The organism is Kitasatospora sp. NPDC087861 (genome assembly GCF_044742585.1).
Classification (GTDB): Bacteria; Actinomycetota; Actinomycetes; order Streptomycetales; family Streptomycetaceae; genus Kitasatospora.
On record NZ_JBIUUS010000025.1, the window covers coordinates 1 to 113,517 of the forward strand.

At 71.8% G+C, this 113,517-nt stretch carries 74 protein-coding genes and 2 pseudogenes; 50 read left to right on the top strand and 26 right to left on the bottom strand.

Annotation, left to right across the window (positions count from 1 at the left end; translation table 11 throughout):
* Window positions 1–279 precede the first annotated feature (279 nt).
* Window positions 280–1,023, bottom strand: coding sequence for an SOS response-associated peptidase (locus ACIOJE_RS29630; protein WP_280684286.1), 744 nt, complete (start codon window positions 1,021–1,023; stop codon window positions 280–282).
* A 34-nt stretch (window positions 1,024–1,057) separates the two neighbouring features.
* Complete coding sequence (locus ACIOJE_RS29635) at window positions 1,058–1,801, bottom strand: helix-turn-helix transcriptional regulator (protein WP_280684296.1); 744 nt, start codon at window positions 1,799–1,801, stop codon at window positions 1,058–1,060.
* 54 nt (window positions 1,802–1,855) lie between these two features.
* Between ACIOJE_RS29635 and ACIOJE_RS29640 the strand changes: the two genes are divergently transcribed.
* Complete coding sequence (locus tag ACIOJE_RS29640; protein ID WP_400780275.1) at window positions 1,856–3,190, top strand: MFS transporter; 1,335 nt, start codon at window positions 1,856–1,858, stop codon at window positions 3,188–3,190.
* A gap of 71 nt (window positions 3,191–3,261) precedes the next feature.
* On the opposite strand, the gene ACIOJE_RS29645 is transcribed toward ACIOJE_RS29640, so the two are convergent.
* The 5 genes and pseudogenes from ACIOJE_RS29645 to ACIOJE_RS29665 all read right to left on the bottom strand — a co-directional run bounded on the left by ACIOJE_RS29645 (window position 3,262) and on the right by ACIOJE_RS29665 (window position 10,735).
* The gene (locus ACIOJE_RS29645; RefSeq protein WP_280684282.1) at window positions 3,262–5,337 is read right to left on the bottom strand and encodes an RICIN domain-containing protein; all 2,076 of its coding nucleotides are present in this window, start codon (window positions 5,335–5,337) and stop codon (window positions 3,262–3,264) included.
* Between the two features lie 122 nt (window positions 5,338–5,459).
* Window positions 5,460–7,895, bottom strand: a complete 2,436-nt coding sequence (locus ACIOJE_RS29650; protein WP_400780278.1) for an RICIN domain-containing protein — start codon at window positions 7,893–7,895, stop codon at window positions 5,460–5,462.
* Window positions 7,896–8,259: 364 nt separating this feature from the next.
* A pseudogene (locus ACIOJE_RS29655) lies at window positions 8,260–9,743 on the bottom strand (ISL3 family transposase).
* A 166-nt stretch (window positions 9,744–9,909) separates the two neighbouring features.
* Entirely contained in the window at window positions 9,910–10,218 is a 309-nt protein-coding gene (locus ACIOJE_RS29660; RefSeq protein WP_400780280.1) for a hypothetical protein, read from the bottom strand.
* Between the two features lie 136 nt (window positions 10,219–10,354).
* Window positions 10,355–10,735, bottom strand: a complete 381-nt coding sequence (locus tag ACIOJE_RS29665) for an isochorismatase family protein (protein ID WP_400780282.1) — start codon at window positions 10,733–10,735, stop codon at window positions 10,355–10,357.
* Window positions 10,736–11,098: 363 nt separating this feature from the next.
* Between ACIOJE_RS29665 and ACIOJE_RS29670 the strand changes: the two genes are divergently transcribed.
* From ACIOJE_RS29670 to ACIOJE_RS29755, 18 genes are all read left to right on the top strand, one after another.
* The gene (locus ACIOJE_RS29670; RefSeq protein ID WP_280684278.1) at window positions 11,099–11,794 is read left to right on the top strand and encodes a response regulator transcription factor; all 696 of its coding nucleotides are present in this window, start codon (window positions 11,099–11,101) and stop codon (window positions 11,792–11,794) included.
* 10 nt (window positions 11,795–11,804) lie between these two features.
* Window positions 11,805–12,893, top strand: coding sequence for a sensor histidine kinase (locus tag ACIOJE_RS29675; RefSeq protein WP_400780285.1), 1,089 nt, complete (start codon window positions 11,805–11,807; stop codon window positions 12,891–12,893).
* A gap of 70 nt (window positions 12,894–12,963) precedes the next feature.
* Window positions 12,964–13,611, top strand: a complete 648-nt coding sequence (locus ACIOJE_RS29680) for a DDE-type integrase/transposase/recombinase (protein ID WP_400780288.1) — start codon at window positions 12,964–12,966, stop codon at window positions 13,609–13,611.
* Between the two features lie 371 nt (window positions 13,612–13,982).
* Window positions 13,983–15,917 carry an ABC transporter ATP-binding protein gene (locus tag ACIOJE_RS29685; RefSeq protein WP_400780408.1) on the top strand — a complete coding sequence of 645 codons (1,935 nt, stop codon included), beginning with the start codon at window positions 13,983–13,985 and terminating at the stop codon, window positions 15,915–15,917.
* On the top strand, window positions 15,914–22,126 hold the full coding sequence (locus tag ACIOJE_RS29690) for an amino acid adenylation domain-containing protein (protein ID WP_400780291.1): 6,213 nt from the start codon (window positions 15,914–15,916) through the stop codon (window positions 22,124–22,126). The genes ACIOJE_RS29685 and ACIOJE_RS29690 overlap by 4 nt, the downstream gene beginning before the upstream one ends.
* Entirely contained in the window at window positions 22,123–26,610 is a 4,488-nt protein-coding gene (locus ACIOJE_RS29695; RefSeq protein WP_400780294.1) for an amino acid adenylation domain-containing protein, read from the top strand. Before ACIOJE_RS29690 ends, ACIOJE_RS29695 begins: the two co-directional genes overlap by 4 nt.
* Window positions 26,611–26,638: 28 nt before the next feature.
* Complete coding sequence (locus tag ACIOJE_RS29700) at window positions 26,639–38,845, top strand: amino acid adenylation domain-containing protein (protein WP_400780297.1); 12,207 nt, start codon at window positions 26,639–26,641, stop codon at window positions 38,843–38,845.
* A 19-nt stretch (window positions 38,846–38,864) separates the two neighbouring features.
* The gene (locus ACIOJE_RS29705; protein WP_400780301.1) at window positions 38,865–44,429 is read left to right on the top strand and encodes an amino acid adenylation domain-containing protein; all 5,565 of its coding nucleotides are present in this window, start codon (window positions 38,865–38,867) and stop codon (window positions 44,427–44,429) included.
* Between the two features lie 17 nt (window positions 44,430–44,446).
* Window positions 44,447–44,656, top strand: coding sequence for an MbtH family protein (locus ACIOJE_RS29710; protein ID WP_400780304.1), 210 nt, complete (start codon window positions 44,447–44,449; stop codon window positions 44,654–44,656).
* Window positions 44,657–44,767: 111 nt separating this feature from the next.
* On the top strand, window positions 44,768–45,943 hold the full coding sequence (locus tag ACIOJE_RS29715; RefSeq protein ID WP_400780307.1) for a cytochrome P450: 1,176 nt from the start codon (window positions 44,768–44,770) through the stop codon (window positions 45,941–45,943).
* A 23-nt stretch (window positions 45,944–45,966) separates the two neighbouring features.
* On the top strand, window positions 45,967–47,121 hold the full coding sequence (locus ACIOJE_RS29720; protein ID WP_280684259.1) for a cytochrome P450: 1,155 nt from the start codon (window positions 45,967–45,969) through the stop codon (window positions 47,119–47,121).
* Entirely contained in the window at window positions 47,111–48,307 is a 1,197-nt protein-coding gene (locus ACIOJE_RS29725) for a cytochrome P450 (protein ID WP_280684258.1), read from the top strand. Before ACIOJE_RS29720 ends, ACIOJE_RS29725 begins: the two co-directional genes overlap by 11 nt.
* Before the next feature lie 73 nt (window positions 48,308–48,380).
* Complete coding sequence (locus ACIOJE_RS29730) at window positions 48,381–49,847, top strand: tryptophan halogenase family protein (RefSeq protein ID WP_400780311.1); 1,467 nt, start codon at window positions 48,381–48,383, stop codon at window positions 49,845–49,847.
* On the top strand, window positions 49,840–51,060 hold the full coding sequence (locus tag ACIOJE_RS29735) for a cytochrome P450 (RefSeq protein ID WP_400780314.1): 1,221 nt from the start codon (window positions 49,840–49,842) through the stop codon (window positions 51,058–51,060). Before ACIOJE_RS29730 ends, ACIOJE_RS29735 begins: the two co-directional genes overlap by 8 nt.
* 44 nt (window positions 51,061–51,104) lie before the next feature.
* The gene (locus ACIOJE_RS29740) at window positions 51,105–52,400 is read left to right on the top strand and encodes an FAD-dependent oxidoreductase (protein WP_400780317.1); all 1,296 of its coding nucleotides are present in this window, start codon (window positions 51,105–51,107) and stop codon (window positions 52,398–52,400) included.
* Window positions 52,401–52,423: 23 nt separating this feature from the next.
* Window positions 52,424–54,010: an MBL fold metallo-hydrolase gene (locus ACIOJE_RS29745; protein WP_280684250.1), complete on the top strand. Its 1,587-nt coding sequence runs from the start codon at window positions 52,424–52,426 to the stop codon at window positions 54,008–54,010.
* 199 nt (window positions 54,011–54,209) lie between these two features.
* On the top strand, window positions 54,210–55,265 hold the full coding sequence (locus ACIOJE_RS29750; RefSeq protein ID WP_280684248.1) for an endonuclease/exonuclease/phosphatase family protein: 1,056 nt from the start codon (window positions 54,210–54,212) through the stop codon (window positions 55,263–55,265).
* Window positions 55,266–55,352: 87 nt separating this feature from the next.
* Complete coding sequence (locus ACIOJE_RS29755; protein ID WP_280684246.1) at window positions 55,353–56,534, top strand: peptidoglycan bridge formation glycyltransferase FemA/FemB family protein; 1,182 nt, start codon at window positions 55,353–55,355, stop codon at window positions 56,532–56,534.
* Between the two features lie 13 nt (window positions 56,535–56,547).
* Here ACIOJE_RS29755 and murF read toward each other — a convergent pair whose 3' ends face one another.
* Window positions 56,548–57,891 carry a UDP-N-acetylmuramoyl-tripeptide--D-alanyl-D-alanine ligase gene (gene murF, locus ACIOJE_RS29760; RefSeq protein WP_400780323.1) on the bottom strand — a complete coding sequence of 448 codons (1,344 nt, stop codon included), beginning with the start codon at window positions 57,889–57,891 and terminating at the stop codon, window positions 56,548–56,550.
* Window positions 57,892–58,018: 127 nt separating this feature from the next.
* Between murF and ACIOJE_RS29765 the strand changes: the two genes are divergently transcribed.
* From ACIOJE_RS29765 to ACIOJE_RS29780, 4 genes are all read left to right on the top strand, one after another.
* Window positions 58,019–59,008, top strand: a complete 990-nt coding sequence (locus ACIOJE_RS29765) for a D-isomer specific 2-hydroxyacid dehydrogenase family protein (RefSeq protein WP_280684242.1) — start codon at window positions 58,019–58,021, stop codon at window positions 59,006–59,008.
* Window positions 59,001–60,041 (top strand): D-alanine--(R)-lactate ligase VanA-Sc, encoded by a 1,041-nt coding sequence (vanA-Sc, locus tag ACIOJE_RS29770; protein WP_280684240.1) that lies wholly within the window; start codon window positions 59,001–59,003, stop codon window positions 60,039–60,041. Before ACIOJE_RS29765 ends, vanA-Sc begins: the two co-directional genes overlap by 8 nt.
* Window positions 60,042–60,046: 5 nt before the next feature.
* Entirely contained in the window at window positions 60,047–60,655 is a 609-nt protein-coding gene (vanX, locus tag ACIOJE_RS29775; RefSeq protein WP_280684292.1) for a D-Ala-D-Ala dipeptidase VanX, read from the top strand.
* Between the two features lie 780 nt (window positions 60,656–61,435).
* Window positions 61,436–62,434 carry a streptomycin biosynthesis protein gene (locus tag ACIOJE_RS29780; protein ID WP_400780328.1) on the top strand — a complete coding sequence of 333 codons (999 nt, stop codon included), beginning with the start codon at window positions 61,436–61,438 and terminating at the stop codon, window positions 62,432–62,434.
* 115 nt (window positions 62,435–62,549) lie between these two features.
* Here the strand turns inward: ACIOJE_RS29780 and ACIOJE_RS29785 are convergent, their stop codons facing one another.
* Both ACIOJE_RS29785 and hppD read right to left on the bottom strand, forming a co-directional pair.
* A complete protein-coding gene (locus tag ACIOJE_RS29785) occupies window positions 62,550–63,650 on the bottom strand; it encodes an alpha-hydroxy acid oxidase (protein ID WP_280684236.1) in 1,101 nt (366 codons plus the stop codon).
* A complete protein-coding gene (gene hppD, locus ACIOJE_RS29790; protein ID WP_280684234.1) occupies window positions 63,634–64,734 on the bottom strand; it encodes a 4-hydroxyphenylpyruvate dioxygenase in 1,101 nt (366 codons plus the stop codon). Before hppD ends, ACIOJE_RS29785 begins: the two co-directional genes overlap by 17 nt.
* A gap of 411 nt (window positions 64,735–65,145) precedes the next feature.
* Between hppD and ACIOJE_RS29795 the strand changes: the two genes are divergently transcribed.
* The 10 genes from ACIOJE_RS29795 (at window position 65,146) to ACIOJE_RS29840 (ending at window position 73,994) form a co-directional block, all read left to right on the top strand.
* Window positions 65,146–65,400, top strand: a complete 255-nt coding sequence (locus tag ACIOJE_RS29795) for a hypothetical protein (RefSeq protein WP_280684232.1) — start codon at window positions 65,146–65,148, stop codon at window positions 65,398–65,400.
* Between the two features lie 59 nt (window positions 65,401–65,459).
* Window positions 65,460–66,713: a cation:proton antiporter gene (locus tag ACIOJE_RS29800; protein ID WP_400780412.1), complete on the top strand. Its 1,254-nt coding sequence runs from the start codon at window positions 65,460–65,462 to the stop codon at window positions 66,711–66,713.
* A 293-nt stretch (window positions 66,714–67,006) separates the two neighbouring features.
* Window positions 67,007–68,326, top strand: coding sequence for a PLP-dependent aminotransferase family protein (locus ACIOJE_RS29805; RefSeq protein WP_400780332.1), 1,320 nt, complete (start codon window positions 67,007–67,009; stop codon window positions 68,324–68,326).
* A 155-nt stretch (window positions 68,327–68,481) separates the two neighbouring features.
* On the top strand, window positions 68,482–69,639 hold the full coding sequence (gene dpgA, locus ACIOJE_RS29810; RefSeq protein WP_280684226.1) for a 3,5-dihydroxyphenylacetyl-CoA synthase DpgA: 1,158 nt from the start codon (window positions 68,482–68,484) through the stop codon (window positions 69,637–69,639).
* An 11-nt stretch (window positions 69,640–69,650) separates the two neighbouring features.
* Complete coding sequence (gene dpgB / locus ACIOJE_RS29815; protein ID WP_280684224.1) at window positions 69,651–70,364, top strand: enoyl-CoA-hydratase DpgB; 714 nt, start codon at window positions 69,651–69,653, stop codon at window positions 70,362–70,364.
* A 26-nt stretch (window positions 70,365–70,390) separates the two neighbouring features.
* On the top strand, window positions 70,391–71,713 hold the full coding sequence (dpgC, locus tag ACIOJE_RS29820) for a (3,5-dihydroxyphenyl)acetyl-CoA 1,2-dioxygenase DpgC (protein ID WP_400780415.1): 1,323 nt from the start codon (window positions 70,391–70,393) through the stop codon (window positions 71,711–71,713).
* Entirely contained in the window at window positions 71,710–72,516 is an 807-nt protein-coding gene (dpgD, locus tag ACIOJE_RS29825) for an enoyl-CoA-hydratase DpgD (RefSeq protein WP_280684221.1), read from the top strand. Before dpgC ends, dpgD begins: the two co-directional genes overlap by 4 nt.
* 223 nt (window positions 72,517–72,739) lie before the next feature.
* Window positions 72,740–72,898, top strand: a complete 159-nt coding sequence (locus ACIOJE_RS29830) for an integrase core domain-containing protein (protein ID WP_400780417.1) — start codon at window positions 72,740–72,742, stop codon at window positions 72,896–72,898.
* Between the two features lie 50 nt (window positions 72,899–72,948).
* Window positions 72,949–73,713 (top strand): rhodanese-like domain-containing protein, encoded by a 765-nt coding sequence (locus ACIOJE_RS29835; protein ID WP_400780339.1) that lies wholly within the window; start codon window positions 72,949–72,951, stop codon window positions 73,711–73,713.
* Window positions 73,714–73,736: 23 nt separating this feature from the next.
* Window positions 73,737–73,994 (top strand): rhodanese-like domain-containing protein, encoded by a 258-nt coding sequence (locus ACIOJE_RS29840; protein ID WP_400780420.1) that lies wholly within the window; start codon window positions 73,737–73,739, stop codon window positions 73,992–73,994.
* Window positions 73,995–74,182: 188 nt separating this feature from the next.
* Here the strand turns inward: ACIOJE_RS29840 and ACIOJE_RS29845 are convergent, their stop codons facing one another.
* Window positions 74,183–74,725: a CGNR zinc finger domain-containing protein gene (locus ACIOJE_RS29845; RefSeq protein WP_400780344.1), complete on the bottom strand. Its 543-nt coding sequence runs from the start codon at window positions 74,723–74,725 to the stop codon at window positions 74,183–74,185.
* 77 nt (window positions 74,726–74,802) lie between these two features.
* On the opposite strand from ACIOJE_RS29845, the gene ACIOJE_RS29850 reads away from it, so the two are divergent.
* Window positions 74,803–76,449: an FAD-dependent monooxygenase gene (locus ACIOJE_RS29850; RefSeq protein WP_400780346.1), complete on the top strand. Its 1,647-nt coding sequence runs from the start codon at window positions 74,803–74,805 to the stop codon at window positions 76,447–76,449.
* 156 nt (window positions 76,450–76,605) lie between these two features.
* Complete coding sequence (locus tag ACIOJE_RS29855; RefSeq protein WP_400780348.1) at window positions 76,606–78,660, top strand: transglycosylase domain-containing protein; 2,055 nt, start codon at window positions 76,606–76,608, stop codon at window positions 78,658–78,660.
* Between the two features lie 79 nt (window positions 78,661–78,739).
* Here ACIOJE_RS29855 and ACIOJE_RS29860 read toward each other — a convergent pair whose 3' ends face one another.
* A complete protein-coding gene (locus ACIOJE_RS29860; RefSeq protein ID WP_400780350.1) occupies window positions 78,740–78,919 on the bottom strand; it encodes a hypothetical protein in 180 nt (59 codons plus the stop codon).
* A gap of 96 nt (window positions 78,920–79,015) precedes the next feature.
* On the opposite strand from ACIOJE_RS29860, the gene ACIOJE_RS29865 reads away from it, so the two are divergent.
* Together ACIOJE_RS29865 and ACIOJE_RS29870 are read left to right on the top strand one after the other, a co-directional pair.
* Window positions 79,016–79,339, top strand: a complete 324-nt coding sequence (locus tag ACIOJE_RS29865) for a DUF6191 domain-containing protein (protein WP_280684207.1) — start codon at window positions 79,016–79,018, stop codon at window positions 79,337–79,339.
* A gap of 80 nt (window positions 79,340–79,419) precedes the next feature.
* Window positions 79,420–82,626, top strand: coding sequence for an ATP-binding protein (locus ACIOJE_RS29870; protein WP_400780354.1), 3,207 nt, complete (start codon window positions 79,420–79,422; stop codon window positions 82,624–82,626).
* 42 nt (window positions 82,627–82,668) lie between these two features.
* Here ACIOJE_RS29870 and ACIOJE_RS29875 read toward each other — a convergent pair whose 3' ends face one another.
* Window positions 82,669–83,916 carry a cytochrome P450 gene (locus ACIOJE_RS29875; protein WP_400780357.1) on the bottom strand — a complete coding sequence of 416 codons (1,248 nt, stop codon included), beginning with the start codon at window positions 83,914–83,916 and terminating at the stop codon, window positions 82,669–82,671.
* A 298-nt stretch (window positions 83,917–84,214) separates the two neighbouring features.
* On the opposite strand from ACIOJE_RS29875, the gene ACIOJE_RS29880 reads away from it, so the two are divergent.
* Window positions 84,215–85,066 carry a hypothetical protein gene (locus ACIOJE_RS29880; protein WP_400780359.1) on the top strand — a complete coding sequence of 284 codons (852 nt, stop codon included), beginning with the start codon at window positions 84,215–84,217 and terminating at the stop codon, window positions 85,064–85,066.
* Here the strand turns inward: ACIOJE_RS29880 and ACIOJE_RS29885 are convergent.
* The 4 genes from ACIOJE_RS29885 to ACIOJE_RS29900 all read right to left on the bottom strand — a co-directional run bounded on the left by ACIOJE_RS29885 (window position 85,056) and on the right by ACIOJE_RS29900 (window position 89,616).
* Window positions 85,056–85,514: an SRPBCC family protein gene (locus ACIOJE_RS29885; RefSeq protein ID WP_280684199.1), complete on the bottom strand. Its 459-nt coding sequence runs from the start codon at window positions 85,512–85,514 to the stop codon at window positions 85,056–85,058. The genes ACIOJE_RS29880 and ACIOJE_RS29885 overlap by 11 nt on opposite strands.
* Window positions 85,515–85,522: 8 nt before the next feature.
* On the bottom strand, window positions 85,523–87,913 hold the full coding sequence (locus ACIOJE_RS29890) for a condensation domain-containing protein (protein WP_400780363.1): 2,391 nt from the start codon (window positions 87,911–87,913) through the stop codon (window positions 85,523–85,525).
* Window positions 87,914–87,975: 62 nt separating this feature from the next.
* Entirely contained in the window at window positions 87,976–88,764 is a 789-nt protein-coding gene (locus ACIOJE_RS29895; RefSeq protein WP_280684196.1) for an SDR family NAD(P)-dependent oxidoreductase, read from the bottom strand.
* 33 nt (window positions 88,765–88,797) lie between these two features.
* The gene (locus ACIOJE_RS29900) at window positions 88,798–89,616 is read right to left on the bottom strand and encodes an AfsR/SARP family transcriptional regulator (RefSeq protein WP_280684194.1); all 819 of its coding nucleotides are present in this window, start codon (window positions 89,614–89,616) and stop codon (window positions 88,798–88,800) included.
* Between the two features lie 370 nt (window positions 89,617–89,986).
* Between ACIOJE_RS29900 and ACIOJE_RS29905 the strand changes: the two genes are divergently transcribed.
* The 3 genes from ACIOJE_RS29905 (at window position 89,987) to ACIOJE_RS29915 (ending at window position 92,775) form a co-directional block, all read left to right on the top strand.
* Complete coding sequence (locus ACIOJE_RS29905) at window positions 89,987–90,514, top strand: NUDIX hydrolase family protein (protein ID WP_400675956.1); 528 nt, start codon at window positions 89,987–89,989, stop codon at window positions 90,512–90,514.
* Between the two features lie 486 nt (window positions 90,515–91,000).
* Window positions 91,001–92,038: a dihydroxyacetone kinase subunit DhaK gene (locus ACIOJE_RS29910; RefSeq protein WP_400780368.1), complete on the top strand. Its 1,038-nt coding sequence runs from the start codon at window positions 91,001–91,003 to the stop codon at window positions 92,036–92,038.
* Window positions 92,035–92,775: a DAK2 domain-containing protein gene (locus ACIOJE_RS29915; protein WP_400780370.1), complete on the top strand. Its 741-nt coding sequence runs from the start codon at window positions 92,035–92,037 to the stop codon at window positions 92,773–92,775. Before ACIOJE_RS29910 ends, ACIOJE_RS29915 begins: the two co-directional genes overlap by 4 nt.
* A 166-nt stretch (window positions 92,776–92,941) precedes the next feature.
* On the opposite strand, the gene ACIOJE_RS29920 is transcribed toward ACIOJE_RS29915, so the two are convergent.
* Window positions 92,942–93,634 carry an HAD family phosphatase gene (locus ACIOJE_RS29920; protein WP_280684189.1) on the bottom strand — a complete coding sequence of 231 codons (693 nt, stop codon included), beginning with the start codon at window positions 93,632–93,634 and terminating at the stop codon, window positions 92,942–92,944.
* A gap of 244 nt (window positions 93,635–93,878) precedes the next feature.
* Complete coding sequence (locus ACIOJE_RS29925) at window positions 93,879–94,802, bottom strand: ScbA/BarX family gamma-butyrolactone biosynthesis protein (protein ID WP_400780374.1); 924 nt, start codon at window positions 94,800–94,802, stop codon at window positions 93,879–93,881.
* Between the two features lie 110 nt (window positions 94,803–94,912).
* Between ACIOJE_RS29925 and ACIOJE_RS29930 the strand changes: the two genes are divergently transcribed.
* The gene (locus ACIOJE_RS29930) at window positions 94,913–95,572 is read left to right on the top strand and encodes a ScbR family autoregulator-binding transcription factor (protein ID WP_400675916.1); all 660 of its coding nucleotides are present in this window, start codon (window positions 94,913–94,915) and stop codon (window positions 95,570–95,572) included.
* A gap of 198 nt (window positions 95,573–95,770) precedes the next feature.
* A complete protein-coding gene (locus tag ACIOJE_RS29935; protein WP_400780377.1) occupies window positions 95,771–96,508 on the top strand; it encodes an MgtC/SapB family protein in 738 nt (245 codons plus the stop codon).
* Between the two features lie 124 nt (window positions 96,509–96,632).
* On the opposite strand, the gene ACIOJE_RS29940 is transcribed toward ACIOJE_RS29935, so the two are convergent.
* Genes ACIOJE_RS29940 through gcvPA form a run of 5 tightly spaced genes read right to left on the bottom strand, consistent with a single transcriptional unit; the run spans window position 96,633 to window position 102,270 of the window.
* Window positions 96,633–97,286 (bottom strand): GntR family transcriptional regulator, encoded by a 654-nt coding sequence (locus tag ACIOJE_RS29940; protein ID WP_280684170.1) that lies wholly within the window; start codon window positions 97,284–97,286, stop codon window positions 96,633–96,635.
* A 47-nt stretch (window positions 97,287–97,333) separates the two neighbouring features.
* Complete coding sequence (locus tag ACIOJE_RS29945; protein ID WP_400780380.1) at window positions 97,334–98,080, bottom strand: SDR family NAD(P)-dependent oxidoreductase; 747 nt, start codon at window positions 98,078–98,080, stop codon at window positions 97,334–97,336.
* A 49-nt stretch (window positions 98,081–98,129) separates the two neighbouring features.
* Complete coding sequence (locus ACIOJE_RS29950; protein ID WP_400780383.1) at window positions 98,130–99,272, bottom strand: ATP-NAD kinase family protein; 1,143 nt, start codon at window positions 99,270–99,272, stop codon at window positions 98,130–98,132.
* Window positions 99,269–100,915 carry an aminomethyl-transferring glycine dehydrogenase subunit GcvPB gene (gene gcvPB, locus ACIOJE_RS29955; RefSeq protein WP_280684164.1) on the bottom strand — a complete coding sequence of 549 codons (1,647 nt, stop codon included), beginning with the start codon at window positions 100,913–100,915 and terminating at the stop codon, window positions 99,269–99,271. The genes ACIOJE_RS29950 and gcvPB overlap by 4 nt, the downstream gene beginning before the upstream one ends.
* Window positions 100,912–102,270, bottom strand: a complete 1,359-nt coding sequence (gene gcvPA, locus ACIOJE_RS29960) for an aminomethyl-transferring glycine dehydrogenase subunit GcvPA (RefSeq protein WP_400780387.1) — start codon at window positions 102,268–102,270, stop codon at window positions 100,912–100,914. The genes gcvPB and gcvPA overlap by 4 nt, the downstream gene beginning before the upstream one ends.
* A 96-nt stretch (window positions 102,271–102,366) precedes the next feature.
* On the opposite strand from gcvPA, the gene ACIOJE_RS29965 reads away from it, so the two are divergent.
* The 6 genes from ACIOJE_RS29965 to ACIOJE_RS29990 are packed head-to-tail and all read left to right on the top strand — an operon-like array spanning window position 102,367 to window position 110,628.
* Complete coding sequence (locus ACIOJE_RS29965; RefSeq protein ID WP_400780390.1) at window positions 102,367–103,773, top strand: ABC transporter substrate-binding protein; 1,407 nt, start codon at window positions 102,367–102,369, stop codon at window positions 103,771–103,773.
* An 11-nt stretch (window positions 103,774–103,784) separates the two neighbouring features.
* Window positions 103,785–104,717 (top strand): carbohydrate ABC transporter permease, encoded by a 933-nt coding sequence (locus tag ACIOJE_RS29970; RefSeq protein ID WP_400780393.1) that lies wholly within the window; start codon window positions 103,785–103,787, stop codon window positions 104,715–104,717.
* On the top strand, window positions 104,714–105,595 hold the full coding sequence (locus tag ACIOJE_RS29975; protein WP_280684156.1) for a carbohydrate ABC transporter permease: 882 nt from the start codon (window positions 104,714–104,716) through the stop codon (window positions 105,593–105,595). Before ACIOJE_RS29970 ends, ACIOJE_RS29975 begins: the two co-directional genes overlap by 4 nt.
* Before the next feature lie 8 nt (window positions 105,596–105,603).
* The gene (locus tag ACIOJE_RS29980) at window positions 105,604–107,670 is read left to right on the top strand and encodes a beta-galactosidase (protein WP_400780397.1); all 2,067 of its coding nucleotides are present in this window, start codon (window positions 105,604–105,606) and stop codon (window positions 107,668–107,670) included.
* Window positions 107,667–109,892 carry an MGH1-like glycoside hydrolase domain-containing protein gene (locus ACIOJE_RS29985; RefSeq protein WP_400780400.1) on the top strand — a complete coding sequence of 742 codons (2,226 nt, stop codon included), beginning with the start codon at window positions 107,667–107,669 and terminating at the stop codon, window positions 109,890–109,892. Before ACIOJE_RS29980 ends, ACIOJE_RS29985 begins: the two co-directional genes overlap by 4 nt.
* A 43-nt stretch (window positions 109,893–109,935) precedes the next feature.
* Entirely contained in the window at window positions 109,936–110,628 is a 693-nt protein-coding gene (locus ACIOJE_RS29990; RefSeq protein WP_280684150.1) for a ribonuclease H, read from the top strand.
* 259 nt (window positions 110,629–110,887) lie between these two features.
* Here the strand turns inward: ACIOJE_RS29990 and ACIOJE_RS29995 are convergent, their stop codons facing one another.
* Both ACIOJE_RS29995 and ACIOJE_RS30000 read right to left on the bottom strand, forming a co-directional pair.
* The gene (locus tag ACIOJE_RS29995; RefSeq protein ID WP_400780403.1) at window positions 110,888–112,390 is read right to left on the bottom strand and encodes an MFS transporter; all 1,503 of its coding nucleotides are present in this window, start codon (window positions 112,388–112,390) and stop codon (window positions 110,888–110,890) included.
* A gap of 264 nt (window positions 112,391–112,654) precedes the next feature.
* Complete coding sequence (locus ACIOJE_RS30000; RefSeq protein ID WP_400780405.1) at window positions 112,655–112,822, bottom strand: hypothetical protein; 168 nt, start codon at window positions 112,820–112,822, stop codon at window positions 112,655–112,657.
* Window positions 112,823–113,281: 459 nt separating this feature from the next.
* Here ACIOJE_RS30000 and ACIOJE_RS30005 point away from each other — a divergent pair.
* Window positions 113,282–113,517: pseudogene (locus ACIOJE_RS30005) on the top strand (hypothetical protein); the annotation flags it as partial.

The window sequence follows — 113,517 nt, forward strand, 5'->3', positions numbered from 1 at the left end:
TTCCAGGAGCACCTCGACCAGCAAGGTATCCAGCGCTTGCGTTCCTGGCGAGCCGTCAGCTGACGCCGTAGCGACCAAGATCCCCGACAGAGTCAAGACTAGGGCGTGTTTGCAAAGTCGCGTCGGACCAGGCCGCGGCGTTGGGCGCCCGGCTGGGCGTGCGCCGGGAACGTCCTCGTACTGGACGTACTTGGGCGATTCGGGCGTGCGTCCAGGCGGGATGCCCGGCGTCGCGGACCCGTCGGGACTTTGCAAACACTAGGGCCGGTCCGGCCCTGGTCAGTCCGCCAGCCCCAGCGGGTCCGGTGAGGTGTCGAGCAGTTCCGGGCCGTTGGCGCGGACGCTGTTGACGGCGGTGGAGACGGCCCGCACCCGCAGGGCGCCGTCGGCGGGGCGGCGCAGCAGGTGGTGGAGTTCGCCGGCGTCGGTGAGGTCGGGGGCGAGCCAGGCGGACAGGTCGTCGGGGGCGATGGTGAGCGGCATCCGGTCGTGGACGCGCCCGGCGCTGTCGGTGGCGTCGGTGGTGATGACGGTGGTGGTGGCGAGCCAGGCCGCCGGGTCGTCCTCGGGCCGGGTGCGGTCGCGCCAGAACTCGTAGAGGCCGGCCATCAGCATGACCGAGCCGGTGCTGAGGAAGTACGGCTGCTTGTACTTCCTCCGGTCGGCGGTGGCGGGGACCTCGCGCCACTCGAAGTAGCCGTCGGCGGGGATGACGCAGCGCCGCGTGGTGAAGGCCTTGCGGAAGGCTGGCTTGAGGTGCACCGTCTCCGAGCGGGCGTTGATCATGCGGGCCCCGCCGGAGGGGTCCTTGGACCAGGACGGCACCAGGCCCCAGCGCAGCGCGCGCACCTGCCGCGACAGTTCGCCGGTCTCCCGGTCGACGCGCTCCAGGACGGCGGGCACCGGGTCGGTGGGCGCGACGTTCCAGCTCGGGGCGAAGGACTCGGCCGGATCCCAGCGGAGCTCCCCGAGCAGGGCGGCGAGGTCCTGGGGCGTGGTGGTGGAGACGAAGCGACCGCACATGCCCCCCACCCTGCCACCTCCCTCGGACAGCCGCTCAGCCCGCCGGGTGGCGGCCCGGGGTGTGGCCGAAGGTGCGGCGGAAGACGTCGATGAAGGCGCTCGCGGAGGACCAGCCGCAGCGGTGCGCGACCGCGGTGACGGGCAGGCCCTCGGCGAGCAGCACCAGCGCGTGGTGCAGCCGCAGCTGGGTGCGCCACTGGGGGAAGGTCATGCCGAGGTCGGCGCGGAACAGCCGGGAGAGCGTCCGGTCGCTGGCGCCGACCGCCCGGCCCAGCTCGGCGAGGGTGCGCGGGTCGGCCGGGTCGGCCTGCAGGAGGTCGCAGAGCGTGCGCAGCAGCGGGGTGGTGGGGGTGGGCAGGTGCAGCGGCTGAAGGGGCGAGGCGCGCAGCTGGTCGAGCAGGACGCCGCGCAGCCGGGCCCGTTCGGGGCTGTCGTCCTCGGGGGCGCGGGTGTAGGCGACGATCAGCTCGCGCAGCAGCGGCCCGACGGCGAGGACGGTCGGCTGGTCCAGGGCGAGCGGGTTCTCGGTGGCGGGCAGCCCGACCAGGTGGAGTTCCAGCTCCCCGTGGGCCTGGTGGGCGTGCACGGTGCCGGCCGGGACCCAGATGGCGCGGGTGCCGGGGGCGACCCAGGAGCCGGCGTCGGTGGTGATGGCCAGGACGCCCCGGGCCGCGTAGGCGATCTGGTGGTCGTCGTGGCGGTGGGCGTCGATCCCGGCGCCGGACGCCAGCCGTTGGGTGCGGGTCGGGGCGACGGGGTCATGGCGGATTGTCGGCATCACCTGTCAGATTATCGGAAGCCCGACAGGTGGCGGTGCGCCGAACATGGCGGCATGCCGACCAGCACACCTGACAATCCGCCGACGAGTACACCCGGCACCCCGGACGGAACGCCTGCCGAGCCGCACCGCACACCCGACGGGCTGAGCGGAACACGCGGCAGGCCGCACGGGACTCCCGGCAGGCGGAACTCCTCGATCACCCTGCTGTCCGTCGGACACGCCTGTGTGGACGTCTACCAGGGCGCGGTGGCCGCCCTGGTCCCGTTCTTCGTCGCCGAGCGCGGCTACGGCTACGCCGCCGTCTCGGGCGTGGTGCTCGCCGCCTCGCTGCTCTCCTCGGTGGCGCAGCCGCTGCTCGGCGCGATCACCGACCGGCGGCCGCTGCCCTGGCTGCTGCCCGTGAGCACGCTGGTGGGCGGTGCGGGCATCGCGCTCAGCGGGGTGAGCGGCTCGTACCCGCTGACCCTCGCCTTCGTGGCGCTGTCCGGGGTCGGGGTGGCCGCGTACCACCCGGAGTCCGCCCGGGTGGCCCGGCTGGCCGCGCGGGACGGCCACCGGGGGATGGCCTGGTTCTCGCTGGGCGGCAACCTGGGCTTCGCGGCGGCCCCGCTACTGGTGACCGTGGTGGTCGCGGGCGGCGGCCTGCGGCTGACCCCGCTGCTGGTGCTGCCGGCGCTCGCGGGCGCCGCACTGTGCCTGCCGGTGCTGCGCGAACTGGAGCGGCGGCGCGCCGCCGGGACCGGACCGGCACCGGTGACGGGGCCCGACGACCGGGCCTCCTTCGTCCGGCTGTCGCTGGCCGTGGTGTGCCGCTCGATCGTCTTCACCGGCCTGAGCACCTTCCTCTCGCTGTTCGCCACCCAGCGCGTCGGCGGCGGTACGGCGGCGGGCACCGCGGCGCTGGTGGTGCTGTACGCGGGCGGCGCGGTGGGCTCGGTGCTGGGCGGCGCCCTCGCGGACCGCTGGGGCCGGGTCGCGGTGGCGCGCTGGTCGTACCTGGTCGCGGCGGTGGCCGTGGCGGGCGTGCTGCTGGTGCCGGGCCCGGCGCTGTACGGGTGCGTGGCGCTGACCTCGGCGGGCCTGTACGTGCCGTTCTCGCTGCAGGTCACGCTGGGGCAGGACTACCTGCCCTCGCGCATCGGCACCGCCAGCGGGATCACGCTGGGGCTGACCGTCAGCATCGGCGGCCTGGCGAGCCCGCTGATCGGCGGCCTCGCGGACGCGACCTCGCTGCGCACCGCCCTGCTGCCGCTGGTGCTGATGCCGGTGCTCAGCTGGCTGCTGTTCCGCACCCTGCCGGAGCCCGCCGTGCCGGTCGTGCCGGTCGCGCCCGTCGCGCCCGTCGCGCCCGGGGACCGGTCGGCGGCCGCGAAGGCGGGGGGTTGACGACGGACTCGCGGACCCCTGGACACCGCCGTGAGCGGTGGGGCCAGGGGTCCGGGAGTCCGGTCAGCGGCTCAGGACGCGACGCTCCAGCCCTGCCCGGCGGCGGCGCCGTCGGCCGGGTCCGTGGTCACGGTCGAACCCGCCGTGCCGCTCCCGGCGTTGAGCGCCAGGCCGGTGGCGACGTTGGTGACGGTGAGCGCCCCGGTGGCGCTGTTCTGGGTGACCCGCCACTCCTGCGAGGGGTTGCCGGGCGAGTAGCTCAGCAGGGAGGCGCTGTTGCCGGGGGAGGTGCCGGCGGTGAGCACGGTGTGTGCGTGGGTGGCGGTGGCGCAGTTGTCGCTGATCCGGACGGTGCCGTCCGGGTTGGTGGTGAAGGTCCACTGCTCGGAGGTGTGCGTGGGCCACCAGGTGTTGACGTCCGCGACGGCGCCCAGCGGCGCGCTGCAGGTGCCCGCGACCTCCAGGACCAGGCCGCCGCTGCCGCCGGGGCTGAGCGCGTGGTAGCGGCCGTCGTCGACCACGGCGGTCGGGACGGTGGTCGGCTGCGCGCTGAGCCGGTACAGCGCCACGCCGTGCGGGGCCACCGTGGTGCCGAGCGTGCCGGTGACGGTCGAACTCGCGCCCGTCCACAGCTCCTTGGCGGTGTAGCCGGGCCCGGTGAGCCCGAGTTCGCCCAGGCTGGTGTTCACGGCGTGGCTCGCCGCCGGGTCCTGGTTGACCAGCAGCACGGCGGTGTCGCCGTTCGCCAGCTGCCGCTTGAGGACGACCGGCGCGGTGGCGTTCGCGGGCTTGGCGCCGACCAGGGTGGCGGGCTTGGCCAGGGAGTCCTGGTCGATGCCGATGACGTCGCGGTTCTTCAGGACCGCAAGGCTCGCCGCGTCGATCCCGGTGGACCAGGTGTGCCCGTCCGCGCTGTGCTGGGACTGGGCGGCGGTGCGCAGGTCGGCGCCGGAGATCAGCGGGGCGGCGAGCATCGCGAGGACCGAGGTCTCGGTGCGGGACTCGTCGTCGGTGAACGGCTTGTGGCAGGTGCAGGTGTCGGTGGTGCCCCAGAGGCCGAAGACGTCCTGCCAGCCGGTGAACATCATGTCGAGGTCGTTCCAGCTGCCCGGGCGCACGTTGCCGGGGTACTGCAGCGCGGTCTGCAACTGCCCGTTCCAGAGCACCCCGTCGAGTTCGCTGTCGCGGTCGCCGCCGATCCGGCAGAGGTTGGCGACCTGACCGCACCAGATGCCGGTCGGCGCGTAGCCGGGAGCCTGGAACGGCGCGGTGCCGGCCGCCTGGATCACCGGGTCGGTGCGCGCCGGGTCGTCCGCGGCGAGCAGGTACGGGACGCCGGTGTGGACGGGCTGGGCGGAGACGCTGAGGGTGACCTTGGGCCGGCCCTGCGCGGCGGAGGCGGCGTCGAGGGCGTGCTGGAAGGTCTGGACCCGGGCGTAGACGGAGCGGGTGAGCTCCTTGCCCTCGCCCTGGGTGCCGTAGCCGTGCCCGTCCGGCCCGGTGATCGGCGGGCCGTACGGGCAGTCGTCGTACTTGACGAAGTCGACGCCCCAGGAGACGAAGTCGGCGGCGTCGGTGGTCTCGTGGCCGAGGCTGCCGGGGTGCATCTGGCAGGTCAGGTAGGTGTCGGTGCCGTACAGGCCGAACTTCAGGCCCTTGCTGTGCGCGTACTGGGCGAGGTACGCGATGCCGTTGACGGTCCGTCCGTTGACGGTCTGCGAGGGGAAGTGGTCGGGGCGGGGGACGAGGTGGCCGGAGGTGGGGTCGTTGCCGGTGCCGTCCGTGCCGGCGACCGGGTTGCCGGCGGCGTCGTAGAGCTGCATCGAACCGTACGAGGTCCGCACGATGTCGCTGCTCTGGCCGTCGCGGTGCCACAGCGACCAGCCGTCGTCGATGGTGACGGTGTCGTAGCCGGCCGCGACCAGGCCGTTGGCGGCCATGAAGTCGATGGTCTGGACGACCTGGTCCTCGGTGACCTCGGTCCCGAGGGAGTTCCAGGAGTTCCAGCCCATCGGCGGGGTGAGGGCGTTGCCGTTGCCGAGGGCGGCGGCGGGGGCGGCCGCACCGACGGTGAGGGCACCGAGGCCGGTGGTGGCGAGGGCCAGCGCGAGCAGGGGTGCCGCGAGGCGGTGGGGGATGTGGCGCATGCGCGCTCCTGGGGAGTGGGGGGAGGGGTGCTGCATCGGGCAACTCGTGGGCACGGCCGGTCGGTTGGGGGCGGATCGGCCGTGGGGCGCGCCCGGGGTCAGCCGGTGACGGCGTCCGGGGGTCAGTCGAGGACGGCGGCGGTCGAGGTGTGTCCGGGGGCGACGGTGACGGTGGCGTAGGTGTAGGTCACGCCGTCGACGGTTGTGGTGCGGGTGGGCCGGGCCTTGCCGTCGACGGTGAGTCCGCTGTGCCGGCCGGTGAAGCGGGCCTCCCAGGTGAGCGGGGCGCGTCCGGTGTTGGTGAGGGTGCTGCCGCGGTGGCCGTCGTGCCGGACGGTGACCGAGCCGGCGCCGACCGGGATGTCGGCGACCTGCAACCAGCCCATCGAGGCGGGTAGTTGGGAGGCGGTCACCAGGGTGCCGGCGGCGGCGTCGGGCTGGACGCCGAGCAGGCCCTGCACGGTCTGGCTGAGCAGGGTGAACGGGACCTCGGGGTAGTCGCCGTTGAGCATCCGGCCGCTCGCGTGGAGCTGGTCGACGCCCTGGTAGATCTGCCGCATCCACTTCCAGGCGGTGTCGCCGTCGTGGTTGGCGAAGAAAGCGTCCGGCAGGTAGGTGAAGGCCTCCAGGTTGGTCGAGCGCTGCGGGCCGGAGTCGGCGGCGTCGATCGCGGCGAGGAGGCCGTCGCGGCGCGGGCCCGGGTCGAGCAGCTGCTTGACCGGCATCAGCACGCTGGACTCGTAGCCCCAGCCGGTCACCGGCTTGCCGGTGGTGTCGTAGCCGTGCACGACCTCGCCGGGCTGCTGCGGGTCCACGCTCCAGGTGGTGTTGACGTACGTGCGCAGCGCGGTGGCGGCCCGCTGGTAGCCGGTGGCCGCGGCGGTGTCGCCGTGCGCGGCGGCCAGGGTCGCGGCGGCGAGGTACGCCTGGTACTGGGCGCCGAGGGCATCGCCGGCCTCGGCGTAGGTGCTGGTGGCGTTCTCGGCGTAACTGGCGGTGCCGGCGAAGATGCTGCGGCTGGTGGCCTGCGGGACGGGGATGCCGCCGTTGTCGACCGGGCCGGGGTGCTGGGCGATGAAGGGGCCGAGGGTGTTGCGGACGTAGCCGCTCAGCGTGGGGTCGTCGGCGTAGTCGCGGTCGCCGGTCCACCGGTAGGCCTCGCCGGCCTTCTCCACCAGTTCGAACGGCGCGGGCAGCTCGCGGACGAAGCGGTCGGGGCCGCGGTAGTCGATGCTGCCGTACGTCTTGGCGTCGAAGTTGAGCGCCCAGACCGGGTAGAGCTTGTTGACCTCGGTGGCGGAGGCGGCGAAGCCGCGCAGCATGGTCTTGTTCTCGGCGTCCAGGCCGAGCAGGTGGGCGCCGACCAGCTGGTGGGCGAAGTCGCGGCTGTAGAAGTCGGAGCGGAACGGGTAGCCGGCCCAGTAGGTGGTGTCGTAGGTGGTGGTGCCGGTGCCGCCGGGGTTGTTCTCGTCCATGTCGAGCACGCCGGTGGTGCCGGCCTGCTGCACCCAGCTGTTGGCCTTGGTCTTGGCCCAGTCGAACAGGGCGACGACCTCCGGGTCGGAAGAACTGATCTGCGGGTCCCTGGGGGCGGACGGGGCGACGGCGGTGTCGTCCACGTTGACCCAGCCGGTGGGGGAGGAGCCGATGGTGAGGGTGAGCTGGTCGCCGGCCGCGACGCGCACCCGGGGCAGCGTGTACTTCGCGTAGGTGGGCTGCTCGGGCAGGGTGGTCGAGCGGACCACGGTGCCGTTGACGCTGACCGCGAAGGTGCCGCCGGCGCCGCCGGTGGCGATCCAGGCGGACAGGTCGTAGCTGCCCGCGGTGACGGCGGTGACCTGCTGGCTGATCCGGTAGCCCGGGCCGGCGTCGAGGTAGGCGAGGCGGGTGCCGCTGTGCGGGTTGTTGGTGGCGACGCCGGTGTGCGCGGTGAGGGTCCAGCCGTCGGTGCCCTGTTCGAAGCCGGGGTCGGTGAGGGTGAGCGGTTCGCTGCGGGTGAGGGTCCAGCGGTGGGCGGGCCGGGCGTCGCAGTGCCGGCGGTCGGATGCGGTGTCCTGCTCGGATGCGGTGTTCCGCTCGGGCGCTGCGTTCCGCTCGGGCGCCTCCGCCGTGGTGAGACAGGCGCCGTGCGCGGCCAGGGTGTAACTCCCGCCCGGCGCGGGGGAGATGGTGAAGGTCCCGGCGGCGGGGTCGGTGTCGCAGTCGGCGGTGCCGGGTCGGCGCCCGGTGCCGTCGAGGGTCAGGCAGCGCCCGCTGGCGGCGTTGACCAGCCGGTAGCCGTCGGTGCTGCGGCGCAACTGCCAGCGCTGGCTGAGCAGTCCCTGGCAGGCCGCCACGACGACGGGCGTGCCGGCCGCCGACTGCGCGTACTGCGGGCCGAGGCAGCCGCCGTCCAGGGCGGCGCCGATGACGTAGCCGCCGCCGTCGACCAGTGGGGCCGCGCCGGCCGCCCGGGCCGGGCCCGCGCCGATCGCCTGGACGGCGAGGACGGCCAGTACCGCGAGGCCCGAGGGCAGGGCGCGGACGGGTCGGCGGTGCGGGGCGCGGCTGGGGGGCATGGCGGTTCTCCTGTCGGGCGGGTGGCCGGGGCGTGACCGGGGTTTGAACGTTCAAATCCCTGGGCTGCGAGGCATCATGTGTATGACGGGTGACATGTGGTATTTCACATGCTCGTCCGAGTCCCGTCAACGGTCGGCGCACGGTCGGCTGCTTCGGGGTGAGCGCGAAGGTCCACTGTGCTTTTCGTACCCCCGGGGGTATCATCGACATCGTTCGGAGATACCCCGCCCCGTATCGGCCGTCGAGGCCGTGCGCTGGCACCTATACCAGTGGGGGTATCGAGATCGCGCTGCGGCGCCCGACGCCACCCGGGCCTGTCCAGCCAGCGGCTCTGTCCCGTATCCGGTGGTAACGGGCTGTGATTCAGGCGAGGAGGATGTGGTGGCGGAGGAGCTTGAATCCGGCTCTGCCGTGCATCTGTCGCATGATCCTTTTGGTGCGGGTGTTCACGCCTTCAGTGCGGCCGTTGTGGTGCGGGGTGGTGAGTCCGGCGTTGACGGCGGCGCGGTCGAGTTCGAGGCCGTTCGCGAAGGAGTGCAGGTGGGGCAGGGCGACGGCGCGTACTGCTGTGATCCAGTCGGTGAGCTTGGCATCGTTGCCCTCCGCCGGGGTCAGCAGCTGAGCGAATTCGGCTGTCAGGCAGGCGAGTTCGGTCATCTCGGGGCAGGTCCCGGCGAGTTCCCCCAGTAGCGCGGCGTCCTTGTCGCGCAGGTTTTCGGGGCGGGTGAGGAGGAGGCGGGCGAAGTGTCGCGGGGTGGTGACCGGTTTGTCGCCCTCGGCGCGGCCTTGGGTGATGTAGCGGACCAGGAGGTTCGCGCTGCCGGTGTAGCCGAGCTCCTTGATTTCACGCAGGAGGTGGGTGACGGGCACCGCGGGGTCCTCGGCCCGGCGCCGGCGCAGGTGGTCGCGGTAGGGGTCGACCAGTGTGGGCTTGTAGCGGGGTGCGCGGCGCTCTGCGGTGGGCTCCTTCATGCGGGCGTAGCGCTTGACGGTGTTCAGGGCGACGTCGAGGCGGCGGGCGCAGTCGAGCAGGCCGACGTCCTGGCCGAGGAGCTGGCCGAGGAGCTGGTGGACCCGCTGCCAGCGCTCGCGGGTGGTCTGCTCGTGTATGCCCCCGGGCCTGACGGGGTTCACCGCGGTGGCCCAGCAGACGGCGTGGGAGCGGACCTCGGCCAGGACTTTGCCACACAGGTTGCTCCACATGTGCCACCTGTCGCTGACCTGCACCGCGTCGGGCAAGGCCTGGCGGATCGCCTCGCCGTAGGAGCCGGAACCGTCGCGGCAGACGTACTCGGCCCCGGGGTTCGCACGCAGCCACGTGACCAGCGTCTTGGTGGTGCGGTCGGGCAGGACGTCGATCCGCTCGCCGGTCTCGGCGTCGATGATCACGGTGGCATAGCGCTGACGCCGGCACAGGGCGAAGTCGTCGATGCCGAGCACGCGCGGGACGCGCATCGGTGGCACCGCCTGGCGCATGAGTAGGCGCAGGGCGGTCGATCGGGAGATCGCGCAGGCAGTATGCGGAAGAGGCGGGAGCCCGCCCGGCCTGCTAACTCCTTTACGACTTGGCCGAGTTGGTCGGCAAGCCGACGTGTGCGCCGCTGGTAGCGTTCGATCAGGCCGGGGACCTGCTCGCGGAACGTCTGCCGGGGGCAGCCCAGGACCGGGCAGACCATGCGCCGCACTCGCACCGAGGCCACGACCCGACGTCCGTCCACCGGCACGTCCGCGACCACCCGCTCGTGGAAGGCAGGCACCTGCCCCGTCCGCTGCCCGCACATCGGGCACGGCACCGGATCGTCCCAGGTCCGCGCCGACACCCGGATGACCTCGCCCTCGTCCGTCACACCCTCAACGACGAGGGCGGTGGCGGTACCCGGTCGCCCGGTTGACGCCCAGCGCCGCGCAGGCTTTCACGCGGCCGACCACGCCGGACAGCGTCTCCAGAGCCGCGGTCCGGGCGTCCTCGAACACCGTGCCCGCCGTGCCGTCCAGAACGGAGGCGTCGCCTGTTCAGGCGAGGGTGGCGAAGGGTTCCGAGTGCACCAGCATCCTGTCGCGCACGCGGGCGTACAGCGCGAGCAGTTGCTCCTGTCCGGGGGAGGACATGTTGGGAACGGCGGTGTCGGCGTCGTGTTTCTTCAGCAGGGCCGACAGGGACTCGTCGGTGAGGTCCCGGGGCAGCGCTCCGCAGACCCCCCGGGGGTCCAGGAAGCCCGTGAGGTCTTCGAAGCCCAGCACGGTCACCTCGGCGCCGGAGCGCACGAGCGGCGGCACGAGTCGGTCCGCGCGGAATTCGCCGAGCACCAGAATGCGCGTCATCTCTCCTCCGGCTGTTCGGAAGGGGCTCTGCGGTGTGCCCGGATGGTGTCACTGATTACACGTCAGTTCAGCTCGTGAAACACGGTGTTGCGGCCGCAAGTGCGGGAGGCGAGGTCGAGCACGTCCTCCGTGACGGTCAGCATGCCGCGGGAGTCGGCCACGTAGCGCAGCGCCTGCCAGTGCCGGTGCTCGTCGAAGTCGGCGACCGCGTCGGCGACGAAGAATGCCTGTACTCCGTGGGCGAGGCGCCCGTCGTCGTCAGCAGGCAGCCGAGATGGGCGTACACGCCGGTGACCAGCAGCTGGTCGCGGCCGTGTGCGGCGAGCACGGCGTCGAGGTCCGTGCCGTGGAACGCGCTGTAGCGGTGCTTGGTGAGGACGGTGTCGCCCGGGTGCGGTGCGAGGAGGCCGGTGATCGCGTGGTCGTCGGGGCGGTCGTCGAGGCTCGGCCCCCAGAAGTCCGTGAGCAGGCCGCGCGCCGAGGCGGGCTGGCGGGGTGGTTGTGCGGTGTAGACCACGGGGACTCGGCCCGGCGGCAGGCGGCGATCAGGCGGCTGATGTTCGGGGCGACGTGAAAGACCTGAGCATCCGTTGGCGGTAGACACGGGTCCTGGCCGCGGTCCGGCGGACTGCCCCCACCCCGTTACTTCGACAGGGCCAAATCGGTGACCGTGGCCGGCATGGTTGGCGTCTGCTGCAACAGCTCGCGGATCCGGTCCTCGCCCCCGTCGACCGCCGATCCCTTCAGCGGGCGGCCCTGACGAGAGCGACCAACGCCCATGGGTTACTGGTCATGCGCACATTCAAGGGAAGGAGACATCGCCGGGACGTATGCGTTTTTCGATAGGCTGACGACAGGCTCCGGTGCGTAGCATTGGTACATGCGTGTCTTGATCGTCGAGGACGAGCTGTACATGGCAGAGGCCATCCGTGACGGGCTGCGCCTGGAGGCGATTGCGGCGGACATCGCCGGTGACGGCGACACCGCCTTGGAGTTGCTGAGCGTCAACGCCTACGACATCGCCGTCCTCGACCGCGACATCCCCGGCCCCTCCGGTGACGAGATCGCCGAACGGATCGTCGCGGCGGGATCGGGCATGCCCATCCTCATGCTCACCGCCGCCGACCGGATCGACGACATGGCCTCCGGGTTCGGGCTCGGTGCCGACGACTACCTCACCAAGCCGTTCAAGATGCGTGAACTCGTCCTCAGGCTCAGGGCGCTCGACCGCAGGCGCGCGTACATCAGACCGCCTGTGCGGGAGATCGCGGGCCTGCGGCTGGACCCCTTCCGTCGCGAGGTCTACCGCGACGACCGTTACATCGCACTCACCCGCAAACAATTCGCCGTGCTCGACGTGCTCGTCGCCGCCGAAGGCGGCGTCGTCAGCGCCGAGGAACTGTTGGAGCGGGCCTGGGACGAGAACGCCGACTCGTTCACCAATGCCGTACGCATCACGGTCTCGACTCTGCGTAAACGCCTCGGTGAACCTCAGATCATCGCCACCGTGCCCGGCGTCGGATACCGGATCACTACCCAGGCGGACATCAGGCGTGAGGGCAATGCGGGCGCCTAGAACACCAGGCTTGAGCGTCCGCCTCAAATTCGCCCTCAGCTATGCGGGCTTCGTCATGCTCGCGGGCGTGCTGATGCTGGCCACCGTGTGGGTATATCTGCTGCGCGGCCTGCCCAGTGCAGCGAGCAGCCCTAACGGGCTCGTGCCCATCCGCACCATCGTGCTGCACGCCTACACTCCGGCGGCGGCCGGAGTGCTGGCGCTCCTGCTGGTGTTCGGCCTCCTGGGAGGCTGGCTGCTCGCCGGCCGAATGCTCGCCCCGCTGACCCGCATCACCGACGCCACCTCCATGGCCGCGAACGGGTCGCTCTCCCACCGGATCGAGCTGGAAGGCCGCGAGGACGAGTTCCGCGAGCTGGCCGACGCCTTCGACACCATGCTCGCGCGCCTCGAAGCGCACGTCACCGAGCAGCGGAGGTTCGCGGCCAACGCCTCCCACGAGCTGCGCACCCCGCTGGCGATCACGAAGGCCCTTCTCGAAGTGGCTTTCAACGACCCGGCGCGAGACTCGGGCGAGCTGTTCCGACGCCTCAACAACGTCAATGCCAGGGCGATCGACCTCACCGAGGCATTGCTCCTGCTCAGCCGTGCCGACCAGCGATCCTTCACCCGGGAGCCCGTCGACCTGTCCCTGAACGTCGAGGAGGCCGTCGAGACGCTGCTTCCCATGGCGGAGAAGCACGGCGTAACCATCGAGGCCTCGGGCGACATCACCCCGACCATCGGCTCCCGCGCGCTCCTGCTGCAGATGACAGTCAATCTCATCCATAACGCGATCGTCCACAACCTGCCCGGTCGGGGCATCGTGCGGGCAACGACCGGCATCCATCCCGGAAGCGTGACGCTCACCGTCGAGAACACCGGCGAGATCCTCTCAGCACAGCTGGTCTCGACCCTCACCGAGCCCTTCCAGCGCGGCACCGAACGCATCCGCCATGACCACGCGGGCGTCGGCCTGGGCCTGGCCATCGTCAAGAGCATCGTCGAAGCGCATGACGGAACCCTCACCATCGCCCCGCGCCCCGGAGGCGGCCTCCACGTCACGGTGCGGCTGCCGACCGCCCCTCCGCCGGCCCGGCCCGTGAAACCGATCACGTAGCCAGCGTGGACGTGACTCTGTGTTGTCGGCGATCGGCGGCGACGAGTAGAACTCGCTTGCGGAGCAGGGGATGTCCGGCACGACCTGCCATCTGCCGCTTCAGGAGCTTGATGTTCGTGACTCTGCCGAGGACGCCCGGACCGCGGCTCTGGAGACGGTGTCCGGCGTGGTCGGCCGCGTGAAAGCCTGCGCGGCGCTGGGCGTCAACCGGGCGACCTGGTACCGCCACCACCGGAAGTCCCCGCCCCCGCCGAGGCCGGTCCGGGAGTGCCGGCCGCGTCCGAAGGCGCTCACGCCCGCCGAGCGCGAGCGGGTGGTGGCCAAGCTCAACGGCGAGCGGTTCAAGGACACGGCACCCGCCGAGGTCTACGCCACGTTGCTGGACGAGGGCGTCTACCTGTGCTCGGAGTCCACGATGTACAGGATCTTGCGCAAGCGCGGCGAGGTCCGCGAGCGGCGCCGGCAAGCGACCCACCCACCGTGCAGGAAGACCGAGTTGATGGCCAGCGCCCCCAGCCAGGTCTGGTCCTGGGACGTCACCAAGCTGCGAGGCCCGCACAAGTGGGTCTTCTACTTCCTCTACACGATGATCGACATCTACTCCCGCTACACCGTGGGCTGGATGGTCACCACGTGCGAGAGCGAGGAACTCGCCAGGTGCCCGGTAGCCGCGTCCAACTCGGGGCAGCGGGCCAGGATTTCCTTCAGCTTGCGCTGATCCTCGCCACGGATGCGGTCAGGGTTGCGCTTGATCAAGCCGGTCACTTGGCGCACTCCCGGTGACCTCGGCGGGGGCGGGTCGTCGGGTGTGAGTCGGAAACCAGTCAGCAGGGTTCGTCCCGCCCACTGATGCACCCCGCACTCAAGGACTCACCGACATCGACCGGTGAGTCCTTCTGCTTTCCGCTCCCTATATTCCCCAGTTGGTTCATTTCGCGACGCTGAGGAATTTTCGAGATCGGAATCAGGGGCCGTGTCCAAGTGTCGGAAATGCTCGCTTGGACACCGACTCGTGGACAGCGAGTCCGATCAGCACCATGGACCTGCGGACTTCGGTGACGTGGGAGAGGGGATGTCCGTATGGTCATGATGCCGTCCAGCAGGGGGGCGCAAAGGGCCGGCGGAGGCGACGATCCCGAGCCGGCCAAGCTCCGCCCTGAAACGCCACGCAGGGTGCTCGCCTACTTTCGCCCGCATACCGGCAGAATCGCACTCTTCGCAATCGGCGCCGTCCTGGAGTCGCTCATCGTGGTGGCGACTCCGCTGTTGCTCAAGCAGATCGTCGACGACGGGATCCTCAAGGGCGACTCCGGAGAGGTCACCCTGCTGGCCTGCCTCACCGCGGGGCTCGCCGTCCTCGACGCGCTACTGCAGCTGGTGCTCGCCTACCTCGCCGGGAGGATCGGGCAGGGGGTCAGCTACGACGTCCGGATCCAGGCGATCGAGCACGTCCAGCGGCTGCCGGTCGCATTCTTCACCCGCACCCAGACCGGTGTGCTGGTCGGACGGCTCCACACGGATCTGATCATGACGCAGCAGGCGTTAAGCCAACTGCTGATGGCGCTCCCCAGCGTGATCGGGGTCGTCCTGGTGATGGCCGAGCTGTTCTACCTGTCGTGGATCGTCGCCGTCATCACGCTGGTGCTGATCCCGCTGTTCGTCGTTCCCTGGGTGTACGTGGGGAGAGTGACACAGCGGTACACCAGGCAGTCGATGGAGGTGAACGCAGGCCTGGCCGGCCTCCTCCAGGAGCGGTTCAACGCTCAGGGGGCGATGCTCTCCAAGCTCTTCGGCCGTCCGGACGAGGAGATGGACGAGTACGAGGACCGGTCGGAAAGGCTCCGCAGGGCCGGCGTGAGCGTCGTCGTCTACGGCCGGATGGCCTTCGTCGTCATGATGCTGATCGCCGCGCTCGCCACGGCGCTCACCTACGGGGTCGGCGGCGGCCTCGTGCTCTCCGGGGCCTTCCAGCTCGGCACGCTGGTAGCTCTCGCCGCCCTGCTCGGGCGGCTGTTCGGGCCGATCACCCAGCTGTCCGGGATGCAGGCGAACGCGCTGGTCGTCCTGGTGAGCTTCGACCGGCTCTTCGAGCTCCTCGACCTGAAGCCGCTGATCGAGGAACGCCCCGACGCCGTCACGCTCACGCGGAACACAGCCCCGGAGATCGAGTTCGCGGACGTGTCGTTCCGCTATCCGGGCGCGGACGAGGTCTCGCTGCCGTCGCTGGAGCAGAACGTGCGTGGCGGAGGGGATCGAGGGGAGACGGCGCCGGAGGTCCTGCGCCACGTGAGCCTGCGTGCGCCGGCCGGGACCATCACCGCACTCGTCGGCCCGTCCGGCGCGGGGAAGAGCACTCTCACCCACCTGGTGTCCCGGCTGTACGACCCGACCTCCGGCACCGTCCGTGTCGGCGGACACGATCTCCGGGACCTCTCCGTCGGCTCACTCCGCGAGGCGGTGGGCGTGGTCAGCCAGGACACCTACCTCTTCCACGACACGATTCGGGAGAACCTTCGTTACGCCCGTCCGACCGCCACCGAGGACGAGTTGATCGAGGCGTGCAAGGGAGCCCAGATCTGGGACTTGATCGAATCCCTCCCGAAGGGGCTCGACACCGTCGCGGGAGACCGCGGCTACCGGCTGTCGGGCGGGGAGAAGCAGCGACTGGCCATCGCGAGGCTGCTCCTGAAGGCGCCCTCGGTCGTCGTGCTCGACGAGGCCACCGCTCACCTGGACCCCGAGTCGGAGGCCGCCGTCCAGCGGGCTCTCAGGACCGCGCTGCGCGACCGCACCTCCCTGGTGATCGCCCACCGGTTGTCCACGATCCGTGAGGCCGATCAGATCGTCGTGATCGACGACGGAGGCGTCCGGGAGCGCGGGACGCACGAGGAGCTGCTGGCCGAGGCCGGTCTCTACGCGGAGCTCTATCACACGCACTTCGCCGAGTCGGGCGGCGTCGGAGCCGCGCCCGAAGGCAACGGGGCCGGGCCGGTCCACCAGATGGTTCCTGAAGGGGGACGATGAATTCCGCAGCGCTGGCCACGCCGACGGTGCCGGAGCTGTTCGCCCGCCAGGCGGAGCGGACGCCCGACGCGGTGGCCGTAGTTGATGGGGACCGGGCGCTGACCTACCGGCGGCTGGACGAGCTCGCGGGCCGGCTGGCCGGGCGGCTGATCGGTCGGGGCGTCCGCCGCGGCGACCGTGTGGCGGTCCTGATGGAACGCTCTGCGGACCTGGTGGTGACGCTGCTCGCCGTGTGGAAGGCGGGAGCGGCGTACGTGCCGGTGGATGCCGCCTATCCCGCGCGGCGGGTGGCGTTCATGGTCGCGGACTCGGGGGCGTCCCTGGTGGCATGTTCGGCCGCGGCGGGCGACAGCGTTCCGGAGGGGGTCGAGTCGATCGTCGTCACGGACGACGTTTCGGGCGACGCGTCGACGGTCCCGGTGTGTCCGGGGGACCTGGCGTACGTGATGTACACCTCCGGGTCGACGGGGGTCCCGAAGGGAGCGGCCGTCCCGCACAGGAGCGTCGCGGAGCTGGTGGGGAACCCCGGCTGGGCGGTGGACCCCGGTGATGCAGTCCTCATGCACGCGCCGCACGCCTTCGACGCGTCCCTTTTCGAGATCTGGGTACCGCTTGCCTCGGGCGCCCGCGTGGTGATCGCCGAGCCGGGCGCAGTGGACGCCCGGCGTCTGCGGGAGGCGGTCGCCGCCGGCGTGACGAAGGTGCACCTGACCGCGGGGAGCTTCCGCGTGCTGGCGGAGGAGTCGCCGGAATCCTTCGCCGGCCTCCACGAGGTGCTGACGGGCGGCGACGTGGTGCCCGCACCCGCGGTGGAGAAGGTGCGAAGGGCGGTCCCCCGAGCGCGGATTCGGCACCTGTACGGACCGACGGAGACGACGCTGTGCGCGACGTGGCACCTGCTCCAGCCGGGCGATGCGCTGGGTCCCGCGCTGCCGATCGGCCGTCCGCTTCCGGGTCGCCGGGCTCAGGTGCTCGATGCGTCGCTGCTGCCCGTGCCTCCGGGTACGGTCGGCGACCTCTACCTTTCCGGCGCCGGCCTTGCGGACGGCTACCTGGACCGGACGGCACTGACGGCGGAGCGGTTCGTGGCGGATCCGTCCGTACCCGGCGGCCGGATGTACCGGACAGGGGATATCGCCCGGTGGACTGCCGACGGCGAGCTGCTGTTCGCGGGCAGGGCCGACGACCAGGTGAAGATCCGCGGGTTCCGGATCGAGCCGGGTGAGATCGAGGCCGCGCTGACCGCGCAGCCGGATGTCCACGAGGCCGTCGTGGTGGCGGTCGACGGCCGCCTGATCGGCTACGCGGTGACGGACGTGGACCCCGTCGTCCTCCGTGAGCGTCTCGGGGCGATGCTGCCGGAGTACATGGTCCCGGCTGCCGTGATCACGCTGGACCGGCTTCCGCTCACCGGCAACGGCAAGGTGGACCGGGCGGCGCTGCCCACGCCCGTCTTCGGGGGGAATGCCGGGGGCCGCGAACCCGCCACCGAGGCGGAGCGCGTCCTGAGCGGACTGTTCGCCGAGCTGTTCGGCCTGGACCGGGTCGGTGTCGACGAAAGCTTCTTCGCCTTGGGCGGCGACTCGATCTCCGCGATGCGGCTGGCGGTCCGCGCGGCCACGGCCGGTCTGCTGGTGACGCCCTCCCAGATCTTCGAGGAGAGGACCCCCGCACGGTTGGCGGCCGCAGCGCGTCCTGTACCCGCCGACGCCCCCGACGCCCGTCCCCTGATCGCTCTCACCGCGGAGGAGGAGAGCGAGCTGGCGATCGCCGTACCGGGTGCCGAGGAGGCTTGGCCGCTCGCCCCGCTCCAGGAGGGGCTGCTCTTCCAGTCGACCCTCGAAGAAGAGGGCGTCGACATCTACCAGGCGCAGTGGATCCTGGAGCTGAACGGTCCGCTGGACGTGGCCCGGCTCCGGGTCGCGTGGGAAGCGGTCTTCGCACGGCACGCCGAGCTCCGGGTGAGTTTCGTACGGCTCGCGTCGGGGAGGACGCTCCAGGCCGTCGCCGGACACGTCGTCCTGCCCTGGCGGGAGGTCGACCTCACGGGCGTGAGCGACGCCGAGGCGGCCGTCGAGGCCCTCGCCCGGCGGGAACAGGAACAGCGGTTCGACCTGGCCGCGGGCCCGTTGTTCCGGCTGCTGCTGGTCCGGATCGGCGAGGACCGGCACCGCCTGCTGGTCGTCCACCACCACATCCTGACCGACGGCTGGTCGGTGGCGGTCATCCTCAACGAGGCGGCCGAGGCGTATGCGGTCGGCGGCCGGCTCCCGGAGCGGATCGGCGCGGCATCCTACCGGGACTACCTGGCCTGGCTGGATCGGCAGGACAAGGACGCGGCACGCGCGGCCTGGCAGGCGGAGTTGTCCGGCCTCGACGGGGACGCGTCGATCGCGAGGACGGCCGCCGGGACGGGATACGAGTACCGCATCGCCCACGTCACCCCGGAGCTCTACGCCAGGCTGACGCAGGTGGCCCGTGACCACGGGCTGACGCTGAACACGATGATGCAGGGCGCGTGGGCAATGGTGCTGGCCCGGCTCGCGCGGCGCACCGAGGTGGTGTTCGGCACCACGGTCGCTTGCCGTCCCGCAGAGCTCCCGGGGGTGGAGTCGATGCCCGGGCTCATGATGAACACCGTGCCGGTCCGGGTATCGCTGGACGGCGGGCAGACGGTCTCCGACCTGCTCACCGGTCTGCAGCAGCGGCAGGCGGCCCTGATCCCGCATCAGCATCTGGGACTGCCCGAGATCCAGAGAGCGGGCGGGCCGGGTGCGAAGTTCGACACGCTGCTGGTGTTCGAGAACTATCCGCGGGACTTCGCCGACCAGTTCACGTACCTGGGCACGGTCGAGGGCACCCACTATCCACTGACCCTCGGCATCATCCCGGGGGACCAACTCAGGATCCAGCTCGCCTACCGGCACGGGCAGATCGAGGAGACCGTCGCCGAGTCCGTGCTGGTGTGGTTCGTCGGCGCCCTCGGCGCGATGGCCGCTGACCCTTCCGGGCTGGTGGGGCGGGTCGGTGTGGCCGGGGGCTGGGTGGGCGACTCGGACGCGGCGCTGGCGGTGGGGGAGTCCCTGCCGGTGCTGGTGGCGCGGGTCGTGGCGGAGCGGCCGCACGCGGTGGCGGTGGTGGACGGCGACGGCGAGCTGACCTTCGAGCGGCTCTGGGAACAGGCATCGGCGCTCGCCGCCGTGCTGAGGGCCCGTGGGGCCGGACCGGAGTCCCGGGTGGGCCTCGTCGTGGGGCGGTCGGCGTGGCGGGTGGTCGGGATGCTGGGGGTGTCGCTGGCCGGAGGCGCGTTCGTTCCGGTGGATCCCGCGTATCCGGCCGAGCGCGTGCGACTGCTGCTGGGAGACGCGGATCCCGCGCTGGTGGTGTGCGACGGGAAGTCGCGGGACGCAGTGCCTGAGGAGTTCGCTGACCGGTCGGTGGTGATCGACGAAGTGGATCTCGCGGCGGTCCCGGATGCGGTGCCGCCGCAGGTGGGGCCGGACGACGCGGCGTACGTGATCTATACGTCGGGGTCGACGGGAACTCCGAAGGGGGTCGTTGTCCCCCACGCGGGTCTGGGGAATCTGGCGGCGGCACAGATCGACCGGTTCGCCGTGTCGCCGTCGTCACGGGTCCTGCAGTTCGCGGCACTGGGCTTCGACGCCACGGTCTCGGAGGCGCTGATGGCGTTGCTCTCGGGGGCGACGCTGGTGATGGCGCCGGAGCGGGACATGCCGCCGCGGGTGTCGCTGGCCGAGGCACTGGAGCGGTGGGACGCCACGCATGTGACGGTTCCGCCGTCGGTGCTCGCCACGGCCGACACGCTGCCGGCGGGGCTGGAGACGGTGGTGGTGGCGGGGGAGGCATGCCCGTCGGGCCTCGCGGATCGCTGGTCGGAGGGACGTCGGCTGATCAATGCCTACGGGCCGACCGAGGCCACGGTGTGTGCTGCGATGAGCATGCCGTTGACGGCGGGCCGGGACGTGGTCCCGATCGGGGCACCGATCGCGGGAGGCCGCTGCTACGTACTGGACGCGTTCCTCCGGCCGTTGCCGCCGGGGATCACCGGCGAGCTGTACGTGGCGGGGATAGGGGTGGCCCGTGGCTACCTGGGCCGTGTGGCGCTGACGGCGGAGCGGTTCGTCGCCGATCCTTTCGTCTCCGGTGAGCGGATGTACAGGACGGGAGACCTGGCCTGTCTGACGAGCCGCGGTGAGCTGGTGTTCGCCGGGCGGGCCGATGACCAGGTGAAGCTCCGTGGGTTCCGGATCGAGCTCGGCGAGATCGAGTCCGTCCTGTCCGGCCACCCGCGGGTTGCTCAAGCGGCGGCGGTTGTCCGGGACGACCGCCTCCTGGCCTATGTGTCGCCGGCCGAGGTCGATCCGCACGCGGTGCGGGAGTACCTCGCCTCCCGGCTGCCCCAGCACATGGTGCCCGCTGTGGTGGTGCTGGAAGCGCTGCCCACCACCCCGAACGGGAAGATCGACCGCAGCGCGCTGCCCAACCCCGATCTCACGGCCGGGACCGTCGGTCGAGAGCCGGTCACGGAGCACGAACGGGCGCTGTGCCGGCTGTTCGCCGAGGTGCTCGGCCGGGAGCGGGTCGGCGCGGACGACAGCTTCTTCGCCCTGGGCGGAGACTCGATCACCGCCATGCAGCTGGTGGCGCGGGCGCGGCGGGAAGGACTGGCCCTCGCCGCGCAGGACGTCTTCGGGCTGAAGACGCCGGAGGGACTCGCGCGGCTGGTGGCGGAATCGCCGCTGCCGGAACGCGCCCGGCCCGCGACGGTCGACGGTGCGGGCGAGGTGCCGTGGACGCCGGTGATGAGAATGCTGGGCGACGGGATCGCCGGTGCGGGATTCGCGCAGTGGGTGGTTGTGGGCGCGCCCGTGGACCTGGGCGAGGGGGTCCTGGCCGCCGCGCTGGCCGCCGTGGTGGATACGCACGACATGCTGCGAGCACGCGTGGAGCAGGGACGCCTGATCGTAGGCGACCGCGGCTCCGTGGACACGGCCGGTCAGGTCCGGCGAGTGGGCCTTGACGGAGGCTCGCTGGACGAGGCCGTGGCAGGCGCGGTGCGGGACGCAGTGGGACGGCTGGACCCGCAGACGGGCGTGATGGTGCAGGCGGTGTGGGTGGACGCCGGGCCGGGTCGGGTGGGCCGACTGGTGCTGGCGGTGCACCATCTGGCTGTCGACGGAATGTCGTGGCGAGTCCTGGTACCGGATCTGCGGGAAGCCTGCGAGGCGGCTGCGGCGGGACGGACTCCTGCGCTGGAGCCGGTGGCAGTGCCGTTCCGGCAGTGGGCGCGCCTGCTGGAGGAATGGGCGGCCGCGGCGGAACGGGTCGGCGAACTGCCGGCGTGGCAGGCGATCCTGGGCCAGGGGGACAGGCCGACCGGCGGGCCGGAGGTGGGCACGGGGAGCGTGCGCTCACGGTCGTGGGCGATGTCGGGAGCCGAGGTGTCGGCGCTGCTGGGACGGGTTCCGGCGCTGTTCTTCTGCGGGGTCCACGAGGTGCTGCTCGCGGGTTTGGCGGGGGCGGTGGCGCGCTGGTCCGGCGGTCGTGTGGTGCTGGTGGATGTGGAGAGTCATGGCCGTCATGCGGTCGGCGGGCTGGATCTGTCCCGGACGGTCGGCTGGTTCACCAGCGTGCATCCGGTGCGACTGGACACGTCGGGGATCGACCTGGCGTCCGGGCATCTGCTGAAGGCGGTGAAGGAGCAGTCGCGGGCAGTGCCCGGTGACGGGCTCGGTCATGGGCTGTTGCGTCATCTGAATGCCGAGACGGGACCGGTGCTGGAGGCCATGCCGGCACCCCGGATCGGATTCAACTACATGGGCCGGTTCGTCGTGGGCCAGCAGAACGACGTGGCGGAATGGCAGCAGGCCGGAGACATCGGCGGTTCCCTGGATCCGGCCATGGCACTGCCGCATGCGCTGCAGGCCGATGCGGTCGTCCGGGAAACGCCCGAGGGCCCGGAACTGACGCTCATGGTGAGCTGGCCGGCCGGCCTCTTCGAAGAGGCCGAGACCGAACGGTTCGGCCGGATGTGGTGGGACGTGCTGTCCGGCCTGGCCCGCCTGGCGGACGATTCCTCCGCCGGGGGACACACCGCGTCCGACTTCGACCTCCTCGACCTCGATCAGGACGAGATCGAGGGTTTTGAGGCAATAGCGGCGCACTTCGGCGGAGGCCAGGAATCGTGACCAAGTCGACCACGTCCCCCGGATCGGCGCTCGCGGAGATCTGGCCGCTGTCACCGATGCAGGAGGGAATGTTCTACCACTCCTCCCTCGACGACGAGGCCCCCGACATCTACGTCATCCAGCAGTCCCAGATCATCGACGGGCCGCTGGACACGGAGCGGTTCCGGAGGTCCTGGCAGGCCCTCCTCGACCGGCACGCGACGCTTCGGGCGTCCTTCCACCGGCGGAAGTCCGGAGAGACGGTCCTGCTCATTCCCCGGGAGGCGGAACTCCCTTGGACCGAATGCGACTTGTTCGACCTGGCCGAGGAGGACGCGCTCGCCGAGGCGACCGTGATCGCGGAGAAGGAGCGCGCCAGGGGGTTCGATCTGACGCGGCCTCCGCTGCTGCGGCTGACGCTGATTCGGCTCGCTCCGGACCGGCACTGTCTCGTGACGACGAGCCACCACCTGCTCATGGACGGGTGGTCGCGGGCGATCCTCGAGTCGGAACTCCTCGAGGTCTACGCGGCCGGCGGCGTCGTGTCGGGTCTGCGGTCAGTGGCCTCCTACCGGAACCATCTGGCGTGGCTGGGGCGGCAGGACAAGGACGCCGCCCGGGCGGCATGGTGCGCGGAGCTGTCCGGCGCCGACGGATCGGCGCTCAGCATTCCCGAAAGGCCCGGCCGGGCTCCGGAACTGCCGGTCCGGAAGGTGATCCGCCATTCGCCGGCCTTCACCTCCGCCCTGGTGGAGTTCGCCCGCGGCCACGGGCTGACGCTGAACACCGTGGTGCAGGGCGCGTGGGCGCTGGTGCTGGCCCGACTGGCGCGCCGCCGGGACGTACTCTTCGGCGCGACGGTCTCCGGGCGTCCGGCAGACCTGCCGGGCGCGGAGGGCATGGTGGGGTTGTTCATCAACACCGTGCCGGTGCGCGTGCGGTTGGACGGAGCTAAAACGGTCCTGGAGACGCTGACGGAGCTGCAGGAGCGGCAGTCCGCGCTGATCGCGCACCAGCATCTCGGGCTCCCGGAGATCCAGAAGCTCGGAGGGGCGGGCCTGGACACGATCGTGGTGTTCGAGAACTACGTCGATCCCGCGGCGGGCTCGAAGTCCCCGCGCGATCTGAGCCTGACCCTGCGGGAGTTCCACCAGGCGTCCCCCTACGCGATCACCCTGGGCGTCATGCCGGGCGAGAGCATCGAGACCGAGATGCAGTACCAGCCGGGGATGGTCGATGCCTCGGTCGCCGAGGCTGCTCACCACTGGCTCGTTCGAGCCCTGGAACAGATGATCGCGGAGCCGGGCACGCCGGTGGGCCGCCTGGACCTGGTGAGCGACGCCGAACGTGAGCTGGTCGTCGATCGGTGGAACGAGACGGGCGACCCGATCGCCGCGCCGACGGCGGTGGACCTCTTCCTCCGGCAGGTGGAGAAGGCTCCGGACGCGACGGCGATGACGGCCGGGGGCCGGGACTGGTCGTACGCGGAGCTCGACGAGTGGTCGGGCCGGCTGGCGCGGGTACTGAAGGACCGGGGCGTGCGACGTGGCGACCGCGTCGGTGTCCTGCTGGAACGTTCGCCGGACGTGCCGGCGGCATGGCTCGGGGTGTGGAAGGCGGGGGCGGCGTTCGTGCCCGTCGATCCGGACTACCCGGCGGACCGGGCCGCGTTCATGTTGTCCGACGCCGCGGTCGCCGCGGTGGTGTGCTGTGCGGGAACCGCGGCCGCTGTGCCCTCGGGCCATGAGGTCATCATGATGGACGCCGCCGTCGACGGTGAGACCTCGCTGGTCCCGATCGGGGCGGACGATCTGGCGTACGTGATGTACACGTCGGGATCGACCGGGGCGCCGAAGGGCGTCGCCGTCCCGCACGGCGGCGTCGCGGCCCTGGCGGGAGACCCGGTGTGGGGCGTCGGAGCGGGCGACTCCGTGCTGATGCACGCGCCGCACACCTTCGATGCGTCCTTGTACGACCTCTGGGTGCCGCTCGTGTCCGGTGCGCGGGTGATGCTCGCCGAGCCGGGCGTGGTCGACGCGGAGCGCCTCGCTGCTCAGGTCGCACAGGGCCTCACCTCGGTGAACATCACGGCGGGCCAGTTCCGGGCGCTGGCGCAGGAGTCGCCGGAGTCGTTCTCAGGGTTGCGCGACGTGCTGGCGGGCGGCGACGTGGTGCCGCTCAGCGAGGTGGAGCGGGTCCGGCGGGCCTGCCCCGAGCTGGTCGTCTGGCACACCTACGGTCCGACGGAGACCACCCTGTGCGCGACGTGGAAGGCGATCGAGCCCGGCGACCGGCTGGGGTCGCTCCTGCCGATCGGCCGCCCGCTGCCGGGCCGACGGCTGTACGTGCTGGATGCCTTCCTGCGTCCGTTGCCTCCGGGCGTCGCGGGCGATCTCCACATCGCGGGCGCAGGGGTGGCGCAGGGCTATCTGGACCGTCCGGGGCTGACAGCGGAGCGGTTCGTCGCGGACCCGTTCGCCTCCGGTCAGCGCATGTACCGGACGGGCGACGTCGCGTACTGGACGGACGAGGGCGAGCTGGTGTACGTCGGGCGGTCCGACGACCAGGTGAAGATCCGCGGCTACCGGGTCGAGCCGGGCGAGGTCGAGGCGGTGCTGGCCGAGCGGCCGGGCATCGACCAGGCCGTCGTGGTGGCACGCGAAGGGCGCCTGATCGGCTATGTCGTGTCCGGCAGCGACATCGATCCGGAACGGCTGCGCGAGGACATCGCCAGGGCGCTGCCGAGCTACATGGTGCCGGCGGCGGTGATGGTCCTGGACGCACTGCCGGTGACGGCCAACGGCAAGGTGGACCGGGCGGCGCTGCCGGACCCCGACTTCGGCGGACGCGTCACCGGCCGGGAACCGGCCACCGACGCCGAGCGGGCGCTGTGCGCGCTGTTCGCCGAGGTTCTCGGCCTGGAACGGGTCGGCGCGGACGACAGCTTCTTCGAGTTGGGCGGAGACTCCATCACCTCGATGCAGCTGGCGGCGCGGGCCCGTCGGTCCGGAATGGCCTTCGGCGCGCGCGAGGTGTTCGAGCACCGGACCCCGGCGGGAATCGCCGGGATCCTCGACCTGGACGGCGATCCGGCCGAGTCGCCCGATCCGGCCGAGGGTACGGGAGACGTCGCCTGGACGCCGATGATGAAGGTGTGGGGGACGGGACCTGCGGCGCAGTGGGTGACCGTCGGCGCGCCCGGCGATCTGTCGGTGGACGCGCTGGCGGCCGGGCTGAGTGTGGTGATCGACGCTCACGACATGCTACGGAGCCGGATCGTCGAGGCAGACCGGAAGCCCCGGGTGGTCGTGTCCGGCAGGGGCGCGGTGGACGCCGCGCATCTGGTCGAGCGGGTGGAGGCGAACCCCGGGGACCTCGATGACGTCGCGGAGCGGTGTGCTCGGGAGGCGGCCGCGCGGCTGGATCCTGCCGCGGGTGTGATGGTCCGTGCGGTGTGGGTGGACGCGGGACCCGGCCGTGTCGGACGGGTCGTGCTGGCGGCGCATCCGCTGGCGGTCGACGCGTGGTCGTGGCAGATCCTGCTGCCGGACCTGAAGGCTGCCTATGAGGCCGTCGCCGCGGGCAGGGAGCCGGTTCTCGACCCGGTGGACGTCTCGTACCGGGGATGGGCGGCCGCATTGGCGGAGCAGGCGACCGCCACGGCACGCGTCGCGGAGCTGACCGCGTGGACGGCGCTCCTCGACGGAGCGGAGCCACGGCTGGGCGAGCCCGGCGCCGGCCATGCCGCGGGACGCCGATCGTGGATCCTGCCGAAGGACCGCGCGGGTGCGCTCGTGGAGCAGGTCCCCTCGGCCTTCCACTGCGGTGTCCACGAGGTGCTGCTGGCAGGCATGGCAGGCGCGGTGGCACGCTGGCGCGGAGGCCACGTGCTGCTGGTGGACGTGGAGAGTCACGGCCGTCACCCGGTCGGCGGGATGGATCCGTCCCGGACGGTGGGCCGGTTCACGAGCGTGCATCCGGTGCGGCTGGACGTGGGCGGGACCGATCCGGCCTCCGGGTCGTTGCTGAAGGCGGTGAAGGAGCAGTCGAGGGCGGTGCCCGGCGACGGACTCGGCTACGGGCTGCTGCGATATCTGAACAGCGAGACGGGATCGGTGCTGGAAGCCTCACCGTCGCCTCAGATCGGATTCGCCTACCTGGGCCGGTCCGCCACGGGCGAAGTGCGGGAGTGGCAGCGGTCCGGAGGCATCGGCTGTTCATCGGACCCCGATACGAGGCCGTCGCACGCGCTGGAAGCCGAGGCGGCCGTCCGGGAACTGCCGGACGGCCTGGAACTGGCGCTCGCGGTGAGTTGGCCGGCCGGTCTCTTCCCGGAGGCCGAGATCGAACGGTTCGGCCGGCTGTGGCTGGACGTGTTGTCCGACCTGGCCCGCCTGGCGGGTGATCCTTCCGCCGGAGGGTACACCGCGTCCGATTTCGACCTCCTCGACCTGAACCAGGACGAGATCGAGGAACTCGAAGCCGAGTTTGACGACGACCTTTAAGCCGTTTGCTGGATCGAGGGAGATATCGATGGCTCAGTCGCGGATCGAGGACATCTGGCCGCTGTCGCCGCTGCAGGAAGGGTTGCTCTTTCACACGGTCTACGACGACGAAGGGCCCCAGATCTACCTGGGCCACTGGATCCTGGAGCTGCAAGGTCCGGTCGACCCGGCCAGGTTACGTGCGGCATGGGAGGAGCTGTTCACCCGGCACGCCGCGCTCAGGGCCTGCTTCCGGCAGCGTGCAACGGGCGAGACGGTGCAGGTCATCGCGAGCCGGGTGGAGCTGCCGTGGCGCATGGTCGACCTCTCCCACCTCGACGATCCGGACGAGGCAGTGCGGGAGCTGGCCGAGGAGGACCGGCTACGGCGATTCGACCTCGCGAAGGCCCCACTGCTGCGCCTCACGTTGATCCGTCTCGACGACGCCAGGCACCGCCTGGTGGTGACCTGCCATCACGCGGTCATGGACGGCTGGTCGTTGCCCATCGTGTTCACCGAACTGCTGACGCTGTACGCGGCCGACGGCCGGCCGGAACTGCCGGAAGTGGCGTCCTACCGGGATTACCTCGCCTGGCTGAACCGGCAGGACCAGGAGCGGGCGCTGGCGGCATGGGCGGAGGAGTTGCGCGGCGCGCAGGAGCCGACCCTGGTGGCGCCCGCAGACCCGGGCCGGGCGCCCGGCATACCGGAGAGCGTCACGGTCGAGCTCCCCGAGCACCTCACCCGATCGCTGGAAGACCTGGCCCGCAGCCATGGGCTGACGCTGAACACGGTGGTGCAGGGCGCGTGGGCGTTGGTGCTGGCGCAGCTGTCGTGCCGGACGGACGTGGTGTTCGGGGCGACCGTGTCGGCACGCCCCGCGGACCTGCCGGGTGTGGAGGGAATGGTGGGGCTGTTCCTCAACACCGTGCCCGTGCGCGTGCAGCTGAACGGTGCTACGCCGATCATCGGACTGCTGACGGAGTTGCAGCGGCGGCAGTCGGCGCTCATCCCTGAGCAGTACGTGGGGTTGACAGACATCCAGAAGGCAGCCGGCCCCGGCGCGGTCTTCGACACCCTGCTCGTATTCGAGAACTTTCCCCGCGACCTCGGTGAACCGGACTCCGCCGGGACCTTCACCGTCCGGGTGAACCAGGGCAGGGAGGCCGCCCACTATCCGCTGACGCTGGTCGCCGTCCCCGGTGACGCGATGCTCCTCAAGCTCGACCATCTGACCGACCTCTTCGACACGGGCGCGGCGCTCGCTGTCCTCGAGCGGTTCCAGGGGGTTCTGCGCCGGCTGACGGCCGACAGCGGGATCACCGTGGCCGACGTCGCCGTGACGACCGCCGCCGAGCGCAACCTGGTGAACGCCTGGGGCACGGGACCCGACGCCGAGCCGGGCGGCCTGCCGCTGGCCCTGTTCGATCGCCAGGTGGAGCGTCGCGGGGACGAGACGGCGATCACCGACGGAGACCGGTCGACGTCCTTCCGAGACCTGGCCGGGCATGCGGACAGGCTCGCGGGCTACCTGACCGGCCGCGGCGTCCGGCGCGGGGATCGGGTCGCCGTGGTGATGGAACGGTCGTCCGACCTGATCGCGACGCTGCTCGCGGTGTGGAAGGCGGGGGCGGCGTTCGTGCCGGTGGACCCCGCCTACCCGGTGGAACGCGTGAAGTTCATGCTGGCGGACGCGGATCCGGCCGCGGTGGTCTGCCGGGCCGCGAGCCGGGCAGCGGTGCTGGACAGCGGGCTCGATCCGATCGTCCTGGACGACCCCGGGACGCGGCGGGCCGTGGCGGAGTGCGCCCGCCCCGCGGTGGAGGTCGGAGCCGACGACCTCGCCTACGTGATGTACACCTCGGGGTCGACAGGCACGCCCAAGGGCGTCGCGGTGTCGCACGGCAACGTGGCGGGGCTGGTCGGGGAGCCGCAGTGGGGGATCGGGCCCGGCGACGCCGTGCTGACGCACGCCTCGCACGCCTTCGACATCTCCCTGTTCGAGATCTGGATGCCGCTCCTGTCGGGCGCCCGACTGGTGATCGCCGAACCGGGCGCGGTGGACGGGGAGGCCCTGGCCCGATACGTGGCGGGCGGCGTCACGGCCGCCCACCTGTCCGCAGGAGCCTTCCGGGTGCTGGCCGAGGAGTCACCGGAGTCGATCGCCGGGCTTCGGGAGGTGCTGACCGGCGGGGACGAGGTGCCGCCGGCGGCGGTGGAGCGCGTACGGCGGGCGTGCCCGGACGTCCGGGTGCGGCATCTCTACGGCCCGACGGAGGCGACGCTGTGCGCGACCTGGTGGCTGCTCGAACCCGGCGACGAGACCGGTCCGGTGCTGCCGATCGGACGTCCCCTCGCAGGTCGGCGCGGCTACGTCCTCGATGCGTTCCTGCGCCCCGTGCCTCCGGGCGTGAAGGGCGAACTGTACGTCGCCGGGGCCGGTGTCGCGCGCGGCTACCTGGGTCGTTCGGCATTGACGGCCGAGCGGTTCGTTGCCGATCCCTTCGTCCCGGGCGAGCGGATGTACCGGACCGGTGACCTGGCCCACTGGACGGACCAGGGCACGCTCGTGTTCGGCGGCCGGGCCGACGACCAGGTGAAGATTCGCGGCTATCGCGTGGAGCCGGGAGAGGTCGAGGCGGTTCTCGCAGGGCTTCCGGGCGTCGGCCAGGCCGTGGTCGCTGCCCGGGACGAGCGGCTGACCGGCTATGTGGTCGCTGAGGCGGGACGGGACCTCGATCCGGTACTGCTGCGGGACCGGCTCGTCGAGACGCTGCCCGACTTCATGGTGCCGGCGGCGGTGATCGTGCTGGACGCGCTGCCGTTGACGGTCCACGGGAAGGTGGATCGGCAGGCCCTGCCCGAACCGGACTTCGCGTCGAAGTCGGTGGGCCGGGACCCGGCCACCGAGGCCGAGCGGATCCTGTGCCGGGTGTTCGCCGAGGTCCTCGGCCTGGAACGGGTCGGGGTCGAGGACGGCTTCTTCGAGCTGGGCGGGGACTCGATCTCTTCGATGCAGGTGGCCGCCCGCGCCCGGCGCGAGGGAATCGCCCTCACCCCCCGGCAGGTGTTCGAGCAGCGGACCCCCGGACGGCTGGCCGCGCTGGCGGGGGCCGCCGGAACGACGCGGCGGGGCCGCTCCGAGCCGGACGCGGGCATCGGGGAGATTCCCTGGACGCCGGTGATGCGCGCCCTCGGAGCCGACGCGCTGCGCCCCGGCTTCGCCCAGGCGCGAGTCGTCGTCGCCCCGCCCGGCCTCGACCGGGAAGCGCTGGTGGCCGCCCTGGGAGCGGTGCTGGACGTCCATGACCAGTTGCGCGGCCGGGTGGAGTCCGACGGACGGCTGATCGTGCCCGGTCGGGGCACGGTGGACGCGGCCGCACTGGTGACACGTGTGGAGGCCGGGACCGGGAACCTCGACGAGATCGCCGAACGCGAGGCCGGGACGGCCGCAGGCGCCCTGGACCCGTCGACGGGGACCATGGTGCGGGCCGTGTGGATCGATGCCGGAGGCGCCGAGCAGGGCCGGTTGGCGCTGGTGGCGCATCACCTGGTGGTCGACGCGGTCTCGTGGGGCATCCTGCTGCCGGATCTGCGCACGGCCTACGACGAGGTGGTCTCCGGAGGAACCCCGTCCCTCGAACCTGCGACGACGTCGTACCGGCAGTGGTCGCAGCGGCTGACCGAGCAGGCGTTCAGCGAGCGCACCGTCGCCGAGATCGATCATTGGGTCGGGGTCCTGGACGGCGTGGACCCGTTCCCCGGGGAACACGAGGGGCGGCCGCACTCGTGGTCCTGGACACTGTCCGGGCCCACGGCGCGGGGCCTGGTGGATCAAGCCCCGGGAACCTTCCACTGCGGGATCCGAGAAGTTCTGCTGGCGGGCCTGGCGGGTGCGGTGGCGCGCGGGCGGGGCGGTGACGCCGGGGCGCTTCTGGACGTGGAGGGCCACGGCCGCCACCCGGCCGACGGCGAGGACCTGTTGCGCACCGTGGGCTGGTTCACCAGCGTCCATCCGGTCCGCTTCGACGTTTCCGGCGTCGACCTGACAGCGGCGGCGGCCGGGAACGCGGCGGCCGGAGAGTTGCTGAAGGCCGTGAAGGAGCAGGTCCGCGCGGTGCCGGGCGACGGGCTCGGCTACGGGCTGCTGCGCCATCTCAACCCCAGCACCGGGGCCAGGCTGGCCGAACTGCCGTCCCCGAAGATCGGATTCAACTATCTCGGCCGGTCAGCCGCCACCTCCCCGGACACTCCGTGGCAGGTCAGCGAAGGGCCGCTCGGCGCGGGGACCGCCGGCCCCGAACCGGTACTCGCCCATGCCCTGGAGGTCGGCGCGGACGTTCAGGACACGCCGGCCGGTCCCCTTCTAAGGCTCACCATGGACGGCCGGGACCTCGACCCCGCCACGGTGGAGCGGCTGGGGGAGGCATGGCTGCAGATGCTCACCGGCCTCGCCGCCCACACCGCCGCCCCCGGCGCCGGAGGCCACACGCCGTCCGATTTCGACCTCGTCGAGGTGTCGCAGCAGGACGTGGCGGAGCTGGAGGCCGCCGCGCCCGGGCTGATTGACATCTGGCCCCTGTCGCCCCTGCAGGAGGGCATGCTCTTCGAACGGGCCCTCGACGACGAGGGAGTGGACGTCTACCAGAGCCAGCGGATCCTGGACCTCGACGGGCCGCTCGACCCGGGACGGCTGCGCGCGGCGTGGCAGCCGCTGGCCGCCCGGCACGAGTCGTTCCGGACGAGCTTCCACCAGCTCGGCTCGGGCGAGACGGTGCAGGTCGTCGTGGGTGCGGCCGACATCCCTTGGCGTACGGCGGACGTGTCGCATCTCGGCGAGGCCGACGCGGCCGCCGAGGTGGAACGCCTTCTCGCGGAGGACCAGGCGGAGCGGTTCGACGTGTCCCGCCCGCCGCTGCTCCGGCTGCTGCTGATCCGTCTCGGCGAGAACAGGCACCGGTTCGTCCTGACGTCGCACCATGTCCTCCTGGACGGCTGGTCGACGCCGATCGTCCTGGGCGAGATGTCGTCCGGCTACGCGGGCGGACCGAGCTCGTCGACGTCACCCTCCTACCGTGACTACCTGGCGTGGCTGAGCTGTCAGGACCAGGACGCGACGCGATCGGCGTGGCGGTCGGAGTTCGCCGGGTCGGACGAGCCGACAGTGGTGGACGCCGACGCGGGCAAGGCGATGGTCATGCCGGACGAGCATTGCGCATGGCTGTCCGCCGAGACGACTCGGAGGCTCACCGACTTCACCCGCGGCCACGGGCTGACGCTGAGCACGATCGTGCAGGGCGCGTGGGCCCTGGTACTGGCCCGGCTGGCGGGCCGGACGGACGTGGTGTTCGGGTCGGTGGTGTCGGGCCGCCCGGCGGACGTACCGGATGTGGAGCGGATGGTGGGGATGTTCATCAACACCGTTCCGGTCCGGGTGCGGCTCGACGGCGGCCTGCCGATGCTGGAGCTGCTCCAGGACCTGCAGCGACGCCAGTCGGCGTTGTCGGAGCACCAGTACATGGGTCTGTCGGAGATCCAGAAGGCGGTGGGGCCGGGCGCGGCCTTCGACACCATCATGATGGTCGAGAACTACCCGCGTGACGCAGCCGGCCTCGGCGACGACGGCGGTGTCACGATCAGCTCGGCTCTCACCCGGACCGGTACCGGCTACCCGCTGACCATGAGCGCCAGTCCCGGCGAGCGCCTGCAGATCCGCGTGTCCTTCCGGCCCGACCGGATCGACGAGCAGACCGCTGCCGAGGTCGCCGGGCAGGTCGTGCGTGTCATCGAACGACTGCTGGCCGAGCCCTCGCTTCCCGTGGGCCGCCTGGGCCTGACGAGTGACGTGACACGCACGTCCGTGGTGGAGCGCTGGAACGCGACCGGCGAGGCCGCCGGCGGATCGTCGGTGGTGGAACTGTTCCGGCGGCGCTCGGCGAGCGCGCCGGACGCGGTGGCCGTCATCGACGGGGACCGCACCCTGTCCTACGGCGACCTCGACCGGGAATCGGACCGGCTGGCAGGGCATCTGGCCGGGATGGGTGTGCGGCGCGGCGACCACGTCGGCGTGGTGATGGAGCGCGGCGCGGACTTGTTCGTCGCATTCCTCGGGGTCTGGAAGGCCGGGGCCGCGTACGTCCCGGTGAATGTGGACTACCCGCCGGTGCGGATCGAGCGGATGCTGGCCGACGCCGACGTGGCGGTGGCGGTCTGCGCCGAGGCAACCCGGAACGCGGTGCCGGACGGGGTCGAGCCCGTGCTCGTGGACGCGCCGTGGACCGGGGGAACGAGGCAGGAGACGCCGACGGTTACGGCGTACGACGTCGCCTACGTGATGTACACGTCGGGATCGACCGGGGTGCCCAAGGGCGTCGCGGTGCCGCACGGAAGCGTCGCGGCCCTGGCCGGCGACCCCGGCTGGGCACTCGATGCCGATGACTGCGTACTGATGCACGCCTCGCACGCGTTCGACGCGTCGCTGCTCGAAATCTGGGCGCCGCTGGTCAGCGGGGCCCGCGTCATGGTCGCCGAATCGGGCGCAGTCGACACGCAGCGCCTGCGGGAGGCGATCGCACGCGGCGTGACGACCGTCCATCTGACGGCCGGGAGCTTCCGGGTGCTGGCCGAGGAGTCGCCGGACTCCTTCAGCGGGTTGCGCGAGATCCTCACCGGCGGGGACGTGGTGCCCCTCGCCTCCGTCGCACGGCTGCGCCGGGCCTGCCCGGATCTCCGAGTCCGGCACCTGTACGGCCCGACCGAGACCACCCTGTGCGCCACGTGGCATCTGCTCGAGCCGGGGGACGAGACAGGCGACGTCCTGCCGATCGGCCGCCCGCTGGCCGGGCGGCGGGCGTACGTGCTCGACGCCTTCCTCCAACCGGTCGCTCCGAACGTGGCCGGCGAGCTCTACCTCGCGGGCGCCGGTCCGGCGCTCGGCTATCCCGAGGCACGCGGCGCGACCTCGGAGCGGTTCGTCGCCGATCCGTTCGCCCCCGGCGAGCGGATGTACCGCACCGGCGACCTGGCACGCTGGAGCGACCGGGGCGAGCTGCTGTTCGCCGGACGGGCCGACTCCCAGGTGAAGATCCGGGGCTACCGGGTCGAGCCGGCGGAGATCGAGACGGCACTCGCCGAGGCTCCCCGGGTCGCGCAGGCGGTCGTCGTCGCGAGGGAGGACCGTCCGGGTGAGAAGCGGCTGGTCGCCTACGCGATCGCGGAACCGGGCCAGGCCCCGGACCCCGATGCGCTCCGCGAACACCTCGCGGCGCGGCTGCCGGAGTTCATGGTCCCGGCCGCGGTGGTGGTCCTGGACGCCTTCCCGCTGACGATCAACGGGAAGGTCGACCGCGAGGCCCTGCCCGCTCCCGAGTTCTCCGGGAAGCCCGCCGGCCGCGAGCCGCGCACCGAGGCGGAGCGGGTGCTGTGCGCACTGTTCGCCGAGATCCTCGGGCTGGACCGGGTCGGAGCCGATGACAGCTTCTTCGAGCTGGGCGGCGACTCGATCCTCTCCATGCAACTGGCCGCCCGAGCCCGCCGCGCCGACGTCGTCTTCGGCGCGAAGGACGTCTTCACGCAGGAGACACCGGCGGGGATCGCGGCAGTCGCCGAGCGCGGCGGCGCGCCGCGGCCAGACCTCGCCGACGGTGTCGGCGAGGTCGCGTGGACGCCGGTGATGCGGGCGCTCATCGAACGCGACCCCGGCGCGCTGACCGGAGGGGCCCTGACCCAGTGGGTGACCGTGGGCGCTCCCGGCGACCTGTCGCTGGACGCGCTGGCGGCCGGGTTGGGCGCGGTGATCGACGCCCACGATCTGCTGCGGAGCCGGATCGTCACGGACGGGGGCGAAGAGCCGAGCCTGGTCGTGTCCGACCGGGGGGCGGTGGACGCGGCGGGTCTGGTCGAGCGGGTCGAGGCGGGCACCGGTGACCTCGATGAGGCCGCGGACCGGTGTGCCGGCGAGGCGGCGGCGCGGTTGGATCCCGCCGCCGGTGTGATGATCCGGGCGGTGTGGATGGATGCCGGACCCGGTCGCGTAGGACGGCTCGTGCTGGTGGCGCATCACCTGGTGGTCGACGCGGTGTCGTGGCGGATCCTGTTGCTGGACCTGCGTGCGGCATGCGAGGCCGTGGCCACGGGTGAGGAGGCTGCTCTCGACCCGGTGGAGGTCCCGTTCCGGCGATGGGCGCGGACACTGGCCGATCAAGCCGCGATCCGGGCCGCGGAACTCGAGACCTGGACGGAGATCCTCGACCACGCGGAACCGCGGCTGGCCCCCCTCGACCCCACGCGCGACACCATCGCGACTGCGGGACGCAGGTCGTGGACCCTGCCGCGCGACCGCGCGGGCGTGCTCGTGGAGAAGGCCGCCTCGGCCTTCCACTGCGGTGTCCACGAGGTGCTCCTGGCCACCCTGGCGGGCGCGGTCGCCCATTGGCGCGGCGACGACTCCGTCGTGGTGGACGTCGAAGGCCATGGCCGCCAGCCCGTCGGAGAGCTGGATCCCACGCGGACGGTCGGCTGGTTCACCGACGTCCACCCGCTCCGGCTGGATGTGACCGGGATCGACACCGACGAGGCGATCGCCGGTGGTGAGGCGGCCGGCCGCCTGCTGAAGCAGGTCAAGGAGAACGTGCGAGCCGTGCCCGACGGCGGCCTCGGCTACGGGATCCTGCGCCACCTGAACGCCGAGACGGCACCGGTCCTGGCGGCGTTGCCGAAGGCGGAGGTCGGGTTCAACTACCTGGGCCGGTTCTCCTCCCACCCCGACGGCGCTCCGGAGCCCTGGCAGATGACGGGGACCGTCGGCGGCGCGGCGGAGCAGAACGCGCCGTTGCGCCACGCCGTGGAGATCGACGCCGTCCTCCTCGACTCCCCGGACGGACCCGAGCTCCGTCTGACCGTGACCTGGGCCGGACGGATCCTCGGCGAGGCCGAGGCGGAGTCGCTCGGCCAGGCATGGCTGGACCTGCTGTCCGGCCTCGCCGCGCACGCCGCCCCCGGAGCCGGCGGGCACACCCCCAGCGACTTCTCCCTCGTCGAGCTGACGCAGGCGGACGTGGAGGAGATCGAGGCCGCCGTTCCGGGCCTCGCCGACATCTGGCCGCTCTCTCCACTCCAGGAGGGCCTGCTGTTCCACGCCATGGACCAGCGAGGCCCGGATGTCTACGCGGGCATCCGCACCCTCGCCCTCGACGGCCCGCTGGACGTCGCCCGCTTCCGCGCGTCCTGGCAGGCCCTCCTCGACCGGCACGCCGCCCTGCGGGCGAGTTTCCATCAGCTCGGGTCCGGCCGGGCCGTACAGGCGATCGCACGTGAGGTGGCACTGCCCTGGACCGAGACCGATCTGTCCCATCTGCCCGAGGACGAGGCGCTGGCGGAGTTCGAGCGACTCGCGGAGGAACTGCACGCCGACCGGTTCGACCTGAGTCGGGCCCCGCTGCTGCGCCTGCACCTGGTGCGCATCGGCGAACGCAGCCACCGGCTGGCCCTCGCCTCCCACCACGTCTCCTGCGACGGATGGTCTCTCCCGATCCTCTCCACCGATGTGATGGCGGCCTACGAATCGGGCGGTGACGGCCTGTCCCTGCCCGCCCCGACGTCGTACCGCGACTACCTTGCCTGGCTCTCCCACCAGGACAAGGAAGCCGCCCGGCAGGCGTGGCGGACCGAGCTCGCCGGGCTCGACGAGGCGACCCACGTCGTGGCGCCGGACACCAACACCGCGCCCGTCGAGCCCGAACGCGTCCGGTTCGAACTCGACGACGATCTGAGCCGTCGGCTGGTGGAGTTCACGCGTCGGCACGGCGTCACGATGAACACCCTCTTCCAGGGGGTCTGGGCGCTGCTCCTGGCCCGGCTGACGGGCCGGGACGACGTGGTCTTCGGTTCCGCGGTGGCCGGGCGTCCGCCCGAGATCCCTGGAGTCGAGTCCGTGGTCGGCCTGTTCATGAACACGCTGCCGGTCCGGGCCCGCCTCGCGGGTGGTGAACCGTTCCTCGACATGCTGACGCAGCTGCAGGAGCGCCAGGTCGAGATGATGGCGCATCAGCACGTCGGGCTGTCGGAGATCATCCAGTTCGCCGGGCAGGGAGCCGCGTTCGACACGATCGTGGTGTTCGAGAACTACCCCCGCCCGCCGCTCCCGTCCGAAGACCCCGATGCGCTCGTCATGCGCCCTGCGGGGATCCCGAACGACAGCGGGCACTATCCGGTATCCATGCGTGCCTCCCACGACGGCGGCGTCCACGGCGAGTTCATCTTCCGTCCGGACGTCTTCGACCGGACCCGGGCAGAGGAGATGCTGGCGGCGGTCGTGCGGGCGCTGGAGCAGGTGACGGCCGATCCGCGGACTCCGGTGGGCCGGGTCGGCCTGATCGGCACGGCGGAACGCGGCCTGGTGGTCGAGAGGTGGAACGCCACCGATGCGCCGTTCGTGCCGGAGCCGCTGCCGGTGCTGTTCCGCCGCCGGGCGGAACTCTCGCGGGACGCGGTCGCGTTGGAGGACGCGGCGCGGAGCCTGTCGTACGAAGGGCTGCTGGGAGAGGCGGAGGATCTGGCGCGGCTGCTGGTGGGGCTGGGCGTCCGACGCGAGACGCGCGTGGGCGTGCTGGTCGGACGGTCGGTGGAGCTGGTGGTGGCCCTGGTCGGAGTGTCGCTGTCGGGCGGGGTGTTCGTACCGGTCGACCCGGACTACCCCGCCGGTCGGATCGAACTGATGCTGGCGGATTCCGCGCCCGAGGTGCTGCTGTGCACGAGGACGACCCGGACGGCCGTGCCGGACGGGTTCGCGGGCGAGGTGGTCGCACTGGACGAGCGGCCCGCCGCCGACCCGGGAGTGGCGCTGCCGGCCGTGGCGGCGGGCGACGGAGCGTATGTGATCTACACCTCCGGGTCGGCGGGGACGCCCAAGGGCGTCCACGTCAGCCACACCGGGCTCGGCAACCTGGCCGGCGCGCAGATCGAGCGCTTCGGTGTGACATCCTCCGCACGGATCCTGCAGTTCGCAGCCCTCGGGTTCGACGCCGCGATTTCCGAGCTGTGCATGGCTCTGCTGTCAGGCGGGACCGTGGTGCTGCCCGACCCTGGCAGCATGCCGCCGCGAGTGTCGCTGGGCGACGCGGTGCGCCGGTGGCGCATCACCCACGTCACCGTGCCGCCGAGCGTGCTGGCCGTCGAGGACGACCTGCCGGACTGCCTCGAGACGCTGATCGTCGCCGGTGAGCCGTGCCCGCTGCCTCTGGTCGACCGCTGGTCGCGGGACCGGCGGATGATCAACGCTTTCGGGCCCACCGAGACGACCGTGTGCGCGACGATGAGCTCGCCGCTGTCCCCGGGACGCGACGTGGTCCCCATCGGCCGCCCGATCACCAATGTGCGGGCGTATGTGCTCGACGCCTTCCTGCAGCCGGTGCCGCCCGGCGTGGATGGTGAGCTCTATGTCACCGGGGCAGGGCTCGCGCGTGGATACCTCGGACGTCCGGGCCTGACCGCGGAACGGTTCGTCGCCGACCCGTACTCCTCCGGGGGCCGCATGTACCGCACCGGCGACCGGGTCCGCTGGACCCGCGAGGGAGAGCTGGTCTTCGTCGGCCGGGCCGACGCGCAGGTCAAGGTGCGCGGTTACCGGATCGAGCCAGGCGAGATCGAGGCTGTGCTGGCGGACCATCCGGGGGCCGCACAGCTGGTGGTAGCCGCTCGTGAGGACGGGCCCGGCGAGAAGCGGCTGGTGGCGTACGTCGTCCCGGCGGCCGCGCAGTCGGCCGACGAGCTGATCGCCGCCCTCCGCGAGACAGCGGCCGAGCGCCTGCCCGAGCACATGAGGCCGGTGGCGTTCGTACCGCTGGATGCGATGCCCCTGACCCCGAACGGAAAGGTCGATCACCGGGCGCTGCAGGCCCCCGACTTCGCCGGGAACTCCTCCGGGCGTGATCCGCGCACGGCCGTCGAAGAGCTGCTGTGCGCACTGTTCGCCGAGATCCTCGGGGTGGAACGGGTCGGGGCCGACGACAGCTTCTTCGAGCTCGGCGGCGACTCGATCAGCTCGATGCAGCTGTCGGCCCGGCTTCGCGGCGAAGGCCTGGAACTGTCGCCGTGGCAAGTGTTCGAGGAGAAGACGCCCGAACGGCTGGCGGTGCTCGCCAAGGAGTTCCCGGCCGAGGGAGAGGAGAGCGGGAAGCCGGAGTCCCAGGACGGCATGCTCCTGGCTCTCTCGCCCGACCAGATGGACCGACTCCAGACCGGGCCGGTCGATGAATGACTTCCACAAGGAGCAGATCATGACCGTTGACAAACCTCGTCCAAAGCCGCGCTCCGGTGTGGAAGACGTCTGGCCCCTGTCGCCGCTGCAGGAGGGGATGCTCTACCACACCGCTCTCGACAAGGACGGTCCGGACACCTACACCGTGCAGTCCGTCTACGGCATCGAGGGCCCGCTGGACCCCGAGCGTCTGAAGGCGTCCTGGCAGGCGCTCCTGGACCGGCATGCCGCGCTGCGGGTCTGCTTCCGGTACGTCAGCGGCGCGCAGATGGTGCAGGTCGTCTTACGGGACGTCAAGCTCCCGTGGCGTGAGACGGACCTTTCCGGACTCCCGGACGACGTGGCCGACGGTGAAGTGGGGCGGCTGGCGGAGGAAGAGCTGGCCGAGCGCTTCCGGCTGGAGACGGCCCCGTTGATGAAGCTGCACCTGATCCGGCTCGGCCCGGAGAGCCACCGGCTCGTGCACACCCTTCACCACGTACTGGCCGACGGCTGGTCGATGCCGATCATTCACCGCGAGCTCTCCGCGATCTACGCGGCGGGCGGGGACCCGTCCGGGCTGCCGGCCACGACCTCCTACCGCGACTACCTCGCTTGGCTGGGCCGCCAGGACAAGGAGGCGGCCCGGACCGCCTGGCGCAAGGAGCTCGCCGGTCTGGACACCCCCAGTACGGTCGTCCCGGCCGATCCGAGCCGCGTGCCGGACATCGACACGGTGATGACCGAGCTCTCCCCGGAGCTGACGAACGAGCTGGCGCAGCTGGCCCGCGGCCACGGCCTCACGCTGAACACCGTCGTCCAGGGCGTGTGGGCCGTCCTGCTGTCGCAGCTGGCAGGCCGCACCGACGTGGTGTTCGGCGCGACCGTCTCGGGACGGCCGGCCGAGCTGGCCGGCGTGGAGACGATGGTCGGCATGCTGCTCGGCACCCTGCCGGTGCGCGTCCGGCTCGACGGCGGGCGGCGGTTCGTCGACTCGCTCGCCGAGCTGCAGCGGAACCAGTCGGCGCTCATGCCCCACCAGCATCTCGGCCTGCAGGAGGCGCAGGCCGCCGCCGGACCCGGAGCGATCTTCGACACGCTCGTCATCTACGAGAACTTCCCCCGCACCGGACTCGACCGGTCGGAGGACGACGGCCTGAACATGCGCCCGGTGCGGAAGGGACGCGACTCCTCGCACTACCCGTTCACCCTGGTCGCCGGGCCGGGCGAGCGGATGCCGGTCATTCTCAACTACGACCGGGGCCTGTTCGACCGGGAGGTCGCTGAATCCGTCCTGGGCGCGTTCATCCGGGTGGTGGAGCAGCTGGTCGCCGAGCCCGGCGTCCTGGTCGGCCGGCTGACCCTGCTGAGCGCCGCCGAGCGCGCCGTGGTGGTGAACGACTGGAACGCGACCGCGGGCCCGGTGCCCGGGGAGTCCATGGTCGAGCTGTTCGGGCGGCGGGTCGACACCGCACCCCACGCGGTGGCGATCACCGATGCGAGCGGTACGGACCTGACCTACGCCGAGCTCGACCAGGCGTCGAACCGGCTGGCCGGATACCTCACCGATCGCGGCGTCCGGCGCGGCGGTCTGGTCGGGGTGGCCATGGACAGGTCCGCCGACCTGCTGATCACGTTCCTGGCGATCTGGAAGGCAGGAGCCGCGTTCGTCCCGGTCGACGCGGGGAATCCGGCTGAGCGGATCGCGCTCGTACTCGCCGACCCCCAGGTCTCGACCGTCGTGTGCACGATCGCCACCAGCGCGGTCGCGCCGGAGAACGCCATCGTCCTCGACGCACCGGAGACCCGCGCGGCCGTCGACGCCCAGGCCGCCACCACCGCGGAGATCCGGGTCGGTGCCGACGATCTGGCGTACGTGATGTACACGTCCGGATCCACCGGCGTCCCGAAGGGTGTGGCCGTCACCCATGGGGGAGTGGCCGGGCTGGCGGGCGACGCGGGCTGGCGGATCGGCCCCGAGGACGGCGTGCTGATGCACGCGACGCACGTCTTCGACGCCTCGCTCTACGAGATGTGGGTGCCGCTCGCCACGGGCGGCCGGATCCTGCTCGCCGAGCCGGGAGTGGTGGACGCCGGCGGTGTGCGCCGGGCCGTCGAGCGGGGCGCGACCTCCATCCACCTCACCGCCGGAACCTTCCGCGCCCTGGCGGAGGCATCACCGGAATGCTTCACAGGTTTGATCGAGGTCGGCACCGGTGGGGACGTCGTTCCCGCCTACGCGGTGGAGAACCTGCGGCGGGCCCAGCCCGGTCTGCGGGTGCGGAACACCTACGGGCCGACCGAGACCACCCTGTGCGCGACGTGGAAGCCGATCGAGCCCGGTGACGTGCTCGGGGGTGAGCTGCCGATCGGCCGTCCCATGGCGAACCGCGAGATCTACATCCTCGACGCCTTCCTGCGGCCGGTCGCGCCGGGGATCACCGGCGAGCTGTACATCGCCGGCACCGGCCTGGCCCGCGGGTACCTCGGCAGGCCGGATCTGACGACCGAGCGGTTCGTCGCATGCCCGTTCCGCGCCGGTGAGCGCATGTACCGCACCGGCGACCTGGCGCGCTGGAACCGCGACGGAGAGGCGGTCTTCGTCGGGCGGGCCGATGACCAGGTGAAGATCCGGGGTTTCCGGGTGGAGCTGGCCGAGGTGGAGGCCGTGCTGGCGGCCCAGCCGGGCGTGACCGAGGCGGTCGCCGTGGCGCGCGAGGACGAGCCCGGCGAGCGGCGGCTGGTGGGCTACGTCGTCACCGACGGAAACGAGGCCGACGTGGAGGAGATGCGGCGGCGGATGAGCCTCGTCCTGCCCTCCTACATGGTCCCCGTGGCGATCGTCGTCCGTCCGGGCCTGCCCGTCACTCCGAACGGCAAGGTGGATCGCCGGGCCCTGCCCGCCCCCGACTTCTCGGAACGTGCTTCGGCGAAGGCCCCCGAGAGCGAGACAGAGAAGGTGCTGTGCGCGCTGTTCGCCGAAATCCTCGGCGTCGAGCGGGTGGGCGTCGACGACGCCTTCCACGACCTGGGCGGCAGCTCGGCCCTGGCCATGCGGCTCATCGCGCGGATCCGCGAGGAGATCGGCGCTGACCTGCCCATCCGGCAGCTGTTCTCCTCGCCCACGCCCGCAGGCATCGCCCGGGCGCTGGCAGCGAAGTCACGTCCCGCGCTGGAGGCCGCCACCCGGCCGGAGCAGGTGCCCCTCACCGCCCGGCAGCTCCGCGCCTGGCTGCTGGCCCGTCCCGGAGAGACTACCGCGGGCCTGCACGCCTCGGTCGCATTGCGCGTGCGCGGCCGTCTGGACGTGCCCGCGCTGGAGGCGGCGCTCGGTGACGTCGCGTCCCGGCACGAGATCCTCCGGACGACCTTCCCCGGCCAGGCCACGACGGTCCACCAGCACGTCCATGACTCCGCGGCGGTTCAGCTGACGCCGATTCCGGCCGCCGAGGAGGACCTTCCCGGGCTGATCGCCGAACGGGCCGAGCGGCCCTTCGACCTCACCCGTGACCTGCCGTGGCGCTGCGACCTCTTCGCAGTCGCGGAGCGCGAGCACGTGCTGGCGCTGACGGTGCACCGGATCGCCGCCGACGACGACTCGCTGGACGTGTACTTCCGCGACCTGGCGGCCGCGTACGGCGCGCGGCGCGCGGGCCGGGTCCCGGAGCGCGCGCCACTGACCCTGCAGTTCGCCGACTACGCGATCTGGGAGCAACGGCTGCTCGAGGGCGAGCGCGAGCAGGAGAGCCTGATCAACGACCAGATGTCCTTCTGGCGGGACCACCTCGCCGGCATCGACGGGGACACGGTCCTCCCCTTCGACCGTCCGCGCCCGGCCATCCCGTCGCGACAGGCCGACACGGTTGCGCTGCGGCTGGTCGGCGCCGCGCACGCCCGGCTGCTGGCGGCCGTGGACTCGGCCGGCGCGGACGCCCACCAGTTGGTGCATGCCGCGCTCGCCATGCTGCTGACCCGATTCGGCGCGGGCGACCAGCTCGTGATCGGCACGACGCTGCCGCGGGACGAGGACCTCATCGACCTCGAGCCGATGATCGGGCCGTTCGCCCGGCCGTTCCCCCTGCGCACCGACGTCGCCGGCGACCCGACCTTCCTGGAGGTCCTCACCCGGGTGCAGGAGACCGTCCGGGACGCCCGCCAGCACCTGGACGTCCCCTTCGAGCGGATCGTCGATCTGCTGGACCTGCCCGCCTCGCTCTCCCGCCACCCGGTGTTCCAGGTGGGCCTGGAGGTGGCCGAGGAGGACGCCGGCGCGTGGGCCGCGACGGAACTGCCGGCCCTGCGCACCAGTGTCGAACCCGGCCGGCCCGAGGCCATCGAGCTGGACCTCGCGTTCAAGCTCACCGAGCACCGCGACGAGGACGACCACGGCGCCGGCATCGACGGCGAACTCCGCTACGCCACCGACCTGTTCGACAGGGCCACGGCCGAATCGCTGGCACGACGGCTGATCCGCGTCCTGGAACAGGTGGCGGAGGACCCCCACCGGCGCGTCAGCGACCTGGACATCCTGCTGGACGACGCCGAACGCGAGCGTCTGGCCGAGGCCCCGGCCGTGTGGACCGGATCCGTGCCCCCGGCAGTCGCCGACCTGGCCCAGGGCGGCCCGCTCGGCGCGCTCGTGCTCGACGATCAGCTGCTCCCCGTCGCGCCTGGAGCCGTCGGCGATCTCTACGTCACCGGCCCTGCGGCCGACGCGGTCCCGGCCGACCAGAGCCTGGCCTGCCCCTTCGGGACCGAGGGGCGGCGCATGCTGCGCACCGGCTCGCTCGCCCGCTGGTCCGCTGCCGGAACCCTGACCCTCCTGGGCGAGCGGCGGCGATCCAGCGTCACGGCGAAGACCGCCACGGGCGACTTCGAGGTTCTGCTGCCGCTGCGCCCCGGCGGCGACCGTCCGCCGCTGTTCTGCGTCCACGCGAGCGGCGGCCTGAGCTGGAACTACGGACCGCTGCTGCGGGAGCTCCCGGCGAACCAGCCGGTCTACGGAATCCAGGCGCGCGGCCTGGCCCGCACCGAAGCCCTGCCCGGCGGCGTCGAGGAGATGGCGGCCGACTACGTCGCGCAGATCCGCACCGTGCAGCCGACCGGGCCGTACCACCTCCTCGGCTGGTCCCTCGGCGGGCGGATCGCGCAGACGATGGCCGCGCTGCTCGAGGCCGAGGGCGAGCAGGTCGGGATGCTCGCGCTGCTCGACGCCTACCCCACCTACATGGGGAAGAAGGCGCGCGGCGACGGGCGCGTCCAGGAGGCCGTCGACAAGCTGAAGGAACAGCAGATGGAGCTCGCCGCCGGACTGGTCCGGGGAGACGGGGCTCGGGCACGCCTGGAAGAGGTGATGCGGAACCTCGCCGAGGTCGGGCCGAGGCACGACGCCCCGAGCTTCGCCAGCGACATCCTGCTGTTCATCGCTACGCGGGACCGCCCCCCGCACATGCCCGTCGACTGGGCGATCGCCAGTTGGAAGCCCCTGACCAGCGGGACCGTGGAGCCCCACGAGATCCCCGCCGACCACAACGAGATGATGCAGCCCGCGTCGCTGGCCCAGATCGGGGCCATCGTCGCCGAGAAGCTCCGGCCGCGGCCGTAGCGGGAAAGGACACCACCATGACCAACCCCTTCGACAACGAAGACGGCTCCTTCTACGTGCTCGTCAACGACGAGGGCCAGCACTCCCTCTGGCCCGCCTTCGCCGAGGTGCCGGACGGCTGGACCCCCGTCCACGGCGAGGCCGCCCGCCAGGACTGCCTCGCCTATGTCGAGGAGAACTGGATCGACCTTCGGCCGAAGAGCCTGGTAGCGGAGATCGACGGCTGAGCGCTGTCCAGCCGCTCAATGTGGGCAGTTGGACGAGCTCGACGCTCGTCCAACTGCCCTGAGACCTTCATTCCGTGCACACCGGCCGGATGAGACGAAAGGACCTGCGGCATGTTCGAGGAGATCAACGTCGTCCGGGCGTCGCAGTTACACCGGAGGAGCCGGTTCGATCCGGTGCCCGAGCTCCACTCCCTGATGAGCGACGGCGACCTGACCGTCCTGGGAACCGAGGACTCCGCCGAGGGGCGGACCGCGTGGCTCGCCACCGGGATCAAGGAGGTCCGGCAGGTCCTCGGCTCGGACAAGTTCAGCGCGCGCCTGCTGTACGGGGGGACCGCGGCCGGCTTCACCTGGCCCGGCTTCCTCACCCAGTACGATCCGCCGGAGCACACGCGGCTCCGGCGGATGGTGACCCCCGCGTTCACCGTCCGCCGGATGCAGGCGTTCCGGCCGCAGGTCGAGCAGATCGTCCAGGACAGCCTGGACGCCATCGAGGCACTCGGCGGCCCGGTGGACTTCGTCCCGCACTTCGGATGGGCCGTGGCGACGCCGGCGACCTGCGACTTCCTCGGCATTCCCCGGGACGACCAGGCGGATCTGGCACGGACCCTGCTCGCCAGCCGGGCTGACCGGTCGGACAGGCGGCGCACCGCGGCGGGGAACAAGTTCATGACCTACATGAAGCAGCACGTCGCCAACGTGCGCCGCGATTGCGGCGATGACATGTTCGGCGTCGTGGTGCGAGAACACGGTGACGCCATCACGGACGCCGAGCTGACGGGGGTGGCCGCGTTCGTCATGGGCGCGGGCGCCGACCAGGTGGCCCGTCTGCTCGCGGCGGGCGCGTGGCTGATGGTCGAAGCGCCCGAGCAGTTCGCTGTGCTACGGGAGAAGCCCGACACCGTACCGGATTGGCTGGACGAGATGATCCGGTACCTTACGACCGACGAGAAGACTCATCCGCGCGTCGCGACGCAGGACGTGCGGATCGGGGACCACCTCGTCAAGGCCGGCGACACCGTCACGTGCTCCCTGCTGGCCGCCAACCGCCGGAACTACCCGGGTGCGGACGACGAGTTCGACATCACCCGTGCGCGGCCGGAACATCTGGCGTTCGGGCACGGCATTCATCACTGCCTCGGCAGGGCCCTGGCCGAGCTGATGTTCCGGGTCGCGATTCCGGCGCTGGCGCACCGCTTCCCCACCCTGCGGCTGGCCGAACCGCACCGCGAGATCACCTTGGGGCCGCCGCCGTTCGATGTGGAAGCCCTGCTGCTCGACTGGTAGCACCGGAAACCTACGGAGGACCGATGGCACTTCCCCTGCCGCACCAGCGGCACCGGCTCGATCCTGTGCCGGAGTTCCATGGCCTACTGGACGAGGGGCCGCTGCACGAGTACGACACCCAGCCCGGGATGGACGGCCGTAAGCAATGGCTGGTCACCGGGTACGACGAGGTCCGGGAGATCCTCGCCGATCCCGAGCGGTTCAGCTCCATGCGGCCGGTCGACGACGAGGCCGACCGGGCCCAACTGCCGGGACTCCTGCAGGCGTACGACCCGCCGGACCACAGCCGGTTGCGCAGGACCGTGGCCCCGGCCTACTCCGTCCGGCGGATGGAACGGCTGCGGCCGCGTGTCGAGGAAATCGTCGAAGAATGCCTGGACGATCTGGAGAACGTGGGGTCGCCGGTCGACTTCGTCAGGTACGCGGCCTGGCCCATCCCTGCGCTCATCGCCTGTGAGTTCCTCGATGTCCCCCGCGACGACCAGGCCGAGCTGTCGCGGATGATCCGGGAGAGCAGGGAGAGCAGGCTCCCCCGGCAGCGGACATCTTCGGGGCTGGGCGTCGTCAACTACACCAAGAAGCTCGTGGCCCGCAAGCGCCGCGATCCCGGCGAGGGGCTGATCGGTGTCATCGTGCGCGAGCACGGGTCGGAGGTCAGCGACGAGGAACTGGCAGGGCTCGCCGAGGGGAACCTGATCATGGCAGCCGAGCAGATGGCTGCCCAACTGGCGGTCGCGGTGCTCCTGTTCGTGACCCATCCCGACCAGGTGGCGCTGCTTCGCGAACGTCCCGAACTCGTGGACGGCGCGACCGAGGAGCTGCTGCGGCATGCTTCGATCGTCGAGGCCCCGGCCCCTCGGGTCGCTCTCGCGGACGTGCGCGTCGCCGGACGCGACATCCGGGCCGGAGACGTCGTGACCTGCTCCATGCTGGCGATCAACCGTCCGCGGGGCGACCGCTTCGACATCACCCGTGAGAACCCGAAGCACCTGGCGTTCGGATACGGAATCCACCATTGCCTCGGGGCGCCGCTGGCCCGGCTCCAGCTGCAGGTGGCCCTGCCGGCGGTGTTCCGCCGGCTCCCGTCGCTGCGGCTCGCCGTTCCCGAGGAGGACCTGCGGTTCAAGCCGGGCCGGCCCGAGCCCTTTGCTGTGGAGGAGCTTCCTCTTGAGTGGTGACAACACGCCTCCGATACACACACGTCGGCAGGGCTTCGACCCGGCCGACGAGCTGCGCGCCGCCGGAACGCTCACGAGGATCACGATCGGATCCGGAGCGGAGGCGACAACCACCTGGTTGGCCACCGGACACGCAGTCGTCCGGCAAGTCCTCGGCGATCACACCCGATTCAGTACGCGCCGCCGTTTCGACCGGAATGACGAGATCGGCGGAAAGGGCGTCTTCCGGCCGCGTGAGCTGGTCGGCAACCTGATGGACTACGACCCGCCGGAGCACACCCGGCTCCGGCGTCTGCTGGCCCCGGGGTTCACCCAGCGCCAGATCCGGCGGATCGCCCCGTACATCGAACAGATCGTGACGGAACGCCTCGACGCGATGGAGCGGGAGGGGTCCCCCTCGGACCTGGTCGAGATGTTCGCCGACGAGGTACCCGGCCCCGTGCTGTGCGAGCTGCTCGGGGTACCGCGAGACGACCGCGCCAGGTTCCTCCAACTCTGCCACCGGCATCTCGACGCTTCGCTCAGCGATCGGAAGCGGGCGGCCGCGGGCGAGGCGTTCTCCCGCTACCTGGTGACCATGGTCGGCAGGGAACGGAAGGATCCCGGCAGCGGGCTCATCGGTACGGTCGCCGCCGAACACGGCGACTCGGTGACCGACGAGGAGCTGAGGGGTGTCTGCGTGCAGATGATGCTGGCCGGAGACGACAACATCTCCGGCATGATCGGCCTGGGCGTGCTGGCGCTGCTGCGGAACCCTGAGCAGATCGCCGCGCTGCGGGGTGACGTGCAGTCGGCGGACCGGGCGGTCGACGAGCTGATCCGGTACCTGACGGTCCCCTATGCTCCGACGCCCCGGACCGCCATCGAGGACACCGCCGTCGGCGACCAGGTGATCAAGGCAGGGGAGACGGTCCTCTGTTCTCTCCCGACGGCCAACCGCGACCCCGCCCTGCTGCCGGACGCGGATCGCCTCGACGTCACCCGAGAGCCCGTGCCTCATGTCGCGTTCGGGCACGGTGTGCACCATTGCCTGGGAGCCGCGCTCGCCCGCCTCGAACTGCGCATCGCCTATACCGCGCTGTGGCGACGCTTTCCCGAGCTGCGGCTGGCGGATCCCGCCGGGGCGACCGCGTTCCGGCTGAGCACCCCCGCATATGGACTCAGCAGTCTGATGGTCGCGTGGTGACCGGTTGGACGGCTTGAGCGGCGATCCATCGCACTGGACAATCGCAAAGAACTCAATTGAGGGACGGTGGGAGATGTCGGTGGAAACGTTCGACGTGGTGGTGGCGGGTGGCGGGCCGGCGGGCTCGACCGTGGCTTCCCTGGTAGCCATTCAGGGCCACCGAGTATTGCTGCTGGAGAAAGAGGTCTTCCCGCGGTATCAGATCGGCGAGTCGCTGCTTCCGTCCACCGTTCACGGGGTGTGCCGAATGCTTGGTGTCACCGAGGAACTCGCGGCGGCGAATTTCCCGGTGAAGCGCGGCGGTACTTTCCGGTGGGGGGCCAGGCCGGAACCGTGGACGTTCTCCTTCGCCGTGTCCCCGCGGATGACCGGGCGGACCTCGTTCGCCTATCAGGTGGAGCGGGCGCGGTTCGACGAGATCCTGCTGAACAACGCCAAGCGCAAGGGCGTGACGGTCCGTGAGGGATGCTCGGTCACCGAAGTCGTGGAGGAGGGCGACCGGGTCACCGGCCTGCGGTACACCGACTCCGACGGCGGTGAGCACGAGGTCAGCGCACGTTTCGTGATCGACGCGTCAGGCAACAAGAGCCGGCTGTTCTCCAGTGTCGGCGGCACTCGCGACTATTCGGAGTTCTTCCGAAGCCTGGCGCTGTTCGGCTACTTCGAGAACGGCAAACGGCTCCCGGAGCCCTATTCGGGAAACATCCTGAGCGTCGCCTTCGACAGCGGCTGGTTCTGGTACATTCCGCTGAGCGATACGCTCACCAGCGTGGGAGCGGTGGTCCGCAGGGAGATGGCCGAGAAGGTCCAGGGGGACCGGGAAGCGGCCTACAAAGCCCTGATCGCTGAATGTCCGCTGATCTCGGAATACCTGTCGGACGCGCATCGGGTGACGACCGGGAACTACGGGGAACTGAGGGTTCGAAAGGACTACTCATACCTCCAGACGACGTTCTGGCGCCCGGGAATGATCCTCGTGGGCGACGCCGCGTGTTTCGTCGACCCGGTATTCTCCTCCGGCGTTCATCTGGCAACCTACAGCGCCCTGCTCGCCGCCCGTTCGATCAACAGCATTCTCGCGGGCGACCTGGACGAGAAGACCGCCTTGAACGAGTTCGAGGCCCGGTACCGCCGCGAGTACGGGGTGTTCTACGAGTTCCTCGTGTCGTTCTACGAGATGAACGTGAACGAGGAGTCGTACTTCTGGCACGCCAAGAAGGTCACGAACAACAAGCACACGGAGTTGGAATCGTTCGTGGATCTGGTCGGCGGGGTGTCGTCCGGCGAGGCGGCGCTCGAGGCCAGGATCGCCAAGCACAGCGCCGAGTTCGCCGCGGCCGTCGACGACATGGCCGCCGGCGGTGACGGGGACATGGTGCCGATGTTCACGTCGCACGTGGTCAGGCAGGTGATGCAGGAGGGCGGCCAGGTCCAGATGAGGGCGGTGCTCGGTGAGGACGCCGCGCCCGAGGAGCCGGTGTTCCCGGGCGGGCTGGTGGCCTCGCCCGACGGGATGAAGTGGATGCCCTACCGTGGATGAGGCCGCGCCGATCGTGCGACCGACGGCGAACTACATGAGGAGGACGCTCTACGATCCGCACGAGGACATGTTCGCCCTCAGGGCGCACGGCCCGCTGATCCGGATCGCGGGGAACGCGTCCGATCAGATGAGCACGGACTACGTCTGGCAGGCCATGGGCTACGACGTGGTGCGCGAGATCCTCGGTGATCACGAGAACTTCACGACGCGGCTCCGGCTGACCGAGGCGGAACCGCTCAGCGGCGAAGGGGTGCCGGTCCCGCCGGAGCTGGCCGGACAGCTCTCGATCTACGATCCGCCCGAACACACGCGGCTGCGGCGGATGCTGACGCCCGAGTTCACGGTCCGACGGATCCGCAGGCTCGAGCCCACGATCGAGGGCATCATCGAAGAGCACCTCGATGCGATGGAGGCCGCGGGACCGCCCGCGGATCTCCAGGTACTGTTCGCCGACCCGGTCGGCGGCGAGGCCCTGTGCGAGCTGCTCGGGGTTCCGCGCGACGACCGAAACGAGTTCATCCGCCGCGTCAGGCAGAACGTCGACCTCAGCCGCGGGTACAAGGCCCGGGCGGCGGACAGCGCGGCGTTCAATCGGTACCTGAACGCTCTCATCACCCGGCAGCGGAAGGCGCCCGACGAGGGGTTCCTCGGCATGCTGGTGCGCGAGCACGGCGAGCGGATCGGCGACGAGGAATTGAAGGGCGTCTGCACGGCGCTGATCCTCGGCGGCGTCGAGAGCGTCGCGGGGATGATCGGCTTCGGGGTCCTCGCGCTGCTCGACCATCCCGACCAGAGGCAGTTGCTCTTCGCCTCCCGCGAGGAGGCCGACCGCGTGGTGAACGAACTGCTGCGCTTCCTTTCGGCCGTGCAGCAGCCGACTCCGCGAATGGCCGTCAGGGATGTCGTCGTCGGCGGGCAGCTGATCAAGGCGGGGGAATACGTCCTCTGCTCGATTCTCATGGCCAACCGGGACGAGGGGTTGACGCCGGATCCCCATCTCCTCGACGCGAACCGCGAACCACTCCCGCATGTCGGATTCGGGCACGGTATCCATCACTGCGTAGGCGCCGCAGTGGCAAGGGCGGTGCTCCGCATCGCCTATCAGGCCCTGTGGCGGCGGTTCCCCGGACTGAGCCTGGCCGTGCCCGCGGAGGAAGTGAAGTTCCGCAACGCGTTCATAGACAGCCCGGATCGGTTGCCGCTCACCTGGTAGCGGACGCCACGACGGATCAGCGATCAATCGAGGGACGGTGAGAGATGTCGGCGGAAGCGTTCGACGTGGTGGTCGCGGGGGGTGGGCCGGCGGGTTCGACCGCGGCCTCCTTGGTGGCCATGCAGGGCCACCGGGTGCTCCTGGTGGAGAAAGAGGTCTTTCCGCGGTACCAGGTCGGTGAGTCGTTGCTTCCGTCCACCGTTCACGGGGTGTGCCGGATGCTCGGCGTCACCGATGAACTGGCGGAGACGGATTTCCCGGTGAAGCGGGGTGCGACGTTCCAGTGGGGCGCTCGGCCGGAGCCGTGGGCCTTCTCCTTCGAGGCGTCATCGCGATTGACCGGCTCGACGTCATTCGCCTACCAGGCGGATCGGGCGCGGTTCGACGAGATCCTGCTGAACAACGCCAAGCGCAAGGGCGTGGTGGTTCGTGAAGGGTGCTCGGTCACCGCAGTGGTCGAGGAGGGCGATCGGGTCACCGGCCTGCGGTATCTCGACCCTGACGGCGGCGAGCACGAGGTCGGCGCACGTTTCGTGGTCGACGCGTCAGGCCATGAGAGCCCGCTGTTCTCCAGCGTCGGCGGCACTCGCGACCATGCGGAGTCCTTCCGCGGTCTGGCGCTGTCCGGCTACTTCGGGAACGGCTGCAAGCGGCTGCCGGAACCGCATGCGGGTGACGCCTTGAGCGTGACCTTCGACAAGGGCTGGTTCTGGTACGTCCCGCTGTTCGGCGGGCTCACCAGCGTGGGTGCGGTGGTGCGCGGGGAGGTGGCCGAGAAGCTCCCGGACGACCGGGAGGAGGCGTTCAAGGCCCTGATCGCCGAATGCCCGACCATCTCGGACCTGCTCTCGGAGGGGATGCGGGTGACGGCCGGCAAGTACGGGAAGCTGCGAATCCGCGAGGACTTCGTCTACCACCAGACGACGTTCCGGCGTCCGGGGATGATCCTGGTGGGAGACGCCGCGTGTTCCGTCGACCCGCTGTTCTCCAGCGGCGTTCATCTCGCGACCTACAGCGCCCTGTTGGCCGCCCGTTCGATCAACAGCGTCCTCGCGGGCGATCTGGACGAGGAGACCGCCCTGACGGAGTTCGAGGCGCGGTACCGCCGCGAGTTCGGGGCGTTCTCCGAGTTCCTCGCGGCGTTCCACGCGATGACCGGCGACGAGCACCCGGAACCGGAGTCGTTCGTGGATCTGGCCACCGGAGTGTCGTCCGGCGACGAGGCGTTCGTGGCAGGGGGCGAGGGGGCGGCCGCGCCCGGGGAACCGATGTTCCCGGGCGGGCTGGCGGTCTCGCCCGACGGAATGAAGTGGTTGCCTCGCCCGCCCGCAGCCCTGTAATCATTCGATCGTGAGGAGCAGAGGTGACTGAGGAACGGCTCTTTCTCCGGTCCGACACCATCATCGAGCCATTGGTCGACCGGTTCTACGCCCAGCTGTACACGATGGCCCCCGTAACTGGCGCCATGTACCTCGCCTTCCGGCAGATCCCGATGCTGGAGTCCTACCTGCAGACCCCGGACTGGCATTTCTCGGGCAGCCGCGATCCGAAGTTCCGCGGCGGATTCTTCGTCGGCATCGAGGAGAAGCGGAAGGGCGAGGTCGAGGCGCTGCTGGCGGCCATCCGGCGCGACAGCGCGGACATCATCCGGTTCGCCCATGCGATCGCGGAGGCCGAGAAGATCGTCCGGGAGGAGGCGACCGGCTACGACCTCAGGCCGCTCTACCCGAAGCTCCCTCCCGAGCTGGCGGGCCTGGTGGAAGTCGCCTATGACACCGGCAACGAGGCTTCGCTGCACTTCCTGGAGCCGCTCGTCTACCAGAGCAAGGCTTACACCGAGGACCGCCAGTCGGTTCAGCTCTCGGTGGAGTCAGGCATCGAGCGGCCGTTCGTGATGAGCACCCCACGGCTGCCCTCGCCCGACGTGCTGGAGCTGGACATCCCCTTCCGGCACCCCGGCATCGAGGAGCTGTTCCGCTCCAGGATCCGGCCCACCACCTTGGCCGCGCTCCGCGAGGCGCTGGAACTCGGCGACGCGGAAGCCGCCCAACTGTCCCGCTTGCTGCTCGCGGAGCCAGGGCTGGCCGCCGACCGCCACGTCACGGCCGGAGCCAGGATCCGTTACCTGGGGCATGCCTGCCTCCTCCTGCAGACGCCCGAGGTGTCGATCCTCACGGACCCGTTCATCAGCGCCGACACCAGCGCGACCGGCCGGTACACCTATGACGACCTGCCCGACCACATCGACTACGTCCTCGTCACTCACGGGCATTCCGACCATCTCGTGTCCGAGACCCTGCTCCAACTGCGTGGCCGGGTCGGCACGTTCGTCGTGCCGAGGAGCTCGCGCGGCAATCTGTGCGACCCGTCGCTGGCGCTCTTCCTGAGGTGCCTCGGGCTCCCCGTCATCGAGGTGGACGACTTCGACGAGGTGGCCTTCCCCGGCGGGAAGATCGTCGCCACTCCGTTCTTCGGGGAGCACGCCGATCTCGACATCCGTGCCAAGGCGACCTACTGGATCCGTCTCGGCGGGAAGTCCGTCTACGTGGGAGCGGACTCCTCCGGCCTTGATCCGGTCCTCTACCGCTACGTCCGCCGGCATCTCGGACCGGTCGACATCGCGTTCCTCGGCATGGAGTGCGACGGTGCGCCGATGAACTGGAAGTACCAGCCGCTGTTCACCACGCCGATCCCGAAGAAGATGAGCCAGACCCGCAAACTGTCCGGCTCCAACGCGGAGCAGGCGAGCGCGATCGTCACCGAGCTGGGGGCCGAAGAGGTGTACATCTACGCCATGGGTGAGGAGAGCTGGCTCGGCCATGTCATGGCCACCAGCTACAACGAGGACTCCTACCAGCTCCAGCAGATCGCCGAGTTCGAGGAATGGTGCTCGCGCAAGGGAGTTAAGTCCGGTCATCTGCTCGACCAGGCCGAATGGCACTGGTCGTAGCTCCGCCGGCAGCATCAAGGCTAGGGGCCGGCACATATCGTCCGCGTGTCGAAAATCGGATACGTGCCGGCAACGTCCGGTCGTCTTCTCTTGTGGCATGTCTCGAACCCAGCCCTCAGCACGAACGACGACCCGGAGGCTGCCCGTTGGGTGGCCTCCGGGACGGCGTCTCCTCACGTGTCGGGAGCGAGAGCAGACGATGACACAGGTGAACACGGCCGAGACCGGGCAGTGCAGCCCGGCGGCTGACGACGAAGGAACTCGGCCTGCGGGCGGCTCACGGCCGGGCCCGTGGAAGCGCGGCCCGGTACTCACGGCGTGTGCGCTGCTGCTCGGCCTGCTTCTGCTGCTGCACGGGTACCTCACGGACTGGGCCGGTCTGGGCAGTCTGGTGGACACCTTTCTGCCGTGGTTCGGTCTGTTGGTCCCGGTGCTGCTTGCCGGGGCGCTGTGGCGCCGCTCCGCCTCCGCGGTCGTCGCGCTGCTGTTGCCGGTCACCGTGTGGCTGAACCTCTTCGGCGGGCTGCTCGTCGACAAGTCCCACCAGGGCGGCGATCTCACGGTGGTCAGCCACAACGTGTCCGCCGAGAACCGTGATCCGGCCGGCACCGCCCGTGACCTGGCCGCCTCCGGCGCGGATGTGCTGGCGCTCGAGGAGCTGGCCGACCAGGCCACGGGTACGTACGAGACGGAGCTGGCGAAGGCGTACCCGTACCACACCGTGCAGGACACGGTCGGGCTGTGGAGCAAGCTGCCGCTGTCCGACACCCGGCCGGTCGACGTCCTGTGGGGCACGGACGGGCCGTCGGCCGAGAAGCCGCGGCCCGAGGACGTCCCGGTGGAGCCGACTCGTGCGCTGCGCACCACGGTGGCCACCCAGAAGGGGCCGCTGGCGGTGTACGTGGCGCATCTGGGTTCCGTAAGGGTGATGCCCAGGGGCGGTTTCTGGACGGAGACGCGGGACGGCGGCGCGACGAAGCTCGCCCGGGCAGTCGCCGCCGAGCGCAGCGAGCGGGTGCTGGTGCTCGGTGACTTCAACGGCACCATGGACGACCGTGCGTTCGACGGCCTCGCCTCGCAGCTGCGTTCGGCCCAGGACGTGGCTGGGGACGGGTTCGGCTTCAGCTGGCCGGCGGAGTTCCCGGTGGTGCGGATCGACCAGATCCTGGTCCGCGGTGTGGACCCGAGGAGTGCGTGGCTGTTGCCGGCCACGGGCAGTGACCACCGGCCGGTGGCGGCCAGAATCAGCTGGTAACGCCGTGAGCCGCCGGGTGGTGACATATCGTCGGCGTATCGAGAATCGCATACGCCCGGGCAACACCCCACGAGATTGACTGGCGACATGTCCTACAACTTCTCCAGCGCACCAGGTCGAACTGCAGCCGGGACAGCAGCAGTCGGGAATCCGGTCGTCAGGCCGATCAGCGCCGCCGAGCATCTGGCGTTCGTGCGGGCCCAGCGGTCGGTCAGCTTTCTGCAGACCCCGGCGTGGGGTCGCGTCAAGACCGAGTGGCGCAGCGAGTCCCTCGGCTGGTTCGACGGTCAGCGCCTGGTCGGTGCCGGGCTCGTCCTGCACCGCCCGGTGCCGCGGCTCGACCGTTTCACGCTGGCGTATCTACCCGAGGGTCCGGTCATCGACTGGAGTGGTGAGATCGGTGCGTGGCTCGATCCGCTGGCGGCGTATCTCAAGGAGCACGGCGCGTTCGCGATCCGGCTCGGCCCGCCGGTGGAAACGGACTACTGGAGCGCCGCCCAGGTCAAGGAGGGCATCGCCGACCCGGACATCCGGCGGTTGACCGACATGCCAGGACAGGGGGGCGACCCGGTCGGCGCCCGCGTGAGCAGCAGGCTCAAGGACGCGGGCTGGCTGCCGCAGAACCCGCTGGACGGGTTCGGGGTCGGGCATCCGCAGTTCAAGTACGTGGTCCCGCTGGCGGGCAGGACCGAGGACGAGCTGTTCAGGGGCATGAACCAGCAGTGGCGCCGCAACATCAAGAAGGCGGCCAAGGAGGGCGTCGAGGTCACGGTCGGCGACGGGGGGCCGGAAGGCCTGAAGGCGTTTCACGACCTCTACGTCCACACCGCCGAGCGCGACCACTTCACCCCCCGGCCGCTGCGCTACTTCGAGACCATGTTCGCGGTGCTGAGCGCCGAGGACCCCGAGCGGATCAAGCTCTACCTGGCCCACCACCAGGGCGACTTGGTCGCCGCCACTGTCCTGGTCCGCGTCGGGGCCCACGCGGTGTACTCCTATGGCGCCTCCGCCACCGCGAAGCGCGAGGTGCGCGGCTCCAACGCCTGTCAGTGGGCGATGATCCGCGACGCGCTCGCGGCCGGCTGCGACGTCTACGACCTGCGCGGCATCACTCCCACCCTCGACGCCGACGACCCGCACGTCGGCCTCGTCCAGTTCAAGGTCGGCACCGGCGGCCGGGCGGTGCGGTACGTCGGCGAGTGGGACCTGCCGCTGCGACCGATGGTCTACCGAGTCTTCGACCTCTACATGAGGCGGCGCGGACGCTGAGCCGTACGGCCGACTACGCGAGCGCGGCGGCGACTTGGTCGAGGCGCGCCCCGCGGGATGCCTTGACCAGTACCACATCACCGGCGGCGAGGCGGTCGCGCAGCCAGTCGACGGCCGCGTCGTTGTCGGTGAGGACCACTGACCGCTCTCCCGCACCGTCGGCGATCGGCCGGGCTCCCTCACCGACGGCGACCACCACGTCGGCCCCGGCGGCGGCGTACGCCCCGACGGCGCGGTGCTCCGCCTCGCTGTCGTCGCCGAGTTCGAGCATTTCGCCGAGTACGGCGATGCGGCGCCTGCACTCGATGGCCGCCAGTGCGTCCAGGGCGGCGCGGGTCGAGTCCGGGTTGGCGTTGTAGGAGTCGTTGATCAGCGTTGCCCCGCAGGCGAGGTCGCGCGACTCCATCCGCCACGGCGACAGCGAGGCGGTGGTCAGCGCCGCCGTGGCCAGGTCGAGGGGAACCCCGGCCGCAAGTGCTGCCGCCGCGGCAGCCGAAGCGTTGAGGGCTTGGTGGGCCCCGACGAGTGGCAGCGCAACGTGAGCCGAGGTGGCGACGGTCCGCAGCGTGCAGGACGGCCGGCCGAGCCGGTCGAGGGTCAGGTCGAGTGCCCGTACGTCGGCGTGGGCCGCCCGGCCGAAGGTCAGAACCGGACCGTCGGTGAGCGCGCGCATCGCGGCCACTCCGGGATCGTCGGCGTTGAGGATCGCGGTTCCGCCGGGCGCAAGCCCCTGTACCAGTTCGCCCTTGGTCCTGGCGATGGCGGCGCGCGACCCGAACTCGCCGAGGTGGGCCAGGCCGACGTTGAGGACGACGGCGATGTCGGGCGCGACCAGGCCGGTGAGCTTGGCGATGTCGCCGACGTGGCGGGCTCCCATCTCCAGGACGAGGAACCGGGTGGCCGCCTGGGCGCGCAGCATGGTGAGCGGCACACCGAGCTCGTTGTTGAGTGAGCCGGTCGTGGCGACCGTCGGCCCGGCGCCCGAAAGCACGGCCGCCAGCAGGTCCTTGGTGCCGGTCTTGCCCTGCGAGCCGGTCACCCCGACGACGGTCAGTCTGTCGCGCAGCCGGGCCACGACATGGGCAGCGAGCATCTGCAGCGCGGTCTGGACGTCCTCGACGACGACGGTGGGCAGCGGCGTGGGCCGGGAGCCGAGCACGGCCACCGCACCGGCCAACCCGGCCTGTTCCGCGTAGTCATGGCCGTCGGCATGCTGGCCGGCGAAGGCGACGAAGAGGCCGCCCGGCTCGGCCTGTCGGCTGTCGAGCACGGCCGGCGCGGTCACGGTCACGGAGCTGTCGCCCTCGGCCTTTCCGCCAACGATTTCGGCGATCTCGCCGAGGCTGAGAGGGATCACGCCGATTCCCTGGAGGCCGTGCCTGGTGATAGGTAAGTCATGCCTCCAGTCAAGGGAGTGGGACGTATCACGGGCATATCGAAAACCACATACGCTCCGGATACCTCATGCCGCCTTGACTGGAGGCATGACCCACAGCGAAAGGACCCGTATCACCATGTACGGGTGCGGACCGGACGAAGCTGTTCTGTTCCGCGAGCTGGCGCCCGGCTTCGGTGTGCAGCCGGCCGTCACCGACGCACCGGTGTCCGAAGCCAATAGTGAATTGGCCTCCGGCAGCCGGTGCATCAGCGTCGGCCACAAGACTCCCGTCACCCGTGCCACGCTGCGTGCCCTCGGTGGAGTCGGCGTGGGCTACATCTCCACGCGGAGCATCGGGTACAACCACATCGACGTGGAATACGCGGACAGCATCGGCATCTCTGTCGAAAACGTCTCCTACTCGCCGGACAGCGTGGCCGACTACACGCTGATGCTCATGTTGATGGCGGTACGGGATGCGAAAGCCATCGTCCGTCGCACCGACGCGCACGACTACCGACTGAGTGATGTGCGCGGGAAGGAGCTGCGCGATCTGACTGTCGGCGTGATCGGGATGGGTCGTATCGGCGCGGCGGTCCTGGAGCGGTTGCGGGGTTTCGGTTGCCACATCCTGGCCCATGACAATCGTCCGGTGGACCACCCCGGTGCCACTGTCGAGGACGTCTCGCTCGATGAATTGCTGCGGCGGAGCGACCTGGTCACGCTGCATGTGCCGCTCACCGTGGCCACGCACCATCTGCTGAACGGGCAACGTCTGGCGCAGATGAAGGACGGCGCGCTGATCGTCAACACCGGACGTGGTGGGCTCATCGACACCGAGGCCCTGCTGCAGGAACTGGAAAGCGGCAGGCTGGGCGGCGCGGCGCTGGATGTCGTCGAAGGCGAGGAAGGCATCTTCTACGCCGACTGCCGGGACAAACCCGTGGAAAGCAAAGCGCTGTTGCGGCTGCAGGAGCTGCCGAACGCGCTCATCAGTCCGCACACCGCCTACTACACGGATCACGCTCTGCGCGACACCGTGGAGAACTCTCTCACCAACTGCCTGGCATTCGAAAGCAGGAGTCAGCATGGCTAGGTTGAAGGTCGGCATCATCTTCGGGGGCCGTTCCGAGGAGCACCTCGTCTCCGTCAAGTCCGCGCGAGAGGTGGCCCGGAACCTGGATCTCGAGAAGTACGAACCCTTCTACATCGGGATCACGAAGAGCGGAGCCTGGAAGCTCTGCGACGGGCCTGACGGGGAGTGGGAGAACGGCAACTGCCGCCCCGTCGTGCTGTCGCCGGGCAGCGACGTGCACGGACTGCTCACTCTGGAGCAGGGGTGCTACGGAACGATCCGTCTGGACGTCGTGCTGCCCGTGCTGCACGGCAGACTCGGAGAGGACGGCGCGATGCAGGGCCTGCTGGAACTCTCCGGAATCCCCTACATCGGCTGCGACGTCCAGAGTTCCGCTCTGTGCATGGACAAGTCCCTTGCCTATGTCGTCGCCAGAAGCGCCGGAATCGCCACGCCGAACTTCTGGACCGTCACGGCGGACGAGACCATCGATCCCGCCAAGCTCACCTATCCGGTCTTCGTGAAGCCGGCCCGATCGGGATCGTCCTTCGGCGTCACCAAGGTGTCCCGGGAAGAGGAACTTCCGAGCGCGGTGGAAACGGCACGGCAATACGACTCGAAGGCGCTGATCGAAGAGGCTGTCGTCGGCAGCGAGATCGGCTGCGCCATCCTCGGGAACGGGGCGGATCTCGTCGCGGGAGAAGTGGACCGGATTGCGCTCTCGCACGGATTCTTCAGGATCCATCAGGAAGACTCCCCCGAGACCGGTTCCGAGAACTCCGTGGCAGTCGTTCCCGCCGACATCCCCGAAAAGTCACGGCTGCTCGTCCAGGAGGCGGCCAAGGCCGTGTACCGCGCCTTGGGGTGCAGCGGTCTTGCGCGGGTGGACATGTTCCTCAAGGAGGACGGACAAGTAGTCCTCAACGAGGTCAATACCTTCCCCGGAATGACCTCGTACAGCCGTTATCCGAGAATGATGGCGGCCGCGGGCATTCCGCTCTCCGAGGTGATCGACCGGGCCGTCTCCCTCGCCTTGACGGGGAAGATTCGATGACGTCGATGATGGACGGCTTCGTCTTCGTGGACGACGTGGTGTCCGGAATACGCTGGGATGCCAAGTACGCCACGTGGGACAACTTCACCGGCAAACCGGTGGACGGATATCTGGCCAATCGAGTCGTCGGTACGAGGGCTCTGTGCACGGCTCTGGAGCGGGCGCAGGAGCAGGCCGCATCACTGGGGTTCGGCCTGCTGCTCTGGGACGGCTATCGCCCGCAGCGCGCCGTCGACTGCTTCCTGCACTGGTCGCAGCAGCCGGAGGACGGCCGGACGAAGTCGCGGCACTATCCCAATATCGGCAGGGCCGAGATGTTCGAGAAGGGATATGTGGCCGCCAGGTCGGGCCACAGCCGGGGCAGCACCGTCGACCTCACGCTCTATGACCTGGCCACGGGTGAACTCGTCTCCATGGGCGGCGACCATGACCTGATGGATCCCGTCTCGCACCATGGCGCACAAGGGATCACGTCCGTCGAAGCGCGGAACCGTCAGCACCTGCGGTCCATCATGGAGACCTGTGGTTTCAGCGCGTACGAGTGCGAGTGGTGGCATTACACGCTCGACAACGAACCCTATCCGGACACCTATTTCGATTTCCCCATCACGTAAGTACTCCAGCTGTAGATCGTGATCTTCACGTTTGGGATACCGTTCGATCACCGTACGGGCCAATTCCGGCTCGGTCGCGAAGACGGTGTCCTCGCCGAGTCCAGCTGCCAGGCAGCGATATGGGTCGCTCGTCCAGGAGCGGGGGGAGGTACTGCTCCCGGTCCACCGCCCGTGTGTCCCCGCTCGGCGGCGTCGCCAGTCTCGTCGACAGCCTGTGACCTGCGGCCACCGTCTCATCGTTACTCCACACAAGTCACGATGATCAACGGTGGCCGCACCCGTCTCCGCGCCGGCCCCGAGTAGCAAGATCACGATCTGCGGCTTGAGTACTGGTCATTCGACGATAGGTGAGTGCCTCTATTCGTGTAAGGGTGTTACGATCGCGTGACCGCGTGTCGGGGCGTGATGCTGTGACGGGGGGAGCCGAATGGCCTTGGCTGCAGGCAAGATTCTTTAGTTCAGCACGATGCCAGTGCGACGGGATTCACGAATGCCGGGTGCAAGCGACCGGCAGCGAGACGGCGTCCTGTATGGCCCCGGTTTTCCACGTAGATTCGGGTGACTGGTTCCCGAATGCCTGTCGAGCTTCCGCTCGCGCACGTGGTGGCGCCAAAGGCGTGACGCGGCGGTCGTCAAGGTCGCGAGTCGACCCGACGTGACTGTCCGATATGACGGCGTTTCCTAGTTCATGTTACGGAACGGAACGCATGCCTGATCCATCGGGGGATCTTCTGAGTGCCTTTCACAGATCCGTGTACAGGAAATCAGATCATGAGGGAGATGGCGTTGGAGCGCGAGCAGGAACACATCGATCAGCAGGCGGTCGTCGAAGTGGAGATCAGCTTGCTGTCCACAGTCGACTCACCGCGGACCTCGGGGGAGGACCCGGACCACGTGGAGGCGCTCTCCGCGGTGCAGTCTCCGCTTCCGCCCATCCTCGTGCACCGTCCGACGATGCGCGTCATCGATGGTCTCCATCGTGTGCGAGCGGCTGAACTGCGCGGGCAGGACAGGGTCGCCGTCAGCTTCTTCGAGGGCAACGAGGCCGACGCGTTCGTGCTGGCAGTCGAGTCCAACACCAAGCACGGCCTCCCCTTGTCGAAGGCCGACCGTAAACGGGCGGCCGCGCGGATCATCACCTCGCATCCGCAGTGGTCGGACCGGATGATCGCATCGGTCACCGGTATCGCCCCCGGCACGGTGGCCGACATGCGCAAGGGGCTTCCGGGTGCGTCCGCCGCCGAGGAGAGCAGGATCGGCCAGGACGGCCGGGTCCGCCCGATCGACGCCGCTGCAGGACGCAGGATCGCCGGAGAACTCATCACTGACAACCCCAACCTGTCGTTACGTCAGATCGCCCGCATGGCCGGCATATCCCCCGAGACGGCCCGTGATGTAAGAAGCCGGCTCCGCCGAGGAGAGGATCCGCTGCCCAGCAGACACGGCAGGGAACCGGAACCCGCGAACCTCGAGGTGGGAGCCTTGGCACCACCGCGCGGTATCGGCTTCGCGGCGGTGCCTGGCAGGCCGTCGGCGCAGGATCCCAGCGTCGTTGTGGAACGGCTCAAAGCGGATCCGGCGCTGCGGCTGAGCGAGACCGGACGCACCCTGCTGCGGCTGCTCAACCTCCACACGATCAACGCGAAGGAGTGGCAGCGGATCATCGACAACGTACCGCCCCACTGCAGCGGGATCGTGGCCTATCTGGCCGACGAGTACGCGGGGATGTGGTCGGAGCTGGCCCTTCGGCTGGGGCGCAGGGAGGCCGAAACCGCATAGTCCGCCGTTGCCGCGTCCAAGCGTCGAAAACGGTCAGTTGGTCGGGGACGCAAGGCGGTGACGTCGCCGAAGTCCTCCTACCAGGCGGTGGAGGGACTTCGGCGACGTATGGTCGTCAGGCAGAGACGAAGGCACGAAGCTGCCTGACCGCGGCGACACCGTCGCAGCCCGACAAGCCGAGGGCGTCGCGGAGTTCGTCGGCCAGCAGGTCGAGTACCCGACGTGCGCCGGCCTCTCCGGCCGCAGCCAGGCCCCAGATCAGCGGACGGCCCACCAGGACACCCGACGCCCCGAGAGCGAGCGCCCTGAGCACGTCAGTGCCGCTGCGGATGCCGCTGTCCAGCAGCACCTCGCATCCGTCCCCCGCGGCCGCCGCGACCTCCGGCAACGCATCGATGCTGGGTACGGCGCCGTCGAGCTGGCGGCCACCGTGGTTGGAGACCACGACTGCGTCGACCCCCAACTCGGCCGCCCGCAGCGCGTCCTCGGCTGCCAGGACGCCCTTGAGCAGCAGTGGAAGCCGGGTCTGCTTCCGTAGGGCCGCCAACGACGACCACGTCATCGCGGAAGAGAATGCCTGGCCGGTGTGGACGGCCACCGCGGAGGTATCGGCGTGCCGTTGGTGCGCGGTCGAGCCGGTGCTGACATTGGCCGCCCGCACATGGCCGGGCAGTGCGAAACGGTTGCGCATGTCGCGCAGCCGGCGCCCCATCCACGGCACGTCGACGGTGAGCATGATCGCCTGGCAGCCGGCGTCCTCGGCTCTGCGGACGAGTTCCAGGGACTGCGCGGCATCCCGGAGCCAGTAGAGCTGGAACCAGACCGTTCCGCCGATCGCCGTGATCTCTTCGATCGGGACACTGCTCAGCGTGCTCACGGTGAACGGCACTCCGGCCGCCTTGGCCGCGCGGGCGGCGGCCAACTCGCCATCGGGGTGGACCAGTTGCTGGTAGGCGACGGGCGCGATGGCAACCGGCATGGGGACGGGCCGACCGAGCAGAGTGGAATCCGCCGTGCACTGCGACACGTCCCTGAGCACCCGGGGGACGAGGAAGACGCGGTCCAGCGCGGTGCGGTTGGCATCGAGCGTGGTCTCAGCGCCGCTTCCTCCGGCCACGAAGTCCCATACGTCGGCGGGCAGGGCCGAAGCGGCGGCGCGTTCGAAGTCGGCCAGGCAGTGGGCCGTTTCGGCCGAAACCTCATCGCCGTAGCCCACGCTGCCCCGTCCTCTCCAGCTCCACGGCCTCGTAGAGTGCCTTGATGTTCGCGCTGCCGAAGGTCTCGGCGCCCTGGCGCTCGATGACCTCGAAGAACAGTGTGTGCCGCAGGTGGGTCGACGCCGTGAAGATCTGGAAGAGCTGGCCGCCGTGGTCCTCGTCGGCGAGCACGTTCGTCGCCCGAAGGTCGTCCAACCTGGACTCGCTCAGGTCGATCCGCTCGCCCAGGAGGTCGTAGTAGGCCGGGGGAGTGGTGAGGAAGCCAACGCCCCGGCCGGTCAGGGCCCGTACCGAACGGACCGCGTCCGGCGAGGAGAAGGCGAGGTGCTGGACGCCGGACCCCTGGTGGGCCTTGAGGAACTCGTCGATCTGTCCCGGGTCTGCCGAAGGGTCGGGCTGGATGAGCGTCAGGGTCACCGAGCCCGAAGGGCTCTGCACCACCTTCGACTCCATGGCCTGCCTGCCGACGACGATGCGCTCCTCGAAGATGCACCGGAACCCGAGGGCCGCCAGGTAGTAGTCGACCGTGGGGTCGAGATCGCCGGTGTTCAGGCACACCGCGATGTGATCGACGTCGAGCAGGCCCACGTCGCCGGTCGGGTCATCGCCGGTCTGCGGCGTCGGGGAGAAGCCGGCGGGCAGCCCCGGCCCCTCCCCGGGAGCGCGCTGGACGAGTGTGTGGACGACGTCCCCGAAACCGCGGAGGACAGCCGTCACGGTCGGTCCGTCGCCCGTGTGCGGGGTCGGCGGGCGGTGGGCGCGGGCGCCGTTCGTGACCGCTGCGTCAAAGGCCGCGGTCACGTCCGCGGTGCGCAGGGCGATGTCGGCGACACCGTCGCCGTGGGAGGCGACGTAGGTCGAGGCCACATGGTCGTCCGACGTCGCCTCGGTGAGTACCAGGGTGATCCGTCCGTGGCGCAGCGCGACGCTTCGGTGATCGGCGAAGTCGCCGGAGCCGACCACCGTGAAGGCGTATTTGTCGACCCAGGTGCGTACAGCTGTTTCCAGCTGTTCCACGTACATCTCTACGTAGTCGACGGAGAGATCCGCCAGCGGATCCGTCACCTTTGCTGATTTGCTCATGACTGTCCCCATGCCAGGAGAAGAAGGGCCGGATTCTTCGAACTGTAATAGATGGCCCCGTGGGAATAAAGCAGGCGACCGCTCGACGGATGGACTCCCGGTCCGTCGGGTATTGCCGGCCGGGCTCGTCCAGAAATTTGACGGGCTATTCGGGTTGTGGTCGGCGGCCTTTCGAACGGGTGATGTCTCGTGATTCGCACCACGGCCGTCATCGGCACAGGTCTGATCGGTACCTCGGTCGCGCTCGCGCCGAGCCGGCAAGGGAGTGGCGGTGCATCCGTCCGACCGGAACGCGCTGCAGCCAGGACGGCCGCCGCTCTTGGACGGCGGTTGTCAGAACGCATCCGCGTGTGTGAACCTGAGTCGGTGAATCCCAACACTCATTAACTTGTTTCGCGTGGGGGGAACTCCATGACCGAACGCAGCGTGCACGGCCATGCGCATCATGCGTATGAAGGGCTCGTCTCCATGCTGCCGGATTATCCGGTGCCGCAGAAGAATTCTCCCGCGGCCCTCGCGGCGACCGAACCGGTGACATTACCGAAGGCGGACCTGCACGGCAGCGTCTCCGATCCGGTCCTGGACACGATGAACTTCCTCAACGAGGTCACGCTCCGCACCACCCGGCGGGGTGCACGAGGAACTCGCCCGAGACTGAACGCCTAGCTCCCGCGCTCCGAGGAGAGTTTGTGTCGGTACAGGTCATCCCCCGTCTACTCCTGGCACTGCCGGTTGTGATCCTCGCCTGTCGTGTCGGCGCCGCGTTGCTTCGCCGGCTGGGGCAGCCTCCCGTCGTGGGCGAGATCGTGACGGGCATCCTGCTCGGCCCCTCTCTGCTCGGCCGGCTGTGGCCTCATGCGCAGTCGTATCTCTTCCCTTCGGGGGTCACGGACCACATCGAGGTTCTGGGGCAGCTGGGGCTGCTCGCCTTCATGTTCCTGATCGGGCTCGAACTCGACCTCGGCCACTTGCGGGGCAATGGCCGCGCTGCGGCGGTCATCAGCCAAGCCAGCATCCTGCTGCCACTGTTGCTCGGTGGGCTGCTCGCCCTGGCCATGTTCGACTCATTCGCTCCACAGGGGACTGATCAAGTCGCCTTTGTGTTGTTCGTCGCCGTCGCCATGAGCATCACCGCGTTTCCGGTACTTGCCCGGATCCTCACCGATCAGGGGCTTTACCACACACCCATCGGCAGTCTGGCCATGGCGTGCGCCGCCGTGGGCGACATCATCGCGTGGTGCCTGCTCGCGCTCGTGGTGGCCTTCGTCAAGGGGGGCGCTCCGGCCGAATCGTTGACGACCGTAGCGATGGTGGCGGCGTACTTCGCGGTGATGATGCGGGTGGTGCGCCCGCTGCTCGCCCGGCTGAGCCGCTGGAAGCAGGCCACGTCGGGAGGCGAAGGGCAGGATGCATCCGTGTTGGCGCTGCTGTTCTGCGGCACATGTCTCTCCGCGCTGCTGACCGATGCCCTCGGTGTGCACGCCCTTTTCGGCGCCTTCCTGTTCGGTGTGGTGACACCGAGGCGTTCCGCCGTTGTCGAGCGGTCTGCAGCCCGCCTGCGATCAGTGGCGGTACCACTGCTTCTGCCGTTGTTCTTCGTGACGACAGGACTGCGCACCGACATCGGAATGCTTGCTGCCGACCCGGTGCAATGGCTGTGGCTCGGCGCTGTCCTCGCGGTGGCGCTGGTCGGAAAATGGGGTGGCGGTAGCGTTTCAGCGAGGCTGAGCGGACGGCCGTGGCGCGAGGCACTGTCGCTGGGCGCGCTGATGAACTGTCGAGGTCTGACCGAACTCATAGTCCTCAACATTGGGTTGGACCTCGGGGTGATCGACAAGGCCCTGTTCACGATCTTGGTCCTGATGGCCCTGATCACTACAGCAGTGACGTCGCCCGTGGTCAGGGCGCTCGGCCGACGCGAAGAGGCGCGGGAGCGGAAGGTGGAGCCGATGCACACGCCGGATTCGGTGCAGCCGTAGGGCCGGTGATGTCGGCCGGGCTGCCGCGGTGTGCACGAGCGCGACCACCAGCGGCGCCGAACTTCCTGGGCCTGAGCACCCGTTGGCGACAGGCATGGTTCGATCCGGCGATCACGTGATCCCTGCCCCGTCGGAATTGCCGACCGCCCCGTCCGTCCGTTGTCCGTTGGATATTCTTGGGAGCCGATCTTGGCTGTGCACGCGATCGCCTACGTCGAGTTGTACACGCGGGACAAGAAGCCCGTCGTCGATCACCTGGTACCGGTCCTGGGGTTCGCGCCGGCGGTGGCCCGATGATGTGGTTCAGGCCGGATCCGGGTGCTCTGCCCACCGCGAACCTGCACGCGAGTGTCGGCGACCCGGTGCTGGACACCATGAACTTCCTCAACGAGATCACCTACCGCTACCCGGAGGCGATCTCCTTCGCGCCCGGTCGCCCCTACGACGGGTTCTTCGAGACGGAGCAGATCTTCGACCATCTCCGTCGCTACCTGGACCACCTGGAGGCCAATGGCGCCTCGCCGGGGCAGATCCGCTCCTCGCTGTTCCAGTACGGGCCGACCAGCGGACAGATCCGGGAGCTGATCGCGGACTCGTTGCGCAAGGACGAGGGCATCGACGTCCCAGCGGAGTCCGTGGTGGTCACGGTGGGGTGCCAGGAGGCCATGTTCCTCGCCGTGCGGGCCCTGATCCGGGACCCGCAGGACGTCCTCCTGGTGTCCAGCCCGTGCTACGTGGGAATCGTCGGTGTCGCGGCCCTGCTGGACGTCAATCTCACCCCGGTCGAGGAGGGCGACAAGGGGTTCCGCTGTGAGGACCTGGAGGCGGCCATCCTCGCGGAGCGGGCAAGCGGTCGTCGGCCCCGGGCCTTCTACGTGACCCCCGACCACTCGAACCCCTCGGGAACCACCATCCCGTTGGAGACCCGGCAGGAACTGCTCGACCTGGCGGCCCGGTACGACCTCCTGATCCTGGAGGACAGCCCGTACCGGCTGGTCAGCCCAGGGCAGCAACTACCCACCCTGAAGTCCCTCGACCGGGCGCGGCGGGTGGTTCATCTGGGTTCCCTCTCCAAGACACTGTTCCCCGGCGCCCGGGTGGGGTACGCCATCGCGGACCAGCCGGTGGTGGACGACGTCGGGCGGTCGGGACTCCTGGCGGCCGAGCTCACCAAGATCAAGAGCATGGTGACGGTCAACACCCCGTCTCTCAGCCAGGCCGTCGTCGCCGGCATGTTGCTCTCCGCCGGTGGGCGGGCCGCCGACCTGAACGTCGAGACCGCCGCGTACTACGGCGACGCGATGCGGACCACGTTGGCCCGACTTGCCGAGGCGTTCCCCGAGCAGGAACGGGTGGCGCTGGATGTGCGCTGGAACGAGCCGAGCGGCGGGTTCTTCCTGTCACTGACCGTCCCGTTCCACGCCGACAACGCAGCGCTGGAACGCTCGGCGGAGCAGTTCGAGGTGATCTGGACCCCGATGTCCTACTTCTACCCGCGCGGCGGTGGGGAGCGGGTCATCCGGCTCTCCGTCAGCTACCTGACCCACGCAGAGATCGCCGACGGTGTCGAGCGGCTGGCGTGCTTCATCAAGGACCAGGCGGCCAGGACCTGAGGCCGCCGCCCCGGCGCTGCGATCTGCTGGGGCAGGGCGATACCGGGCCCGCGGCGAACCGTCGCGGGCCCCTTCACGTATGGGAGGGCTCAGCACGTGTTGGCAGTAGTACGACTCGTTCGCAGCAAGACCCGGATGTGGGGGTGGACCTTCCGATGACCACGAGCCTGAGCCTTCCGGCCACCGGCACCGGCCTCCTGGACCTGGCCGGCCCCGATCCGAAGAACGGTGCGGGCGTCGCCCGCATCACGGGTGTCGGCACGGCGACCACCGAGACCTCGTACACGCAGCCCGAGCTGCTCGACATCTTCGGGATCACTGATCCCAAGGTCCGCTCGGTCTTCCTCAACAGCGCCATCGAGCGCCGCTTCCTCTCCATCCCGCCCCGTGACGCCGATGGCGCCATCCTCCCGGAGACACAAGGCGAACTGCTCGACAAGCACAAGCGGCTCGCTCTGGAGATGGGAGCCCGGGCAATCCGCTCCTGCCTCGACGACGCGGGCATCGGGCTGTCCGACATCGACTACCTCTGCTGCACGACCACCACGGGATTCCTCACTCCCGGACTGAGTGCCCTGCTGATTCGTGACATGGGGATCCTTCCCAGGACCAGCCGGGTGGATGTGGTGGGAATGGGCTGCAATGCGGGTCTCAACGCCCTCAACGCAACGGCGAGTTGGGCCCGTGCCAACCCCGGCAAGGTTGCCGTGCTGCTGTGCTCGGAAGCCTGCTCCGCCGCGTACGTGATCGACGGCACCATGCGCACTTCGGTCGTCAACAGCCTCTTCGGTGACGGTGCAGCCGCGATAGCCCTGGTCGCCGACGGCCCGGACACGGCCTACGCGTCAGCCGACGTTCCGCCGGCACCCGGCAGCCCCCGCATCCTGGGCTTCGCGAGCCATCTGATCACCGAGGCGGCCGAGGCGATGCGCTACGACTGGGACGATGATCAGGGGAAGTTCAGCTTCTACCTGGACCCGTACGTTCCCTACGTGGTGGGCGCCAACGCGGAGCAGGTCGTCGACCGCCTGCTCGGGAACGCCGGGCTGCGCCGCAGCGACATCAGTCACTGGCTGGTGCACTCCGGTGGCAAGAAGGTGATCGACGCCGTTCGGGTGAACCTGGGGCTCACCCGCCACGACGTGCGGCACACGACCGGCGTTCTGCGCGACTTCGGAAACCTGTCGAGCGGTTCCTTCCTGTTCTCCTACGAGCGGTTGCTGCGGGAGGGGGTCACCCGGGCCGGCGAGTACGGCGTCCTGATGACCATGGGACCCGGTTCGACGATCGAGACCGCACTGGTGCAATGGTGATGGGAAAGCAGATGAAGAACAGCGTCACGGCCACCTCGCTGGAGCAGGCCGACCGGACGGATCCGGACGTCCTGCTGCTGAGGATCGACGGTCGTCGGCCCATCTCGGCAGAGGCGATCTCCGCGGTGAACGGCGTCTGCGACGCCGCCGAGGACGACGCGGCGCGAGCCCGGGTGGTGGTCGAGGTGTCAGGCAGCCCCGAGGGGCAGCGGCCTGAGGGCCTGACGGTCGCGACCGTGAGCAGGTGGGAACGTGCACTCCGCCGCCTCGAACGACTCCCCGCTCCGACCGTCGCCGTCGTTGACGGCGACTGCGGCGGGATCGCCCTGGACGCCCTTCTGGCCACCGACTACCGCATCGCGACCGGCGCTGTGCGCCTTGTGGTGCCGGTCGACGGCGGAGCCACCTGGCCGGGGATGGCCATCTATCGGCTGGCTCAGCGCGGCGCCGGTGCCTCCGCGATCCGCAGGGCGGTGCTCTTCGGCACGCCGGTCGAGCTCGCCGAGGCGCTCGCACTCCAGTTGCTCGACGAGGTGGCGGCCGACCGGGTGAACGCCCACGCCCTGGCCGCTGCGCGCGCCGGTGCCGTCTCCGGGAGCGAGCTGGCCATTCGCCGCCAGCTGCTGGACGACGCCGTCACGACCGGCTTCGACGAGGCGCTCGGCGTTCACCTCGCAGCGTGCGACAGGGCGCTGCGCAGAGCAGCCGTCGAGGTCGCGTCGTGATCGGCGACAAGGCCAGGGCGGGCGTGATGGATGCCGTCCGGGCGGCGGATGGTGTCCTGCCCGCCGCCCGGACGGTCCTGGCCGACACCGCCCGGCGCACCGACGAGCTGCTGGCTGCCCTGCCCGATCCCGAACGGCGCTCGGAGGAGCAGCGGGCAGCTGCCCTGACTGCGGTCGAGGCCGCGCGCACCGTGCGTGCCGCCTTCCTCGACGCCCACACGGACGCGGTCTACGACGAGCTGACCGATGGCCGCAGCAGTCACCTCAGGATCGAGGAACTCGTTCGGGTCGCCGCAGCGGTCTTCCCCGGGCTGGTGCCCACGGAGGCGCGGCTGGCCGCCGAACGTGACCGGCCGCAGGTGGCCAAGGAGGGGCACGAGATCGACCAAGGTCTCTTCCTCGGCCGCATCCTGGGCTCGCCGAGGTCCGGCCCCCATCTGATCGACGCGATGCTGCGCCCGACTCCGCGGGCTCTGGCCCTGCTGCCGGACTTCCGGGCGGATGGGAGGGCGGATCTCGGCTCCGTGCGCCTCGAGCGCGCGGACGGGGTGGCTCGGCTGACGATGTGCCGGGAGGACTGTCTGAACGCGGAGGACAACCGGCAGATCGACGACATGGAGACTGCTGTCGACCTCGCGCTGCTCGACCCCGGTGTCGAAGTGGGGCTTCTGCGCGGTGGTGTCATGACTCATCCGCGCTACCGCGGCCGACGGGTCTTCAGTGCCGGCATCAACCTGAAGTCCCTGCACGGTGGTGGCATCTCTCTCGTCGACTTCCTGCTGCGCCGGGAGCTCGGCTACATCCACAAGATCTGGCGGGGCCTGTTGGACGACTCCAGCGCGCACTGGTCGTCCCGAACTGTCGAGAAGCCCTGGGCGGCCGCTGTGGACACCTTCGCCATCGGAGGTGGTACCCAGCTCCTGTTGGTCTTCGACCGGGTGCTGGCCGCCTCGGACGCGTTCCTGAGCCTCCCTGCGGCAAAGGAGGGGATCGTCCCCGGGGCTTCCAACTTCCGGCTGGCTCGCCGGGCCGGCAGTCGGCTGGCCCGGCAGGTGATCCTGGACGGCCGTCGGATCTGGGCACGCGAGCCGGACGCCCGGCTCCTGGTCGACGAGGTGCACGAGCCGGAGGACCTCGACGAGGCGATCGAGCGGACACTCGGCCGTCTGCGCGGACCGGCAGTGCTGGCGAACCGGCGGATGCTGAACCTGGTGGAGGAGGACGTCGACGAGTTCCGCCGCTACATGGCCGAATTCGCCGTCCAGCAGGCCCTGCGGCTGTACGGCTCCGACGTGCTGGACAAGGTCGGCCGCTTCACGCTCGCAGCCCCGGCACGAGGTGCGGAGTGAGCGGGGACGAGAGCCCTCGTGTCCGGTACGAGAAGAAGGACCACGTCGCGCGGGTGACACTCGACCGTCCCGCTGTCCTCAACGCGATGGACCTGCGGATGCACGAGGAACTCGCGGCGGTGTGGGACGACGTCGAGGCTGACGGCGAGATCCGGGTCGCGGTGCTGACCGGTGCCGGTCAGCGCGCCTTCTCGGTCGGCCAGGACCTGCGCGAGCGGTCTCGGCTGGACGAGCAGGGCGTGCCGCGGACGAGCTTCGGCAGTCGTGACCAGCCTGGCTGGCCACGACTGACCGAGCGGTTCCGGCTGTCCAAGCCCGTGCTGGCCCGGGTCGACGGCTACGCGTTGGGCGGGGGGTTCGAACTCGCCCTCGCCTGTGACCTGATCGTCGCCTCGGACCGGGCAGTCTTCGCCCTGCCGGAGGCCCAGCTCGGCCTGGTGCCGGGTGCGGGCGGGGCCTTCCGGCTCGCCCGGCAGGTGCCGCTCAAGGCCGCGATGGGGTACCTGCTGACGGGCCGGCGGATGACCGCGGCCGAGGCACTGCGCTTCGGCCTGGTCAACCAGGTCGTACCGGCCGAGGAACTTGACGACTGCGTCGCCGAGTGGACCGCGGACCTGCTGCGCAGTGCGCCGCTGGCGGTGCGGGCGATCAAGGAGGCGGTGATGCGTTCGGTGGACATTCCGCTGGAGGAGGCGTTCTCCGCCTCGTACGAGTGGGAGCGGCGTCGCCGGCACAGCGAGGATGCGGTCGAGGGACCGAGGGCGTTCGCCGAAGGGCGCTCGCCCCGCTGGCTGGGACGCTGAGGTCGTCAGGTTCGGCCGCTGGGGGTCAAAGGGCCGCAGGTTCAAATCCTGTCGTCCCGACTGTGAAGTCGCTTGTGAGAGCGGGTACTTGGGAGGCCAAGTGCCCGCTCTCACTCGTTTGCCAGGGGTGGGTGGTCGCGGGGTGGTCGCGTCCGGCGCTTTGACCTGGCAGTTTGCGGCTGGGGTGAGTGCGAGGTGATCGCCTGACCTGACTGTACGTCAGATTAGGTGGCGGGACTTCGACGAGGTCGAGCGGGCCGTCTTCCAGTGGGTCGCGTGGTACAACAGCGAGCGCCTCCACTCCGCCCTCGGCTACATGCCGCCCGACGAGTACGAGCAGGCGTACTGGACGGGACTGGAGCAACACCCGCAAGTCGCTTGATCGCACTATCGCGGACTCCACGAAAGTCGGGGCAGCTCACCCTGCAGATCATGGAGCCCCCCGGCCGCACCCCGGAATCGATCAGCATCCTGGTCTTCGAGCAGCCCGACGACGCCGTCCCGTACGGCGTACTCACCGGTGACGCCCTGTTCGTCGGCGACGTCGGCCGCCCCGACCTGCTCGCCTCCGCCGGTGTCCCCGCCACCGAACTCGGCGCCATGCTCTACGACAGCGTCCACCGCAAGCTGATGGGCCTGCCCGACGAGGTCCTGGTCTTCCCCGCCCACGGCGCCGGCTCCGCCTGCGGCCGGAGCCTCTCCGTCGACCGCCAGTCCGCCACCGGCCGCGAGCGCGCCACCAACTACGCCTGCGCGCCGATGGACCAGGACGCCTTCGTCGCCCTGGTGGCCGGTGGCCAGCCCGCCGCGCCCGGGTACTTCGGCTACGACGCGGACCTCGACCGCCGGGAGCGCGGACGCTTCGACCCGGCCGCCGTCCGGACCCTCACCGCCGCCGAGTTCCTGCGCCACCGAGCTGGGGGCGCCGTCGTCCTGGACGCCCGCGACCCGCTGGAGTTCGCCGCCGGACACCTGGCGGAATCCGTCAACCTCCCCGCCGACGGCCGCTTCGCCGAGCAGTCCGGCACCGTGCTCGGGCCGGACCGGGAGATCCTGGTCATCGCCCCCGACGGGCGCGGCGAGGAACTCGTCACCCGCCTCGCCCGCATCGGCTTCGACCGCGTCGCCGGTCACCTCGCCGACCCGGCGGCGGTGTTCCTGGCCCGCCCCGAGCTGATGCGCCAGGCCCCTGGCTGACCGTCCGCGCCCTGCGCGAGGCCCTGGACGGCCCGCGGCCGTCGCTCGTCGTCGACGCCCGCGCCGCCGCGGAGCGCGAGGCCGGCGCCATCCCCGGCTCGCTCCACCTCCCGCTCGCCGAACTCCCGGCACGCCACGGCGAACTGCCCACCGACCGCCGCCTCGTACTGCACTGCGCCGGCGGGCTGCGCTCCTCCATCGCCGCGAGCGTGCTGCGCCACCACGGCCACGCCCAGGTCTGCGACCTCCTCGGCGGCTACGCGGCGTGGGCGGCGGCGTAGGGCCTGTCTTCAAGCCCCGGCTGTGTGCCGACGCTCCCCCCGCCTTCGGCCGGGAGGTACCCCCGACCCCCCGCCGTGCGATGCACGCTCCCCCATGCCGCCGCCCGCCCTCGGGGCGGACGACGGGGGCTTGAGGACCGGCCCCAGGCCGAGTGACCGGCCGCGCGGCGGTGCGTGGAGACGCGTCGTCAGTCGGTGGCCCGCTGGGCCCGGTGGGCGGCGACCCGCACGCGGGTGGCGCAGCGCGGGGTGCAGAAGCGCTGCGGGGTGCGGCGGCCGGTGTCGACGAAGAAGCGGTCGCAGCCGGGGGCGGCGCACCGGCCCCAGGCGCAGCCGCCGCGTTCGCCGAGCCACAGGCCGAGGGCCAGGGCGCAGGTGGAGAGCAGCCAGTGGGTGAGGTCGGCGGTGGCGGGCGCCTCGGTGTGCAGCGACCACGGGCGGCCGGGGAGGCGGACGAGGCGGGGGCGGGCGGGGTAGCGGTCGAGCAGGGCGTTGATCGCCTCGGCCGCCGCGTCCTCGTCCTGGAGGGCGAGGATGTCGATCAGGTGGGCGGTGGCCCGGCGCAGCTCCCGGGCGTCGGCGTCGGTGAGCCGGAAGGCCGGGCCGCCGTGGCGTTCCAGGAGCGCCTGCAGGTCGGCGGCGCTCGCCTCGGGATCCTCGCGGACGGTGTTCGCCAGCTCGGTGAGGAAGTGGAGGCCGCGGGGGTTGCCGCCGCCGTGGTCCTGGGTCATGGGTTCGCCCTTCTGATCGTCTGCGCGCTCCCCATGGTAACGTCGAAATCAAAAAGTAGACGTTACGGAGGAGTGGCATGCGATTCCCCACCACGACGTCCGTCCTGATCGTCGGCGCGGGCCCGGTCGGCCTGACCATGTCGCTCCTGCTGTCCGAGTACGGCGTGCCGCACCTGCTCGTCGAGGCGCATCCGAGCACCTCCCGGCACCCCAAGGCCCGTGGCGTGTCGGCGCGTTCGATGGAGGTCTTCCGCCGGCTCGGCCTGGAGGCGGACGTCCGGCAGGCGGGGCTCCCGGCCTCGCACGTCTTCTTCTACCGCGGCCGCGACCTCGTGGACCCGGACTTCGTCCGCACCGGAGTGGCGGGTGCCCCGGAGGAGGGCGCCGAGCGCACCCCGTCGCCGGGACTGATCTGCTCCCAGGATGCCCTGGAGGCCGTGCTGCTGGGCCGCGCCCGTCAACTCGCGCCGGACGGCGTCCGGTTCGCCACCCGGCTGTTCTCCTTCACCGAGGGCACCGAGGGCACCGAGGCCGGCGAGGCCGGCGACGGTGGGGCGGACGGGGCGGACGGCGCGGGCGTGCACGCGGTGCTGGAGGACCGGGCCACCGGCGGGCGGCACATCGTGCACGCCGACTGGCTGGTCGGCTGCGACGGCGCGGCGAGCACCGTCCGTACCGGCGCCGGGATCGCGATGGAAGGTCCGACGGGCCTGGGCCACTTCCTCAGCGTCCGCTTCGAGGCGCCGCTCGGAGCGGTCGTGGCCGACCGGGCCAGCGCGTCGTACTTCCTCACCGCGCCGGGCCGCGGCGGCTTCCTGGCCGTCGACAACGACCGGCACTGGATCTACCAGCACCCCTTCGACCCCGAGCGCGACGACATCGACGAGCTCCGCGGCGACCACCGGCGGCTGGCCCGGCTGGTCCGGGACGCCGCCGGCCTGCCCGAGCTGGCGGTGGACGTCCGGGACACCCTGACCTGGCGGCTGGACGCCCGGCTCGCCGAGGCCTACCGCAGGTCACGGGTCCTGATCGCGGGTGACGCGGCCCACGTGATCCCGCCGACCGGCGGGCACGGGATGAACACCGGCATCGGCGACGCGGACAACCTGGCCTGGAAACTCGCCGCGGTCGTCGACGGGGCGGCCAGCGAGGCGCTGCTGGACACCTACCAGGCCGAACGCCGCCCGGTGGCCCGGCAGGTCATCGACCTGTCCCTCGCCAACTCCCGTGCCCGGACCGGCTACCGGATCGACGACGAACTGCTGCTCACCGCGGTCTACCGCTCCAGCGCCGTCATCCCCGACCCCGAGGCCCCCGCCCGCCCGCCGCTGGACCCGGCTCGCGAACACCCCGACGGCGGGCCCGGCGGCCGCGCCCCGCACCTGCGACCGGCCGGAACCGCCGGGGTCTCGTCCACCCTGGACCTCGTCGGCCCCGGCTTCACCCTGCTCACCCGCACCGGCGACGAGGCCTGGCAGCGGCAGGCGGACACCGCCACGGCGGCCGGCCTGCCCGTCGCCCTGCGCCCGATCGCCGCCGCCGGCGAGCCGGAGCGGGCGGACGGCACGGACTGGACCCGGCTGTTCGGCCTCCCGGCCGACGGCGCGGTCCTCCTCCGCCCCGACGGCCACATCGCCTGGCAGACCCCGCGCCCGCCCGCCGACGACACGGAACTGCTCGCAGCCCTGCGCCGCATCCTCTCGTCGCCGTCGCCCCGGCGGTGAACCCCGCGTCCCGGTCCTTCCTCGCCCGGACGGATGGGCGCAGCGGGCCGCGTGGGAGGTGGGGAACACCGGCGGCGGTCTGTCACACGGCTGTGACACGGCGGGGCCGAATTCCCAAGGAGTTCCTCATGACGTGCACGTAGGGTCGCGCACGTCATGGCGCAGAAGCGGGAGGCGACGGGTATGCGGAAACTGGGGCACGGGACGCGGCTGATCGGGGTGAGCGTGATCGCCGGGATCGTGGCGGCGGGGATAGCCCTGCCCGCGGTGGCAGCCGCCGGGCTCGGCGCCCAGTCGGCGGCCGACGACTTCCAGAGCCTGCCCGACGACTTCAAGACGCCGCCGCTGTCGCAGGCCTCGACGATCCTCGACGCGCAGGGCGGCACGATCGCCACGGTGTACGACCGCGACCGGACCGTGGTCCCGGCGGACCAGATCTCCCCGCTGATGAAGACCGCACTCGTGGACATCGAGGACAACCGCTTCTACGAGCACGGCGCGATCGACCTCAAGGGCGTGCTGCGCGCCCTGGACAAGAACGCCACCTCGGGCGGCACCGCGCAGGGCGCGTCCACCCTGACGCAGCAGTACGTGAAGAACGTCTTCGTCGACGAGGCGGGCGACGACCCGCAGAAGGTGGCGGAGGCGCAGCGGCAGACGATCGGCCGCAAGATCCAGGAGCTGAAGTACGCGATCAAGGTCGAGGAGACCCTGAGCAAGGACCAGATCCTCACCAACTACCTGAACATCACCTTCTTCGGCGAGAAGGCCTACGGCATCGAGTCGGCCGCGCGGCGCTACTTCGGGGTGCACGCCAAGGACCTCACCCTGCCGCAGGCCGCGATGCTGGCCGGCCTGGTGCAGTCGCCCACCGGCTACGACCCGACGGTCAACCCGACCGCGGCGAAGGACCGGCGCGACACCGTGCTGCGCAAGATGGCCGAGTACGGGCACATCACCAAGGAGCAGGCCCAGCAGGCCATCGCGACCCCGCTGGGACTGAACGTCCAGGCGCCGCAGCAGGGCTGCATCCTGGCCAAGCAGGGCGAGGGCTTCTTCTGCGACTACGTGCGCCAGACGGTGCTCACCGATCCGGCCTTCGGCAAGTCGGCGGCCGAACGGCAGGCGGTGTGGAAGCGCGGCGGCCTGCAGATCCACACCACGCTCGACCCCAAGGCCCAGGCGGCGCTCTACGCCTCCGTCACCGGCCACGTGAACGCCGGCGACCAGGCCGCGACCGCGATGAGCGTCGTCGAGCCGGGCACCGGCAGGATCCTGGCGATGGGCCAGAGCCGCCCGTACGGCGTCGACGACAAGCAGCATCAGACCCAGATCAACTACAACGTCGGCAAGGCCATGGGCGGCGGGCTCGGCTTCCCGACCGGCTCGACGTTCAAGCCGATCGTCGCCGCGGCGGCCCTGGAGAACGGGATCTCGCCGGGCCAGAGCTACACCACCGACTACAGCATCCCGTGGCCGGCGATGACGGACTGCTCGGGCGGCCGGTTCCCCTCCTCCGGGCAGGTGCACAACGACAGCCAGAGCCTCACCGGCCAGTTCGACATGAAGACGGCCATGGCACAGTCGGTCAACACCTACTTCGCGAAGCTGGAGGCCGACGCCGGGCTGTGCAACGTCGCCCGGATGACCGACAAGCTCGGCATCACCGAGCAGGCGGGCGGCGAGAAGCTCCAGGTCGTCCCGTCGATGACGCTCGGCAGCAACGACCTGACCCCGCTGGAGATGGCGGGCGTCTACGCGGCCTTCGCCGCCCACGGCACCTACTGCGCGCCGACCGCCGTCGCCTCGGTGACCGGCCCCGACGGCAGGCAACTGGCGGTGCCGCAGGCGAACTGCTCCGCCGTGATGTCACCCACCACCGCCGACACCGTCACCGCGATGCTCAAGGGCGTCGTCGAGGACGGCACGGGCCAGACCGCCGGCCTCACCAGCCGCGACAGCGCCGGCAAGACCGGCACCACCGACGCGAGCCGCCAGGTCTGGTTCGTCGGCTACACCCCCGAGATGGCCGGCGCCACCGTCGTCAGCGACACCGACAACCCCAAGCCCCTGGACGGCCAGCGCATCGGCGGCACGGTCGTGGGCCAGGCCTTCGGCGGCACCCTGGCCGGCCCGATCTGGCGCGACGCCATGGACGGCGCCCTCGCCGGCACCCCGGCCGGCACCTTCACCCCGGTACAACTCCCCTGACGGGACGGCCCGCGCGGCCCACCGGGCCCGGGGCCACACCGCTGGAATCCGGCGTGGCCCCGGCACCTGGCGGTGATCGTCAGGGACCGTGCCCCTCCAGCGGCTCGCGGAGGACGCGGGACACCGTCGCCCAGGAGGTCCGCGCGGGGGCGGCCTTGTCGGTGTCGTACTGGCCGGTCTTCATCAGCGCGACCATCTCATCGGAGGGCCCCGCCGCCCTGAGGTTCACCTTGCAGCCGGTCTGTCGGGTGGACGCCATCGCCCACCCGGCGAACGTCGTGGCTTTGACCGGCGCCGCCGTATCTGGCGGCGGCAGGTCTGGAACGGGCTTGTACCGCTTGGACGTTCGGTCAGCATGGTGATGATGGCGGGTCTGTTGTTCATGGCACTACTGGTGATCGTTCCGTTCACACTGGCTTCGGTCCGGCAGATGGTCCTGCGATCCGGCCGCCCGGGCTGGCTCTGCCGCCGCCTGACCGCCCGCAGGCCAGGCAGCGGGCTCGGCCTCGGCGCCACCGCTACCGAGGAGTTGCACGCCTTCTTCAACGCCAACAAACGCGTGCAGATCGAGCAGCGACAGGCTCAACTGGTCCTGCGGGACGATGACCAGGCCGGCGCCCCGCCCCGCGTAGGCGTCGACTTGGGCAACGGCACCGCCGTCATTGGCAAGCGAAGGTAGACGCACCGCACCGCACCGCCAAGCCGTGCGTGATCCCGCCCGACACGAGATCCACTTTCGCAAGGCCCTAGCCTGCTGTGGTGACGATCGAGTTGACGATGCTGTCGACGGTCTCCTGCCGGGGGCAGGAGATCACCGCGCCGGGGGTGCGTGGGTTGCTGGCGCTGTTGGCGGGGGAGGTGCGGGGCGGGAGCAGCAGCGGGCGGTTGGTCGAGGGGCTGTGGCCGGAGGAGCAGCCGGAGAGGCCCGGGAAGGCGCTGCAGGTCCTGGTGTCGCGGGCGCGGGCGAGGCTCGGGGCCGACCTGATCGTCAGCACGCCGACCGGGTACCGGCTGGGGCTCGGTGAGGAACAGGTCGACGCCTCCGCCGTGCTGCTGCACGCGGCCGCGTGCGCCGAGAAGGCGCGGGCCGGGGACCACGCGGGGGCGCTCGCCGAGGCCGAGGCGGGGCTCGATCTCTGGGACGGCGCAGGGCCCTCGGAGCCGGCCGACGCGGACCCGGTGGCCGCGCTGCGGGCCGAACGGGCCGTCACCCACCGGGCGCTCACCCGGGCCCGGGCACTCGCGCTGGCCAGGACCGGGCGCCACGCGGAGGCCGCCGAAGCGCTCGCCGCCCTGTTCGCCGGGCAGCCCAGGGACGAGGAACTGCTGCTGGAACTGCTGCGTTGCGAGGCCCGCACCGTCGGATCGGCCGCCGCACTGGCCCGGTACGACGACTACCGTCGCGGGCTGCGGGACGCGCTCGGCACCGACCCGGGCCCGCATCTGCGCGCCCTGCACCAGGAGTTGCTGCGTGGCGAGGCGGCCCCGGTGCGGCGCGGGGTGCCGCACGAGCCGAACGCGCTGCTCGGCCGGGCCACCGACCTCGCCGCCGTGGCACGGCTGTTGGACGGCTCCCGGGTCGTCTCGGTGGTGGGCCCCGGCGGGCTCGGCAAGACCCGGCTGGCCGCCGCCGTGGCCCGGAACGCGCCACAGCGGCTGGTGTACCTGGTGGAGCTCGCCGGTGTCGCCGCCGACGCGGATGTGGCCGGGGAGGTCGCCGCGGCCCTCGGGGTGGCCCCGGTGCCCGAGCCGTCGGCCGGGATCGCCGCCGCCCTCGGCCCCGGGCCCGCCCTGCTCGTCCTGGACAACTGCGAGCAGGTGGTGCGCGGCGTGGCCGAGCTCGTCCATGCGCTGGTCGGCGCCTCCCGCGACCTGCGGGTGCTCACCACCAGCCGCGCGCCGCTCGCCATCTCCGCCGAATCCGTCTACCTGCTGCCGGAGTTGGACCAGGCCACCACCGTCGAGCTGTTCACCCAGCGGGCCCGTGCGGCCCGGCCCGGCGTCGACCTGCCCGCCGGGCCGGTCGCGGAGCTGTGCGACCGGCTGGACGGCCTGCCACTCGCGGTGGAACTGGCCGCGGCCCGGGTGCGGGTGATGTCGGCGGCCGAGATCGCCGGACGGCTCGCGGACCGGTTCGCCCTGCTGCGCGGCGGGGCCCGGGACGCGCCGCAGCGCCACCGCACCCTGCAGGCGGTCGTCGACTGGAGCTGGAACCTGCTCGAACCGCAGGGCCGGGCGGCGCTGCGCGCCCTGTCCGTCTTCCCCGGCGGCTTCACCGCGGAGGCGGCCGAACACCTGCTGGGCGGCCCGGACCCCTTCGACGGCCCCGACCCTTTCGCCGGCCCCGACTCCTTCGCCGGCCCCGACGTGCTGGCCCTCCTGGAAGACCTGGTCGACCAGTCGCTGCTGAGGCTGGCCGACACCCCGACCGGCGGCCGGTTCCGGATGCTGGAGACGGTTCGGGAGTTCGGCGCCGTCCACCGCACCCGGGCCGGGGAGGACGAGCAGGTCGCCGTCCGCTTCCTGTCCTGGGCCCGGGAGTTCGGCCTCGCCCACCACGACGGGCCGTTCGGCCCCGGCGCGGCCGCCACCTGGCGGCTGGTCCGGGCCGAGCAGGACAACCTGGTCCGCGCACTGCGGCTGGCCCTCTCCGCCGGGGACGCGCCGACGACCGTCGCCACCGCCGCCGTGCTCGCCGCGCTGTGGACCACCGAGGGCAACTACGTCCGGCTGGTGGCCCTGGCCGAGGACACCGGCGGCCCGGTCTCCCGGCTGCGGCCCGGGCCCGACCTCGTCGGAGCGGTGCGCACCCTCGCCGCGCTGAGCACCGTCAACACCCTGCTCACGGCCGGCAGCGGCCTCGGCCCGAGCACCGGGCCGCTGCGCCTGCTCGCCACCCTGCGGCGGCTGCCGCCGGCCGCCCCCGGCACCCCGGTGCGGGCGATCGCGGCCGTGATGGCGGCCGTCCCCGAGGTGCTCGGCCCGGACCGGACCCGGCTGGACGCGCTGTGCGCCGCGCCCGAGCCGCTGCTCGCGGGCGTCGCCGAGGCGGTGGCCGGCTACCGCTGGGAGGGCGCGCACGAGGTGGAACGGGCGATCGCCTCGGCGCGCCGGATGCTGGCGGTGTTCGGTCCGCTGCCGGTGCCCTGGCTGCGGGTGATGGCGCTGTCCCGGCTCGGCGAGCTGTACCTGCAGAGCGAACAGGGTGCGCGGGCGTTGCCGCTGCTGCGCGAGGCGATGGGCGCGCTGGACGAACTCGGTGACTGGAACGACATGCTGGGCCTGCGCTGGGGCATGGTGCTCGGCAGCCTGCAGGCGGGGGATCTGGACGGCGCCGAGCACTGGCTGGAGCTGGCCGTGCGGCACCGCCCGGACGACGCCGTCGACCTGCTCTCCCCGGAGCTCGGGGTGCGGGCCGAGATCGCGCTCGCCCGGGGTGAGACGGCGGCCGGCCTGGCGCTGTGGCGCCGGGCCGCAGGCCTGCTCGCCGGCGGCGCCGAGTCGGCCGCCGACCGGTCCTGGGAGCTGGAGCTGGAGGCCGTCTGCGTGGCCGCGCACGCCCGCGGCGGATGCCTCGACCTGGTCGAGCCGCTGGCCGCCGCCCTCCCGGACCGGCTCACCGGGCTGCTGCGGCCCGCGGACGCCCCGGCCCCGGAGCAGCAGCCGGCGGCGCCGCTGGTGGACGTGCCGGTCGCCGGGGCGCTGCTGCTGGCGCTCGGCCTGGCCGGACTCGACCGGGGCGCCCGGACCGGGACGGCGGAGCCGACCGCGACCGGGGTGCGGCTGGTCGCGCTGGCCGAGCGGTTCCGGTGCCTGCGCAGTTTCCAGCCGACCATGGGGTCCGTCGCGGCCCGGCGCGCCGCCGAGGAGGCCGACCCGGGGGAGTACCAGCGGGCGGTCGCCCGGTACGCGGGCCTCGACCGGGCGGCCCTGGCGGCGGAGGCGCTGGCCCTGGTCGGCGCCTGACGAGGAGCCGGCGTCTGACGAGGAGACGGCGTCTGACGGGGGTCAGAGCCGTACCGGCAGCCGCAGCAGGTGGAAGCCGTCGGCCGGCCAGTGGCCGAACTCCAGCTCGTCCCGGCCGGCGCCGAGCGCCGCGCCGGGGCGCCGGATCAGCACCTGGTCCAGCACCACCGAGGTGACCAGCCGTCCGAGCGCCGCGCCCAGGCAGTAGTGGGCGCCGTGGCCGAACGCCAGGTGGCCGTCGCCGCGCCCGAACTCGCGGGCGATGTCGAGCCGTCCGGCGGACTCGCCGTACTCCTGCGGGTCGTGGTCGGCCGCGAGCAGGGCGACGGTCACCGGGTCGCCGGTGCGCAGCGCCGTCCCGGCGAACTCGAAGTCCTCGGTGGCGTACAGGGTGGCGCCGATCCGGACCATGGTGACGTAGCGGAGCAGCTCTGGGACGGCCCGCTCCAGCAGCTGTGGCTCGGCGCGCAGCCGGGCCAGCTGGTCCGGGTGGTCGAACAGGGCGAGCAGGCCGTGGGCGAGGAACAGCGCGGGCGGCGTGATGCCGGTGTTGACCAGCAGCACGACGACGGAGACCAGGTCGTCCCCGTCCAGCGGCTCCTCGCCCTCGCGGGTGTCGTGCACGAGTGCGGAGACCAGGTCCTCGGTGGGCTCGGCCCGGCGGCGGGCGACCAGCTCCTTCACGTGGTCGACGATGCCGATCAGCCCTTCGGCCATCCGGCTGCCGTCGCCGAACGCGAAGTCGCGGATCCAGGCGCGGACCCGGGGCCGGTCGGCCTCCTCGACGCCGACCAGTTCGCAGATCAGGTGGGTGGTCAGCGGGTAGGCGAACTCGCCGAGCAGGTCGGCCGGTTCGTCCTTGGCGGCGAGCTCGGCGAGCAGGTCGGCGGCGGTGCGCTCGACGAAGCCGCGGAGCGCGGCGATCCGGCGGGTGCTGAAGGCGCGGGTCAGCGGGGCCCGGCGGCGGGCGTGCTCGGCGCCGTCGAAGAGGGCGAGGTGGCCGGAGAGGTACTTGGCGTACTCGGCCGGGAAGGCTCCGAACACGGTGGCCATCAGCTCGTCCTGCGGGTCCGACTCCGCCTGGGCGGCGGCGATGGTGGTGCGGTCCCGGACCAGCCGGGGCTCGGTGAGCGCGGCCTTGACGTCGGCGTAGCGGGTGACCAGGCGGACCGGGGTCTCCAGTCCGGGCAGCACGACCTGGGGCAGTTCGGCCTGCCGGCGGAACCCGGCGTAGGCGCCGACCGGGTTCTCGACCTGCTCGGGGCTGAGGTGGACGGTGGTGGTGTTCATGGCCTCGGTTCCTCTCGCGACGGGCTTGCGTGCTCCGACGGCCCGGACTCTGCCGGAGCCCGCCTTCACCCCGGTTTCAGCGCGGTTTCACGCCCACCTCCAGCTGGGCGGCGCTGCGCATTCGACCACCCCCACTGGCCGCAGGCCGCCCGCACCCTGGTCCGCAGCATGAGGGGGCGGTGAGACACCCCAGGAGCCACCGGCGGGCGTCACAGGGCCGTCACAGCTGCCGCCCCGCGCTTGCCCGGGCGGCGGGCGGGTGGGGATCGTGGGAGCGCGCACCGGAAGGGGGAGCGGGATGACCACGGTACGGCTGGCGTTCATGCGGCGGCGGGGGGACGCCGTCGGCCTCGGCTGCGTGCTGGCCCTGGTGACCGTGATCGCACTCGGCGAGACCGGCGCCGTCGGCACCGGGGGGTGCCTGCTGATCGCCGCCGCGATCGTCGCGGGTGCGGCCCTCGGTGGACCGCGCAGCTGTCGGCTCCAGGCGGACGACACCGGCCTCACCCTGGTACGGCTGTTGGTCCGGCGCGGCTACGGCTGGCCGGAGATCCGGGGCCTGGCCATGGAGTTCGACGAGGAGGCCGAGACCGGTGCGCACCGGGTCACCCTGCGGCTACGCCTGGCCGAGCCGCGCGGGCGGCACTGGGGGCCGTTCCTGGGCCGACTCCCGCTCACCGGGGACGACCGGCCGCGCGGCACCGAACCCCGTGCCCTCGCCGAGCTGTTCGCCCTGTTCGGGCGGCGGGGCCTGCCCGTCGACCGGCCCGAGTTCGCCGACGCCGTCCTCGCCGCCCACGGCCTGCCACCGCTCCCGGACCAGCCCGCCCCGCGGGTGCCGACCGGCCCCGTCCCCGCGCCCGGGCAGGCCTACGCCGACGCCCCGGGCATCGAGGACGAGCGCCGGCACCTCGACGCGCAGCGCCGGATCGCCACGGCCTCGCCCCGGCTGCGCCGCGAGTTCCTGCTGCGCCGGGCCGCGATGTGCGACCGGGTCGCGCTCCGGGGCGGCGACGCCGATCCGGAGCAGGTGGCCGGGGCCGTCGTGACGGCCCACCGGCTCGCGGAGCACGACCGGGTCACGGCCGACGACGACCCGCGCGGGTACGTCCGCCAGCAGTACCGGGCCTGGTGCGGCGTCACGGCGTAGGCGGTCCCGGGCCCAGGAGGCGGTCCAGCACTCGGCCGAAGACCAGCCGTCCGGCGCGGGCCACGACCGGGTCGAAGCACCCCGGCAGGCCCGCGATCCGGATCTCCTCCGTCCAGCTCACCTCCGTCCCGACGGCCGCGCCGTCCGGGGCGCGCACCCGGAGTTCGGCCCAGCCGAGGACCGGCCGGCCCCGCTTCTCCAGGCGGCACAGCCCGTCGCGCCCGGCCGCCGGGGCGGTCAGCTCGACGAGCTCCATCGGGTCGTCGAACCGGAACGGCCCGAGGGCGGTCCGGGCCAGGATGGCGTCCCCCGCCCGCCGGCCGGTGCCCCGGGCCACCGAGACCCGGGTGAACGGCACCCGCTCGCCGTGCCGCGGCCAGGCGGTCAGCCGCTCCCAGCAGACGGCCGGGGGCAGCGGCGAACGGCGGGTCAGGACGAAGCGGGCCATGCCTCAGCTTAGGGCGGGTCCGCCAGCAGGGGGGCCAGGGCGAAGAGGTCGGAGGGCCCGGCCTCCTCGGGGAGCAGCACGACCACGGGCGGGCGGGCCGGCGGGCCGAGCCGGGCGACCTCGTAGGCGGTGACGCCGCTGCCGGGTGCGGCGACCAGCGCGACCGGGGCCAGGGACTCCAGCAGCGGGGCGAGCACCGGGCGGTAGGCGCCCGGCGACGGCGGGCCGGAGGCCGGGCGGAGCACACCGAGGGCCTGCGGGCCGGGCCAGCCGCGCGCGGTGCCCGGGTAGCGGGTGTGCGGGGCGTCGGGCGGGGGCAGCAGCAGGACCCAGCCCGCGCCCGGGCGGACGGCCCGGCGCAGTACCTCCAGCCGGACGGCCGGGCCCCGCTCCGCCGGGTCCGGGCCCGGCGGGTGGTCGGCGGGCCCGCCGGGGCGGGGCGCTGGGTGCCCGGCCAGGGTGGAGCGCAGCACCTCGGAGGTGCTGAGGCCGTTCGGCAGGTCGGGGAAGGTGCGCAGCAGGCGGGCGCTCTGGCTGAGGAGTTCGACGGCGTCCTGGTCGGTCAGCAGGGCGCGGTCGTGGGTGGTGGTGAGGACCAGCCCGCCGGTGGCGTCGTAGTGGGCCGCCAGTGTGATCGGGTACGCGGTGAAGGTGCCAGCCGGGACGGGGCTCTCCACGTGGATGCCGTGCGCGGCCAGGTCGGTCTCCAGCCGCAGGTGGTGCGGCGCGGTCGGCTGGTGCTCCAGGACGACCAGGCTGTGCGGGCGCTGCCCGCGCGGGGTGGCACTCCAGCGGTGCGCCTGCCCGGGGGAGACCCACTCGTACGCGGCGAGGTCGAGCACCTCGTCGCGCAGCGCCGCGAGCAGCTGGGGCACCGTCGTGCTCGGGTGCACCCGGACGGAGATCGGCAGCGGGTTGCGCAGCGCCCCGGGCAGCCGGTCGATGCCGTCCAGCGGGATGCCCCGGCCGGAGACCGTGACCGCGAAGCCGACCCGCACCGCCCGGGCCGGTCGGCGCTGCTCGGGCGCCTGCGCGGCGCGGTACAGCAGCAGCGCCCAGGCGGCCTGCAGCGCGCTGCTCTCGCCCGCCCCCCGGGCTGCCGCCCAGCCGCGCAGCCGGACCGCCTCGTGCGGGGTGAGCCGGCGCCGGGCGCGTCCGCTGCCGCGCCGGGCGGGGTCGGGGGCGAGTGGCAGGACGGCGCGGGCGGCGGTCCGGGTGGCCCAGAACTCCCGTGCGGCGTCGCTTCCCTGGGCGGCGAGCCAGCGGGCGTGGTCGCGGACGTCGGGGCGGCGCTCGCCACCGGGCAGGACGCCGCCGGTCAGGTAGGCGCGGTAGAAGGCCTGCAGGAGCAGGCGCACGCTCCAGCCGTCCAGCATCGCGTGGTGGTAGGTGAGCAGCACCCGGGTGGCGGGCAGGTCGTCCGCGTCCTGCGGGCCGGAGTCGAGCAGGGTGGCACGCAGCAGGGCGGGCCGGCGCAGGTCGAAGCCGCGCAGCCGGTCGGCCTCCAGCAGGTCGTCCCAGCCGACCGCGCCGTGCGGGTGGCGGGTCACCTCGGGGACGGCCCGTTCGTGCAGCACCGTCCAGGGGTCGCCGCCGTCGCCGGCGGTGTCGTCCCAGTCGAAGGCGGCGCGCAGCACCGTCTCGTGGTCGAACACGGACTGCCAGGCGGCGGTGAACCGCCCGGTGTCCAGCGGCCCGTGCCAGTTCCAGGACAGCTGCTCGATGTGCCGTCCGCCGTGGTCGGCGCGCCCGATCACCTGGCGCAGCATCTCCCGTTGCAGCGCGCTGGTGGGCACCGTCACGGGCTCCGGCGGGTGCGCCAGTGCCTCCCGCAGCCGCTCCAGCAGCTCGGCGGCGCGCGCGGTGGGACCGGCGGCGAGCCCGACGAACAGGCGGCGGAGCCCGCTCCGGCGGTCCTCGGCCAGGACGGCCCGCAGCCGCGCTCCGGCGGTCAGGGCGCGTCCGAGTTCGGCCAGCACCCGGTCGAGCCCGTCGGGGCCGTCCACCGCCCGCTCCCAGAGCGGCTCCGACCCGTCCGGTACCCCGTCCGGAGAACTGCCCGGCATCCCGCCCGGCATCCCGCCCGGCGACCCGTCCGGCATCCTGCCCGGCAACCCGGCGTCGGTCTCGTCGGGCGGCAGGACGGCGCGCAGCGCGGCGCGCAGCACCTCGGCCTCGTACCCGCCGTGGAGTTCGACCAGCAGGAACTCCGGGAGCCGTCCGCCCCCGCGCGGCGGCGACGACCGCTGCCGGCGGGGCGCGGTGCGGGCCAGCGCGGCGCTGACCGCCCCCGTGTCGAGCCGTCTCGGCGGGCGGGCGGCGGGCAGACAGGGCTCGGGCGACGTGGCGCCGGCCACCAGCAGGGTGACGGGTGCGCTGGAGAAGTGACGGTTCGTCATCGCTGATCAGCGGGCACCGGAGCCCGGTTCCTTCCCGTGGGCCGGCCAGGGTTGCGCCGGGGTTACTGGGTGGCGAGGCCGCCGCAGACGTTCAGTGCCTGCGCGGTGATGCTGGCGGCGGTCGGGGAGGTGAGGTAGCCGGCCAGCGAGGCGACCTCCTCGGGGGTGGTGTAGCGGCCGAGCGGGATGTGCGTCTGGAAGTGCTGGTGGATGGTCTCGGGGGTGGTGTTGTAGGCGGTGGCGTACTCGTGGTGGATCCGGGTGGTGTGCGGGGTGTGCACGTAGCCCGGGCAGATGGCGTTGACGGTGGTTCCGGTCGGGGCCAGTTCCTTGGCCAGCGCCCGGGTGAAGCCGATCACGGCGTGCTTGCTCGCGGTGTACGGGGCGCCGAAGGTGACGGCCTGCTTCCCGGCGGTGGACGCGATGTTGATGATCCGCGGGTGCGCGGTGCCGGTGATCCGGCCGTGCTTGAGGGTCTCCCGGGTGACCAGGAAGACGGCGTTCAGGTTGGTGTCGATGACGTCGTACCAGAGGTCGTCCGTGGTGGTGGCGGTCGGCCCGCCGCCGGTGCGGCCGGCGTTGTTGACCAGCACGGTGATCGGGCCGTGCTCGGCCACCACGTGCCGGATCAGCGCGCTGACCTGGGTGGGGTCGCGCACGTCGCAGGTGGTGCCGTCGGCCTGGTGGCCCTCCCCACGCAGGGTGGCCAGGGCCTGGGTGATGTCGTGGCCGGTGCGTGCGCAGATGAAGATCCGGTGGCCGCGGCTGCCGAGCTCGCGGGCGATGGCGAGGCCGATCCCGCGGGTTCCGCCGGTGATCAGGGCCAGGGGTTTCTCGGGTGCGGTGGTCATGACGGGTCCTGGGGGTGAGGGCGGGGTGGGAGCTCAGGCCGGGTACAGGTTGTAGGTGGTCGGGTGCGCCGTGGTCGGGGTGTTGAGCGTGGGGTCGAGGGTGAGGATCGCGTGGTGCAGGTGTTGCAGGTGCGGGGAGGGCTGGATGCCGAGCTCGGTGGTGAGGCGGTGGCGCAGGTGGTGGTAGGTGGTCAGGGCGGTGGTCTGCCGGCCGGCCCGGTAGAGCGCGACCATGGCCTGGGCGTGCAGGCCCTCGTGGTGCGGGTGCTGGTGGGTGAGGTGGGTGAGCTCGGGGATGAGCTCGTTGTGCCGGCCGAGCCGCAGGTCGGTGTCGATCCGGCGTTCCAGGGTGATCAGCCGGCTCTCCTCCAGGCGCATGATCTCGATGGCGAGGATCGGTCCGGGCCGCACGTCGACCAGCGCGGGGCCGTGCCAGAGCGCGAGGGCCTGCCGGAAGTGGGTGGCGGCCTGGTGGTCGTGGCCGTGGTTGAAGGCGTGCTGCCCCTGGGTGGTGAGCAGGCTGTAGGTGTGGACGTCGAGGTTGTCCGGGTGCGTGGTGAGCTGGTAGCCGCCGTGACGGGTGGTCAGGATGTCCTTGGCGGTGATGTGCGGGGTCGGCCCGAGGCCCTGGGTGATCCGGCGGCGCAGCTGCAGGATGTACGTCTGCATGGTGGTGAGCGCCTGTCTGGGCGGGTTGTCGCCCCAGATCTCCTCGATCAGGGTGGCGGTGGGCAGGATGCGGTTCGGGTAGAGCGCGAGCAGGGCCAGGATCTGGCGCTGCTTGGCGGCGGTGGGGACGACGGAGATGCCGTTGAGGTCGGCGGTGAGGGGGCCGAGGACCTTGAGGTGCATGGCGGTTCTCCTCTCGTGCGCGTGACGTCTGCTCGGGTGGGCGGCGTTCGGCCGCTTGTTCGGGTCAGGGGGATGGTGGGGCGGACGCGTCGCACCCTAGTTGCGTCAACGGGTGGGGGGCGGATTCCTCAAGTGCCCGTCGAGCGCGGTTCCGGGCGCTCTGGTGGGGGCTTCCGGGCAGGCCGGTGCGGCGGGGCGCCGTCGCGGACCGCGGGTGTCCCGCCGGGCGGGCCGGTTCCGGTTCCGGGTACGGGTCTTCGGACGGGACGCCGGGCACCGGGCGCTGCGACCGGGCGGTTCCCGCCGCCGTGACAGGCGGGGCGCCCGGCGCGGACGGGGCCGGGGAACGTACGATCGGCGAATGTCTGACATGACGGAAACCACGCCGGGTTGGCTCGCTCCCGAGGAACTCGAGACCACGCGGGCCAGGATGCCGATCCTGTACGTGGAGGCGGTGCCGGTGCGCGTCGACGACGCCGGCGAGGTCACCGAGATCGGCCTCCTGCTGCGCATCGGGCCGGACGGGACGGTCAGCCGCACCCTGGTGTCCGGCCGGGTGCTGCACCACGAGCGGATCCGCGACGCCCTGCTGCGGCACCTGGAGAAGGACCTCGGTCCGGTGGCGCTGCCCCGGATCCCCGCCTCGCTGCAGCCGTTCACGGTCGCCGAGTACTTCCCGACCCTGGGCATCACGGAGTTCCACGACCCGAGGCAGCACGCGGTCTCCCTGGCCTACGTCGTGCCGGTGGCCGGCGACTGCCGGCCGCGCCAGGACGCGCTCGACCTGGTCTGGTTCAGCCCGGAGGAGGCCGCCTCGCCGCTGGTGCAGCAGGACATGCCCGGCGGCCAGGGTGTGCTGCTCAAGCGGGCCCTGGCGCACGTCGGCTGCCTGGCCTGAGACCCGGTCGGCCTGCACCCGGCGAGGTGCGGGCCGACCGGGCTCCGCAGGTCGGTCGGCTCCGGGCGCGCGTCCCCGCCGACCGGCGTCGGCTCGGCGATGACGGCCCACTCGATCGGGTGACGGTCGGACCTGCCGGGAAGGCCGGGCGACGTCAAGCGGACTGTCGGACGTCCCGATAGAATCCGGCCGCTGTGGGGTGCGCAGGATCGGATGCGGGCCCGGGCGCCGGGGGATCCCGGGCGGGCGGGTGAAACCGCCGGCGCAGGCGCGGCCGGACGGCGGGTGCGTGGCATCACCCGGGTGGGCGCCCGGACCCGCCGGGGCACCGACGTCCCGCAGGCCCCGAACCGCGCGCCGGGCGGCCGTCCCGAGCCCTCGCGGGTCGCCGCGCGCGGGTTGCCGCGCGCGGGTGTCTGCCCAAGCATGGGTGAACGTGATCGGCGGTCGCGCGCAGCGGGGCCGCCCTACCGAGCGGAGCCGGACGTGGCCCCTTACCTCGAAACCGATCAGGACGCCCTGGTGGCGAGCGCACTCGCCGGATTCGCCCGGGCCCACCCATCGCTCGTCGTCCACGACCCCGACCTCGGCTTCGTCCGGGCCCGTGACCGGGCGCCCGGGCGCCGGGTCGGACTGCTCTCCGGCGGAGGCTCGGGGCACGAGCCGATGCACGTCGGATTCGTCGGCCGGGGCATGCTGGACGCCGCCTGCCCGGGCCGGATCTTCGCCTCGCCGCACAACCGGCAGATCTTCGAGGCCTCGCGCGCGGTCGCCGGCGAGGACGGCGTCCTGCACATCGTGAAGAACTACACCGGCGACCGGATCAACTTCGGCATCGCGGCCGAACGGCTGCACCGCCAGGGCATACCGTGCGCCAGAGTCCTGGTGGACGACGACCTCGCCTCCGACTCCGAGTCCGTCGCCGCCGGCCGGCGCGGGACGGCGGCCACCGTCCTGGTGCAGAAGATCCTCGGGGCGGCCGCCGACCGAGGGCTCGGCCTGTCGGAACTCGCCTCGCTGGGAAGCGCGTTGGCCGGACGGTGCCGCAGCATCGCGGTGGCCGGCGCCGCGCACACCTCCCCGGCCACCGGTCGGCCGGCCTTCGACGTGCTGGAGCACCTGGTCGAGTTCGGTGTCGGCATCCACGGTGAACGGGCCGAACTCTCCCTGGAGCGCGAGCCGCTGGGCGTCCTGGTGGGGCGGATGGCGCTGCGCCTGCTGGAGTCGCTGCGGCCGGCGCGGGCCCCCCTCGTCGCGCTGGTGAACGGCCTGGGGGCGACGACCAGCCTGGAGCTGTACGCGGTCCTGAACGAACTGGCCGCCGTCCTGGACACGGGCGGACGCCGCCTGGAGCGCGCCCTGGTGGGCGACTACGTCACCGCGCTCGACATGCGGGGGTTCTCGATCACCCTGCTCGCCGCCGACGAACAGACGCTCGCGCTGCTCGACGCCCCCGCGTACACGGCGGCTTGGCCGGTCGCGGAGTCGGCGCCGGCCCCCGGTCACCAGGAGGTCAGGAGATGACGGGCACAAAGGCATTCGACGGTGTCTTCACGGCCGGCTGGATGCGGCGGTTCGCCGAGGCCGTCGCCGCCACCGAGGAGGAGCTCACCCGGTTCGACCAGGCCGCGGGGGACGGCGATTTCGGGGTCAACCTGCTCACCGGCGTCCGGTGCGCGCTGGCCGCGCTGGACCGGCTGCCGCCGGGGCGTCAGGCCGCGGCCGTACCGCTGGCCGCGGCGGCGGGCGCGTTCCTGGACGAGGTCGGCGGGACGAGCGGGCCGCTCTTCGGCCTGGTGCTCCAGGAACTGGCGGCGGCCGCCGGCACCGGCCCGCTGACCGGCCCGGCCCTGGCCCGAGGCGTGACGGCGGCGCTGGAGGCCGTCCAACGGGTGGGGGAGGCGCGGCCGGGTGACAAGACACTCGTCGATGCCCTGCACCCGGCCGCGCTGGCCCTGCGCGGTTGCGCTCCCGGGGCCCGACCGGACGACTGCCTCGCGATGGCCGCCGCCGCGGCGGCCGGGGGCGTCCGCCGGACCAGGGCGCTGCGGGCCCGCCGCGGTCGGGCCAGCTACCTCGGGGAACGGGCCTCGGGGGTCCCCGACCCGGGTGCCGTGGGCATCGCGCTGCTCTTCGCCTCGGCCGGCGAGGTGCCGCGGACGCTGGACGTCGTACTGCTCGACGACACCGCACCCACCGAGGCCCCGGCCGGCGGACCCGATCCGCTGTGGGGCCCCGAACCGGCCCCCGCGGGCCCGTGACCGCCCGGCCTTTGACGGCCGGGCCCGTGACCGCCGGGCCTTTGACGGCCGCGCCCGCAAGCGCCGGGCTGTCGACGGCCGGGCCCGTGGCCGTGGGGCCCGTGATCGCCGGGTCCGTGACCGCCCGGCCCGGCCGTACGGTGCCCGGCTTCGGCCCGGGTGGTGCTCAGCCGGTGAGGGCGAGAGCGCTCCGGCGCCGGGCCCAGTCGAGCAGCCCCGGCTCGTCCAGGGTGGCGACCCACAGGTCGACCGCCTCCCGCGCCTCGGCCGACGGGTGCGGTCCGACGCCGACGACCCGCAGCCCCGCCTGGACGGCCGAGCGGATGCCGCAGTAGGTGTCCTCCACGGCCAGGCAGTCGGTGGGCTCGGCGCCGCAGAGCCGGGCGGCGGTCAGGTAGACGTCCGGCTCCGGCTTGGGCGCCAGCCCGTCCGCCGGGACCACGATGTGCTCGAAGTACCGGAGCAGCCCGGCGCCGTCGAGCCCGGCCTCGATCACGTCGCGGGGGCAGTTGCTGGCGACCGCCAGCGGGAGGAACCCGCTGAGCCGGCCGACCAGTTCGGCCGCGCCCGGCATGGGGGTCGGGTCGGCGTCGACCAGCGCCCGGAAGCTGACCAGCAGTCGGTCGGTCATCTCCGGCGCCAGCGCGGGATCGCCGGCGGTCTCGGCCATCAGCCGCCCGCAGTCCGAGTAGTGCAGCCCGGCCGCGCGCGCGGTGAAGTCCGGTCCGGCCGCGATGCCGAAGTCCCGCAGCACCTCCGCACGGGCTCCGTGCCAGTGCGACTCGGTGTCCATGAGCGTGCCGTCGCAGTCGAAGACGACGGCTGCAGGGGTCCAGTCGTTGATGCTCTCCACGGTCATGCCTACGCCCTTCAGATGGGATTGGCTTGTGGGATTCACCGAGCGCGCGTCCGGACGGGAGACGACCACGGCGTGGGGGCGGGGTCGGCCGCGACCCGCCCGGGGCCGGAGTCGGGAGCGCGGCAGAACGACGCGCCTCGGCATCCGGGCCGGAGAAAACGACCCGGAACATAACGATCGCTACGTTACGATCGATATGTTTCGCAGTCAAACTTGATGGCGCGATATTTGTCAGGTCTTTACTTCAGTAGCCGAGCACCCCTGCTGCGGTGATATGGCCACCCTGGCGAATATGAAAAACGCACAAATGCTCGTACTCGGTGATTTCCACGACCGCGAGGGGGGCGAACTCGGTGAACCGCAGCGCTCTCATCCGGTACGCGACCGGGCGGGACAGCCGTCCTGCGCTGCGCAGCACCGCGGCCTGCCGGGCCGCCTCCAGCAGCACCATGCCGGGCAGGTGGTCGGACGGGTGGTCAAAGAAGAAGGGGTGCCCCGGATCGCCCGGGCAGACCAGGACCGTGTCGTCCGCGCGGGCCACCACGACATCGGAGGGCAGTGCGACCCCGACCTCCTCCGGCGACGGCGGGTCGGGCGGCGGGCCGGCGTCGCCGGGTGTCCGGGCGGTACCGGCGCCGCGCAGGGTCGGGTAGGCGAGCCGGTCCACGAAGCGCGTCCCGCCCTCGATCCGGGCGAAGAGCGCGCCCCTCGCGTAGCAGTCCACCCGCAGCCGCATCCCCGTGGGCCGGTGGTTTTCGGCCGAAGTCCGAAGGCCGTGCACCTCGGCCCGGCAGAGCACCGTCGCCGGGCCGTCGCCCCTCGGCTCGGCCGCCGGATCGACCCGGCAGGACACGTCGGTGATCAAGAGGTGGGTGTCCCGCGGTACGCCGTAGTGACACAGCGGCAGGTAGATGCCCAGCTGGCGCGCGGTCTCGACGGCGATCAGCGGGTCGTGCCGCTCGCCGCGTCCGCGCGGGAAGGTGGGATGGGAGCGGGGCCACTGGGCCGCCGCCTCGAAGCGGCCGCCGCCCCGGGCCCGGACGTCGGTCAGCAGCACCTCCGCCACGGCGGCGCGGTGCACCAGTTCGCGGGGAACCGTGCGGGACCAGCTGAGCGGTCGGGCGGGATGCCGGGCCGCCGGGGAAGCAGGGAAATCCAGCATCTTCATATATACAGAAAATATCAATCCTGCTGGGTTCGCATGTCGTCAGTTGGCGTTCCCGCCCGGGATCACTACAGTGCGTGCAAAACCGGGTGATCTTGAAAAGGCAGAGGCGCTTGCAGAATCGAGCTGAGACGACTCGGAGGTCTGTCCTCGAATCAGCTGCTCGGATGTTCGACGAACGCGGATACGCGGGCACGAGCATCAGTGACATCAGCGCGGCCTCGGGACGGACGAGCGGCGCCATCTACTTCCACTACACCAGCAAGGAGAACCTGGCCCGTACCGTCATCGAGGCGCACTTCGCCTCGTGGCCGGAGCTCGTCGCGCGCCACACCGGCACCCCGGCGCCCGCGCTGGAGCAACTCGTCCGGCTGAGCTTCGCGGTGGCGCGGGCCTTCCGCGACGACGTCGTGGTCAGGGCCGGCGCCCGGCTCTGGTCCGAGCGCGCGGCCATCGACGCCGACCTCCCGGTGCCCTTCGTGGGATGGATCGACACCGTCCGCTCCCTGCTCGAACGCGCGGGCGCCGAGGGCGAACTCGCCGCCCGCGTCGACCCGGCGACCGCGGCCCACGGCGTGATCTGCGCCTTCTTCGGGCTGCACACCGTCTCCGACGCGATCGACGGACGGCTCAGCATCGAGGACCGCCTGGCGGACCTGTGGCACCTGCTGCTGCCGGGTCTGCAGAAGCACCCCGACCCCGCCGCCCTCCTCGCCGTGGTGCGGCCCGGGCGGGCCTGCCGCACCAACCGGCCGGGCAGCGCGGGGGATTGACGCGGGGATCGATGCCGGGATTGACGCGGAATCGACCCCCGCGGACTCCCGGGAGAGGGCCGATCCGCCCGGCGTCGCTAGCATGGGCAGGCATCGCGCCACCACGTCCCGGGGCCGGCGGCACGACGGCGCCACGCCCCGGGCGGGGGACGGCCGCCGGCACCGTCGACAGCACGGCGGGAAGGGGGCGTCAGGAGTATGGCACCGGTTCAGTGGGCGAGCGGGCCGAGCGGGCAGGGGTGGGTCCAGGTCCTGGAGTTCCTGCTCGCCTTCCTGCTCTCCGGCCTGATCGGAGTCGAGCGGCAGCTCCGCCACAAGGCCGCCGGGCTGCGGACCTACACGACCGTCGGCGCCGGCGCGGCGCTGTTCACCCTGGTGAGCAAGTACGGCTTCACCGACGTCGTGCACACGGGCACGGTCGAGCTGGACCCCTCGCGGATGGCCGCGCAGATCGTGTCGGGGCTCGGCTTCATCGGCGCCGGTGTGATCTTCGTGCACCGGGGCTGGGTCCAGGGGCTGACGACGGCGGCCACGATCTGGCTCACGGCGGCCGTGGGCGCCGCCGCGGCCGCGGGCCTGCCGCTGCTCGCGGCGCTGACCGTCGCGGCGTACTTCGTCGTGTCCTACGCGATAAGGCCGTTGCTGAACCGGCTGCCCGCGCTGCGCCGGGCCGCGGTCTCGTACCGGATCATCTACCGCCCCGGCCAGGAGGTGCTGCGGGAGGTGCTGGACCAGTGCACCCGGGCGGGCTTCGCCGTCCTCGAACTGCGCACGCTGTCCGGCGTGGCCGGGGAACTCTCCGGCGAGGCCGCCGAGAAGCCCGTCGAGGTCGCCCTGTCCGTCCAGGGACAGGGCGACGCCGGCGGGCTCACCGCGCAGATCGCCTCGGTGGCCGGAGTGCTCACCTGCATCCGCGGCCGGTCCGACGAGGAGTGACGCCGCGGGGCGGACCGGCCCTACGGCCGACAGCGGTACGACGGGGCCTGGCGCCGGGAAGATCCACCGGCAGAAGCACGGGCTGCCGTACCTCTGCCGGTGGTGGACGGCTGACGGCCGGACGTCAGCGCGTGCCGACGGCGGGCAGGCGCTCCATGATCCGTTCCATGCCGCTGGTCCAGTTGGCCTCCAGGGCGGCGACCGCCTGCTCCATGTCGCCGTCGAGCAGGCACTGGGCGATCCGCTCGTGCTCCTCGGCGGCGCGTTCGAGGATCGCGTGGTCGCCGACGACCACCCGCTCGTAGCGGTGCAGGGTCAGCTTGAGCGAGTCGATCAGCTCGCGCAGCCGGGCGTTGGCGCAGCCGGAGAGCAACAGCGCGTGCCAGGCGTCGTCGTAGCGCTCTATGGTGCCGTGCGGAGCCTGCGGCGCGGAGAAGGCGCGTGCCTCCGCCAGCAGCCGGGGCGCGATGGCGGACAGGTGCTCCCGGTCGGAGGTCCGCAGCGCCAGGGACTCCAGGGCGATCAGGATGGCCGTGAGGTCGAGGAACTCCTGCCTGCCGGTGGGCGCAAAGCGAAAGCCCTTGCCGCGCTCGCTGGTGATGATGCCTTCGCGCTCCAGGCTGATCAGGGCCTCGCGCAACGGGGTGCGGCTGACGCCCAGTTCCTCCGCGAGGTGGACCTCGTTGATCGACTCGCCGGGGGTGAACCGGCCGTGGCCCAGCCGCTCCAGGAGTTCGTCCTTCACCTGTTCGCGCAGCGGACGCCGCTCGATCGCCATCGGGCTTCCCTTCTTCCTCGGTCCGTAGCGTACCGGCCGGGTGTTGGTCAGGCGGTCCCGGCGCCGTCCACGGCGATGATCGCGCCGCTGACGAACGTGGCGGCGTCACTGGCGAGGAAGGCGACGGTCTGGGCGATGTCCCGAGGCTGGCCGATGCGGCCGAGCGGTCGGTCGGCGGCATCCGCGTAGAAGGCGTCGGGGCTCTCGCCGAGTTGGCGGGCCTCCTCGGCGAGCATACCGGTGTCGGTGTCGCCCGGGCACACGCAGTTGACGCGGATGTTGTCGGGCCCGTGGTCGATGGCCATGGCCCGGGTCATGTTGACGACGGCGCCCTTGGACGCGCAGTAGGAGACGGCCCGGCCGCCGCCCCGGATGCCCCAGCCGGAGCCGGTGTTGACGATGCTGCCGCCGCCGTTCGCGGCCATCAGCGGCACGACCAGGCCGCTGAGCAGCATGATGGAGCGGACGTTGACGGCCATCACCAGGTCCCAGTCGTCGTCGCGGATGTCGCAGACGGTGGACCGGCGGATGATCCCGGCGTTGTTGAACAGCACGTCGACGCCGCCGTGCAGGTCGACGGCGGTGCGCACGACCCGCTCGCAGTCCGCTCGTTGGGAGACGTCGCAGCGTACGAAGGCGCCGCCGGTCTCCTTGGCGGCCTGCTCGCCGCGGTCGGTGTCGAGGTCGGCGAGGACGACGGCCGCGCCGAGTTCGGCCAGCAGGGCGGCGGTGGCCCGGCCGATGCCGGAGGCGGCGCCGGTGACGATGGCGCGCTTGCCGTGGAGGTCGATCACTGGGGGGCTCCTCTTCGGGGCAGGGGGTGCGGCAGGGGCGGGGATGGGGTCAGCCGGTGAGGCGGTAGACGGCGCTGGAGCGGCGGCCGGTGATCACCCGGACGTGCCCGGACAGGGCGTGGTCCAGCGCGGGATCGCCGGTGTCCAGCAGGAGCGGACGGCCGGCGAGGGCGGCGAGCTTCGCCTCGGTGGCGAGGACGAGCAGCCGCTCGGGGCCCGCGGTGCGCAGCAGCTCGGGGGTGATCTGCTGGTTTCCGCGGCCGAGCAGGAAGCCCTGGCCGCCGATCGGCGACAGCGCGATCCACGGGGCGGCGGGCAGCGCCAGCAACTGGTCCGCCCGCGCGTCGCGGACCACGATCCGGGCGGTGCCGCCGGGTTCGAGGCGCAGCACGTCGACGCCGCCCGGGCAGGCGTCGGCCGCGCCGAGGGCGGCGGCGACGGCCTGGGTGGTGCCGCCGGGGCCGAGGGCGAGCAGCCCGCCGGGGCCGACCCGTCCGGCGACCTCGGCGGCGATGCCGCCCAGCGCCTCGGGGTCGGTGGCGGAGCTGCCGGTCTTGCGCTGCTGGACCCGGGAGGGCAGGACCGGGACGGTCAGCCACCCGTGGAGGCGGGCGGAGATCCGGCCGTCCCGCAGCGCCGCCTCGTCGCGGTCCATGACCTCGGCGGACACCAGCCGGACGCCCTCGCCGCCGGCCCAGGCGGCGGCCACCTCGGCGGCGGCACGGGGATGGACGGCGAAGACGGCGGAGTGCATCTTGACTCCGGCCGGGATGCCGAGGACGGGCGGGCCGGGCCCCGGCCCCAGAGCGGCGAGGACGTCGCGGGCCGTGCCGTCGCCGCCGCAGAACAGGAGCAGGTCCGTGCCGGCCGCGACGAGGGCGCGGACGGCCGCGCGGGTGTCCGCGGCCGTGGTGTCCGGGCCGGCGGGCCGGTGGACCACCGTCGCGTGCAGGCCGGCCGCCTGCGCCGCGTCCGCGCCCATCGGCCCGGCCGCGGTGAGCAGGGTCAGTGACCGTGCCAGCACGTTCAACTGACGTAGTGTCACTTCTGCCCGCAGGGTCGCGGCGGGTCGGGCGCCGAGGGTGCGGGCCCGCCGCTGGACCTCGGCGCCGTCGCTGCCCTTGAGGCCGACCCGGCCGCCGAGGCCGGCGACCGGGTTGACCACGAGCCCGATCCGGATCCCGGTCGTCACGGCTGCTCGCCGAGGACCTTGCGGCGGTAGGAGCGCCAGCTGACGGACCACACCTTCGGGTCGTCCAGCGGCTCGGGCCGGATGCGGTGCACGGTGGAGTTGTGCGGGGCCGTGCGGACGGTCTCCGGCTCCTCGTAGGCCTCGCGGGCGACCTCGGCGAGGATCGCGGCGTACTCGTCCAGGTCGGCGCGGGAGTAGGACTCGGTCGGCTCCAGCGTCATCGGCTCGGGGACGACGTAGGGGTGATGGCTGGTCCAGTAGTGGGTGCCGAAGTCGGCGGCGCGGTAGCCGAGGTCCTCGCTGTGCAGGCCGGTGTCCTCGGCGAGTTGGCGCCAGCTGTAGCGGACCTGTTCGACCCGCGGCCGCCCCTCGGCGTAGGGGACGCTGACGCCGCGGATCCGTTGGACCCGGTGCATCAGGTAGTTGTTGTTGAGCACCGCGATCTCGGCCGCTTCGCGCAGCCCCTCGGCGCCCAGGGACATGATCCAGGCGTAGGCGCGGACCAGGTTCGGGACGACGCCCAGGTACGGGCGGATCTTGCCGATGGACTCCGGCCGGTCGTGGTCGAGGACGTACCGCTCGCCGTCGAACTCGACGGTGGGGCGCGGCAGGTAGGGCGCGAGCTCGGCGGTGACGCCGCAGGCGCCGGCGGCCGGGCCGCCACAGGCGTGCGGGGTGGAGAAGGTCTTGTGCAGGTTGAAGTGGCACAGGTCGAAGCCGGCCTCGCGGGCCCGGGTGATGCCGAGCACGCCGTTGGCGTTGGCCTGGTCGTAGGCGCACAGACCGCCGGCCGCGTGGACGATGCGGACGAACTCGGCGATCCGGGGGTTGTAGATCCCGGTGTCCTCGGGGTTGGTGATGAGCAGCGCGGCGGTGCGGGGGCCGACGGCGGCGCGCAGCGCCTCGATGTCGGGGTAGCCGTCCGCGTCCGGGTGGAGCGTGATCACCTTGAACCCGGCGGTCTTGGCGCAGGCGGCGTTGGAGGGGTGCGAGAAGGCGGTGGTGATGACCTCGTCGCGCTGCTCCGGTTCGCCGCGGGCGGCGAAGTGGGCGCGGATGACGGAGACGTTGGTCCAGATCGCGGCGGATCCGGCGCCGGGCTGCAGCGAGACCCGGTCCATGCCGGACACCTCTTTGAGCAACTGCTCCAGCCGATGGACGAGTTCGAGCACGCCCTGGACGGTCGTGGCGTCCTGGGCCGGGTGCAGGGCGGCGATCCGCGGGTCGCGGACGAAGGAGTCGTTGACCTTGGGGCTGTACTTCATGGTGCAGGTGCCCTGGCCGACGTCGATGTTGAGGTCGGCGCCGAGGTTCTCCTGGGAGAGCCGCAGGTAGTGGCGGAGCACCTGCTGCTGGCCGAGTTCGGGCAGCGCGGGCGGGGTGCCGCGGCGCAGTGCGGCGGGCAGGCGGTCGGCGGGGCTGCCGACGGCGGCGGTCACGGCGGGTTCGGGCGTCGGGGGCAGGATTCCGCGCTCGCCGGGCGCGCCCAGTTCGAAGATCAGCTTCTCGTCCCAGCGGGCCTGGTGGAAGCGGCGCAGGGCGGGCTTCGGCGCGATCCGCGGGTCGGTCGTCCCGGGCCGGTCGGTGGTCTCGGGCTCGCCGGCGATCGGCTGACGGCCGGCGATCGGGTGATGGTCCGTCACTTGACGATCTCCTCAAGGGCGGCGGCGAGGCGGTCGATGTCGGCCTGGGTGTGGAGCTCGGTGACGCAGTAGCGGCCCTCGCGCTCCCCGGCCGGGGTGCCGGCGTGGAAGCCGCGGTCGAGCAGGGCGGCGGCGATCTCGGCGGCGGTGCGCTCGCCGGTGTAGCGGAGGGTGAAGTCGGCGAAGTGCACGGCCTCGGGGTCGCCCGCCGCCACGCCGGGGACCTCGGCGAGGCGCCGGCGGGCGTAGGCGGTGTGGGCGAGGATCGTCTCGCCGATCTCGCGCATGCCGTGCGGCCCCATCAGCGCGAGGTAGACCCCGGCGGCGATGCCGTGCAGGGCGGCGGCGGTGCCGACCCACTCCTTGCCCTCCTCGCGCAGCGCGAAGGAGGTGCGCTCGTAGGCGACGTCGCCGAAGCCGTACTCGCCCGGCACGTCGGTGGGGACGAGGCCGAAGAGGCGGCTCGGGTACTCGGCGACCAGGCGTTCGTCGTCCTGGCTGGCGATGAAGCCCGCGTTGCCGCCGCCGAAGCTGGGGTGGATGCCGAGCGGCTGGAGGTCGCCGCAGGTGAGGTCGGCGCCGAAGGAGGCGGGCGGGGCGAGCACGCCGAGGCTCAGCGGGTTGGCGCCGACGACGGCCAGCGCGCCCGCCCGGTGGGCGAGTTCGACGTACTGCGGCAGCTCGGGGTCGACCCGGCCGCGGTGGTCGGTCAGCTCGGCGAAGACGGCGGCGGTGTCGCCGGTGGCGAGGGCGGCGTGGACGGCCTCGGGCTCGGCGGGGACGTGCACGAGGTCGTGGATCCCGTGCACGTAGTCGTGGATCCGGGACAGCTTGTCGGGGTCGAGCTCGCCGACGAGGACCAGCCGGCGCCGCCCGGTCGCCCGGCCGGCCATCCGCAGTGCGGTCGCGGCGGCCTGGAAGCCGTCGTAGGTGGGCACGTTGACGACCTCGACCGCCAGCAGCTCGGCCATCAGGGACTGGTACTCCCACAGCGCCTGGAAGCGGCCGTGGTCCTCGTACGGCTCGCCGGCGTAGGCGGTGAGGAACTCGCTGCGGTTGACGACCTCGTCGACCACGGCGGGCACGTGGTGGCGGTAGCACCCGGCGCCGAGGAAGCTGCGGCCGGGCGGGACGGCGGCGTTGCGGGAGAGCAACTCCTCCATGTGGGCGACCAGTCGGGCCTCGGAGCCGAGCGGCTCGGGCAGCCGCAGCGGGCGATCCAGCCGCAGCGCGGCGGGGATGTCGGCGTAGAACTCCTCGACGGTCCGCGCGCCGATCGCCGCCAGCATCGCGGTCTTGACGTCGGGGGCGGAGTTGGGGATGTACGGGTGGGTTCGGGGAACGCGTGCGGTCATCCTGGCACCTTCCGCGATTTCGGTCACAGGCCTTGACGGCACTGTGTGTGCTGAGTTCTGTATACAGCATTCGGCATTCACTCTTCAGGAGGCAAGATGTCGGGAGGAACGATCTCAACCGGCAGTCGTCGCAGACACGTTGACGGCCCCGGCGGTGGTCGGTGCGGGCCCGGCTCGGGCCCCTCCCGCCGCCGTGTCCTCGGCGCCGGGCTGGCCGGCGGCGCGCTGCTGCTGACCGGGGCGGCGGGCTGCGCCACCGGCGGCGCCGGGACCCCGGACGCCAAGCGGCTGGACGCCGGCTCCGGCGGCAAACTCGCCGGGAAGATCACCGTCTGGTCCTGGGACGTGGCCGCCAAGGCCATGCAGCGGCTCGGCAAGGCCTTCGAACAGGCCCACCCCGGCACCACCATCGACGTCGTCGACATCGGCTACGACAACGCCTACGACAAGATCACCGTCGGACTCAGTGCCGGCAGCGGGCTACCGGACGTGCTGACCGTCGAGGGCCACCGACTGCCCACCTACATCGGCAACTTCCCCAACGCGCTGGTCGACCTGACCGGCCGGGCCGCCGGCCTCGCCCCGGACTTCGCGCAGGCGGCCTGGCGCACCGTCACCAACGCGGCCGGCCGGGTCTTCGCACTGCCCTGGGACAGCGGCCCCTGCGCCCTCTTCTACCGCCGCGACCACTTCCAGCAGGCCGGCGTCGATCCGGCCGGCCTCGCCACCTGGGACGACTACCTCGCCGCCGGGACCACCCTCAAGGCCCGCACCGGCAAGAAGCTGCTCATCATGGACACCAAGCAGGACAGCACGTTCTCCCTGCTGCTCCAACAGCAGGGCCAGGGCTGGTTCGTGGACGGCAAGGTCGCCGTCGCCTCACCCGCCGCCGAGCAGGCGCTCACCCTGATGAAACAGCTGGTCGACCGGGGCCTCGTCGACTTCGAGGACGGCTGGGACGGCCTGGTCTCCGGCACCCACGACGGCAAGGTCGCCACCATCCCCACCGCCGCCTGGTGGGACGGCACCCTCACCAGCGAGATGGCCGACCTGACCGGCAAGTTCGGCGTCGTGCCGCTGCCCGCGTTCACCCCCGGCGGCTGTCGCACCTCCAACAACGGCGGCTCCACCCTCTCCGTCACCGCACAGAGCAAGAACCCGGAACTGGCCTGGGCGTTCATCTCCGCCCTGCTCGCCGACAAGGCCAACCAGGCCTCGATGATGGAGCACGAGGGACTCTTCCCCGCCTACCTCCCGGCCCTGGACCACCCGTACTTCCAGCAGCCCGACGCCTACTACGCGAACCAGCCGGCCATGCGGCTGTTCGCCGACCTCGCCAGGTCCATCCCCACCGTCGAGGTCACCGCCGACGACTCCAAGGCCGGCGACATCGTCAACACCGCCGTCAACCAGGTGCTGCACGGCGGAGCCGATCCCGGCACCGTGCTGCGCTCCGCCGCCCGCCAGATCGCCACCGCGACCAGTCGCCAGCCGGCCCCGTAGGGACACGCGCCATGACCAGTCTCCAGGCCCCCGCCCCCGAGGTGGCCGCCGTACCCGCGCGGACCGCGCGCACCCGGCGACGACGGCTGCCGCGCTCCGCGGCCTGGCTCTTCGCCGGGCCCACGGCCGTGCTCTTCATCCTCTTCTTCGCCTATCCGCTCGGCGCCAGCCTCTACCAGAGCTTCACCGCCCGCCGCGACGGCGTCACCGTCTGGGTCGGGCTGGACCAGTACCGGCGGATGCTGGACGACCCGGCCTTCCTGCACTCCCTGGTCAACACCGCGATGATCCTGGCCGTCCAGGTGCCCGTGATGATCGGGCTGGCGCTGGTGCTGGCCGTCCTGCTGAACCAGTCCTGGCTGCGGTTCCGGGCCGGCTGGCGGGCGGTCTTCTTCCTGCCCGCGGTCACCACGCTGGTCGCCTACGCCGTCGTCTTCCAGGTCCTGCTGCGCACCGACGGCGGTCTGGCCAACCAGCTCCTGCACGCGCTCGGCGCCGGCCCGGTCGACTGGCTGAACTCGCCCACCTGGGCCCGGATCTCCCTGATCGGCTCGGTCACCTGGCGCTGGACCGGCTACAACGCCGTCATCCTGCTCGCCGGCCTGTACGCCATCGGCCGGGACCAGTACGAGGCCGCCGCCCTCGACGGCGCGGGCACGCTGCGCACCTACACCAGTGTGATCCTGCCGCAGCTGCGGCCGGTGGTGCTGTTCTGCGTCATCACCTCCACCATCGGCACGCTCCAACTCTTCGACGAGAACTACGTGCTGACGCGCGGCGGCCCCGGCGACGCGACCCTCACCCCGGTGGTCTATCTGTACAAGGTCGGCTTCCAGCAGCTCGACTTCGGCTACGCGGCCGCGATCGCCTGGGTCGTGGTGCTGGTCATCGCCGCGGTCTCCCTCCTCCAGTTCCGGCTCTACGGAAGGGAACGCCGCCGGTGAGCCCCACCTCCGCCCCCACCCCTGCCGCCGCCCGTACCCGTCCCCGTACCCGGCCGTTGCCCGCCCGGCTCGGCCGCGGCGCCGTCCTGCTCGCGCTCGCCCTCGGAGCCGTCGTCAGCCTGGTGCCCTTCGTCTGGATGCTGATCGCGAGCACCCACAGCAGCTCCGAGCTCTTCCACTCCCCGCCGCCGTTCCTGCCCGGCGGGGACCTGCTGCGCAACCTGGCCCACCTGCAGCAGAGCATCGGCTTCGGCCGGGTGCTGCTCAACAGCCTGGGCATCGCCGTCGTCTACACCGCGCTGAGCTCGGTGCTGTCGGCGATGTGCGGCTACGGGCTGGCCAAGTACCGTTTCCGGGGCCGCGGGCTGCTGCTCGGGCTGGTGCTGGCGACCATGATGATCCCGCTGCAGGTGCTGCTCGTCCCGCTGTTCCAGATGATGGCCAGCGTCGGCTGGATCGACAGCTACCAGGCAGTCATCCTGCCCTTCCTGGCCAACTCCTTCGGCATCCTGCTGATGCGCCAGGGCTTCCTGGACTTCCCCGACGAACTGCTGGAGTCCGCGCGCATCGACGGCTCCGGCGAACTGCGCACCTTCTACCAGGTGGTCCTGCCCTGCGTGCGGCCGCAGCTGGGCGCGCTGGTGATCTTCACCTTCATGGGCCAGTGGAACAGCTTCATCTGGCCGCTGCTGATGCTCAACACCGAGGACAAGTACACCGTGCCGGTCGCGCTCAACACACTGACCGGGCTCACCCACGTCGACTACTCCGGCCTCATGCTCGGCTCCCTGCTGGCCACCCTCCCGCTGGTGCTGCTCTTCCTGCTCTTCCAGCGGCAGTTCGTGGCCGGCCTGCTCGGCGGAGCGCTGAAAGGATGACCGCCCGCATGAACGCACTCACCCGTGTGTCCGGCCTCCTCTACGGCGGGGACTGGAACCCCGAGCAGTGGCCCGAGGAGGTGTGGGCGGAGGACGTGAAGCTGATGGCCGAGGCCGGGGTCAACCTGGTCACCGTCGGCGTCTTCTCCTGGGCCCGCCTCCAACCGGCCGCCGACGTCTGGGACTTCGGCTGGCTGGACCGGCTGCTCGACCTCGTCCACGGCCACGGCATCGCCGTCGATCTGGCCACCGCCACCGCCTCGCCGCCGGCGTGGCTGGTGCGGGCCCACCCGGAGCTGCTGCCCGTCACCGCCGACGGCGTCCGGCTGGAGTTCGGCTCGCGTCAGCACTACTGTCCCTCCTCCGCCGTCTACCGGGCCGCCGCCGCCCGGCTCACCCGGGCCCTGGCCGAGCGCTACCGCGACCACCCGGCGCTGGCCCTGTGGCACATCCACAACGAGTACGGCGACCACGTCCAGGAGTGCTTCTGCCCCGCCTCCGCCACCGACTTCCGGCGCTGGCTGCGCGAGCGCCACGGCACCGTCGAGGAGCTCAACCGGTCCTGGGGGACGGCCTTCTGGTCCCAGCGGTACGGGTCGTTCGACGAGATCGAGCCGCCGCGCACCGCGCCCGGACCGGTCAACCCGACCCAACTGCTGGACTGGCGCCGGTTCTGCTCGGACGCGCTGCTGGCCCTCCACCGCACCGAGAAGGCCGTCCTCGACGAGGTCTCGCCCGGCGTGCCGGTCACCACCAACTTCATGTCGATGCTCAAGTCGCTGGACTACTGGGAGTGGAGCCGCCACGAGGACCTCGTCTCCGACGACGCCTACCCTGACCCGGCGGACCCTCGCGCGCACGTCAACGCGGCCATGAACTACGACCTGATGCGCTCGCTCAAGGGCGGCAAGCCGTGGCTGCTGATGGAGCAGGCCCCCTCGGCCGTCAGCTGGCGGCCCGTCAACCTGCCGAAGCGGCCCGGACTGTACCGGCTCTGGTCACTGCAGGCGCTGGCCCGGGGCGCGGACGGGATACTGCACTTCCAGTGGCGGGCCTCGGTGGCCGGGGCCGAGAAGTTCCACAGCGCGATGCTGCCGCACCGCGGCACGGCCTCGCGCGGCTGGCGCGAGACCGTCCGGTTCGGCGCCGACCTGCGCCGGCTGGGGGAGCTCGCGGGTACCCGGATGCGCGGGCAGGCGGCCGTCCTGCTCGACTGGGACAGCTGGTGGGCACTGGAGCTGGACGACCACCCCTCCGCGCGGATGCGCTGGCCCGACCTGCTCCGGCCCTGGTACGCGGCGCTCCACGACCGCGGCGTGACCGTGGACTTCGTCCCGCCCACCGGAGCGTTCGACGGCTACCGGCTGCTGCTCGCCCCCAACCTGTACCTGCTCGACACCGCCACCGCCGACCGGCTCACCGCCTTCGTCACAGCGGGCGGCCACCTGGTCTGCGGCCCGTTCAGCGGCATCAGCGACCGGCACGACCACATCCACCCCGGCGGCCACCCGGGCCCGTTGCGGCCGCTGTTCGGCGTCGTCGTCGACGAGCACTGGCCGATCCCCGACGGGGCGGCGACCGCCGTCCGGCTCGACCAGGGCGGGGCGGAGCTCCGGGCGGAGCACTGGAGCGAGTGGATCGACACCGAGGGCGCCGAGACCGTCGCCCGCTACGCCTCCGGAGAACTGGCCGGCCTCCCGGCCGTCACCCGGCACCGGCACGGCACGGGCAGCGCCTGGTACCTCGGCTGCCACCTCGGCGCGGACGTCGGCCGGGTGCTCGACCTGCCGCTCGCCGAGGCCGGGGTGGCCGCCGAGGTGGCGGACCTGCCGACGGGCGTGGAGGCCACCCGCCGCCGCGCCGAGGACGGCACCGGCTACCTGTTCCTGCTCAACCACGGCTCCGCCGAGTGCCGGGTGACGCTGGGCGAGCCCGGCACCGACCTGCTCACCGGCACCGACGTCGCCGAGGGCGTCACCCTCGCACCGCTGGGCGCCGCCGTCGTCCGGGTCCGGCCGGTGCCCCGCACCTCTGCCTCCCCGTCCCCCTCCACCCCTGCCGAGGAGCGCGCATGAAGCCGCTGACCCGCCGCCACGTCCTGGCCACCACGGTCGCCGCCGGCACCGCCCTCGCCGCGGGTGGCGTCGCGCCGGCGGCCGTCGCCGACGAGCGCCCCACCTCCCCGGCCGACGACGGCACCGCAGGCCCGGCCGGCAACGGCACCGCAGCCCTGCTCGACCGCTACGCCGACGTCCTCGACCTGCACGGCACACCCGCGCAGGCGTACCCCGGCGACGCCGGGGGCAACAACCCGATCAACGTCTTCGCCGACCTGGGCGCCTGGCACGCCTACGCCCTGCCGCGCCCGCAGGAGCCGCTCGGCGGTTTCACCGGCCCGCTCCACGTGGCCCAGGAGTACCCGTGGTGGCTCAGCGACGGCCTCAGCCGGATCCACCTGAGCGAGCAGGGCCGGGCGCTGGACCTCGCAGGCGGCGCAGCCCCCCGGCTCACCTCGCTGCCCGGCCTGCTGCGGCAGTCCTACGAGCTCGGCGGCGGACTGGAGCTCACCCTGGAACTGCGCTTCGCGGGCAACCGCACCGCCCTGGTCCGGGCGCGGCTGGCCAACGACGGCGCGGGCGAGCGGACCCTGCGGGTCGCCTGGACCGGGACGCTGCTCCGCCCGGCCGACGCCCCGCAGCGTGACGCCCCCCACCTGGTCGCCGCCGAGCGCGGCGTAGCCGTCCGGTTCGCGCGCGTGCGGCGGACGTGGGACTACCTCACCGACGGCACCGAGCGCTTCGAGGTCCGCCACGCCGCGCCGGTCCGCACCATCGTCAGCGGCGACAGCCACCGCACCGAACTGGCCGACGCCGTACGGCTGGCACCGGGCGCGGCCCGCACCCTGGCCTGGACCGAGAGCTACACGTTCACCGAGGCCGAGTACGCCCGCGCCGCCGCCGAGGCGGACGCCGCGCTGCGCGCCCCGGACCGGGTCGCGGCGGCGGGCGCCGCCCGTTGGGCCGGGTACGTCGCCCGGGCGACCGAGGGCGTCCCGGCCGCGCGCCGCCGGGCGGCCGTCAAGTGCGTACAGACCCTCGTCACCAACTGGCGCAGCCCGGCCGGGCGGATCCGGCACGACGCGATCACGCCCTCGCTCTCGTACAAGTGGTTCAGCGGGGTCTGGGCCTGGGACACCTGGAAGCAGGCCGCCGGCACCGCCGTCTTCGCCCCCGGCCTCGCCGCCGACCAGATCCGGGCGATGTTCGACCACCAGATCCGACCCGACTCCGCCGACCGCCCGCAGGACGCCGGGATGATCCCGGACTGCGTCTTCTACAACGACCCGAGCACCGGCGGCGGCAACTGGAACGAGCGCAACTCCAAGCCCCCGCTGGCCGCCTGGGCGGTCTGGGAGGTCTACCGGCACGGCGGCGACCGCACGTTCCTGCGCGAGATGCTGCCCAAGCTGACCGCCTACCAGGAGTGGTGGTACCGCAACCGGGACCACGAGGGCGAGGGCCTGTGCGAGTACGGCGCCACGGTCGACCCGGGCAACGCCGCCCCGCAGGACTGCGTCCTGGCGGCGGCCTGGGAGTCCGGCATGGACAACGCGCCGCGCTTCGACGCCGCGCTCGGCACCACGGTCGTCGCCAACCACGGCGCGCAGGGGGCCCTGCTGGGCTGGTCCCTGACCCAGCGGTCCGTCGACCTGAACGCCTACCTGGCCGCCGACCACCGCTCGCTGGCCGCCATCGCCGCCGAACTGGGCGACCGTGCCACCGCCCAGCGGCTGCGCGGCCGGGCCGACGCGATCGACCGGGCCGTGCGCGACACCATGTTCGACCCGGCCACGGGCTGGTTCCACGACACGGACCTGGCCACCGGGGCCCGGCTCACCGGCCGCGGACGCGGCATCGAGGGTGCGATCCCGCTCTGGTCCGGCACCGCGACCCCCGCCCAGGCCCGGGCGGTGCGCAGGCTGCTGCTCGACCCGGCGGAGTTCGGCACCGCGCTGCCGTTCCCGACGGTGGCCCGCAGTTCCGCGTACTTCGATCCGGCCGGGTACTGGCGCGGGCTGGCCTGGCTCGACCAGACCTACTTCGCCATCGAGGGCCTGCGCCGGTACGGCTGGAACCAGGACGCCCGGCAGGCGACGGACCGGCTGCTGGCGACGGCCGCCGGCCTCGGCGGTGACGGGCCGCTGCGGGAGAACTACGACCCGCTGACGGGGGAGGGGCGGAACTCCACCAACTTCAGCTGGTCCGCCGCCCTGCTCCTGCTGCTCCTGCGCAGCTGACCGGCGCTTCGAGGTACCCGCCCGGCCCTGGCATGATCGGTGCATGAACGAACGACTCATCGCAGCCTGTGACGGAGCGGCCAAGGGCAACCCCGGGCCGGCGGCCTGGGCCTACGTGGTCGCGGACGCCGCCGGAGTGCCGCAGCGCTGGCAGGCCGGTCCGCTCGGGCACAGCACCAACAACGTGGGCGAGCTGACGGCGTTGGAGCAGCTGCTGGTCGCGACGGACCCCGCCGTACCGCTGGAGGTCCGTCTCGACAGCACGTACACCCGCGACGCGGTGACGAAGTGGCTGGTCGGCTGGAAGCGCAACGGCTGGAAGACCGCCGCCGGCAAGCCGGTGGCCAACCAGGCGCTGATCCAGCACATCGACGCGCTCCTGGAGGGGCGGGACGTCACCTTCGTGTACGTGCCCGCCCACCAGGTGAACGGCGACCCGCTGAACGCCATCGCCGACAAGGCCGCCAGCGACGCCGCCCGCCGCCAGGAGGCCGCGGGCGGGACGGGCGCCGACCTCCCCGAGCCGGAACCGGCCCGGACCTCCCCCTCGCGCGGCGCCCGCACCGCCTCCTCGGCCGGGTCGAAGCCGAAGCGGGCCTCCTCGGGAGGCTCGCGGACCCTGTCCGCCCGATTCGCCGGCACCTGCCCGTGCACCCGTCCCTACGCCAAGGGCGACACGATCACCAAGGTGGGCGGCAGCTGGGGACACCCGGAGTGCGTGGGCGCCCACGCCTGAGCCTCGGGTCCGGGTGCGTTCGGGCTGCCGGCCTCGACGGCCGTCGCTGTGGCGGTGGCCGTCGCGGCCCGGCCCCGTCCGCCGGCCTGGGACACGCCGCTGCCGGAGCCGGGCGACGCCTGAATCCGGAGGCCGGCTGCCCGGCGGCGCCTGGACTCGGAGGCGGAGTGCCCGGCGGCGTCTGGACTCGGAGGCGGAGTGCCCGGCGGCGTCTGGACCCGGAGGCCGAGTGCCCGGCGGCCGGGCGCCCGACGGCTCGCTACCTCTCGGCCGGCTCGACGGCGCTCAGCGGGGTGGCCAGCGACTCCAGGCTGCGCCCCTCCGCCCGGATGCCGATCGCGGCCTCCACCAGCCCCGCGGCCGTCATCAGCGCCGCCCCGATGCAGAACGCCAGCGTGGTCTGCGAGACCTTCCCGCTGCTCACCAGGCCGTTGAAGAGCAGCGGCCCGCTGATGCCGCCGACCGCCGTGCCGACGGCGTAGAAGAAGGCGATGGACATCGCCCTGGTCTCCAGCGGGAAGATCTCGCTGACCGTCAGGTAGGCCGCGCTGGCCCCGGCGGAGGCCAGGAAGAGCACGGCCGTCCAACAGGCCGTCATGCCGGTGGCGGAGAGGGCGCCGCGCTGGAAGAGCGCGGCGGTGCCGAACAGGAGCAGCCCGGAGCCGATGTACGTGCCGGCGATCATCGGCACCCGCCCGACCGAGTCGAAGAGGTGGCCGAGCAGCAGTGGGCCGAGGAAGTTGCCGACCGCGATCACCGCGAAGTAGTAGCCGGTGTCGCCCTCCGGCACGTCGAAGTACGTGGTCAGGATGACGGCGTAGCCGAAGGTCACCGAGTTGTAGAGGAACGCCTGGCCGATGAACAGCGCGAGACCGAGCACCGTGCGGCGTGGGTAGCGGCGGATGACGGTGCGGGCGAGGGTGACGAAGCCGAGCGGGCCGCGCTCCCGGATCCTGATCGGCTTCCCGGTGACCGGCGGCAGCGGTCGGCCGGTCTCCCGCTCCACGATCTCCTCGGCCCCGGCCACCACCGTCTCGGCCTCTTCGGCCCGCCCGTGGGTGAACAGCCAGCGCGGACTCTCCGGAACGTGCCGGCGGACCAGCAGGATCGCCAGCCCCAGCACCACGCCCATCCCGAAGGCGAGCCGCCAGCCCACGTCCGTCGCGAAGAGCGAGGTGTCGAGCAGCGCGACGGACGCGAAGGCGCCGATCGCGGCGCCGACCCAGAAACTGCCGTTGATGATCAGGTCGATTCGGCCGCGCACCCGGGCCGGGATCAGCTCGTCGATCGCCGAGTTGATCGCCGCGTACTCGCCGCCGATGCCGAAGCCGGTGAAGAAGCGGCAGAGGAAAAAGAACCAGGCCGTCCAGGAGAGCGAGGTGATGGCGGTCGCCGCCAGGTACACGGCGAGCGTCAGCATGAACAGTTTCTTGCGCCCGAGCCGGTCGGTCAGCCAGCCGAAGAACAGCGCCCCGCTGCAGGCGCCCGCCACGTAGGTCGCGGCGGCGACGGTGGTCACCTGGGCCGTCGTGATGCTGATGCCGCTGCCGGGCTGCGCGAGCCGGGCCGCCATGTTGCCGACGATGGTGACCTCCAGGCCGTCCAGGATCCAGACGGTGCCCAGGCCGATGACGATCCGCCAGTGCCAGCGGGACCACGGCAACCGGTCCAGCCTCGCCGGCACGTCGGTCTCGACGACCAGGGATCCACCGGCGGGATCGGCCGGTGTCCGTGGTGCGGACGGCTTCGCGTGATCGGCCACGACGGGCCTCCTTCGCTCCTCGAAACGGAAGGCCCCGCGTCTGCCCGCTTCGCCCGCGACCACACCGGGGCACGATCGTCACGCTCGGTGAGCGGTGACGCCCTCTCCGTCATTCTGCCCGGGGGTCGGAGGGGACGCGGGGACGATGCGGTCCTCTCGTGTCGCCGGGGTGCCGGGAGGCCGGTGCCCGTCGTGGGGCGGGTGGCGCGCTCCCGGGCACAGCCGTGGCGGCTGCGCCCGGCGGGCCGGGGCCAGGGAGCGGGCCTACTGCTCGACGTACTTGCGCAACACCTGCTGGTAGTCCGCGAACTCGGGCTCGGTGTGCAGCTTGGAGACGTCCTTCTTCAGGTAGGCCATGCCCGGGCAGCTGGGCTTCGCACTGCCGAGCAGCTGCTCGGTGCCGACCTTCCTGCCGGTCCTGGCCTCGTACACGCTCACCTCGTACGTGCCCCGGTGGAGCTTGAGGGAGTCCGAGGTGAACGTGCAGTCGGTCAGGAACTCGGCCTCGCCGGGCGAGTCCAGACAGGCGATCAGCTGGACGCGGTACGGGTCCAGGTGCGACCCGCTCCAGTGGTCCGGAGAGCCGCCGGCCGGGGCGGCGGGGTGCCGGACCGGATTCCGCCGGGATTTCCAGGCCGCCTCCCCCTACTCCCTTTCCGGCCCCTTTCACGGTGATTTCCCGGGGAGGTCGAGGAGGGGTCGAGAGGCGGTGGAAAGGTCTTTCCGGCGGGGGTGGGCTGTGTTGTGGTGGGTGGTGGTGGAACCCTGGCCGCGGCCTCGTGGGCGGCCTTGCACGGGCGGACAGCCGCTGGTGGGCGGTGTAGACGCTCGCGCATGGACGTGAGTGCGGTGGCTATGGTTCGCCGACTCGGGGTGGATTTGAATGGTGCCATGACGACGAACCGAACGGGCTCGCAGATCGGACGGAGCCCCCGGATCGCGTCGGACCGGCCGGACGCCCTCGGCGTCTTCGGCGGGTCGGTCCCGTCGGTTTTCTCCGTTTCTTCGAATGAGGTGGTTGTGATGACGCGTAAGGGTGTTGTGGATCTTCCGGTCGATGATGGTGTGGTGCTCGTGGTGGGTGGCACGGGTAAGACGGGTCGGCGGGTGGCGGAGCGGTTGTCGGT

Excerpts from the sequence above, each read along its gene's own strand:
- ACIOJE_RS29705 (WP_400780301.1), top strand. The coding sequence starts at position 38,865 with ATGACCGTTGACAAACCTCGTCCAAAGCCGCGCTCCGGTGTGGAAGAC.
- ACIOJE_RS29880 (WP_400780359.1), top strand. The coding sequence starts at position 84,215 with ATGACCACGGTACGGCTGGCGTTCATGCGGCGGCGGGGGGACGCCGTC.
- ACIOJE_RS29915 (WP_400780370.1), top strand. The coding sequence starts at position 92,035 with ATGACGGGCACAAAGGCATTCGACGGTGTCTTCACGGCCGGCTGGATG.
- ACIOJE_RS29635 (WP_280684296.1), bottom strand. The coding sequence starts at position 1,801 with ATGCCGACAATCCGCCATGACCCCGTCGCCCCGACCCGCACCCAACGG.
- ACIOJE_RS29890 (WP_400780363.1), bottom strand. The coding sequence starts at position 87,913 with ATGACGAACCGTCACTTCTCCAGCGCACCCGTCACCCTGCTGGTGGCC.
- ACIOJE_RS29900 (WP_280684194.1), bottom strand. The coding sequence starts at position 89,616 with ATGCACCTCAAGGTCCTCGGCCCCCTCACCGCCGACCTCAACGGCATC.
- vanX (WP_280684292.1), top strand. The coding sequence starts at position 60,047 with ATGATGGACGGCTTCGTCTTCGTGGACGACGTGGTGTCCGGAATACGC.
- ACIOJE_RS29685 (WP_400780408.1), top strand. The coding sequence starts at position 13,983 with ATGCCGTCCAGCAGGGGGGCGCAAAGGGCCGGCGGAGGCGACGATCCC.
- ACIOJE_RS29865 (WP_280684207.1), top strand. The coding sequence starts at position 79,016 with ATGGTGATGATGGCGGGTCTGTTGTTCATGGCACTACTGGTGATCGTT.
- ACIOJE_RS29740 (WP_400780317.1), top strand. The coding sequence starts at position 51,105 with ATGTCGGCGGAAGCGTTCGACGTGGTGGTCGCGGGGGGTGGGCCGGCG.
- ACIOJE_RS29730 (WP_400780311.1), top strand. The coding sequence starts at position 48,381 with ATGTCGGTGGAAACGTTCGACGTGGTGGTGGCGGGTGGCGGGCCGGCG.
- ACIOJE_RS29715 (WP_400780307.1), top strand. The coding sequence starts at position 44,768 with ATGTTCGAGGAGATCAACGTCGTCCGGGCGTCGCAGTTACACCGGAGG.
- ACIOJE_RS29835 (WP_400780339.1), top strand. The coding sequence starts at position 72,949 with ATGGAGCCCCCCGGCCGCACCCCGGAATCGATCAGCATCCTGGTCTTC.
- ACIOJE_RS29905 (WP_400675956.1), top strand. The coding sequence starts at position 89,987 with ATGACGGAAACCACGCCGGGTTGGCTCGCTCCCGAGGAACTCGAGACC.
- dpgB (WP_280684224.1), top strand. The coding sequence starts at position 69,651 with ATGAAGAACAGCGTCACGGCCACCTCGCTGGAGCAGGCCGACCGGACG.
- ACIOJE_RS29645 (WP_280684282.1), bottom strand. The coding sequence starts at position 5,337 with ATGCGCCACATCCCCCACCGCCTCGCGGCACCCCTGCTCGCGCTGGCC.
- ACIOJE_RS29630 (WP_280684286.1), bottom strand. The coding sequence starts at position 1,023 with ATGTGCGGTCGCTTCGTCTCCACCACCACGCCCCAGGACCTCGCCGCC.
- ACIOJE_RS29700 (WP_400780297.1), top strand. The coding sequence starts at position 26,639 with ATGGCTCAGTCGCGGATCGAGGACATCTGGCCGCTGTCGCCGCTGCAG.
- ACIOJE_RS29935 (WP_400780377.1), top strand. The coding sequence starts at position 95,771 with ATGGCACCGGTTCAGTGGGCGAGCGGGCCGAGCGGGCAGGGGTGGGTC.
- ACIOJE_RS29765 (WP_280684242.1), top strand. The coding sequence starts at position 58,019 with ATGACCCACAGCGAAAGGACCCGTATCACCATGTACGGGTGCGGACCG.
- ACIOJE_RS29640 (WP_400780275.1), top strand. The coding sequence starts at position 1,856 with ATGCCGACCAGCACACCTGACAATCCGCCGACGAGTACACCCGGCACC.
- ACIOJE_RS29940 (WP_280684170.1), bottom strand. The coding sequence starts at position 97,286 with ATGGCGATCGAGCGGCGTCCGCTGCGCGAACAGGTGAAGGACGAACTC.
- ACIOJE_RS29985 (WP_400780400.1), top strand. The coding sequence starts at position 107,667 with ATGAAGCCGCTGACCCGCCGCCACGTCCTGGCCACCACGGTCGCCGCC.
- ACIOJE_RS29795 (WP_280684232.1), top strand. The coding sequence starts at position 65,146 with ATGACCGAACGCAGCGTGCACGGCCATGCGCATCATGCGTATGAAGGG.
- dpgC (WP_400780415.1), top strand. The coding sequence starts at position 70,391 with ATGGATGCCGTCCGGGCGGCGGATGGTGTCCTGCCCGCCGCCCGGACG.
- ACIOJE_RS29980 (WP_400780397.1), top strand. The coding sequence starts at position 105,604 with ATGAACGCACTCACCCGTGTGTCCGGCCTCCTCTACGGCGGGGACTGG.
- ACIOJE_RS29755 (WP_280684246.1), top strand. The coding sequence starts at position 55,353 with ATGTCCTACAACTTCTCCAGCGCACCAGGTCGAACTGCAGCCGGGACA.
- ACIOJE_RS29990 (WP_280684150.1), top strand. The coding sequence starts at position 109,936 with ATGAACGAACGACTCATCGCAGCCTGTGACGGAGCGGCCAAGGGCAAC.
- ACIOJE_RS29660 (WP_400780280.1), bottom strand. The coding sequence starts at position 10,218 with ATGACGCGCATTCTGGTGCTCGGCGAATTCCGCGCGGACCGACTCGTG.
- ACIOJE_RS29710 (WP_400780304.1), top strand. The coding sequence starts at position 44,447 with ATGACCAACCCCTTCGACAACGAAGACGGCTCCTTCTACGTGCTCGTC.
- ACIOJE_RS29895 (WP_280684196.1), bottom strand. The coding sequence starts at position 88,764 with ATGACCACCGCACCCGAGAAACCCCTGGCCCTGATCACCGGCGGAACC.
- gcvPA (WP_400780387.1), bottom strand. The coding sequence starts at position 102,270 with ATGACCGCACGCGTTCCCCGAACCCACCCGTACATCCCCAACTCCGCC.
- ACIOJE_RS29850 (WP_400780346.1), top strand. The coding sequence starts at position 74,803 with ATGCGATTCCCCACCACGACGTCCGTCCTGATCGTCGGCGCGGGCCCG.
- ACIOJE_RS29650 (WP_400780278.1), bottom strand. The coding sequence starts at position 7,895 with ATGCCCCCCAGCCGCGCCCCGCACCGCCGACCCGTCCGCGCCCTGCCC.
- ACIOJE_RS29885 (WP_280684199.1), bottom strand. The coding sequence starts at position 85,514 with ATGGCCCGCTTCGTCCTGACCCGCCGTTCGCCGCTGCCCCCGGCCGTC.
- ACIOJE_RS29680 (WP_400780288.1), top strand. The coding sequence starts at position 12,964 with ATGTCCGGCACGACCTGCCATCTGCCGCTTCAGGAGCTTGATGTTCGT.
- ACIOJE_RS29855 (WP_400780348.1), top strand. The coding sequence starts at position 76,606 with ATGGCGCAGAAGCGGGAGGCGACGGGTATGCGGAAACTGGGGCACGGG.
- ACIOJE_RS29925 (WP_400780374.1), bottom strand. The coding sequence starts at position 94,802 with ATGAAGATGCTGGATTTCCCTGCTTCCCCGGCGGCCCGGCATCCCGCC.
- vanA-Sc (WP_280684240.1), top strand. The coding sequence starts at position 59,001 with ATGGCTAGGTTGAAGGTCGGCATCATCTTCGGGGGCCGTTCCGAGGAG.
- ACIOJE_RS29750 (WP_280684248.1), top strand. The coding sequence starts at position 54,210 with ATGACACAGGTGAACACGGCCGAGACCGGGCAGTGCAGCCCGGCGGCT.
- ACIOJE_RS29720 (WP_280684259.1), top strand. The coding sequence starts at position 45,967 with ATGGCACTTCCCCTGCCGCACCAGCGGCACCGGCTCGATCCTGTGCCG.
- ACIOJE_RS29920 (WP_280684189.1), bottom strand. The coding sequence starts at position 93,634 with ATGACCGTGGAGAGCATCAACGACTGGACCCCTGCAGCCGTCGTCTTC.
- dpgA (WP_280684226.1), top strand. The coding sequence starts at position 68,482 with ATGACCACGAGCCTGAGCCTTCCGGCCACCGGCACCGGCCTCCTGGAC.
- ACIOJE_RS29860 (WP_400780350.1), bottom strand. The coding sequence starts at position 78,919 with ATGGCGTCCACCCGACAGACCGGCTGCAAGGTGAACCTCAGGGCGGCG.
- ACIOJE_RS29970 (WP_400780393.1), top strand. The coding sequence starts at position 103,785 with ATGACCAGTCTCCAGGCCCCCGCCCCCGAGGTGGCCGCCGTACCCGCG.
- ACIOJE_RS29670 (WP_280684278.1), top strand. The coding sequence starts at position 11,099 with ATGCGTGTCTTGATCGTCGAGGACGAGCTGTACATGGCAGAGGCCATC.
- ACIOJE_RS29965 (WP_400780390.1), top strand. The coding sequence starts at position 102,367 with ATGTCGGGAGGAACGATCTCAACCGGCAGTCGTCGCAGACACGTTGAC.
- ACIOJE_RS29690 (WP_400780291.1), top strand. The coding sequence starts at position 15,914 with ATGAATTCCGCAGCGCTGGCCACGCCGACGGTGCCGGAGCTGTTCGCC.
- ACIOJE_RS29875 (WP_400780357.1), bottom strand. The coding sequence starts at position 83,916 with ATGAACACCACCACCGTCCACCTCAGCCCCGAGCAGGTCGAGAACCCG.
- ACIOJE_RS29845 (WP_400780344.1), bottom strand. The coding sequence starts at position 74,725 with ATGACCCAGGACCACGGCGGCGGCAACCCCCGCGGCCTCCACTTCCTC.
- ACIOJE_RS29780 (WP_400780328.1), top strand. The coding sequence starts at position 61,436 with ATGGCGTTGGAGCGCGAGCAGGAACACATCGATCAGCAGGCGGTCGTC.
- hppD (WP_280684234.1), bottom strand. The coding sequence starts at position 64,734 with ATGAGCAAATCAGCAAAGGTGACGGATCCGCTGGCGGATCTCTCCGTC.
- ACIOJE_RS29805 (WP_400780332.1), top strand. The coding sequence starts at position 67,007 with ATGATGTGGTTCAGGCCGGATCCGGGTGCTCTGCCCACCGCGAACCTG.